98 protein-coding genes (1 of these 98 running past the window's edge) are annotated in these 115343 nt (G+C 62.0%); 61 read left to right on the top strand and 37 right to left on the bottom strand.

The features are described 5' to 3' along the window. On the bottom strand, window positions 1-536 hold the 5' portion of the coding sequence (gene htpX, locus QU481_RS05265; protein WP_289828855.1) for a protease HtpX. Its footprint begins 346 nt before the window's first position; only the first 536 of its 882 coding nucleotides appear in the window; the start codon lies at window positions 534-536; its stop codon lies off the left edge, out of view. A 54-nt stretch (window positions 537-590) separates the two neighbouring features. Further along, window positions 591-920 (bottom strand): hypothetical protein, encoded by a 330-nt coding sequence (locus tag QU481_RS05260; protein ID WP_289828854.1) that lies wholly within the window; start codon window positions 918-920, stop codon window positions 591-593. Window positions 921-1075: 155 nt separating this feature from the next. Here QU481_RS05260 and QU481_RS05255 point away from each other — a divergent pair, with 155 nt between their 5' ends. Together QU481_RS05255 and QU481_RS05250 are read left to right on the top strand one after the other, a co-directional pair. Next, window positions 1076-2371: a hemolysin family protein gene (locus QU481_RS05255; RefSeq protein WP_289828897.1), complete on the top strand. Its 1296-nt coding sequence runs from the start codon at window positions 1076-1078 to the stop codon at window positions 2369-2371. Window positions 2372-2769: 398 nt separating this feature from the next. After that, complete coding sequence (locus QU481_RS05250; protein ID WP_289828853.1) at window positions 2770-3210, top strand: acyl-CoA thioesterase; 441 nt, start codon at window positions 2770-2772, stop codon at window positions 3208-3210. Window positions 3211-3350: 140 nt separating this feature from the next. Here the strand turns inward: QU481_RS05250 and mnmC are convergent, their stop codons facing one another. Both mnmC and mnmH read right to left on the bottom strand, forming a co-directional pair. Next, window positions 3351-5324: a bifunctional tRNA (5-methylaminomethyl-2-thiouridine)(34)-methyltransferase MnmC2/FAD-dependent 5-carboxymethylaminomethyl-2-thiouridine(34) oxidoreductase MnmC1 gene (gene mnmC / locus QU481_RS05245; protein WP_289828852.1), complete on the bottom strand. Its 1974-nt coding sequence runs from the start codon at window positions 5322-5324 to the stop codon at window positions 3351-3353. 53 nt (window positions 5325-5377) lie between these two features. Next, on the bottom strand, window positions 5378-6418 hold the full coding sequence (gene mnmH / locus QU481_RS05240) for a tRNA 2-selenouridine(34) synthase MnmH (protein ID WP_289828851.1): 1041 nt from the start codon (window positions 6416-6418) through the stop codon (window positions 5378-5380). Window positions 6419-6438: 20 nt separating this feature from the next. Between mnmH and selD the strand changes: the two genes are divergently transcribed. From selD to accD, 18 genes are all read left to right on the top strand, one after another. Further along, window positions 6439-7479 (top strand): selenide, water dikinase SelD, encoded by a 1041-nt coding sequence (gene selD, locus QU481_RS05235; protein ID WP_289828850.1) that lies wholly within the window; start codon window positions 6439-6441, stop codon window positions 7477-7479. A gap of 148 nt (window positions 7480-7627) precedes the next feature. Beyond that, on the top strand, window positions 7628-8281 hold the full coding sequence (locus QU481_RS05230; protein WP_289828849.1) for a fumarylacetoacetate hydrolase family protein: 654 nt from the start codon (window positions 7628-7630) through the stop codon (window positions 8279-8281). Further along, window positions 8278-8694: an RNA-binding S4 domain-containing protein gene (locus QU481_RS05225; protein WP_289828848.1), complete on the top strand. Its 417-nt coding sequence runs from the start codon at window positions 8278-8280 to the stop codon at window positions 8692-8694. The genes QU481_RS05230 and QU481_RS05225 overlap by 4 nt, the downstream gene beginning before the upstream one ends. 419 nt (window positions 8695-9113) lie before the next feature. Further along, window positions 9114-10520 (top strand): 3-isopropylmalate dehydratase large subunit, encoded by a 1407-nt coding sequence (gene leuC / locus QU481_RS05220; RefSeq protein ID WP_289828847.1) that lies wholly within the window; start codon window positions 9114-9116, stop codon window positions 10518-10520. Then, the gene (locus QU481_RS05215) at window positions 10504-10791 is read left to right on the top strand and encodes an entericidin (RefSeq protein WP_289828846.1); all 288 of its coding nucleotides are present in this window, start codon (window positions 10504-10506) and stop codon (window positions 10789-10791) included. Before leuC ends, QU481_RS05215 begins: the two co-directional genes overlap by 17 nt. A 34-nt stretch (window positions 10792-10825) precedes the next feature. Further along, window positions 10826-11464, top strand: coding sequence for a 3-isopropylmalate dehydratase small subunit (leuD, locus tag QU481_RS05210; RefSeq protein WP_289828845.1), 639 nt, complete (start codon window positions 10826-10828; stop codon window positions 11462-11464). A 55-nt stretch (window positions 11465-11519) separates the two neighbouring features. Beyond that, window positions 11520-11822 (top strand): hypothetical protein, encoded by a 303-nt coding sequence (locus tag QU481_RS05205; protein WP_289828844.1) that lies wholly within the window; start codon window positions 11520-11522, stop codon window positions 11820-11822. Beyond that, the gene (gene leuB, locus QU481_RS05200; RefSeq protein WP_435381894.1) at window positions 11819-12883 is read left to right on the top strand and encodes a 3-isopropylmalate dehydrogenase; all 1065 of its coding nucleotides are present in this window, start codon (window positions 11819-11821) and stop codon (window positions 12881-12883) included. Before QU481_RS05205 ends, leuB begins: the two co-directional genes overlap by 4 nt. Window positions 12884-12893: 10 nt before the next feature. Then, window positions 12894-13988 carry a GNAT family N-acetyltransferase gene (locus QU481_RS05195; RefSeq protein ID WP_289828843.1) on the top strand — a complete coding sequence of 365 codons (1095 nt, stop codon included), beginning with the start codon at window positions 12894-12896 and terminating at the stop codon, window positions 13986-13988. A gap of 146 nt (window positions 13989-14134) precedes the next feature. Further along, window positions 14135-15247, top strand: a complete 1113-nt coding sequence (gene asd, locus QU481_RS05190; protein ID WP_289828842.1) for an aspartate-semialdehyde dehydrogenase — start codon at window positions 14135-14137, stop codon at window positions 15245-15247. Between the two features lie 71 nt (window positions 15248-15318). Continuing rightward, complete coding sequence (locus QU481_RS05185; RefSeq protein WP_289828841.1) at window positions 15319-16245, top strand: 2-hydroxyacid dehydrogenase; 927 nt, start codon at window positions 15319-15321, stop codon at window positions 16243-16245. Window positions 16246-16317: 72 nt separating this feature from the next. Then, window positions 16318-17334 (top strand): aspartate-semialdehyde dehydrogenase, encoded by a 1017-nt coding sequence (locus QU481_RS05180; RefSeq protein ID WP_289828840.1) that lies wholly within the window; start codon window positions 16318-16320, stop codon window positions 17332-17334. A gap of 166 nt (window positions 17335-17500) precedes the next feature. Continuing rightward, on the top strand, window positions 17501-19582 hold the full coding sequence (locus tag QU481_RS05175) for a type IV pilus assembly protein FimV (protein ID WP_289828839.1): 2082 nt from the start codon (window positions 17501-17503) through the stop codon (window positions 19580-19582). 468 nt (window positions 19583-20050) lie between these two features. Beyond that, window positions 20051-20839 (top strand): tRNA pseudouridine(38-40) synthase TruA, encoded by a 789-nt coding sequence (gene truA / locus QU481_RS05170; protein WP_289828895.1) that lies wholly within the window; start codon window positions 20051-20053, stop codon window positions 20837-20839. A gap of 28 nt (window positions 20840-20867) precedes the next feature. Next, complete coding sequence (locus QU481_RS05165; RefSeq protein WP_289828838.1) at window positions 20868-21491, top strand: phosphoribosylanthranilate isomerase; 624 nt, start codon at window positions 20868-20870, stop codon at window positions 21489-21491. Continuing rightward, window positions 21478-22677 carry a tryptophan synthase subunit beta gene (trpB, locus tag QU481_RS05160; protein ID WP_289828837.1) on the top strand — a complete coding sequence of 400 codons (1200 nt, stop codon included), beginning with the start codon at window positions 21478-21480 and terminating at the stop codon, window positions 22675-22677. Before QU481_RS05165 ends, trpB begins: the two co-directional genes overlap by 14 nt. Before the next feature lie 9 nt (window positions 22678-22686). Next, complete coding sequence (gene trpA / locus QU481_RS05155) at window positions 22687-23475, top strand: tryptophan synthase subunit alpha (protein ID WP_289828836.1); 789 nt, start codon at window positions 22687-22689, stop codon at window positions 23473-23475. Window positions 23476-23558: 83 nt separating this feature from the next. Then, complete coding sequence (gene accD, locus QU481_RS05150) at window positions 23559-24428, top strand: acetyl-CoA carboxylase, carboxyltransferase subunit beta (protein ID WP_289828835.1); 870 nt, start codon at window positions 23559-23561, stop codon at window positions 24426-24428. A 415-nt stretch (window positions 24429-24843) separates the two neighbouring features. Here accD and QU481_RS05145 read toward each other — a convergent pair whose 3' ends face one another. Continuing rightward, entirely contained in the window at window positions 24844-26748 is a 1905-nt protein-coding gene (locus QU481_RS05145; protein WP_289828834.1) for an ATP-binding cassette domain-containing protein, read from the bottom strand. A gap of 69 nt (window positions 26749-26817) precedes the next feature. Next, window positions 26818-27843 carry a tRNA (adenosine(37)-N6)-threonylcarbamoyltransferase complex transferase subunit TsaD gene (tsaD, locus tag QU481_RS05140; RefSeq protein ID WP_289828894.1) on the bottom strand — a complete coding sequence of 342 codons (1026 nt, stop codon included), beginning with the start codon at window positions 27841-27843 and terminating at the stop codon, window positions 26818-26820. 109 nt (window positions 27844-27952) lie between these two features. Between tsaD and QU481_RS05135 the strand changes: the two genes are divergently transcribed. The 12 genes from QU481_RS05135 (at window position 27953) to flgL (ending at window position 39010) form a co-directional block, all read left to right on the top strand. Further along, window positions 27953-28372, top strand: coding sequence for an OsmC family protein (locus tag QU481_RS05135; protein ID WP_289828833.1), 420 nt, complete (start codon window positions 27953-27955; stop codon window positions 28370-28372). A gap of 337 nt (window positions 28373-28709) precedes the next feature. Further along, window positions 28710-29123, top strand: a complete 414-nt coding sequence (flgB, locus tag QU481_RS05130; protein ID WP_289828832.1) for a flagellar basal body rod protein FlgB — start codon at window positions 28710-28712, stop codon at window positions 29121-29123. Between the two features lie 3 nt (window positions 29124-29126). Next, complete coding sequence (gene flgC / locus QU481_RS05125; RefSeq protein WP_289828830.1) at window positions 29127-29540, top strand: flagellar basal body rod protein FlgC; 414 nt, start codon at window positions 29127-29129, stop codon at window positions 29538-29540. 15 nt (window positions 29541-29555) lie between these two features. Then, window positions 29556-30245 (top strand): flagellar hook assembly protein FlgD, encoded by a 690-nt coding sequence (locus QU481_RS05120; RefSeq protein WP_289828829.1) that lies wholly within the window; start codon window positions 29556-29558, stop codon window positions 30243-30245. A gap of 65 nt (window positions 30246-30310) precedes the next feature. Next, complete coding sequence (flgE, locus tag QU481_RS05115) at window positions 30311-31588, top strand: flagellar hook protein FlgE (RefSeq protein ID WP_289828828.1); 1278 nt, start codon at window positions 30311-30313, stop codon at window positions 31586-31588. Window positions 31589-31619: 31 nt separating this feature from the next. Further along, on the top strand, window positions 31620-32357 hold the full coding sequence (locus QU481_RS05110) for a flagellar basal body rod protein FlgF (protein WP_289828827.1): 738 nt from the start codon (window positions 31620-31622) through the stop codon (window positions 32355-32357). 39 nt (window positions 32358-32396) lie between these two features. Further along, complete coding sequence (flgG, locus tag QU481_RS05105) at window positions 32397-33179, top strand: flagellar basal-body rod protein FlgG (protein WP_289828826.1); 783 nt, start codon at window positions 32397-32399, stop codon at window positions 33177-33179. A gap of 87 nt (window positions 33180-33266) precedes the next feature. Then, window positions 33267-33980, top strand: a complete 714-nt coding sequence (locus QU481_RS05100) for a flagellar basal body L-ring protein FlgH (protein ID WP_289828825.1) — start codon at window positions 33267-33269, stop codon at window positions 33978-33980. A gap of 22 nt (window positions 33981-34002) precedes the next feature. Next, a complete protein-coding gene (locus QU481_RS05095) occupies window positions 34003-35100 on the top strand; it encodes a flagellar basal body P-ring protein FlgI (protein ID WP_289828824.1) in 1098 nt (365 codons plus the stop codon). 87 nt (window positions 35101-35187) lie between these two features. Continuing rightward, a complete protein-coding gene (flgJ, locus tag QU481_RS05090; RefSeq protein WP_289828823.1) occupies window positions 35188-36186 on the top strand; it encodes a flagellar assembly peptidoglycan hydrolase FlgJ in 999 nt (332 codons plus the stop codon). 75 nt (window positions 36187-36261) lie between these two features. Then, window positions 36262-38070, top strand: a complete 1809-nt coding sequence (flgK, locus tag QU481_RS05085) for a flagellar hook-associated protein FlgK (RefSeq protein WP_289828822.1) — start codon at window positions 36262-36264, stop codon at window positions 38068-38070. Between the two features lie 25 nt (window positions 38071-38095). Continuing rightward, window positions 38096-39010, top strand: a complete 915-nt coding sequence (flgL, locus tag QU481_RS05080; protein WP_289828821.1) for a flagellar hook-associated protein FlgL — start codon at window positions 38096-38098, stop codon at window positions 39008-39010. 77 nt (window positions 39011-39087) lie between these two features. Here flgL and astE read toward each other — a convergent pair whose 3' ends face one another. From astE to QU481_RS05065, 3 genes are all read right to left on the bottom strand, one after another. Continuing rightward, window positions 39088-40092, bottom strand: a complete 1005-nt coding sequence (gene astE / locus QU481_RS05075; protein ID WP_289828820.1) for a succinylglutamate desuccinylase — start codon at window positions 40090-40092, stop codon at window positions 39088-39090. Between the two features lie 134 nt (window positions 40093-40226). Further along, window positions 40227-41015, bottom strand: coding sequence for an enoyl-CoA hydratase-related protein (locus QU481_RS05070; protein WP_289828819.1), 789 nt, complete (start codon window positions 41013-41015; stop codon window positions 40227-40229). A gap of 24 nt (window positions 41016-41039) precedes the next feature. Further along, entirely contained in the window at window positions 41040-41828 is a 789-nt protein-coding gene (locus QU481_RS05065; RefSeq protein WP_289828818.1) for an alpha/beta fold hydrolase, read from the bottom strand. Between the two features lie 125 nt (window positions 41829-41953). On the opposite strand from QU481_RS05065, the gene QU481_RS05060 reads away from it, so the two are divergent. From QU481_RS05060 to QU481_RS05040, 5 genes are all read left to right on the top strand, one after another. Further along, entirely contained in the window at window positions 41954-43744 is a 1791-nt protein-coding gene (locus QU481_RS05060; protein ID WP_435382720.1) for an EAL domain-containing protein, read from the top strand. Between the two features lie 687 nt (window positions 43745-44431). Beyond that, entirely contained in the window at window positions 44432-45571 is a 1140-nt protein-coding gene (locus tag QU481_RS05055; protein ID WP_289828817.1) for an ABC transporter ATP-binding protein, read from the top strand. Window positions 45572-45587: 16 nt separating this feature from the next. Continuing rightward, a complete protein-coding gene (locus QU481_RS05050; protein WP_289828816.1) occupies window positions 45588-46505 on the top strand; it encodes an ABC transporter permease subunit in 918 nt (305 codons plus the stop codon). Then, window positions 46498-47397, top strand: coding sequence for an ABC transporter permease subunit (locus QU481_RS05045; protein ID WP_289828815.1), 900 nt, complete (start codon window positions 46498-46500; stop codon window positions 47395-47397). Before QU481_RS05050 ends, QU481_RS05045 begins: the two co-directional genes overlap by 8 nt. Window positions 47398-47572: 175 nt before the next feature. Then, entirely contained in the window at window positions 47573-48862 is a 1290-nt protein-coding gene (locus tag QU481_RS05040; protein ID WP_289828814.1) for an NAD(P)/FAD-dependent oxidoreductase, read from the top strand. Between the two features lie 140 nt (window positions 48863-49002). Here the strand turns inward: QU481_RS05040 and QU481_RS05035 are convergent, their stop codons facing one another. Next, window positions 49003-49197, bottom strand: coding sequence for a hypothetical protein (locus tag QU481_RS05035; protein ID WP_289828812.1), 195 nt, complete (start codon window positions 49195-49197; stop codon window positions 49003-49005). 486 nt (window positions 49198-49683) lie between these two features. Here QU481_RS05035 and speA point away from each other — a divergent pair, with 486 nt between their 5' ends. Together speA and QU481_RS05025 are read left to right on the top strand one after the other, a co-directional pair. After that, window positions 49684-51564 (top strand): arginine decarboxylase, encoded by a 1881-nt coding sequence (gene speA / locus QU481_RS05030; RefSeq protein WP_289828811.1) that lies wholly within the window; start codon window positions 49684-49686, stop codon window positions 51562-51564. A gap of 142 nt (window positions 51565-51706) precedes the next feature. Continuing rightward, window positions 51707-52177 (top strand): OsmC family protein, encoded by a 471-nt coding sequence (locus tag QU481_RS05025; RefSeq protein WP_289828810.1) that lies wholly within the window; start codon window positions 51707-51709, stop codon window positions 52175-52177. An 82-nt stretch (window positions 52178-52259) separates the two neighbouring features. Here QU481_RS05025 and QU481_RS05020 read toward each other — a convergent pair whose 3' ends face one another. After that, window positions 52260-53441, bottom strand: coding sequence for an acetyl-CoA C-acetyltransferase (locus QU481_RS05020; protein ID WP_289828808.1), 1182 nt, complete (start codon window positions 53439-53441; stop codon window positions 52260-52262). A gap of 79 nt (window positions 53442-53520) precedes the next feature. Further along, entirely contained in the window at window positions 53521-55218 is a 1698-nt protein-coding gene (locus tag QU481_RS05015; RefSeq protein WP_435381906.1) for a PHA/PHB synthase family protein, read from the bottom strand. Between the two features lie 412 nt (window positions 55219-55630). On the opposite strand from QU481_RS05015, the gene clpB reads away from it, so the two are divergent. Together clpB and QU481_RS05005 are read left to right on the top strand one after the other, a co-directional pair. After that, window positions 55631-58207, top strand: a complete 2577-nt coding sequence (gene clpB, locus QU481_RS05010) for an ATP-dependent chaperone ClpB (RefSeq protein ID WP_289828805.1) — start codon at window positions 55631-55633, stop codon at window positions 58205-58207. 174 nt (window positions 58208-58381) lie between these two features. Next, window positions 58382-59272 (top strand): DNA-3-methyladenine glycosylase family protein, encoded by an 891-nt coding sequence (locus QU481_RS05005; RefSeq protein ID WP_289828803.1) that lies wholly within the window; start codon window positions 58382-58384, stop codon window positions 59270-59272. A 9-nt stretch (window positions 59273-59281) separates the two neighbouring features. Here the strand turns inward: QU481_RS05005 and QU481_RS05000 are convergent, their stop codons facing one another. Next, window positions 59282-59893 carry a TetR/AcrR family transcriptional regulator gene (locus QU481_RS05000; protein ID WP_289828801.1) on the bottom strand — a complete coding sequence of 204 codons (612 nt, stop codon included), beginning with the start codon at window positions 59891-59893 and terminating at the stop codon, window positions 59282-59284. A 276-nt stretch (window positions 59894-60169) separates the two neighbouring features. Between QU481_RS05000 and QU481_RS04995 the strand changes: the two genes are divergently transcribed. The 4 genes from QU481_RS04995 to QU481_RS04980 all read left to right on the top strand — a co-directional run bounded on the left by QU481_RS04995 (window position 60170) and on the right by QU481_RS04980 (window position 66846). Beyond that, entirely contained in the window at window positions 60170-61375 is a 1206-nt protein-coding gene (locus QU481_RS04995; protein ID WP_289828800.1) for an efflux RND transporter periplasmic adaptor subunit, read from the top strand. A 14-nt stretch (window positions 61376-61389) separates the two neighbouring features. Then, the gene (locus QU481_RS04990; protein ID WP_289828799.1) at window positions 61390-64542 is read left to right on the top strand and encodes an efflux RND transporter permease subunit; all 3153 of its coding nucleotides are present in this window, start codon (window positions 61390-61392) and stop codon (window positions 64540-64542) included. A 4-nt stretch (window positions 64543-64546) separates the two neighbouring features. Further along, window positions 64547-65989, top strand: coding sequence for an AdeC/AdeK/OprM family multidrug efflux complex outer membrane factor (adeC, locus tag QU481_RS04985; RefSeq protein ID WP_289828798.1), 1443 nt, complete (start codon window positions 64547-64549; stop codon window positions 65987-65989). Window positions 65990-66666: 677 nt separating this feature from the next. Next, window positions 66667-66846: a hypothetical protein gene (locus QU481_RS04980; RefSeq protein ID WP_289828796.1), complete on the top strand. Its 180-nt coding sequence runs from the start codon at window positions 66667-66669 to the stop codon at window positions 66844-66846. A 66-nt stretch (window positions 66847-66912) separates the two neighbouring features. On the opposite strand, the gene QU481_RS04975 is transcribed toward QU481_RS04980, so the two are convergent. From QU481_RS04975 to QU481_RS04930, 9 genes are all read right to left on the bottom strand, one after another. Continuing rightward, entirely contained in the window at window positions 66913-67695 is a 783-nt protein-coding gene (locus QU481_RS04975) for an amino acid ABC transporter ATP-binding protein (protein WP_289828795.1), read from the bottom strand. Next, window positions 67692-68372: an amino acid ABC transporter permease gene (locus tag QU481_RS04970; protein ID WP_289828794.1), complete on the bottom strand. Its 681-nt coding sequence runs from the start codon at window positions 68370-68372 to the stop codon at window positions 67692-67694. The genes QU481_RS04975 and QU481_RS04970 overlap by 4 nt, the downstream gene beginning before the upstream one ends. Before the next feature lie 80 nt (window positions 68373-68452). Further along, on the bottom strand, window positions 68453-69229 hold the full coding sequence (locus QU481_RS04965) for an amino acid ABC transporter substrate-binding protein (protein ID WP_289828793.1): 777 nt from the start codon (window positions 69227-69229) through the stop codon (window positions 68453-68455). A gap of 280 nt (window positions 69230-69509) precedes the next feature. After that, entirely contained in the window at window positions 69510-70046 is a 537-nt protein-coding gene (locus QU481_RS04960; protein ID WP_289828792.1) for a DUF4337 domain-containing protein, read from the bottom strand. 114 nt (window positions 70047-70160) lie between these two features. Next, entirely contained in the window at window positions 70161-70592 is a 432-nt protein-coding gene (gene queF, locus QU481_RS04955) for a preQ(1) synthase (RefSeq protein WP_289828791.1), read from the bottom strand. A 127-nt stretch (window positions 70593-70719) separates the two neighbouring features. Beyond that, on the bottom strand, window positions 70720-71349 hold the full coding sequence (queE, locus tag QU481_RS04950) for a 7-carboxy-7-deazaguanine synthase (protein ID WP_289828790.1): 630 nt from the start codon (window positions 71347-71349) through the stop codon (window positions 70720-70722). Then, the gene (locus QU481_RS23975) at window positions 71346-72344 is read right to left on the bottom strand and encodes a 6-carboxytetrahydropterin synthase (RefSeq protein WP_435382719.1); all 999 of its coding nucleotides are present in this window, start codon (window positions 72342-72344) and stop codon (window positions 71346-71348) included. Before QU481_RS23975 ends, queE begins: the two co-directional genes overlap by 4 nt. A 1-nt stretch (window position 72345) precedes the next feature. Then, entirely contained in the window at window positions 72346-73044 is a 699-nt protein-coding gene (queC, locus tag QU481_RS04935) for a 7-cyano-7-deazaguanine synthase QueC (RefSeq protein ID WP_289828789.1), read from the bottom strand. Between the two features lie 248 nt (window positions 73045-73292). Continuing rightward, complete coding sequence (locus QU481_RS04930; RefSeq protein WP_289828788.1) at window positions 73293-73895, bottom strand: DNA-3-methyladenine glycosylase I; 603 nt, start codon at window positions 73893-73895, stop codon at window positions 73293-73295. 186 nt (window positions 73896-74081) lie between these two features. Between QU481_RS04930 and QU481_RS04925 the strand changes: the two genes are divergently transcribed. From QU481_RS04925 to guaD, 12 genes are all read left to right on the top strand, one after another. Next, entirely contained in the window at window positions 74082-74906 is an 825-nt protein-coding gene (locus QU481_RS04925) for a ferritin-like domain-containing protein (RefSeq protein ID WP_289828787.1), read from the top strand. A gap of 11 nt (window positions 74907-74917) precedes the next feature. Then, window positions 74918-75130 (top strand): hypothetical protein, encoded by a 213-nt coding sequence (locus QU481_RS04920; RefSeq protein WP_289828786.1) that lies wholly within the window; start codon window positions 74918-74920, stop codon window positions 75128-75130. A gap of 186 nt (window positions 75131-75316) precedes the next feature. Continuing rightward, window positions 75317-75736 (top strand): hypothetical protein, encoded by a 420-nt coding sequence (locus QU481_RS04915; protein WP_289828785.1) that lies wholly within the window; start codon window positions 75317-75319, stop codon window positions 75734-75736. 25 nt (window positions 75737-75761) lie between these two features. Beyond that, window positions 75762-77105, top strand: coding sequence for a prephenate-dependent tRNA uridine(34) hydroxylase TrhP (trhP, locus tag QU481_RS04910; protein ID WP_289828889.1), 1344 nt, complete (start codon window positions 75762-75764; stop codon window positions 77103-77105). Between the two features lie 279 nt (window positions 77106-77384). Continuing rightward, window positions 77385-78485, top strand: a complete 1101-nt coding sequence (locus tag QU481_RS04905; protein WP_289828784.1) for a polyamine ABC transporter substrate-binding protein — start codon at window positions 77385-77387, stop codon at window positions 78483-78485. Window positions 78486-79393: 908 nt separating this feature from the next. Continuing rightward, window positions 79394-80494 (top strand): polyamine ABC transporter substrate-binding protein, encoded by a 1101-nt coding sequence (locus tag QU481_RS04900; protein ID WP_289828783.1) that lies wholly within the window; start codon window positions 79394-79396, stop codon window positions 80492-80494. 75 nt (window positions 80495-80569) lie between these two features. Further along, entirely contained in the window at window positions 80570-81709 is a 1140-nt protein-coding gene (locus tag QU481_RS04895; RefSeq protein ID WP_289828782.1) for an ABC transporter ATP-binding protein, read from the top strand. Continuing rightward, entirely contained in the window at window positions 81706-82614 is a 909-nt protein-coding gene (locus tag QU481_RS04890) for an ABC transporter permease subunit (protein ID WP_289828781.1), read from the top strand. Before QU481_RS04895 ends, QU481_RS04890 begins: the two co-directional genes overlap by 4 nt. Further along, window positions 82611-83546, top strand: coding sequence for an ABC transporter permease subunit (locus QU481_RS04885; protein ID WP_289828780.1), 936 nt, complete (start codon window positions 82611-82613; stop codon window positions 83544-83546). Before QU481_RS04890 ends, QU481_RS04885 begins: the two co-directional genes overlap by 4 nt. Window positions 83547-83584: 38 nt before the next feature. After that, on the top strand, window positions 83585-85183 hold the full coding sequence (locus tag QU481_RS04880; RefSeq protein ID WP_289828779.1) for a DUF3138 family protein: 1599 nt from the start codon (window positions 83585-83587) through the stop codon (window positions 85181-85183). Between the two features lie 202 nt (window positions 85184-85385). Continuing rightward, window positions 85386-87104, top strand: coding sequence for an arginine--tRNA ligase (gene argS, locus QU481_RS04875; protein ID WP_289828778.1), 1719 nt, complete (start codon window positions 85386-85388; stop codon window positions 87102-87104). 294 nt (window positions 87105-87398) lie between these two features. Next, the gene (gene guaD, locus QU481_RS04870; RefSeq protein ID WP_289828777.1) at window positions 87399-88700 is read left to right on the top strand and encodes a guanine deaminase; all 1302 of its coding nucleotides are present in this window, start codon (window positions 87399-87401) and stop codon (window positions 88698-88700) included. Window positions 88701-88766: 66 nt separating this feature from the next. Here the strand turns inward: guaD and QU481_RS04865 are convergent, their stop codons facing one another. Together QU481_RS04865 and QU481_RS04860 are read right to left on the bottom strand one after the other, a co-directional pair. Beyond that, window positions 88767-90797, bottom strand: coding sequence for a site-specific recombinase (locus QU481_RS04865; RefSeq protein WP_289828776.1), 2031 nt, complete (start codon window positions 90795-90797; stop codon window positions 88767-88769). Window positions 90798-90839: 42 nt separating this feature from the next. Then, window positions 90840-91733: a LysR substrate-binding domain-containing protein gene (locus QU481_RS04860; RefSeq protein ID WP_289828775.1), complete on the bottom strand. Its 894-nt coding sequence runs from the start codon at window positions 91731-91733 to the stop codon at window positions 90840-90842. A 262-nt stretch (window positions 91734-91995) separates the two neighbouring features. Between QU481_RS04860 and QU481_RS04855 the strand changes: the two genes are divergently transcribed. Further along, window positions 91996-92763, top strand: coding sequence for a DMT family transporter (locus QU481_RS04855; protein ID WP_289828774.1), 768 nt, complete (start codon window positions 91996-91998; stop codon window positions 92761-92763). A 146-nt stretch (window positions 92764-92909) separates the two neighbouring features. On the opposite strand, the gene QU481_RS04850 is transcribed toward QU481_RS04855, so the two are convergent. The 6 genes from QU481_RS04850 to acnA all read right to left on the bottom strand — a co-directional run bounded on the left by QU481_RS04850 (window position 92910) and on the right by acnA (window position 99817). Beyond that, entirely contained in the window at window positions 92910-93905 is a 996-nt protein-coding gene (locus QU481_RS04850) for a class 1 fructose-bisphosphatase (protein WP_289828773.1), read from the bottom strand. Between the two features lie 237 nt (window positions 93906-94142). Continuing rightward, a complete protein-coding gene (locus QU481_RS04845) occupies window positions 94143-94988 on the bottom strand; it encodes a 23S rRNA (adenine(2030)-N(6))-methyltransferase RlmJ (RefSeq protein WP_289828772.1) in 846 nt (281 codons plus the stop codon). A gap of 3 nt (window positions 94989-94991) precedes the next feature. Next, window positions 94992-95585 carry an NADPH-dependent FMN reductase gene (locus tag QU481_RS04840; protein WP_289828771.1) on the bottom strand — a complete coding sequence of 198 codons (594 nt, stop codon included), beginning with the start codon at window positions 95583-95585 and terminating at the stop codon, window positions 94992-94994. Window positions 95586-95654: 69 nt separating this feature from the next. Next, on the bottom strand, window positions 95655-96452 hold the full coding sequence (locus tag QU481_RS04835; protein WP_435381905.1) for a tRNA pseudouridine(65) synthase TruC: 798 nt from the start codon (window positions 96450-96452) through the stop codon (window positions 95655-95657). 25 nt (window positions 96453-96477) lie between these two features. Continuing rightward, on the bottom strand, window positions 96478-96825 hold the full coding sequence (locus QU481_RS04830; protein WP_289828769.1) for a hypothetical protein: 348 nt from the start codon (window positions 96823-96825) through the stop codon (window positions 96478-96480). A gap of 175 nt (window positions 96826-97000) precedes the next feature. Beyond that, window positions 97001-99817 carry an aconitate hydratase AcnA gene (acnA, locus tag QU481_RS04825; protein WP_289828768.1) on the bottom strand — a complete coding sequence of 939 codons (2817 nt, stop codon included), beginning with the start codon at window positions 99815-99817 and terminating at the stop codon, window positions 97001-97003. Window positions 99818-100267: 450 nt separating this feature from the next. Here acnA and acnB point away from each other — a divergent pair, with 450 nt between their 5' ends. After that, window positions 100268-102859, top strand: coding sequence for a bifunctional aconitate hydratase 2/2-methylisocitrate dehydratase (acnB, locus tag QU481_RS04820; RefSeq protein ID WP_289828767.1), 2592 nt, complete (start codon window positions 100268-100270; stop codon window positions 102857-102859). Between the two features lie 598 nt (window positions 102860-103457). Beyond that, on the top strand, window positions 103458-107444 hold the full coding sequence (locus QU481_RS04815) for a DNA translocase FtsK (RefSeq protein ID WP_289828766.1): 3987 nt from the start codon (window positions 103458-103460) through the stop codon (window positions 107442-107444). A gap of 89 nt (window positions 107445-107533) precedes the next feature. Here QU481_RS04815 and QU481_RS04810 read toward each other — a convergent pair whose 3' ends face one another. The 6 genes from QU481_RS04810 to ssuE all read right to left on the bottom strand — a co-directional run bounded on the left by QU481_RS04810 (window position 107534) and on the right by ssuE (window position 112966). Beyond that, a complete protein-coding gene (locus QU481_RS04810; RefSeq protein WP_289828765.1) occupies window positions 107534-108265 on the bottom strand; it encodes a carbonic anhydrase in 732 nt (243 codons plus the stop codon). 147 nt (window positions 108266-108412) lie between these two features. Further along, window positions 108413-108628 (bottom strand): TOBE domain-containing protein, encoded by a 216-nt coding sequence (locus QU481_RS04805; RefSeq protein ID WP_289828764.1) that lies wholly within the window; start codon window positions 108626-108628, stop codon window positions 108413-108415. A 41-nt stretch (window positions 108629-108669) separates the two neighbouring features. Continuing rightward, window positions 108670-109461 (bottom strand): ATP-binding cassette domain-containing protein, encoded by a 792-nt coding sequence (locus QU481_RS04800; RefSeq protein ID WP_289828763.1) that lies wholly within the window; start codon window positions 109459-109461, stop codon window positions 108670-108672. 8 nt (window positions 109462-109469) lie between these two features. Then, entirely contained in the window at window positions 109470-110240 is a 771-nt protein-coding gene (locus tag QU481_RS04795; protein ID WP_289828762.1) for an ABC transporter permease subunit, read from the bottom strand. A 10-nt stretch (window positions 110241-110250) separates the two neighbouring features. Beyond that, window positions 110251-111378 (bottom strand): FMNH2-dependent alkanesulfonate monooxygenase, encoded by a 1128-nt coding sequence (gene ssuD, locus QU481_RS04790; protein ID WP_289828761.1) that lies wholly within the window; start codon window positions 111376-111378, stop codon window positions 110251-110253. Between the two features lie 25 nt (window positions 111379-111403). After that, complete coding sequence (ssuE, locus tag QU481_RS04785; protein WP_289828760.1) at window positions 111404-112966, bottom strand: NADPH-dependent FMN reductase; 1563 nt, start codon at window positions 112964-112966, stop codon at window positions 111404-111406. Between the two features lie 921 nt (window positions 112967-113887). Between ssuE and QU481_RS04780 the strand changes: the two genes are divergently transcribed. Beyond that, window positions 113888-114712: an alpha/beta fold hydrolase gene (locus tag QU481_RS04780; RefSeq protein WP_289828759.1), complete on the top strand. Its 825-nt coding sequence runs from the start codon at window positions 113888-113890 to the stop codon at window positions 114710-114712. A 342-nt stretch (window positions 114713-115054) separates the two neighbouring features. Here QU481_RS04780 and QU481_RS04775 read toward each other — a convergent pair. Next, window positions 115055-115343: transposase (locus tag QU481_RS04775; RefSeq protein ID WP_289828758.1), on the bottom strand; the 289-nt coding region annotated here is incomplete at its 5' end.

The following is a 115343-nucleotide window of genomic DNA, read 5'->3' as shown; positions in this document are numbered from 1 at the left end:
GCGAACGCGACCACTTTCGAGATCGCGATCACGAAGGTGTTCACCACGCCCTGGATCAGCGTCAACGTCACCATATCGCCGTTGGCGACGTGGCTGATCTCGTGCGCCAGCACCGCCTCGACCTCGTCTTCGGTCATGTTGTAGAGCAGACCGGTGCTGACCGCGACCAGCGAATTGCTCTTGCTCGGACCGGTGGCGAAGGCGTTGACCTCCGGCGAGTCGTAGACCGCCACTTCCGGCATTGGGATGCCGGCGGCCATTGCCTGACGCTGCACGGTGTTCATTAGCCAGGTCTCGGTCGGGTTGCGCGGGGTGTCGATCACCTGCGCGCCGGTCGACATCTTGGCCATCCATTTGGACATGAACAGTGAAATGAATGCGCCACCAAAGCCGAACACAGAGGCAAAGCCCAACAGGGCGGTGAAGTTCATGCCATTGGCGGTGATGAAGCGATTCACGCCGAGCAGCGACGCGGTCAGGCTCAGCACCACCATCACGGCGATGTTGGTCAGAAGAAAGAGAACGATGCGTTTCATCGGTAAGTAATCCTGTCTGGGTAGGGAATAGGCGAAGAGGCAGACAGGTTCGGCTTATAAGCGCAGTGGCAGCCGCGGCCGCAGGCCGAGCGGCAAGGCGAACAGTGTTTCCACGTGGCGGGCCAGAATGTGGCTGGCCGGGCTTGGCGGCCTGAAGCACAGCCGGTACAGCACCGCCACGAGCGAGCGGCGGCCGATCACTAATCGCGCCAGCAGGCGCAGCGGCGCGAAGGCATTGTTCAGCACCAGCCAAGGGCAACGCAACAGGCACCAGCCGGCCATGACCAATAGCCACAGCTCCTGATCCGGCAAGAGGCCGGATAGCGAGGTGAGGCTGTCGTCAAACGCCAGCGATTGCCGGGCGACGGCGGTGGGCTGGATCATGCTCTTGAAGATGGCGGTTTTGCAGGGTTTTTCAAGCGACCGGTATGGTAGCACGCCGCCATATCGCCGCACCCGCCTTCCAAACAGGCCGATTCGGCCTTAAGCTTGCGCATTGCTCATACCGTGGAAAGCTCGTGGACGTTCTGATAGTACTGATGTTGATTGCCATCAATGGCGTTTTTGCCATGTCCGAAATCGCTCTGGTTTCGTCGCGCAAGGTCCGGCTGCAGCAGTGGGCCGAGGAAGGCAATCGTGGCGCCGCGATCGCATTGAAGCTGTCGGGCGAGCCCACCCGTTTTCTGTCCACCATTCAGATCGGTATGACGTCCACCGCCATCCTGTCCGGGGTGTTCGGCGAGGCCACGGTTGCCGCCGAGCTGGCCGATTGGATGCGCCAGTTTTCCTCTGTTGCCCGCTATGCCAGCCCGGTGTCCACCGCGGTGATGGTGGTCATCATCACTTTCCTGACGTTGATCTTCGGCGAACTGGTGCCCAAGCGCATCGCCATGCACAACCCCGAGATGATCGCCACGGTGGTGGCGCGGCCGATGCGCTACCTGTCCAAGATCGGCGCGCCACTGGTCAAGCTGCTGAGTCTGACCACCGACACCGTGTTGCGCCTGATCGGCTCGGGTAAGAGCAAGGAGCCGTCGATCACCGAGGAAGAAATCCGCGTGCTGATGGAGCAGGGCGCCGAGGAGGGGGTGTTCGAGCGCGCCGAGCAGGAACTGGTCGAAAATATCTTCCGTCTCGATGACCGCCGCCTTGCCTCGATCATGACGCCGCGCAAGGAAATCGTCTGCTTCGACCTCGAAGACAGCGCCGAAGAGAATTATCGGCAGATGCGGGAAAGCGGCTACTCGCGTTTCCCTGTGTGCAAGGGCAACCTCGACCAGATCGTGGGCATGGTCAGTGCCAAGGACATGCTCAATTGCCTGCTGGCTGGCGAGACTATCGATTTGGCTCAAGCCGTCAAGCCACCGCTCTATGTTCCAGCGACCCAGTCGCCGATGCAGTTGTTGGAACAGTTCAAGAAGACCCGCACCCACATCGCACTGGTCATCGACGAGTACGGTGAGCTGGAGGGGCTGGTGACGATGAACGACGTGCTCGAAGCGATCGTGGGTGATCTGCCGGAGGCCGACCTGTCCGACGAGGACGAGATCGTGCAGCGCGAGGATGGCAGCTGGCTGATCGATGGCATGCTGGCAATCGACCGCTTGAAGGAACACTTCGATATCGACCACGAGCTGCCGGGTGAGGACACCGGCAACGTCAACACGCTGGGCGGCTTCGTGATGTATCAGCTGGGCCGCGTGCCGGCGGTAACCGATCATTTCGAGTGGCAGGACCTGATGTTCGAGGTGGTGGACATGGACAAGACCCGAGTCGACAAGGTGCTGGTGCGGCGGCGTCCCGCTGAAGCGCCGACCGAAGACGAAAAGCGCTGAATCCCATGATGGCGAACGGGCCGGGCTTAGCCCCGGCCTTTTTTTGCGCCTGTTCGACTCGGAACGCCATGCTTGCACCAAAAAAATACCCCGCCGGGGAGGACGGGGTGGAAAACAAGGATGTCAGGATGTCCAGAATCCAGAACTGGTCAGACCACGCTGCAGGCGACGGATGTGCCTTACGGGGGGAGGGCGCATCCGCTGGGGGGGGGCTGCAACGTGAATTTAGTATGCGAGGGGGGGCGGCGGTTTCGTACAGGACTTTTATGGGCCTTGTGTGACGGTGTGTGACAAGCGGATAACGGCAATTTTATGGTAACGTGCGTTAACAACAATCAGGCGGCGTGCTCGAGCGATCCTTGAGCCGTCCCCTCAACGTAGCCAAGCACGAGGAACTCATGGAAAAGTCGTTGCCGGTTATCGCACGCGAAACCATCACGATGCGCTGGGGCGATATGGACGCCATCGGCCACCTGAACAACACCTACTATTTCCGCTATCTGGAGCAGACCCGCCTGAACTGGCTGGAAAAACTCGGCCATGGCATCGACCCCAACAGTATCGGTCCGGTGATCGCCAGTACCGGCTGCAGCTTTCGCCGCGAGCTGACCTATCCGGCGACCGTGGTGGTGACGCTGGAGCTGGAAAAGCTCGGCAAGAGCAGCCTGAAGTTGCATCATCACTTCTATCGTGACGATGACCCGGAGACGGTCTATGCCGCCGCCGAGGCGACGCTGGTGTGGGTCGACTACCAGGCCGGCAAGTCGGTACCGATTCCGAACGACATCCGCGCTGCGATCGAAGCGGCCGTTGCCGTATACGAGGCAAGCTGCGTCTGAGGAAATAGGGCTTTCTTTTACCACGCAATCCACGGAAAACACAGAAATAAACCTTCCAACTCCACAGTTGAGCGAAGGGTTTGTCAGTGTTTCTCGTGGATTCCGTGGCTAATTGAGTTTTTATCGTCGCAGCACCCTGTTCACCCCTGCCTGCGCATCATCCGCCGGATCGCAAAGCGGTTTGGGTGCACCGCGTCCATCAGTGCGGCACCGATCGGCGCAACTTCACCGTTGAGCTGCGCGGCGAGGATCTCGCCCGACAGCGGTGCGGTGATCAGCCCGCGCGAGCCGTGCGCGGCGTTGGCGTACAGGCCCGGCTCGTACGGGCAGGCCGTATCCGGCTGGGCCTTGGCGTCGTTGCCGAGCTCACGGTAAGTCGTGGCGAGCGCCTCGCTGCGAGCCACCGGTCCGATGATCGGCAAGTAGTCGGGGCTGGTGCAGCGGAACGCCGCGCGGCCGGTGAGTACAGCCGGGTCGAGCGCGGCACCGCCGAGCGCGTCGTAGAGCGAAGGGGCGAGTTCGGCCAGCATCGCCAAGTTCTCCCTGTGCTCCTCGACGTTGGTCGAAAGGTCATCGCTGTCGAACTTGAAACTGGCACCGAAGCAGTGCGCTTCTTCGCGCGCCGGTGACACATAGCCCTCGCCGCACAGCACCGTCTTCAGAGACAGGCTTTCCGCTGTCGCCGGCGTCACCGACACCTGGCCGCGGATGCGCTTGAGTGGCAGGTCGGCAGTGGCATCGAAGGCGCGCGTGTCGGCTGCGCTAGCCAGTACAGCGACTGGGGCGCGGGCCAGTTCGCCTTGCACGCCGAGCGCGCACCATTCGTCGTTGCTGCGTTTCAGCTTCAGTACCCCGGCGTGGGTCAGCACGCGGATGTTCGGGTGGCTGGCCAGCGCGTTGACCAGGGCCGGCGGGTTGACCCAGCCGCCCTGGCCGAACCACAGCCCCCCGTCGCTGAGTGCGATGCCGGCGAGTGCCGATGCCTCGGCCGCGTCGATCGTACGCAGCACCTCGGTCGGTAGGCCGGCTTCGGCCAACTTGGTTTGTTTGGCGGCGGTGTCGGCATCCTGTGCCAGTTGCAGCACGCCGCATCGCTGCCAGGCCTCGCCTTGTGGCAACAGCTTGGCGAGCGTGCGCAATGAATAGCCGTAGCCGGACAACACCAGTTGGGTCAGCGGGGTGAAATGGGCGGACAGCTTCGTATAGAGCACGCCCTGCGGGTTGCCGGACGCCTCCTGAGCCAGTGCCCCGTGCCGCTCCAGCAGTGTCACCTGCCAGCCGCGGATCGCCAGGCTGTGTGCGGTTGACGCGCCGGCGAGTCCGCCGCCGATCACCAGCGCAGTCTTGACTGCCGGTGGCACGGGGGGGGCATACCACGGCGCCTGCCATCCCGACTCCGGTTTCTCGGTCAGCTCGCCGACGCTCATCTCGCGTTTGTGGCCGTAGCCAGCCACCTTGCGCACTGCGAAGCCGGCGACGGTGAGGCCGCGCCGTACCGCCCCGGCGCTGGTGAAGGTGGCGAAGGTGGCCCTGGGGGCTGCGAGGCGGGCCATCTGGTCGAACAGCGGTTGCTGCCACATCTCCGGGTTCTTCGACGGCGCGAAGCCGTCGAGGAACCAAGCGTCGACACCGTGGCTGCTGCGCATATCGAGTTGCGGGTACATGCTTAGCGCGTCGCCGACCGCCAAGGTCAGCGTCACCCGGCCGTTATCGAACACAAAGCGGTGCCAGCCCGGGCTTAGCCAGTCGTATTGTTCCAATAGCGGCGCGGCGAATTCGGCCAGCTCCGGCCACAGCGCCAGCGCCCGCTCGAGATCGGCCGGTGTCAGTGGATACTTTTCGACGCTGACGAAGGCGAGCCGCGCTCCGGACGGAGCATGCTCGGCGAAGCACTGCCAAGCGGCGAGGAAGTTCAGCCCGGTGCCGAAGCCGGTCTCGGCGACGGTAAAGGTGTCGCCCGCAGTCAGCGCGGCAAAGCGTTCCGGCAGGCGGTTGTTGTCGAGGAACACGTGGCGGGTCTCGGCCAGCCCGCTGGCGCATGAGAAGTACACGTCGCCGAAGCGGGTAGAGGCGGGCAGCCCTTCGGACCAGTCGAGTTCTGCGTGGTGGCTCATTGAATTTGGAAACAAAGGTTGGCCCAATCCGGCCGGAGCCGGATCGGGCAGGGTTACAGCGGCAGGTCCGCAGCGGCGGCATCCAGTGCGTCGGGCGCAAGACTCGCCAGCGTCAGGCGCGGCGCATCGGCCAGTTGCGGGTAGTGCTGGTTCATTGAGCGGAAGTACAGCGGGTCGTAATGGCGCACCAGCAGTTCCTCGACGAGCTGGGCGAAGTGGCCCTCGCGCGCCATCGCGTACCAGGCCTCGAGGTCGCGATTGGCGTACACGCCTTTCAGAAAGCCGAGCTGGCGCACCAGGCTTTCGGGGTCCTGCAGGTAGAAATCGTAGTCCTCGCACAGAAAGCGCACCCGCTCGGCCATCGGCACATCGACCATCAGGCAGGGGCTGGCGTGCATGCGCGCGAACAGCGCGTCCGGCAACGACACGAAGCCGATGCGCTTGCTCTCGGACTCGACGAACACCGGTCGTGCAGGGTCGAGCGCCTCGATCGCTGTGAGCAGTTGCGAGTCGAAGCCCTTCTGCGCCGGCTGCGGTTCGTCCGGCAGTTTGCCGAGCACCGAGCCGCGGTGGCGAGCCAGGGCTTCGAGGTCGAGCACCTGGTGGCCGGTACGCGAGAGCGCGGCGAGCAGCCGGCTCTTGCCCGACCCGGTCGGTCCGCACACCATGCGCAAGTCGAGTGCCGTCGGTAGTTTCGCCAGCTTCTCGATCACTTCGTGGCGGTAGGCCTTGTAACCGCCTTCAAGCTGGGATGCCTTCCAGCCGATCTGCGTGAGGATGATCGTGGCAGCGCCGCTGCGCTGGCCGCCGCGCCAGCAATAGATCAGCGGCCGCCAGTCTTTCGGTCGATCATGAAAGCGCTCCTCGATATGGCGGGCGATGTTTCTCGCCACCAATGCAGCACCGACCTTGCGCGCCTCGAACGGGGACACTTGTTTGTACAGTGTGCCGACGCGCGCGCGCTCTTCGTCGTCGAGTACCGGGCAGTTGATCGCGCCGGGCAGATGGTCCTCGGCGAATTCCGACGGCGTGCGCACGTCGATGATCTCGTCAAACTGGGTACGCTGTGCTACGTTCGCGACCTTGAATAGCATGTTGGAAAATGGGGTAAGCCATGGCTGAAATCAAATTGACGCAATTGTCTCACGGTGGTGGTTGTGGCTGCAAAATCGCGCCGTCGGTGCTGGAGTCGATCCTGTCCGGCGCCAAGGAGAAGGTGGCTTTCCCTAATCTGTTGGTCGGCGCGGAGACCTGCGACGACGCAGCGGTGTACCAGCTCAACGAGAGCCAGGCTATCGTCGCCACCACCGACTTCTTCATGCCCATCGTCGACGATGCGTACGACTTCGGCCGCATCGCCGCGACCAACGCGCTGTCCGATATCTACGCGATGGGGGCGAAGCCGATCATGGCGCTGGCCATCGTCGGCATGCCGGTCAACGTGCTGCCGGTCGAGACAATCAAGGCTATTCTCGACGGCGGCGAATCGGTCTGCCACGCGGCCGGCATCCCGCTTGCTGGCGGCCACTCTATCGACTCGCCGGAGCCGATCTACGGCTTGGTCGCACTCGGTGTAGTGCATCCTAAAGAGTTGAAGCGCAACAGCGAGGCGAAGGCCGGCGACGTGCTGATCCTCGGCAAGGGCCTCGGCGTCGGCGTGCTGGCGCAGGCGATGAAGAAGGACATGCTGTCCGAGGCTGGCTACGCCGAGCTGATCGCCACGACGACCAAGCTCAACACCGTTGGGGCGGAACTTGCGTCGCTAGCTGGGGTGCATGCGCTGACCGACGTGACCGGCTTCGGCTTGATCGGCCACCTGCTGGAGCTGTGCCGCGGCGCTGGCCTGACCGGCATCGTCGAGATGAAGGACGTGCCTATCCTCGCCGAGGCGCTGCCGTTGGCCGAGCAGGGCATCGGCCCGGGCGCGATCGAGCGCAATATGGCGAGCTTCGGCGACGGGGTGAAGTTCGGTGCCGATGTCGCGGAGTGGCAGCGCCGCATCCTGGTTGACCCACAGACCAGTGGCGGCCTCTTGGTGGCGGTGGACCCTGCCGGGGCCGACGAAGTGCTGGCGCACTTCCGTAACGCCGGTTTTGCCTACGCTGCCAAGATCGGCCGACTGGAACAGGGCGGCCCGCACGTCGAAGTGCGCTGAGCGGGTCAACGCCGGCCAAAAGCGCCGGCACCTCTGCTATTTGGTCAAACTGTCGACAGTTGGTTGATTCCGGCCAAGAAAAACGCCGCCATGGCCGAGCCTGGCGGCGTTTTTGCGTACAATGGGCTTCTACACAGGAGACAACACGATGAAAACAATTACGCTGGATGGCCAGGCGCTGCCGGTTTCAAACCTGTTCTGCATCGGCCGCAACTACGCCGCGCACGCTGCCGAGCTAGGCAATACGATCGAGCCCGAGCCGATGGTGTTCCTGAAGCCGACCTCGGCGTTGATTGACGAAAGCCAGTCCATCGTGCTGCCCGACTACTCGCACGACGTGCACCATGAGTGTGAGCTGGTGCTGCTGGTCGGCGAGGGGGGAGACAACATCCCGGCCGACTGCGCTCTGGCGCATATCGCCGGGTACGGCATCGGCCTTGACCTTACCGCGCGCGACGTGCAAAGCATCGCCAAGCAGAAGGGCCACCCGTGGGCCAAGGCGAAGGGTTTTCGCGGTGCGGCCTGCGTGTCCGATTTTGTGTCGTCGAGCTTGGTGCGCGATCCGCAGTCGCTCGGCTTCACCCTCAACGTCAACGGCGAAACCCGCCAGACCGGTAATACCTCGCTGATGCTGTTCCCTGTGGCGCAGCTGGTCAGCTACCTGTCGCACATCTACGGCCTGACAGCCGGCGACCTGATCTTCACCGGCACGCCGGAAGGCGTCGCGGCGATCCATCCTGGCGACAGGCTCGAACTCGACCTGCACGGCCTGGTGCGCGCCAGCTTCTCGGTGGCAGCATGAAAAAGCAAGCAGTAATGGAGCAGGACGACGACAAGGTCCGCCTCGACAAATGGCTGTGGGCGGCACGCTTCTTCAAGACGCGCGCGCTGGCCAACGAAGCAATCGAACTGGGCCGCGTGCTCGTCAACGGCGATAGGGTCAAGGCCTCGCGCAACGTCCGTGAGGGCGACGTGCTCGAGCTGCGCCTGAATCAGCTCGAGTACCAGGTGACGGTGCTGGCGCTCGCGATCCAGCGCCGCCCGGCCAAGGAGGCGGTGCTGCTCTATAGCGAGGACGAGGCGGTGCGCTTGGCCCGCGAGGAAAAACAGGCCTTGCTCAAGGCCGAGCATGCCAGCTTCCCGCACGGCGACGGCAAGCCGACGAAGAAGGCGCGCCGCGACATCGAGCGCTTCAAGTCGGGCTTCGGCCACTGAGCCGTCCCGCCCCCCAGGCTTGGCTGAACGCTATGGCGGCCAAGCCCACGGCGCCCCTTGCAGTGCGTGCTTTGCGAGTCCTGCAATTTCTCCCTCCTCATCCTGTCCAATTCTTGCATCGACCGTTTTGAGTCGTTGACTGGTAGTGTTTGATACTAGGATAGCTATTGTACTTGTTCCAGTATTGGGGCCGCCCTAAGCTGGCTTCATTGTCGAGCGTTGCCGTAAGGATGCGGGGCAGTGTAAGCCTCTATGAATCGCCCCTATCCAGAACGTCTAAGAGGCAGGAGCAGGCGCCAGATCAGGCGGTCGGAAACGCTTGGCGCGGCGCAGCAAACCGCCCTTGCCGACTGTTAAAACGCTATGACAGAATGAGTTTCGAAAGATGTTTGCAATCCATCGATAAGACGAAGAGACCTATGACAGCGCAAACCCTTTACGACAAGCTCTGGTCGAGCCACGTCGTCCGCGAAGAGGAAGACGGCACAGCCCTCCTCTATATCGACCGGCATCTGGTACACGAAGTGACCAGCCCGCAGGCCTTCGAGGGGCTGAAGCTGGCCAATCGCGCGCTGTGGCGCAAGGACTCCATCGTGTCCACCGCCGACCACAACACCCCGACCGACCACTGGGACGAGGGCATCAAGGACCCGATCTCGCGCCAGCAGGTGGAAACCCTCGACGCGAACATCAAGGCCTTCGGTGCGCTGGCCTACTTCCCGTTCAAGGACCACGGCCAGGGCATCGTGCATGTGATGGGACCGGAGCAGGGCGCCACGCTGCCGGGCATGACCGTCGTGTGCGGTGACTCGCACACCTCGACCCACGGTGCGTTCGGCGCGCTGGCGCACGGTATCGGCACCTCCGAGGTCGAGCATGTGATGGCGACCCAGTGCCTGGTGGCCAAGAAGTCCAAGAACATGCTGGTACGCGTCGACGGCAAGCTCGCCGACGGCATCACCGCCAAGGACGTCGCGCTCGCGATCATCGGTGAGATCGGCACCGCCGGCGGCACCGGCTACGCGATCGAGTTCGGTGGCGAAGTGATCCGCGGCCTGTCGATGGAAGGCCGGATGACGCTGTGCAATATGGCGATCGAGGCCGGTGCCCGCTCCGGCATGGTCGCGGTCGACGACAAGACCATCGACTACGTGAAGGGTCGCCCGTTCGCGCCGAAGGCCGAGCAGTGGGACGCTGCAGTGGCCTACTGGAATACCCTGCATTCCGACGACGGTGCAGCGTTCGACAAGGTGGTCGAACTCGACGGCGCGGCGATCACCCCGCAAGTGACCTGGGGCACCTCGCCGGAAATGGTCGTCAGCGTCTCCGATCGCGTGCCGGACCCGGAAGCGCAGGCCGACCCGGTCAAGCGCGAGGGTATGAAGCGCGCGCTCGCCTATATGGGCCTGGAAGCCAACACCCCGATCGAGCAGATTCCGGTCGATATCGTCTTCATCGGTTCCTGTACCAACTCCCGTATCGAAGACCTGCGCGAAGCCGCCGCCGTGGTGCGTGGCCGTCAGAAGGCCGCCAGCGTCAAGCAAGTGCTGGTAGTGCCGGGCTCGGGCCTCGTCAAGGCAGAAGCCGAGCGCGAAGGCCTCGACAAGATCTTCGTCGCCGCCGGTTTCGAATGGCGCGAGCCGGGCTGCTCGATGTGCCTGGCGATGAACGCCGACCGCTTGCTGCCGGGCGAGCGTTGCGCGTCCACCTCCAACCGTAACTTCGAGGGCCGTCAGGGCCAGGGTGGTCGCACCCACCTGGTTAGCCCAGCGATGGCCGCAGCGGCGGCGATTGCCGGTCATTTCGTCGATGTTCGCCATTTCTAAGCGCGTATTGCGTCGCCTGCTGCCGCTGGCCGGTGTCCTGCTCTTGAGCGCCTGCAACACCATGCAGGGCCTGAGCCAGGACATCAACCAGGGTGGTGAGGCCGTCGGCCAGGCGCTGCATCGCAGTGGTGAGGCGGTCGGCCGCGCCGTGCAGCGCGGCGGCGAAGCGGTATCGGATACCGCCAAGCGCGTGGGCAACAAAATAGACGATGCGATGCGCCCGAGCCCGCCGGCCCCGGTGGTCAACGGCACGGTAGCGCAAGGCAACTAACGTATTGGGGAGAGGGCTTCGCCCTATAGGAACCATGAAAGCATTTACTACATTGAACGGGCTTGTGTGCCCGCTCGATCGCGCCAATGTCGACACCGATGCGATCATTCCGAAGCAGTTTCTCAAGTCGATCAAGCGTTCCGGCTTCGGCCCGAACCTGTTCGACGAGTGGCGTTATCTCGACCACGGCGAACCGGGTATGGACAACAGCAAGCGTCCGATCAATCCGGACTTCGTGCTGAATTTCCCGCGCTTCCAGGGTGCGGAGGTACTGCTGGCGCGCGAGAACTTCGGTTGTGGCTCCAGCCGTGAACACGCGCCGTGGGCGCTGGAAGACCAGGGTTTCCGCGCGGTGATCGCACCGAGCTTCGCCGATATCTTCTTCAACAACTGCTACAAGAACGGCCTGCTGCCGATTGTGCTGCCGGCCGAGGTGGTCGACCAGCTGTTCCGCGAGACCGAGGCGACCGAAGGCTACCAGCTCAGCATCGATCTGGCCGCGCAGACGGTGACCACGCCGTCGGGTCAGTCGTTCGGCTTCGACATCACCGCGCACCGCAAGCACTGCCTGCTCAACGGCCTGGACGAGATCGGCCTGACGCTGGCGCACGCCGATGAGATCAAGGCGTTTGAGGAGAAGCGTCGCGCGACGCAGCCGTGGCTGTTTGCCTGACTAGCCGTGGCTAGTCACTAGCTCGGGACTGGGAGGGGCGATGAGGCAGGGATGGATGACCTGGCTGTACCGTCGCCCCTTCTGGACCTTCTGGCTGATGGGTGCAAGCTTTCTGCTGTTTGGCAGCGCCACTGTCAACCTGGCGCTGCTCTTGAAGCTCAATTTCGACCTTTGGGTCGAAGTTGGCTGGCAGGCCGCAATGGATGGGGCGCTGCGCCAGTTGTTTGAATTGCTGCTGTCGGGTTACGGGGCGATGGCTGCCTACGTCGTGTTCAAGTGTTGCGAGAAGGTGTTGGTGGAAACGCTGACCCGGCGCGACACGTCCCACAATACAAAGACAAAGAGAGAATCATCATGAAAATCGCAGTCCTGCCGGGTGACGGCATCGGTCCGGAAATCATCGCCCAGGCACGTCGCGTGCTCGACGTGCTTAAGTCCGACGGCTTGAAGATCGAGCTGGAAGAAGCGCCGATCGGCGGCGCTGGCTACGACGCCTACGGCCAACCGTACCCGGAAGTGACGCAGAAGCTGGCGCGCGAAGCGGATGCCGTCCTGCTCGGCGCGGTCGGCGGCCCGCAGTACGACAACCTTGACCGCCCGCTGCGTCCGGAACGCGGCCTCTTGGCGATTCGCAAGGACCTGAACCTGTTCGCCAACCTGCGCCCGGCCATTCTCTACCCTGAGCTGGCCAATGCCTCGACGCTGAAGCCGGAAGTGGTGTCGGGTCTCGACATCATGATCGTGCGCGAGCTGACCGGCGACATCTACTTTGGCCAACCGCGTGGCATCCGTGTAAACGACAAGGGCGAGCGCGAAGGCTTCAACACCATGCTGTACAGCGAGAGCGAGATCCGCCGCATCGCCCATGTGGCTTTTGGTATTGCCCAGAAGCGCCAGAAGAAGCTGTGTTCGGTCGACAAGGCCAACGTGCTGGAGACCACTGAGTTCTGGAAGGAAATCTTCATTGACGTGGCGAAGGAATACCCGGACGTCGAGCTCTCCCACATGTACGTCGACAACGCTGCGATGCAGTTGGTGCGCAACCCGAAGCAGTTCGACGTGATGGTGACCGGCAACATCTTCGGCGACATCCTGTCCGACGAGGCTTCGATGCTGACTGGCTCGATCGGCATGCTGCCGTCGGCCTCGCTCGACGCCAACAACAAGGGCCTGTACGAGCCGTCGCACGGCTCGGCGCCGGACATCGCTGGCAAGAACCTGGCCAACCCGCTGGCGACCATCCTGTCCACTGCGATGATGCTGCGCTACACCTTTGGTCAGGAAGAGGCGGCTGTTCGCATTGAGAACGCGGTGAAAACCGTGCTCAAGCAAGGCTACCGCACTGGCGACATCTTCGAGGAAGGTTGCGAGAAAGTCAGCTGCTCGGGCATGGGTGACGCCGTGGTCGCCGCACTGTAAGGTTGGCCGAATGCCATTGCCCTCCACCCTGAAAATCCGGCGCGCCCGGCCCGACGATGTCCATCACCTGATGGCGATGGCGGCGCAGCCGTCGGTGCGCGCCGGCATGCTGCTGATGCCGTATCCCGAACCGTCGTGCTGGGCCGATTGGCCGGGGCGCAGCGGGGCGACCGACCTGGTGTTGGTTGCCGAGGTCGACGGTCGTGCAGTCGGCCATGCGTCGTTGTCGCCCGAGGAGGCATCGCCCGCTCGTCGGCATGTTCGCAGCTTGGCGCTGGGTTTATTGGATGATTACCAGGGGCAGGGCATCGGTGCCGCCTTGCTGGCGGCGTTGGTCGACTACTGTGACCGCTGGCTGAACGTCGGTCGGCTGGAGTTGACCGCGTTTTCGGCCAACGAGGCGGCGCTGGCGCTGTACCGCCGTTTCGGTTTCGAGGTGGAGCGGCGCATGCACGGCGATGCGTTCCGCGCCGGCGGCTGGCCCGATTCGCTGACAATGGCGCGGTTTAACCCGGCCTGGCAATGGCCGAAGGCGCCGGCCAGTTCGTTCGAGCCGGCCTCGCCGTTGCCGCTGCAGGGCGAGCTGACGCTGCGCCGTGCTACGCTAGCCGACGCGGCGGCATTGGCCGCGATGTTCGACGACCTGGGCACCGTCAGCGGCACCACGCAGATGCCGTACGCCAACCTGCCGCTGTGGCAGCAGCGTTTGAGCCAGCCGGCCGAGGGGCGCTTGATGCTGGTGGCCGAGCTGGGCGGGGTGGTGGTCGGCTGCGCCGGGCTGCATCCGGACTCGCATGGCGAGGCCCGTCAGCATGTGCGCAATATCGGCATCACCGTGACGCCGGGGGCGCAGGGGCGCGGCATTGGCCGACGTCTGTTGGCCGAACTGGTCGACTACGCTGATAATTGGGCCAATATCGGTCGGCTGATGCTGACCGTATATACCGACAACGCGGCGGCGATCCATCTGTATCGCTCGCTGGGGTTCGAGATGGAAGGCACGCATCGGCGCTATGCCTTCCGCAATGGACAATGGAAAGACGTGCACGCGATGGCTCGACTATCGCCACGGTTTTCCCGAGAATTAGATCAAGACCACAAATAAGAGCCGCTAACAAAATCCGGCGTAGCGGTCCTGGCTAGGCGCGCTGCCGTAGACAGTACAAGTAGTACGGCAAGGCAGTGCAACAACGCCGGGAGGGTTTTGTTAGCGGCTCTAAATCAATAGCTGTATTCATCAGGAGAAGTATCGTGAGAGTAGGTTTCGTAGGCTGGCGCGGCATGGTGGGTTCGGTGCTGATGCAGCGCATGCTGGAAGAGAACGATTTCGCCCATCTGTCCGAGCCGGTGTTCTTCACCACCTCGAACGTCGGCGGCAAGGGCCCGGTGATCGGCCGTGACGTGCCGCCGCTGAAGGACGCCAAGAACATCGACGAGCTGAAGTCGATGGACGTGATCGTCACCTGCCAGGGGGGCGACTACACGAGCGAAGTGTTCCCGAAACTGCGCGCTGCCGGCTGGCAGGGCTACTGGATCGACGCCGCGTCCACGCTGCGCATGGACGACGACGCGATCATCATCCTCGATCCGGTCAACCTGAACGTGATCAAGGATGGCCTCTCCAAGGGTGTGAAGAACTACGTCGGCGGCAACTGTACCGTCAGCCTGATGCTGATGGCGCTGGGTGGCCTGTTCCAGAACGACCTGGTCGAGTGGGCTACCTCGATGACCTACCAGGCCGCCTCGGGCGCCGGTGCGCAGAACATGCGCGAGCTGATCAGCGGCATGGGCGCGATCCACGCCCAAGTGGCCGACAAGCTGGCCGACCCGGCGTCGGCCATCCTCGACATCGACCGTAAGGTGGCCGATTTCCTGCGCTCGGACGAGTTCCCGAGCCAGAACTTCGGCGTGCCGCTGGCCGGCAGCCTGATTCCGTGGATCGACAAGGATCTGGGTAACGGCCAGTCCAAGGAAGAATGGAAGGGCGGCGTCGAAACCAACAAGATCCTGGGCCGCTCGAACAGCCCGGTGCCGATCGATGGCCTGTGCGTGCGCGTCGGCGCGATGCGTTGCCACAGCCAGGCGCTGACCATCAAGCTGAAGAAGGATGTGCCGCTCGACGAGATCGAGGCCATGCTCGCCGCCGCAAATCCGTGGGCCAAAGTGGTGCCGAACACTCGCGAGGCGTCGATGCGCGACCTGAGCCCGGCCGCCGTCACTGGCACCCTGGTGACCCCGGTCGGCCGTCTGCGCAAGCTGGCGATGGGTGGCGACTACCTGTCGGCGTTCACCGTGGGCGACCAACTCTTGTGGGGCGCAGCCGAACCGCTGCGTCGGATGCTGCGTATCCTGATCGAGCGTTAAGTCGGGTAAACTAGCGTCTATCCCGTGAAACGGGCGGCCAAACGGCCGCCCGTTGTCGTTTAGGAGTTTCCATGCAGATTCTGCAGATCGGTCCGCTGAGTGCGGCATTCAACCAGCGGCTGGCCGACGCTTATCCTGTAACCGCGCTGTGGTCACAGACCGACCCGGCGGCGTTTCTTGCAGCCGAGGGCGGGCACTTCGATGCGGTGGTGACCTCGTCGCGCTTTGGCTTGAGCGCCGCGCAGCTTGAACTGTTGCCGGCGCTGCGAGCGGTCTGCAGCTTCGGCGTCGGGTACGACGCAATCGATGTCGCGGCGGCACGTGAGCGCGGCGTGATGGTCAGCAACACGCCCGACGTGCTGACCGACTGCGTTGCCGACCTGGCCTTTGGCCTCATCATCGACGTGGCGCGGCGCGTCAGCGAGGCCGACCGTTTCGTGCGGGCCGGGCAGTGGGCGCAGGGCGGCTTCCCGCTTGGTCACCGGGTCAGCGGTAAGCGGCTCGGCATCGTCGGGCTGGGGCGGATCGGCCAGGCGATCGCGCGGCGTGCCGCCGGCTTCGACATGCAGATCGCTTACCACAACCGCAAGGCGGCCGAGGTAGATTACCGTTTCGAGCCGTCGCTGACGGCGCTGGCCGACTGGGCCGATTTCCTGGTGCTGAGCTGCCCGGGCGGCGCGGCGACGCATCATCTGGTGTCGACCGAAGTGCTGGCCGCCCTCGGCCCGCAGGGCGTGCTCGTCAATGTGGCGCGCGGCGCAGTGGTCGACGAAGCGGCGCTGGTGTCCGCGCTGCTGGAAGGCCGCCTCGGTGGCGCCGGCCTCGACGTGTTCGCCGCCGAACCGCAAGTGCCCGAGGCGCTGCTGGCCCTGCCTAACGTGGTGCTGCTGCCGCATATCGCCAGCGGCACGGTCGAGACCCGCCTGCAAATGGAAGAGCTGGTATTTGCTAATCTTGCAGCGTACGCAAGCGATCAACCTTTGGTGACGCCGGTCTGAACGCGCTGTGATTGCCATTTTCCGTGGAGGGCGCCGTGGCGCCCTTTGCGCATTTCGTCTACAGGAACATACATGTCCCAAACTCTGCAAATCGCCGTAGTTGGCGCCCAAGGCCTGGTCGGCCAAGCCTTGCTCGAGCTGTTGGCCGAACGTAATTTCCCGTCGGCTCGCGTGTTCGCGGTCGATGCCGGCGATCAGGCCGGCAATATGGTTGGTTTTGGCAACATCGATATTGAGGTGCACAGTCTCGACGATTTCGACTTTGCCAACGTTGGCCTGGCTTTCTTCGTGGCAGGCGGCGAGATAGCACGCGAGTGGGCACCGCAAGCGCGTGGCGCCGGGGCGACTGTCGTCGACTTCTCCAGCGCGTTCCGTCATGCAGATGACGTGCCGCTGGTGTTTCCGCCGGCCAACGCCGCTGCGCTCGACGGCCTGGAACAGGGCGGGTTGGTTTCGGTGCCCAATTGCACGGTCAGTCCCTTGGCCTGGGCGCTGGCGCCGTTCGCCGAGCTGGGCCTCGAGCGCGTTACGGTAGCGACCTACCAGTCGGTGTCCGGCACCGGCCAGGCGGCGCTGGAGGAACTGGCCACACAGACCACCGCGCTGTTCGGCCAGCGCGAGTACGAGACGAATGTCTACGCCAAACGTATCGCCTTCAACCTGCTGCCGCAAATCGGCGCGGTGGGCGAAGACGGCCTGTCGGAAGAAGAGCGTTCGGTTGTCGACGAGCTGCGCAAGCTGTTCGGCCAGCCGGAACTGGCGGTCGAGGCCAGCTGCGTGCGCGTGCCGATGTTCTTTGGTCACGCCTGGGCAGTGACGATCTCAACCCAAGGTGAGCTGAGCGTCGAGTCGGCGCGCCAGCGCTTCCTCAAGGCCGGCCTGATGCTGGTCGACGAGCCGGCCGAGGCCGGCGGCTATGCCACCCCGATGGAAGTGGCCGGCAGCAGCACGGTCTGCGTCAGCCGGGTACGCCGCAACGCTAATGACAGCCTGAGCTTCTGGGTGACTGCCGACAATGTGCGCGCGGGGGCGGCGTTGCCGTGCCTGATGGTGGCCGAGTGGTTGATCCAGCGCGGCCATTTCCAGTAAGTCATCGATCGTTGTTACGAGACCGCCTGCAGTGTGCGGGCTTCGTGCCGATAAGGAATTAAGGGCAGGGCCAACAGGCCTTGCCGCAATTCCTGTCAGGGCTGGTACTATCCACCTGAAATACTGAGGGACGCCATTGAGCACCGCCAGGGGGAGTACCTGTTAGATGTCTGTCCGCTGTTTTACCTTGAATCGTATCGCCGCACTGTTGTTGGGGCTGGGCCTGCCATTCACCGCCTCGGCCGGCATTGGTGGGCTACACCTGATTTCCAGCGGAGATGAATCGTTTTCTGCCGAGATTCCGCTCGTCGACGAACCCTTGCACGATTCGGTTAACGTCGGCCTTGCCGATCGCAATCACTATCCGTTGTTGTCACCGTACACTCCTGCAGCCGAAAGGCTGAGCTTCGCACTGCAACGCCTGCCGAGCGGCGCCGGCTACCGTATTCTGGTACGCGGCCCGGCCGGTATTGATCCTGAGCGGTTGCGCTTTGCGGTCGAGGTGAGCTGGCCGGCAGGCCGGCTGGTGCGTGAATTCACTATCGACCACTGGCAGCAGCAGGGGCCGGCCAAGTCGCCGCTACCCGGCCACGATGAGCCGACAAAGAAGACTGCTCCGCCGCATGATCCATTGGCGCGGTTGCACGATCTGGGTCTCGGTTCGCCGCGTCTGTTGTCACGTCCAGGGGAGCCGCTCGATGTCGAGATTGCTCTGTATGGGCGAGGCGCCCGCAACCCGGAGACGCTGGAAGTCCGGCTGGGCACGGCGCACCATGCCGACAAGCAGGTGCGCCAGGCTATTGCCGGTCTGCGTGGTGAGTTGGCCCGTGACGAGAGCGGAAAACCTGCGCTAAGAATTCGGTCGGCAGAGGCATTGCCGCTGGCGACGTTGCCGCTGATGGTTGAGGTGCGCAGTGGAGCGATCAGCGCTCGTCGCGATTATTTACTGACCCTCGACCCTGCCAAGGCCGAGGACGAGGCTGCGCGCCAGGCGTCACGTTTCAAGCGCTATCGGGTCCACGAAGGCGAGACGCTGTCCGCCATCGCGGCCGCCATTCCGGGGGGCAGCACGCTGGCCGCGCGCGTGCGGTGGCTGCACCGACATAACCCTCAGGCTTTCATCGGCGGCGACATAGACCGGTTGCGTGCGGGGACGATGCTGCGCTATCCGTCCGACTGGCAGCTGCGCTCAAGTGAGCCTGCGAGTGCTGACAAGACAGGATCGGATTCGGCCGTTACGCTGAATGCGCCAACGCCAACGCCAACGCCAACGCCAACGCCAACGCCAACGCCAACGCCAACGCCAACGCCAACCGTCGCTATGCCTGTGGCGAAGCCGGTCGTGGCGCCGGCGATGGCCAGTACGCCGCACGAAGTTGTGGCAAAGTCGGCCGCCGCGGTGGCGCCGGCAGAGACAGCTGGTCATCGCTACTGGCCGCTGGTCGGTGGAGCAGGGGTGCTGCTCGGCGGCGGCCTGCTCTGGTGGCTGTGGCGGCGTCGCCGGCCCGCGATGGCCGATGCCGAGCCAGTCCACCAGTTTGAGCCCGAACCGGTGCCGTTTGAGCCGCCCGTTCCGCAACCGTTGGCTGTACCTGTTGCCCCGCCGCTCGATCCGCTCGATGAGGCCCGTCAGTGCTTGATCGATGGCGACGTGCCGCGGGCGCTGCTCGCGCTGCGGACCGGCCTGGTCGCCGAGCCGATGCGTCAGGACCTGCGTCTGATGCTATTGGAGATATTGGTCAATCGTGGCGCCGAGCACGAGTTCGTTGAGGAAGCGTTAGTGGCCAAGACGCTGTTCGGTAGCGACAGCGTGCTGTGGCGATTGGCCGGCGAGTTGTCGCATTCCTTGCAGTCGGTGCCCCCGTTGTTCCACGAGGCAGAGACAGTGCTCGCCAAGCCGGCCGTCACCAAACAGGTGGAGTCCGCAAGGTCGGTAAGCCCGGCTGCAAATACGACCACGCCAACAGGGCGCACACAGGGGAAAGCCCAGTCAGCGAAGCCAAGCAAGGAAAAGCCAGTTGCTTCGGCCGGCCTTACTGAGCCTGTAGCCGGCACCGAGCCAAGCGAGTCCGCCAAGCCCAGTTGGGCCGCGCTCCGCCAAAGCCTGGAGGAGCGCCGTAAGCACCCGCCGGAGCCGGTGCCGTCGCTGGAGCCCTATAAGGATGGGCTGAAAGCGTTGGAGTCGCTCTACGCAAAATGGGAAGCTGAAAACAAGACCCCGGGCAAGAGGCCACCGCGGAAGTCATAACAGGGCGCTGGCTAGCTTTGGCCTGACTACGAAGTGACTGCCGGGCAATTGATGACTATGGTACTGCGAGAAAGCGCGTGACGGTGCAGTGAGGCTGCTGCTTTTCAAATGGATCTGTACAGCCTGCGCTTGCTGTTGATCTCGCAGTGGGATGCTGTCCAGTGAGGCGCTGTGGGGTGCCAGTTGGGGGTACGGCAGCCGCTGCGCCAGGAGGTTATGGGCTGTCGCTTTGGTCTGGACGACCCGCACGATGTGGCTGATGCATCGCTTATATACCCGTATGCCGAAGGTTCGCAGGCCCATCCGTCGCGGTTTTCACCGACGGCTTGGAGGCGGCCTGTTGTCCGACAACGTGGCCAAGCTAGGGCCGGATACGGTAGAGTTACCGTTTTATCCGTGGCGGCGACGCGATAGCGCGTTGATGTTGATGGTGGCCGCGACGGTGGCAGGAGTGTTTGGGGTATGGGGATGAGGATCGCGCTCGGGCTGGAGTACGACGGCCGGGCGCTGGCGGGCTGGCAGACGCAGCCGCACGGCAACACTGTGCAGGACGTGCTGGAGAAGGCGCTGGCGGCCATTGCCGGAGAGCCGGTCGGCACGATCGCGGCCGGCCGTACCGATGCCGGTGTGCACGCCGCGATGCAGGTGGTGCATTTCGATACCGAGGCGAGCCGTCCGCTGACCGCCTGGGTTCGAGGCGTCAATGCGCATTTGCCATCAGAGGTATCGGTGTTGTGGGCCCGCGAGGTGTCGGATGAGTTTCACGCGCGCTTCTCGGCGTTTTCCCGCTCTTACAGCTATTTCCTGCTCAATCACCCGGTGCGTCCGGCGCTGACCGCCGGCAAGGTCGGCTGGTATCATTCTCCGCTCGACGTGGTAGCGATGCGTGAAGCGGCGACAGCGCTGATCGGTCGCCATGACTTCTCCAGTTTCCGTGCCGCAGAGTGCCAGGCCAAGTCGCCGGTGAAGCAGCTCGACACCTTGTCCATCAGCGAGGCCGACGGTCTGATCCGTTTCGACCTCAGGGCCGACGCCTTTCTGCACCATATGGTACGCAACATCGTCGGCGCGCTGGTCTATGTCGGCAAGGGCTCGCTTGACGCTCAGGGCATGGCGGCACTGCGCGATGCGCGAGACCGCACCCAGGCGCCGCCGACCTTCATGCCGGACGGTCTGTACCTGACCGGTGTCGGCTACCCGGACGCCTTTGCCGTGCCGAGCCGCACCGAATCCGCGCGCCTGGCGCTGTGGCGCTGATCCGATTTCCTTCTTTTTCGGTCTAGCTATGACAACCCGAATCAAGATCTGCGGGCTGACCCGCCCCGAGGACGCGCGCGAAGCGGCACGGCTCGGTGCCGATGCAATCGGCCTGGTGTTCTATCCGAAAAGCCCGCGTAACGTGAGCATCGAGCAGGCGCGAGCCATTGTTGCTGCGCTGCCGCCGTTCGTGACCGTCGTGGCACTGTTCGTCAACCCGACCCGCGAGTGGGTCGACGAGGTATTGGCCGGCTGCGCTATCGACCTCTTGCAGTTCCACGGCGAAGAGGAGCCCGTGTTCTGCCGCTCCTTCCACCGTCCCTATATGAAGGCGGTGCGCGTGCGGACCGCTGGCGACGTGCTGGATGCGGCTCGACAGTACCCGGACGCGCGTGGCATCCTCACCGATGCTTTCGTTGAAGGCATGCACGGTGGCACTGGCACCCGCTTCGACTGGGGCCTGCTGCCGCAACAATTATCCCTGCCGCTGGTGTTGTCCGGCGGCCTGTCGGTCGACAATGTGGCGGAGGCGGTGCACGAGGTGCGACCGGCCGCCGTCGATGTATCGAGCGGCGTCGAATCTTCCAAAGGCATCAAAGATGCCGCCCTGATGGCGGCATTCATCGCAGGAGTTAAGCATGGATCGGTATGACCTTCCGGACGCGCACGGCCATTTCGGCCCATATGGCGGCGTCTATGTGGCCGAAACGCTGATGGCAGCATTGGCCGAACTGAACGAAGAGTACGCACGTGCGAAAGCCGATCCGGCCTTCTGGCAGGAATACCACTACGAGCTCAAGCACTATGTCGGCCGCCCGAGCCCGATCTACCATGCCAAGCGCTTGTCGGAGAAGCTGGGCGGAGCGCAGATCTACCTGAAGCGCGAGGATCTCAACCACACCGGCGCGCACAAGGTGAACAACACCATTGGTCAGGCACTGCTCGCTCGTCGCATGGGCAAGAAGCGTGTGATCGCCGAGACCGGTGCCGGCCAGCACGGCGTGGCTTCGGCGACCGTGGCGGCTCGCTACGGTATGGAGTGCGTGGTGTACATGGGGGCGGAAGATGTGAAGCGTCAGGCACCCAACGTCTACCGGATGAAGTTGCTAGGCGCCACCGTGGTACCGGTCGAGTCCGGCACCAAGACGCTGAAGGACGCATTGAACGAGGCGATGCGCGACTGGGTCAGCAACGTCGACAATACCTTCTACATTTTAGGTACCGCTGCCGGCCCGCACCCATACCCGATGCTTGTGCGCGACTTCCAGACCGTAATTGGCGAGGAGTCCAAGGTGCAGATGCCGGAAATGATCGGTCGCCAGCCGGATGTGGTGGTGGCGTGTGTCGGTGGTGGTTCCAACGCCATCGGCATGTTCTATCCGTACATCGACGTTCCGGGTGTGCGCATCGTCGGCGTCGAGGCCGGCGGCGACGGCATCGAGACCGGTCGCCACGCCGCGCCGCTGTCTGTCGGGACGCCGGGCGTACTTCACGGTTTCAAGAGCTACCTGATGCAGGACGAGAACGGCCAGGTATCGGGCACCCATTCGGTGTCGGCCGGCCTCGACTACCCGGGTGTCGGTCCGGAACACAGCTATCTGAAGGACATCGGCCGCGCCGAATACGACGCGATCAACGATGACGAAGCGATGAATGCTTTCCATGATTTGTGCCACCTCGAAGGCATCATTCCGGCGCTCGAGTCGAGCCACGCGCTTGCCTGGGCGATCAAGCACGCGCCGACCATGGACAAGGACAAGGTGATCCTGGTGAACCTGTCTGGCCGTGGCGACAAAGACATCAACACCGTCGCCGCGCTGTCCGGCATCACCCTGTAAGGAGTCGCCATGTCCCGCATTGCAGCCACTTTCGCGCGCCTGTCCGGCCAGAAGGCGCTGATCCCGTACATCACCGCCGGTGACCCGCATCCGGACCTGACCGTTGAGCTGATGCACGGTCTGGTCGACGCCGGCGCCGATATCATCGAGCTGGGCGTGCCGTTCTCCGACCCGATGGCAGATGGCCCGGTGATCCAGCGCGCGGCAGAGCGCGCGCTGGCCCACAATGTCAGCCTGCGCGATGTATTGAAGATGGTCGCGGAGTTTCGCAAGACCAATACCGACACCCCGGTCGTGCTGATGGGTTACCTCAACCCGGTGGTGGCGATGGGCTATACCGAATTTGCCAGGGCAGCGCACGCGGCTGGCGTAGATGGCGTGTTGTCGGTCGACTGCCCGCCGGAAGAATCGGAAGAACTGGCCACCGAGCTCGAAGCGCAGGGCATTGATCCGATCTTCCTGCTGGCACCGACCACCCCCGAGGCGCGTATCGTCGAGATCGCTCGCCACGCTCGCGGTTACGTCTACTATGTGTCGCTCAAGGGCGTCACCGGTGCGGCGAATTTGGATATTGCCGACGTTGGGCGTAAAATTGCGCGCTTGCGCGAACACATCGCGTTGCCGATCGGTGTCGGCTTTGGTATTCGCGACGCCGAGACGGCGCGCGCCATTGCCGGTGTCGCCGATGCTGTCGTTGTCGGGAGCCGCTTGGTGCAGGAAATCGAGGCGGCGACACCCGAAACCGCCAGAGAGCGGTTAACCCGTCTGGTCGCGGAGCTGAAGTCCGCGATCCGTTAACAGACACATGGGGCTCGAGTTTCGGGCCCCTGTCGCAACATGCGTTCGATCAATTCGGATCGAACCGCTTTCAAGGAGTCCGCATGAGCTGGTTGAACAAGCTCCTGCCGCCGAAAATTAAGCGCGACAGCCGCGCCACCATGCCCTCGGCGGTGCCCGAAGGGTTGTGGAGTAAATGCTCGGCGTGCGAGGCCGTGCTGTATTACACCGACCTGGAGGCTAATCTGCAGGTCTGCCCGAAGTGCAACCACCATCACCCGGTGCGCGCACGAGCACGGCTTGACATGCTGCTCGACGCCGAAGGTCGGCGTGAGATCGGTGCTGAGGTCAAGCCGGTCGATATCCTGAAGTTTAAGGACAGCAAGAAATACCCGGACCGCCTGTCCGCCGCCCACAACGAAACCGGCGAGGATGACGCGCTGGTGGTGATGCAGGGCAGCATGAACGGCGTGCCGGTTGTGGTGGCCGCCTTCGAATTCAAGTTTATCGGTGGTTCGATGGGTTCGGTGGTGGGCGAGCGCTTTGTGCGCGGTGTCCAAGCCGCGATCGAGGCGAAGGCGCCGTTCATCTGCGTGGCCGCTTCGGGTGGTGCGCGGATGCAGGAAGGCCTGAATTCGCTGATGCAGATGGCCAAGACCAGTGCCGCGCTGCAGCTGCTGACCGACGCCAAGCTGCCGTTCATTTCGCTGCTGACCGACCCGACCATGGGGGGGGTGTCCGCTTCGTTTGCCTTCCTCGGTGACGTCGTGATCGGCGAGCCGGGTGCGCTGATCGGCTTCGCCGGTCCGCGCGTGATCGAGCAGACCGTGCGCGAGACGCTGCCGGAAGGTTTCCAGCGCGCCGAGTTTCTGCTTGAGAAGGGGGCGATCGATATGATCGTCGACCGCCGTCAGTTGAAGGACAAGATCACCACACTGTTGACGCTGTTGCTGAAGGAGCCGGCAATTGCCTAGTACCGGTAGCAAGTAATGAAAAACGCCGCTCGCGATAACGCTGGCGGCGTTTTTTTATGTCTGTTGGACGGGTTGCCTATTTTTCAAGAAGTCAGTGCAAGCAATTGATTGCTATGGGGAAAATTGCATTCACCTCAGCGGTCTGACAGGGCTGTCCTGCTTGGCTGTGAGTGGTGTTAGCCATGGGTTGCTGCAAATCTGAACAATCTAGCCAAGCTGCTGTTTTTTAATGGAAAAATGGTTTATTAACAGGGATATTCACAGCTTTTTCCAAGTTAATTGTGGACAAGTGATAATTTTGAAGTGGTCTGAGTGGCCCGAAAACAATTTGATGTTATAAGCATGGCCGGGTGAGGGGGCTCTTATTCGCTATCCTGACTGGGCGGCACCGCCGGCTAGGGCGGTGCCCGTTGGCTCAGATGCTGGCCTCAAGGGCCTCCAGCTCTTCCTGAATCGCCAGCCAGTCCTCCTCGATGCTGGCGAGCTGGGAGCTGATCTCGCCCTGTTGGCGGCTCGACTCGGTTAGTTTGACCTTGTTCTCCGGCAGGTAGGCCTCTTCTGAGGCGAGGAAGGCTTCCAGTTCGTTCTTGATCTTGCCGAGCTTCTCTAGTTCCTTCTCCAGCTTGCCGAGTTTCTGCTGCAGCGGCTTCTTCAGGGTGGATAGTCGCTGGCGTGCCTCGGCCTCCTGGCGTTTTTGCTCCTTGCGGTTGACGCCGAGTGCGTCGCCATCGGACGGCTTGCCCGATTCGACCAGCTGTTCCAGGCGCCAGCGCCGGTAGTCCTCCAGGTCGCCGTCGAACGGCGTGACCGCCCCCCCGGACACCAACCAGAAGCGGTCGGTGGTGGCCTCAAGCAGTGCACGGTCGTGCGATACCACGATCAGCGCGCCGGGGAAGTCCTGCAGCGCCATCGTCAGCGCATGGCGCATCTCCAAGTCGAGGTGGTTAGTCGGTTCGTCGAGCAGCAGCAGGTTGGGCTTTTCCCAAACGATCAGCGCGAGCGCCAGGCGCGCCTTTTCGCCACCGGACATCGGGCCGACCGGTGCCAGTGCCGCGTCGCCGTGGAAGTTGAAGCCGCCGAGGAAGGTGCGCAGGTCCTGCTCGCGCGCCTCGGGTGCCAGCTTCTGCACGTGCCACAGCGGCGACTCGTCCTCGCGCAGCGTTTCGAGCTGGTGCTGGGCGAAGTAGCCGATCTTCAGCGTTTGCGCCTTGGTCAGTTTGCCGGTCATCGGTGCCAACTCGTCGGCGAGCAGTTTCACCAGTGTCGACTTGCCCGCGCCGTTGACGCCCAGGAGGCCGATACGGCTACCGCCTTCGACCGACAGCGAGATGCGCGACAGAATGGGCTTATCGCCGTAGCCGATCGCGATGCCGTCGAGGTTCAGCAACGGGTTGGGCAAGTTGGCTGGGGTGTCGAAGTGGAAGTCGAACGGGGTATCGACGTGCGCTGCGCTGATACGCTCCAGACGTTCCAGTGCCTTGACCCGGCTTTGTGCCTGGCGGGCCTTGGTGGCCTTGGCCTTGAAGCGGGTGATGAACGACTCGAGGTGGGCAATCTGGCGCTGTTGTTTCTCATAGGCTGCCTGCTGCAAAGCCAAGCGGGCGGCGCGTGCTTCCTCGTAGGCGCTGTAATTGCCGGTGTAGAGGGTGATGCTCTGGTTGGCGACCTCGGCGATGTGCGTACACACCGCATCGAGGAAGTCGCGGTCGTGCGAGATCACCAGCAACGTGCCCGGGTAGCCCTTCAGCCATTCTTCCAGCCACAGTACCGTTTCCAGGTCCAGGTGGTTGGTCGGCTCGTCGAGCAGCAGCAGGTCGGAGCGGCACATCAGCGCTTGCGCCAGGTTCAGTCGCATCCGCCAGCCGCCGGAGAAGCTCGACACCGGTCGGCTCATCGCCTCCGGGGCGAAGCCGAGGCCAGCGAGCAGCTTCGAGGCCCGTGCCTCGGCAGTGTAGGCATCGACATGGGCGAGTTCGGCATGCAGGTGGCCGATCGCCTCGCCGTCGTTGCGCGTCTCGGCCTCGGCGAGCGCTGCCTGCAGGCTGCGCAGTTCGGCATCGCCGTCGAGGACATAGTCGAGTGCGCTTACCTCGAGTGCCGGGGTTTCCTGTGCCACATGTGCCATCGTCCAGTTCGGCGGCAGCAGTGCGTCGCCGCCGTCCGGCACCAGTTCGCCGCGCAGCAGCGCGAACAGGCTGGACTTGCCGGCCCCATTGCCGCCGACCACGCCAACACGGTTGCCCGGGTTGATGGTAAGGGTGACGTTGTTGAACAGTTCCTTGACGCCGCGGCGCAGGCTCAGGTTCTTAAGCTGGATCATTGGTTTATCGCAGGTCGGCCGCGCGTCGCCAAGGTAGGTCGAACGGCGCGCGACGGGTAATCGGAAAGGTCAGGCCTTCGGCAAGCTGGCGAGGTCCCAGCGCGGCTTCACGCCGAAGCCGCCAGCCTCGCGGGCAAACTTCAGCCGCTGGGCACCCGCATAGGCGATCATCGCGCCATTGTCGGTGCACAGTGCCAGCGGCGGATAGAACACCGCAAAGCCGCGCTTGGCTGCAGCTGCATCGAGTGCGGCACGCAACTGCTTGTTGGCGCCGACGCCGCCGGCCACCACCAGTTGCTTCATGCCGGTGAGCTTCAGCGCCTTTAGCGATTTCTGGACCAGTACGTCAACGATCGCCTCCTGGAAGGCGCGGCAGATGTCGTTGCGGGTGGCGTCGTCAAGTTCGCCGGACTCGGCCTGCACCTGCTTGACCAAGGTCAGTACTGCGGTTTTCAGGCCCGAGAAGCTCATCTCAAGATTATCGGACTTCAGCATTGGGCGCGGCAGGGTGAAGCGGTTCGGGTCGCCCTGTTCTGCCAGCTTGGACAGTAGCGGGCCGCCCGGGTAGGGCAGTCCGAGCAGTTTGGCGGTCTTGTCGAAGGCTTCGCCAGCGGCATCGTCCAGTGTTTCGCCGAGCACCTCGTAGTCGCCGACGCCGCGTACAGCCATCAGCTGGGTGTGGCCGCCTGAAACCAGCAGCGCGACGAAGGGGAAGGCAGGATGCGGTTCGGCTAGTAGGGGCGACAGCAGGTGTCCCTCCAGGTGGTGCACGCTGATCACTGGGATGCCCAGGCCGAACGCCAGCGCGTTGGCGTAGCTGGCCCCGACCAGCAGCGCGCCGCCCAACCCCGGGCCCTCGGTATAGGCGATCGCGTCGAGGTCGGTCAAGCTCTTGCCGGCCTCGGCAAGGCAGGCCTCGGTCAGCGGTACGACGCGGCGAATGTGGTCGCGGCTCGCCAGCTCTGGCACCACGCCGCCGTACTCGGCATGCATCGCCATTTGCGTGTGCAGGTGGTGGGCGACGAGGCCGGCGTCGGTGTCGTACAGAGCAACGCCGGTTTCATCGCAAGAAGATTCAATACCCAATACCAACATGGCGGTCATCAAAGCAAGTCAAGATAGCCATTTTACCGGTGAATGTTGGTTCTCCCAAACTGGAGTGCTACCCTATGCCGTTAGCTTTAAAACTTTGGGCAGAGAGACAATGAAAGGCAGATTGAAGTGGGTGGACGGCGTGTGCTTCATGGGCGAGACCGGCAGCGGCCACGCGGTGGTGATGGATGGTGCCCCGGAGGGGGGCGGTCGTAACCTCGGGCCGCGTCCAATGGAACTCTTGCTGATGGGTACGGCTGGCTGCACCAGTTATGACGTCATCAGCATTTTGAAGAAGTCACGCCAGGATGTGCGCGATTGCTGGGTGGAAATGGACGCCGAGCGCGCAGACACCGAGCCCAAGGTGTTCACCAAGATCCATTTCCACTTCGTGGTGGTGGGGCGAAATCTGAAGCCGGAGACTGTCGAGCGCGCCATCAAACTGTCTGCCGAGAAGTATTGCTCGGCATCGATCATGCTAGGCAAGACCGCAGACATCACCCACGACTTCGAGGTTCGCGAAGACGCCTGAGTGCTGAGCAGGGTGTATCGCCATAGCAAGGCGGCACGCCCTTTTCTGATCGTTGCTATTTGCATAAATTGTGTTGTTTTCGAGTAATGGCGACAAATGTTGGGCTCGCATGATGGTTGTGGCATAAAGCCGTGGACAAAAAAACCGGATAACATTGCCGTCGGGATTGTCGCTGTTTGGCGACAAATTGCCGGCGAGAAGCGGCAATTCTTGCCGTTGCAAGGTCACTGCTTTTAAATTGCGGGCGTATTTGTATGGAATTGCTGAACGATCATGCAATTAATTATCCTGGCATGAATCGTGCTACAAGCTGCGAAGCTTTGGAGAACCCCTAACTATGCTCGACAAGATCGCCAAGCATTTCGATTTTCAGCAACGTGCGCTCGACACGCGTGCGCAGCGTGCCGAGGTGATCGCCAGTAACATCGCCAACGCCGATACGCCGTACTACAAGGCAGTTGACCTAGATTTCAAGGCGGCGATGCAAGCTGCCGCCGGCAACGGGCAGAAGACGCTCGCCTTGGCGACGACTAGCCCACAGCATATCAACGGGGGTGGTTTGCCCGGCTTCGACGACAAGACCGCCCTGTTGTATCGCTCACAGGTACAGCCCAGCCTCGACGGCAACACCGTCGATATGGATATCGAGCGTGCGCAGTTCACCGACAATGCCATGAAGTATCAAGCCAGTTTGACATTCCTCAACCGCCGCATCGCCAACCTGTCCGAGGCGATCAAGGGAGGCCAGTAATACATGTCGCTTTCTAATGTGTTTTCGATCGCCGGTTCTGCGCTGACTGCTCAGTCGATGCGCTTGAACCTCGTCGCCAGTAACCTTGCCAACGCCGACAGCTCGACCAGTGCAACTGGTGATCCTTACAAGGCTCGGCACGCCATCTTCACGGTGACCCCGGTCTCGGCCAGCGAGCCGCGCGTTGCCGGCGTGCGGGTGACGGCGGTGGCGGAAAACACCACCCCACCGAAGATGAAATACGACCCGGGCAATCCGCTGGCCGATGCCAAGGGCTACATTACCTTGCCGAACGTCAACCCGGTCGAGGAGATGGCTGACATGATCTCGGCCTCCCGTTCCTACCAGACCAACGTCGAAATGATGAACACCACCAAGACCCTGATGCAGAAGACTCTGCAGCTGGGTTCTGCCTGAGGCGAGGCTTAGAGCATGACTATCGGTAGCGTAAACAACAACCAGACGAGTGCCAGCGGAACGTCGAGTACCTCTTCCGCCAGCTCGGTGCTCGGCAACACAGGCAGTGCCTCGGATATCCAGAACCAGTTCCTCACCTTGCTGGTAACGCAGTTGAAGGCGCAGGATCCACTCAACCCGATGGACAATAGTCAGATGACTAGTCAGATGGCGCAGATCAGCACTGTCGGTGGTCTGGAGAAGCTTAATACGACGATGGGGCAGGTGCTGCAGTCGCAGGTGGCGAACCAGGCGATGATGGCCACGTCTCTGGTCGGCCATCAGGTGATGGTGGCGGGCAACGGCTTGACCTTGGGCAGCAGCGGCGATGTGCAGGGTGGGGTGGCATTGAACAGTGCTGCGGCCGCGATGCAGATCACCGTGACGGACGGCAACGGTAAAGTGGTCGATACGCTACAGGTTTCTTCGCCGAAGACCGGCCTCAACAACTTCTCCTGGGATGGTGCCGACAGCAATGGCAATCGCTTGCCTGCGGGTACTTACACCTTCTCGGCCAAGGCCGTCGACAATGCTGGGACGTCCGTGGCAGCAACGACCTACGGCTATCAGAACGTCAATGCGGTGACCTGGAACCAGGGCGTGCCGTTGCTAGTGACCGGTGACGGTCAGCAGCACTCGCTGGGTGACGTAGTGCAGCTGAGCTGATCGCATCACGACAAACCAAATCATAACGACACAACAGAACTTCCAGAATAATTCAGGAGCGTGTAATGGGCTTTCAGCAGGCTTTGAGTGGTGTTAACGCAGCGTCCCAGCAACTGAGCGTGATCGGCAACAACGTGGCCAATGCATCCACGGTTGGCTTCAAGGGTTCTCGTGCCGAGTTCGCCGACATGTACGCCAACGGGTTTTCCTCTGGCGCGGCGACGAACCAAGCCGGTATTGGTGTGCAGGTTGCCGGGGTGACTCAGGGCTTCAACACAGCCAACATCACTAGCACTGGCCGCAATCTCGACTTGGCGATCAACGGTAACGGCTTCTTCATCGTCAAGAATCCGACTGGCGGCACCACCGCCAATTCGACTGGCTCGATCTCATACACTCGCGCAGGTCAGTTTCAGCAGGACAAGAACGGCTACATCGTCAACGGCACCGACCGCCTGCAGGGCTGGATGGCGAATGCGAATGGCGTGATTACCCCGGGGCCGGTCTCTGATCTGATGCTCTCCACTGCCCAGCAGCCTCCCCAGGCCACTTCGAACGTTGCTCTGTCGGTCAATCTCAATTCGGCGTCGACAGCGCCGCTGTTGGCTCCGCCGCCTGCTGCTCCGGCATCGCCTCCATTGAATCCAGCCAACTCGAACACATACAACTATACGTCTTCGACCAATGTGTACGACAGCCTCGGCAACACGCACACGCTGAATTACTACTATGTCAAAGATCCAGTGGTGGCGAACCAATGGACTGTTTCGGTCTTTGCAGATGGTGGTGCCGCACCGATTGCTCCTGCTCAAACCATTACTTTCAACAACAACGGCACGCTGGCTACCCCGACTACTCCGTTTACCGTGGCGGTGCCATCGGCAACGGGTTCGGCCGCACCGTTCAATGTTGCTATCGACCTTACCGGCACTACGCAGTTTGCGTCTCAAAATGCCATCGTGACCAACCAGGGCGACGGCTACCCGCCGGGTCAGCTGACCAACTTCGCATTCGACAAGAACGGCGTGTTGACCGCCAACTACTCCAACGGTCAGACCAAGACTGTCGGCCAACTGGCATTGGCGACTTTCGCCAATCCACAAGGCCTGCAGCAACAGGGGGGCAACCGCTGGGTTGAAGCCTCGGATTCGGGCTCGCCGGCGGTCAACAAGCCGGGCGCCTCCAATGCAGGCCTGATTACCGCCAGCGCGCTGGAAGACTCCAACGTCGACCTGACCAGCCAATTGGTGGATATGATCACTGCTCAGCGCTACTACCAGGCCAATGCGCAGACCATCAAGACAGAAGACCAGGTCATGCAGACCCTGATCAACCTGCGTTAATCAGCGGGATTAGGAGTAGATCATGGATCGCATGCTGTTTCTGGCGATGAACGGCGCCAAGCACGTCGATATGCAACAGACAACGACGTCGAACAACCTCGCCAACGTACACACCATCGGCTTCAAGGCCGACATGGTGGCGTTCCGCGCTCTGCCCGTAGTTGGGCAGGGTGCCCCGACCCGTACCTATGTAGTCGACAGCACCGTCGGCCACAATATGACTGCCGGGAGCATGCAGCAGACCGGTAGCGACAATGACTTTGCCGTCGGTACGGCGGGTTTCTTTGCGGTGCAAGCTCCAGATGGGAGCGAGGCCTATACCCGCGATGGCGGCTTCGTCGTCGACGATGCCGGTATGATGCGTACTCGCAGCGGCCTGCCGATTATGTCGGATACGGGGCCGATCACGGTGCCGCAAGGCATGAAGATCAATGTCGCCAGCGATGGCACAGTGTCGGCGTTTCCGGTCGATCAGGGACAGACTCCGATCGTTCCGCAGACCGTGGCTCAGATCAAGCTGGTCAATCCTGGCGACCGTGCGGTCTACAAAGGGGGCGACGGCTTGTTCCATCTGCAGGGCGGAGGCGTGGCACAGGCCGATGCCAATGTCAGCCTCGTGCCGGGGTCGCTTGAGAACAGCAACGTGAATGCTGTCGACTCTTTGGTGCAGATGATCTCGCATGGGCGCCAGTTCGATCTGAACATAAAAATGATGCAAACCGCCGACGAAGACGATAAGCATGCCAACCAGATTCTGGCTATCAACTGATCGACGGATAAAGACGGATAATCAAAAGGAATAATCGCCATGATGCGCGCCCTTTACATTGCCAAGACGGGGATGGACTCGAGCCAGTTCCAGCTCGACGTGACGTCCAACAACTTGGCCAACGTGAATACCAAGGGCTTCAAGCGCGGCCAGGCCGTGTTCGAGGACTTGTACTACCAGACCATCCGCCAGCCGGGTGCTCAGTTGACCAATGGCAATACCGTGCCGACCGGCCTGCAGGTAGGTTCTGGCTCGACTCCGGTGGCCGCGGTGAAGGTGTTCACCGAGGGAAACCTTGAGCAAAGCTCGCAGCCACTCGACTTGGCAATTCAGGGAAATGGTTTCTTCCGCCTCTCCCGTCCGGATGGGACGATCGCCTATACGCGTGATGGCGAGTTTCACCGCAATGAGAACGGCGACATTGTTAACTCCAATGGCTATCAGCTGGACCCGAACATCAATATCCCGGCCAATGCTACCAATGTCACCATTTCCAGTGTCGGCGTAGTGCAGTACACCGTGCCGGGCAACACCGCCTTGCAAAACGCCGGCATCATCCAGCTGACAACCTTTATCAACCCGCAGGGGCTCGACAGTATTGGCCAGAACCTGTACCTGGAAACTGCCGCGTCGGGTGCCCCGCAGGATGGGGATCCGGGAGCCGACAGCCGCGGGACGGTAATGCAAGGCTGGCTGGAGGACTCGAACGTCAATGTGACGACCGAACTGGTGAATATGATTCAGGCGCAACGTTCGTTCGAAATGAACTCGCGCGCGATCAAGACCGCCGACGAAATGTTGCAGCGCGTCGCCCAGCTGTAATAATGACGGGCGACATTTGGGTCGCCCCTCGGGCGTGTTAGTTTTTGGCCGGCGATGGATTGCCGGCCTTCGGATACAGATGCAGCGATGATTCGGCCAACCTTTTTCCTGTCCTACGTGCGGCTTGGCCGCCTCGTGTTATTGCCGTCGGCTGCCGCAGTGCTTAGCGCCTGTGCTTTCCAGCAGCCGTCGATCATCCAGCAGCCAATGACGGCGCGGCCGCAGCCGGTACCGGTGCAGGCACAGGCCAATGGTTCGATCTTCCAGCAGGCCAACTTCCGGCCGCTGTTTCAAGACCGGGCCCCGGCCATGGTGGGCGATACGCTGACGGTGCTGATCCAGGAGCAGACCAGTGTCAGCAACTCGGAGCAGAGCACAGGCAGCCGAACTGGTTCGGCGAGCGCCAGTTTGCCTAGTGTCTCTTTGCCGTTCTTTCCCGGTTACATGGAGCAAAAGCTGGCCAATACCTCGCTCAATGGCACGGGAGCGCTGGCATCCACCGGCAAGGGTAGCAACAGCAACAGTAGTTCGTTCACCAGCTCGATCACTGTGACGGTGATCGAGCAGTTGGCCAACGGTAACTTGGTGGTCAGTGGAGAGAAGCAGATTCGCGTCAACGGTGAGAACGAGTTCGTCCGCCTCTCTGGCGTGGTGAACCCGCGCGATATCCTGCCGGGCAATCAGATCTCATCTACCAAGGTGGCCGATGCCCGTATCGAGCAGCAAACCGAAGGCAATAATCGCCGCTATGCCGATCCGGGTTGGCTGACCCGGATTTTCCAGTCGGTGCTGCCGTTCTGATGTCGATTTAGTCTGGAATATCATGAAACGTTTTGTCTTCCTCGCCTTGGTCGCCATGAGCCTGTCAGTGCCGACCTTTGCCGAACGGATCAAGGACATCGCCAGTTTCGGTGGCGTGCGCTCCAATCAGCTGATCGGCTATGGTCTTGTAGTAGGCCTCGATGGCAGCGGCGACAAGCAGAGTTCGTCGCCGTTTACCGTGCAGTCGATGAGCAACATGCTGTCTCAACTGGGTGTTCAGGTGCCGGCCGGGGTACGGATTGATCCGAAGAACGCCGCCGCGGTGATGATCACCAGCTCGCTGCCTGCGTTCGCTCGTCGTGGTCAGTCCATCGATGTGACCGTTTCCTCGATGGGGGATGCCAAGAGCCTGCGTGGCGGTACCTTGCTGCTGTCGCCGCTGCGCGGGGCGGATGGCCAGGTCTACGCAATGGCCCAGGGTAACGTTGTGATCGGTGGCGCCGGTGCCTCGGCTGCTGGCAGCAAGGTGCAGATCAACCAGCTCAATGCGGGGCGCATCCCGAATGGCGCCACGGTGGAGCGTGAGGTGAACAGCAGCCTCAACGAAGGGCCGGTGGTGCAGCTGGAATTGACCGAATCGGACTTCACCACTGCCAACCGCGCCGTACAGGCCATCAACAAGAATTTCGGCTACGACACTGCTCGCGCCATCGACGGTCGCATGATCGAAGTTCGAGCGCCGCAGGATCCGAGTCAACGCGTGTCGTTCCTCGCCCGACTCGAGAACATCCATGTCGAGCCAGGCGAAGTGTCGCCGCTGGTGATCATCAATGCCCGTACCGGCTCGGTGGTGATGAACAAAGCCGTCACTATCGACCCGGTTGCGGTCGCCCATGGCAATCTGTCGGTCACGATCAACAACACTCCGCAGGTCAGTCAGCCGGCCCCCTTCTCGAATGGTCGCACCGTTGTCACCAACCAGGCGGATATCAGCGTCAAGCAGGATCAGGGCAAGGTAGTCAGCCTGCCGCGTGGTGCCAACCTGAACCAAGTGGTGAATGCACTAAATGCGGTCGGTGCAACGCCGGCCGACCTGGTGTCGGTGCTCCAGGCCATGAAGGCGGCTGGTGCATTGCGAGCCGAGCTACAAATCATTTAATCCTGTTCCCGGGCCGGCACAGTGCGCCGGCCCGCCGATCCCAATCCTAAGGTTGGCCGAACCGCTGCGGCCTGCTCAGGAGACTTCATGAGTCTATCGACTTCTCCCTTTATCCGCCCCCTTGGCGCTGACAGTAATGCGCTGGCTGCCGACCCCACTGCGCTTAACGCGTTGAAAACGCATGCGGGCAAGGATCAGCGCGCTGCCATCAAGCAGGTTGCGAGCCAGTTCGAGGCGCTGTTTCTCGATACGCTGGTCAAACAGATGCGCACGACATCGCTCGACGGCGAGGAAAAGTCCAGCGATATGGATACCTACCAAGGGCTGTTCGATCAGCAGTTGGTGCAGAACCTTACCCAGGCGGGTGGGGTGGGGCTGGGTGAGGTACTGGCGAAGCAGATCGGCAAGCTGGCGGGTGTGACCGAGAAAGACATTGCGGGTCATACCGTGGATCTCGCACCGTTGCCCCCGGTGTCTTCCGGCACTTATCACAGTGCACAGGCCAATGTGGCCGATCGCTTGCAGGCCCTGGCACTACACGCCAGTGCAAACCTTGATGCCCTGAGCGGCAACGGAGGCGGTGGAGGTTTGGGGGGCGGCGGCACGGCGGTGTCGACCGATGCGCGCGAGTTCGTCAAGGCGGTGCTGCCAGATGCGCGCCAGGCGGCACAGACGCTTGGCGTGGCCCCTGCGCTGGTCGTCGCTCACGCGGCATTGGAAAGTGGTTGGGGCAAGCGGGCGATCCGCCATGCCGACGGCCGCGATAGTCATAACCTGTTTGGCATCAAGGCATCGTCGGATTGGAACGGGCCAACTGTCGACGTGCTGACCACCGAGTATGTAAACGGTGCCCCCCAGAAGAAAGTGGCCCGCTTCCGCTCTTACTCGTCCTATGCCGAGTCGCTGACAGACTACGCGAAGCTACTGTCGAACAACCCACGCTATAAGGCGGTACTCGGCCAGGGGCAGAACCTGCAGGGATTTGCACAAGGCTTGCAAAATGCTGGCTACGCTACGGACCCGCGTTATGCCAAGAAGCTGACTGATGTCGCAAGCGCCTTATTGAGCAGAGGCAGTGGTAGTTGATATGCGTTGAGTGAGGATTGCGGGTCAAGTTTGTCCTGCTACGACCGATAACAACGCAAAAGGGAGTGAGGAATTATGCCGGTAGATATCTACGGAATTGGTTTGAGCGGGCTGAATGCCGCACAAGGGGGCTTGAGCGTCATTGGCAACAACATTGCCAACGTCAATACCCCTGGCTATAACCGCCAGGTAGTCAACCTGTCGAATCGTAGTCCCTTGGGGTTTGGGTCGTCGTTTTTTGGTACCGGCGTCGATCTGAATTCGGTCAGCCGGGTCTATGACAAGTACCTGACGCAACAGGTACAGCATGCCAGCACTCAGAACAGTAGCTATCAATCGCAGCTGACCTTCCTCAATCAGCTCGATAGCGCCATGTCCGACAGCAGCAGTGGCTTGAGTTCAAGTCTCCAGAACTTCTATAGCGCCCTGCAGGGCCTGTCGTCCCAGCCTTCCTCATTGCCGAGTCGTCAAAGCGTGATCAGCATGGGGCAGGCGCTGGCGAGTCAGTTTCAGTCGATTGATTCGCGCTTGACCGAATTGCACAACGGGGCCAACGCGCAGATTACCTCGTCGGTTGGCAGCGTCAATGCACTGGTCGATACCATCAGCAAGCTTAACCAGCAGATCACGGCGTTGTCAGGACAGGGGGCTCCCAACGACCTGATGGACCAGCGTGACCAAGCGATGTCGCAGCTGAACCAGCAAGTTGGCGTTAGCGCCATCGTCCAGGCCGATGGTAGCTACAGCGTGTTTCTCAGCTCCGGACAGGCTCTGGTGCAGGGCAATTCTGTGAATCATTTAGCGACCCAGCCCGACCCGGCTGATCCGCAAGACGTGCAGCTGACGCTGACCAGCCCGAACGGCACCAATACCGTAATTGGTACCAATTCTCTCAATGGAGGGACGCTGGCGGGTTTGTTTACTGTCCGTGACGGAGCGTTGAAGAACGCCCAGACCCAGTTGGGAAACATGGCGATCGACTTTTCGACCGCAATGAACTATCAGAGCCAACTCGGTGTCGACCTGAACGGCAATACGGGTGGTCCGATGTTTACCGACCTGACCAGCTACGTGAACAATCCGGCCGCGGCCACACAGAACCTGCAGATGCTGATCACTGATCCGCAGAAGCTGCCGATGGCGTCCAATCTGATGTCAGCCACCCCTTCGACGGTGCCAGCGGGTAATCCTGTGTCGAATGGCGTGGCGCTGACAGGGGTATCCAGCACATTGCCGGGTAATTACGGCTGGACCGCAGGCCCACCTCTGACCGCACCGAACCCGGCCAGCCACCCGGCGAATGTCGGTCCGGCCGGTTTTATCTCCATCAATGGGAACACCATGCAAGCCACCATCACTGGTGGTCCTGCGAACGGCGCGGTCTATAACATTGTGCCGGACCCGACTGTGTCGAACGGCTACAAGCTCGTTACGGGGGTCGCGCCGGCGACGACCGATGTCGGTATCCAATTCAAATTGTCGGCCCAATTGGGGGCCGGGATGACGTTTACTGTGGTGCCGAATGCTGCGCCGATCGGCACCGGGGACAACGGTAATTTGCTGAGCATTGCCAACCTGCAGACGGCGCCCGTCGTGAATACCGGTGTGCGCGGTGCTGCTGGCAGTAGTATGACGAGCGTGCAAAGTTTTTATGCCACTTTGGTGAGCACGGTCGGCAGTACGACTAATCAGGTGCAGTCTGCCTCGACTGCGCAGAGCAATACCCTGCAGCAGGTGACCAAGGCTCAGCAGTCGGTATCGGGTGTGAACCTGGACGAGGAGGCAACCAACATGTTGCGCTATCAGCAGGCGTACCAAGCCTCCAGCAAGCTGATCACGATCGCTCAACAGATGTTCCAGAGCCTTATCGCTATTGGCGGCTGATCAACCGATTTAATGGAGTAGACTGATGCGAGTCAGTACCAATTCTTTCTATGATTTTGGCGCTGGTGCGATGGCCCAGGGCCAGTCGAATCTGGCGCAATTACAGCAACAGATCTCGACGATGAAGCGGGTGAACAATCCTTCAGATGACCCAATTGCATCAGCGCAGATCCTCCAGCTGAATCAGTCGGAAGGGCGTAACAGCCAGTTCGTCACCAATACCAAAGCGGTCGATTCGTCGTTGTCGACATCGAGCCAGACGTTGCAGAGTGTGTCTGATCTGATGGAGCAGTTGAAAACGCTGGCGGTTTCGGCTGGAAATGCAATTCTGACAACGACCGATCTGCAGCACATTCAGACTCAGGCGAACCAGATGTTCCAAACTCTGGTTGGCTACGGAAACACTCGGGATGGGCAAGGTAACTATCTATTTGCCGGTAATGCAATTAGTAAGACGCCGTTTGTGTTCAATGGCGCAACTGGGGTGACGACTTACCAGGGGGATACCGGGCAGCGCGATGTGCAGGTGAGCCCGTCTAGTCAGATTTCGGTGACCGAGGTTGGCTCGTTAGTATTCGGTAATGGCACCCAACCGACCAAGGCTTTTGACGACGTTCAGCAGTTCATTAGCTTGCTGGGGCAGAATCCTCAACCGGCCAACTTCTCCTCCCAGCTGAGCAATATCATCAGCAGTTTCGATGATGATCAACAGCGTGTGCTGACTGCCGATGCGTCGATCGGTGCGCGGCAGAACCAAAATGATGCCATGAGTGCCAATGGTAGTGACCTCGACTTGCAGTATCAGACGGCGTTGAGCAAGCTGCAGGACCTCGACATGGCCAAGGCGAGCAGCGATTTGCTGATGGCCCAGTCTTCGTTGCAATATTCGCAGCTGGTGTTCCAGAAGGTGCAGGGGTTGAGCCTGTTCAATAAGATGTAAGCCTTCAGTCGCAAGGGACTAAAAAAGCCGGCAGATGCCGGCTTTTTTCATGGCGACCAGATCGGCCGAACGGTTTCCTACAGTGTGACTGGCTCGACTACGATCCCCGCGCGCAAGCCATTCTGCACTTTGGGGTTGGGGAATAGGATGCGTTCCTCGCCGCCACTGGCCACGTAGCGTGTATCGCCATCTTCGGCGATCAGGAAGCCGTCGGGCAGCGTCGTGAAGTTTTCGACATCATCGGCCAGATGCAGGCGGAATGCGTCGCTGGCCTTGATCAGGTTGTACTTGGCACGAAATAGGTGCAGTGAATCGTCGGCAGAGCGGGGGGGCTGTTGACCGCTGACCAGGGCGCGCAGGGCTACATCGATGCCGGCGAAGCGAGTCAGATCGTTCTCGCCAAACGGGCGTGCCTTGCCCAGTTCCAGCGTGAACGAATCGGCTAGGTGGTGACGGCTGGTGTAATAGCTGAAGGTATTGGCCGGTGCGCTGTGCAGCAGTACGGTGTTTACGCCGCAGGCGGTGAGCCATTCCAGTTGCTCTTGATTGTGTTCGCGCTCGTGCAAGAAGGGGTAGATCGCGAATTTTTCGTAGACTGAGCCACGGATTGCGGTGTGCAGGTCATAGTGGAGACGCCGGGCACCGGTCGGGCTGCTGGAGAAGAAGGCGTCGGCCTGTGCTTCCAGTTGTGCTGCCCGGGCGGACTCACGCGCGAGCGGCTGCTGTTGGTGTGCACCGTTGAACAGCCGGTTCATGTCGTAGTCGAGATAGCGCTCGCCAACACGCATCGCATCCGGGTTGCCGAACAAGACCTGCAGGTCAACCGCCAGTGTTAGGCGACCGGCCAAGAGATCGGCGACGATGCCCGCCAAGACCTCGATAGGAGCGGTTTCGTTGCCGTGCACCCCGGCGCTGAGCAGCACCCGATCGGTTCCATCGGGCAGGGCCTTGGGGGTCAATCGCAACATGCCTGCTGCGGGCCAGCTGAGCGTTAGTTCGCCAAGCGACAACGTGTCGGCAAGGGGTGGCTGCTGTCGCAGCGTGGCAGCGAGAAAATCGTCGAAGGGCAGGGCGCTAATCATGGCAGTCCGAAGCGTTGAGCGATGCTTGACAGTCTAAGCAAGAATTCATGGCGGCAGACGGTATTGCCGCAGCTATGTAAATGGATGGCGTCAGCGTGTAAAAAACCCGCTCGGGAGCGGGTCGTTGTTCCAGGCTAGTCGAGCCAGTTGGGTTTGCGTTGTTCCAGGAAGGCATGTATGCCCTCGCGCCCCTCTTCGCTGGCGCGAACCTTGACGATGGCGTCGATGGCGTCTTCGAACAGGTCGTCGTCGAGTTCGCGCGAGTCGATCAATGCGATCAGTTGCTTGGCTGCACGCATTGCATTCGGGCCGTTGATCAGCAGGTGGCTGGCACAGTGCTCGACCGCGCTGTCGAGTTCATCGAGTTCGACGACCTGGTGCAGCAGGCCAAGGCGCTTGGCCTTGCCGGCGTTGAAGCGCTCGGCACTGACAAAATAGCGGCGGGCGGCGCGCGGCCCGATGGCGCGCACCACATACGGTGCCGACAAAGCCGGGATCACGCCGAGCTTCACGTCACTGAAGCTGAACAGCGCTTCGGAGGCGCCGATCGCAATGTCGCAGCAGGCGACCAGACCTGCACCCAGTCCGAATGCCGAGCCCGGGATGCGGGCGATCGTCGGCTTGGGCAAGGTATCCAGTGTGCGCAGCAGTCGTGACAGCTGTTGTGCGTGGTGGCGCAGTTGCGCTTCGCTGAAGCTCGCCATGTGGCGCATCCAGTCGCTGTCGTGGCCGGCAGAAAAACTGATGCCGCTGCCGGTCAATACGACGACGCGGACGCTATCGTCATCGGCCAAAGTTTCTAGTGTTGCTGTAAGCAGGCTGGCGGTTTCATCGTCGATGGCGTTGTGCAACTCGGCGCGGTTGAGGGTGACAGTGGCCACGCCGCGTGGATCGACGTGCAGCAAGACGGTGGTTTGGTGCATGTGACCTCCTCGGTAGGGGGGGGCTCAACCTGGGCAGAATTCCATCACCAGGCGGGCGAATTGCTCGGCGGACTCAAGGTGTAGTGCATGCCCGGCGCCGGGAATGGGGACAAGCTGCGCGTGCGGCATGTATGTTGACAGCATTTCTGATTGATGCAGCGGCGTCAAGCGATCCTCGCTGCCGACAATGACCCGGGTCGGCGCGCTGATGGTCGGCAGCCAGGTACGTGCGTCATGTTCGCGCATGCCGGCGAGCAACCGTAGCACGGCATCCCAATCGAACAATGTCGCAACGGTTTTTAGTTCGCTGATTTGCTCCGGGTGGCTGGAGAGGTAGCGGTTGGAAAACAGCCAGGGCAGGCTGACGGCGAAACGCAACTCGGTCCCTCCGCTTTTGGCTGCGGCGACCCAGCTGGCGGCAATGGCTTTGTCGACCGCGTCGGAGCAGGCGAGGGTGGCAGCCAGCACCAGATGGTCGATTCTTTCCGGGTGTAGGTGCGCCAAGTGCTGGGCGACCATGCCGCCGTACGATAGACCAACTACGTGGCAGCGCTCGACTTCCAGGGTGTCGAGCAGATGGGCGACCAGCTCGGCCTGTTCGGGCAGCGAGTAGGCGTCGCCGAGTGGCTTGTCGCTCTGCCCCTGACCGAGCAGATCGGTTCGTACTAGTCGGTAGCGTGCCTCAAGGCGAGGCAGCAGCAGCGTCCAGCCAGCGGTGGACATGGTCAGGCCGTTGAGCAGTAACAGGGGGTGTTCACCTCGACCACTTTCCTCGTAATACAGCCGATGTCCCCGATGGGTTGTGTATGGCATGTCAGCATCCCCTTGTGCGGGCCTTGCCCGGTTCATTAATGCCGGCGTGGTATTAAACGCTCCGTCATCGGGGCGTCATGCCGATTTGCTAGCATTTTGGCAATTTCCGGTCAGAACGATTTTCAGTGGAACTTATTTCGCCTACCCCATTTGCCATACCGTCGCTTCAGCCCATTTTGTCCCCGGAACAACGGGAGCTGGAGCGCTTGATCTTGCTGCGCAAGCTGTCTTCAGTATTTCAACCTATCGTCGATCTGAGCAATGGCGACATCGTCGGCTATGAAGGATTGATTCGGCCGCCGGCCGATAGTTCTTTATCGACGCCGTTGGCGCTTTTTGAAGCGGCCGCACGGCTCGGCATGTCCTACGAGCTGGACTGCGCCTGCCGCGATGTGACGGTGCAGCGGTTCGTCGAGCTCTCTCTTCCGGGGCAGTTGTTTCTCAATCTGTTGCCCGACACCGTGGTGGCTGGCCCCATACAGGCGGCAGAGCTGGAGAGTTCGAGCGGTCTTGCTGCCTCCCGGATGATCATCGAGTTGACCGAGCATCGTCCGAACTGCTGCTACGCCGTGCTGCGCGAGGCTGCTGCGCACTGGCGTGAGCAAGGCTTTGCGCTGGCGCTCGACGATCTGGGCGAGGGCTTTGCGAATCTCAGGATGTGGTCAGAGTTGCGCCCGGAATGGGTGAAGCTCGACAAGTATCTGATACAGAATCTGGCTAACGACCCGGTTAAGGAGCAATTTGTCCGCTCTTTGCTCGACATGGCGCGGGTCGCTGGGGCCAAACTGGTCGCAGAGGGGATAGAGACGACGGCTGAGCTGATGGTGCTGCGCAAGATCGGTGTGCGCTATGGTCAGGGCTATCTGATAGCACCGCCGCAGCCCGAGCCGCCTCGCAAGCTTGCCCCTAGCCCGCATTTTGGTCAGCTGGGGCGTCGGGTTGCCCCTCAACAGCCGGTTGTTCGTGATCTTGCCGTATCGGTGGAGCCGATGGGGCCGGAGGTCGCCAATGAGCAGGCCTATCAGCGATTCTCCGACACCCCCACCTGCATGGCGCTGCCGGTGGTCGACAATGGCCTGCCGGTTGGCTTGCTACGGCGGCAGGACTTTCTCGAACGTTTCGCCCGACCGTTCAACCGTGAGTTGTATGGCAAGAAGCCCTGCCGTTTGTTGATGGATCCGCAGCCGCTGGTGGTGTCGGCCGATCTGGGCTTGCTCGAGTTGTCGCATCTGATGGTGGCTGGTGAGCGCAATCATCTGGTCGATGGTTTCATCATCACCAGCGACGGGCGTTATCTCGGGATGGGTACCGGTCTGGAGCTGGTGCGCCGGGTCACCGATCTACAGATTTCGACGGCTCGCTACGCTAACCCGCTGACGGGGTTGCCTGGCAATGTGCCGATCCATGAAACGATCAACCGCTTGCTCGAGTCGGGAGAGTCGTTTGTGGTGGCGTATGCTGACCTCGACAATTTCAAACCGTTTAACGATTTATATGGGTATTCGGCAGGGGACGGTTTGATCCTGAGGTTGGCGCAGCTGCTACTTGAGGAAATGGATCCGCACAGCGATTTCGTTGGCCACATTGGTGGCGACGACTTCGTGGTGTTGATGCAAAGCTTGGACTGGCAGGCTCGGCTTCAGCGGCTGTTGTTGCGCTTCGATTCGATCGTCTGGACGCATTTCGATGCCTCGCATCGCGAGGCGGGTGGCTTCGAGATGGTTGATAGAAACGGCATGGTGAGTTTTTTTCCGCTCACTTCGGTATCGATCGGTGTGCTGCTGGTGCGTGCAGGGCAGTATCATTCCCCTTACGACGTGGCGTTGGCCGCGGCCGATGCGAAGAAGTCGGCCAAGACCGAGCCCGGTAGCCAGCTCTTTATCGTGCAGCCGTCCACCGTGGAAAGCATTGTTTGACTAATTAAACACGGGCGGCAGCTGCTTCCAGTCCCGTTCGTGGTCTGAATGCGTAGTTAAGACCCGTTCGCCTCTTGCGCAGGGCGATGTGTTGCCTTCTTTTCCGTTTCCATACGGGATATCCATTTGTATCTTGTCAATTTTATTAAACGTGGGGTAAGCTGTGCTCAAGCAGGTTTCATCAACGAAACTAGAACAGCCCACCACAACAAGACATGAACAGTGCACGCAGCGATGCCTCCTTAGGCCGCTGTTGGTGGAGAGCAGTCCCTTCCGGGATACTGCAAAGGAGAAGAGGAGTCTCTATGTTACGGGTCCCGCCCCGATCGAAGCGCCCATCTGCCTGGATGGACAAGGCGCATTCGGCTGACGTTTCGGCTGTTGCCGACACGTCTCCTTTGGCCCTGAGCCAATCGCAGCTTAAACGTGAGTTCGTCGCTCCGACGACCGCGACTTCTTCCTCCCCCCCGGCTCCCTATTTGCATCCTCTGCTGCCGGCTGAGCGTCTGAGCAGCCGTCAGGGACGCAACCTGCCGCGCCCGCATCTCGACGCGGATGATCCGGAGCGCTAGAGCGCGTTTTGCACCGACCATCGGACTATCGTCCGAACAGTTTTTAGCGACACCGTCGCAACTGCCTGTGTAGGGCTAGTTGTTGCTGGCCCTTGGGAATTTAGGGAGTGAAAGCATGATGGAAGCTGCTGTAAAACCGGCCCCGGCGGCCACGACCTCCGAACGTCCGTACCTGCAGATCGCAGGACTTGTGAAGAAGTTCGGCGACAACTTTGCGGTCGATCACGTCGACCTCACCATTCGCCAGCATGAGATTTTCGCGCTGTTGGGCAGCTCCGGCTGCGGTAAGTCGACACTATTGCGCATGCTGGCCGGCATGGAGCGCCCGACCTCGGGCAAGGTCATCCTGGACGGTCAGGACATCACGATGCTGGCGCCGTACGATCGCCCGATCAACATGATGTTCCAGAGCTATGCGCTGTTCCCGCACATGTCGGTGGAGGAGAACATTGCCTTCGGCCTGGTGGAAGACAAGCTGCCCAAGGGCGAGATCAATGCCCGCGTGATGGAAATGCTCGATCTGGTACAGCTGCGCAAGTACGCCAAGCGCAAGCCCTACCAGCTCTCTGGCGGCCAGCAGCAGCGCGTCGCCTTGGCGCGCAGCCTGGCTAAGCGGCCGAAACTGCTGCTGCTCGATGAGCCGCTTGGCGCGCTCGACAAGAAGCTGCGCCAGCAGACCCAGCTGGAGCTGGTCAACACGCTGGAGAAGGTCGGTGTGACTTGCATCATGGTGACCCACGACCAGGAAGAGGCGATGACGATGGCGACCCGCATCGGCATCATGAGTGACGGCCATCTGCTGCAGGTGGGCTCCCCGTCCGAAATCTACGAATACCCGAACTGTCGCTTCACCGCCGAGTTCATCGGCGAGACCAATCTGTTCCCGGGGCAGGTGGTGGTGGACGAACCGGATCGTGTCGAGATTGAGTCGGCTCAACTGGGCAGCCGCATCCTGATCGACCACGGCATCACCGGTCCGAAGGGCATGGAAGTGTGGACCAGTATCCGTCCGGAAGACGTGCGTCTGGATCGCCGTCCGCCGGCCAATAGCCACAATGCCGCACAGGGCAAGGTCGAGGACATCGCTTACCTCGGCAGCTTCTCGATCTATCACATCAAGCTCGCCAGCGGCAAGGTGGTGAAGTCGACCGTGCCGTCGTCGCGCTGGTACGAGGCCGGCGAAGAGCCGCCGACTTGGGGGGACCCGGTGTTCGTCAGCTGGCGTTCCGACCTGCCTGTCGTGCTGACCCGTTAAGGAGCGAGGAGCAATCATGGACCTCAAACGACTTCTGAAGCGGGTGAAGCCGGGCCGCGGCGCAGTGATCGGTCTGCCTTATCTGTGGTTGATGGTGTTCTTTCTGATCCCGTTCCTGATCGTGCTGAAAATCAGTTTCGCCGCTCAGGATGTGGCGATCCCGCCGTTCACCCATCTGGTGAGCTACGGCGACGACGGGACGCTGAACATCGCGCTCAACCTGGCGAACTTCCAGTTCATCCTGACCGACGCGCTGTACGCCGATACTTATCTGTCGTCGCTGCGGGTGGCGTTTGTTACCACGCTGTGCTGCCTGTTGATCGGCTACCCGATTGCGTATGCGATCGCCCGGGCACGCCCGGAGATCCGCAACGGCCTGTTGCTGGCGGTGATGCTGCCGTTCTGGACTTCGTTCCTGCTGCGGGTGTACGCGTGGATGGGCCTGTTGAACCAGAACGGGCTGATCAATCAGTTCCTGATGGCGACCGGCATCGTGCACGAGCCCCTGCAATTGTTCCACAACGACTTCTCGCTGTACCTGGTGATGGTGTATGCGTACCTGCCGTTCATGATCCTGCCGCTGTATTCGCACTTGGTGAAGATGGACCTGCGCCTTCTGGAAGCGGCCAATGATTTGGGTGCACGGCCGCTGCGGGCATTCTGGAAGATCACCCTGCCGCTGTCGAAGAACGGCATCATCGCGGGTGCGATGATGGTGTTCATCCCGGCGGTGGGTGAATTCGTGATCCCGGAGCTGGTCGGTGGTTCGGATACGCTGATGATCGGCAAGGTGCTGTGGAACGAGTTCTTCGACAACAACAACTGGCCGATGGCCTCGGCGGTGGCGACCTTCATGGTGTTGCTGCTGATCGTGCCGATCGCGCTGTTCCACCGCTTCGAGACCCGCCAACTGGAGGGAGAGAAACATGTATAACGACGGCCGTTTGTCCTGGTTCCTGAAGGGCGTGTTGGCGCTGGGCTACCTGTTCCTGTATGTGCCGATCCTGAGCCTGATCGTCTACTCGTTCAACGCGTCGAAGCTGGTGACGGTGTGGGGCGGTTTCTCCACCCGCTGGTACGGGTCGTTGTTCCAGAACGACCAGATCATCTCGGCGGTGCTCCTGTCGGTAAAGATCGCGCTGGCCAGCGCCTGTGCGGCGGTGGTGCTCGGCACGGTGGCTGGCTTCGTGCTGGCGCGCTTCAAGCGCTTCCGCGGTAGCACCTTGTTTGCCGGCATGATGACCGCGCCGATGGTGATGCCGGAAGTGATCACTGGCCTGTCGATGCTGCTGCTGTTCATCTCGATGCAGCAGTTCTTCGGAGCACCGTCAGAGCGCGGCTTCTTCACCATCTGGATCGGCCACACCACGCTGTGCATGGCCTATGTGGCGGTGGTGGTGCGCTCGCGGCTGATGGAGATCGACCAGTCGCTGGAGGACGCGGCGATGGACCTGGGTGCCCGGCCGGTGAAGATCTTCTTCAAGATCACGCTGCCGCTGGTGTCGCAGGCGATCGCATCGGGCTTCCTGCTGTCGGTGACGCTGTCGCTGGACGACCTGGTGACCACTGCCTTCCTGTCCGGCCCGGGCTCGACCACGCTGCCGCAGGTGATCTTCTCGAAGGTGCGCCTGGGGCTGAATCCGGAGATCAACGCGTTGGCTACGATCACCGTACTGGTGGTTGGCACCATCGTCATCGTCGCCAATTACCTGATGATGAACGCGCAGCGCAAGCGCGATAAGGCGATTGCCGCCGCGATGCGTGGCGACGATGCCGATCAGCAGAACGGCGTCGGCAACGCTAAGGCCGCCGTCAGCCTGGCGTAACAGTTGTACCGATCACGGCGCGGGCTTCGGCACGCGCCGTTTGTTTTCCTCGGAAGCGGCACTGGCCGCTTCCGGTCAACCTTGTTGCGGCACCCTCATCGCCGCACGCGAGGAAACCGTAGTGAACCTGACCATTCCCTGATCCATCCTGTCATCCACCGACCCAGAGGTAGCTATGCTCGACTTCGCCCGCCAGCCCCACGCCCCATCGTATTACGCTGCGACCGCCGTCCCGTGGCCGTTGCACCCGGAGCTGAAAGGGGGTGTGTCGTGCGATGTCTGTGTGGTGGGCGGCGGCCTGTCTGGTATCTCGGCCGCGCTCAACCTGGCCGAAAAGGGCTTCCAGGTCGTGTTGCTCGAGGGTTCGCGCATCGGTTTCGGTGCGTCGGGGCGCAACGGCGGCCAGGTGATTGCCGGCTATGCCTGCGATATCGACACCCTCCGCAGCCAGCTCGGCGACGAGCTGGCCCGTGCGATGTGGGACATGTCGGTGGAGGCGGTCGATATCATCGATCAGCGGGTGCGCCAGCATGGCATCGACTGCGACTGGACGCGCGGTTTCGCCAGTGTGGCGGTCAAGCCCGGCCAGATGGGCGAGTTGCAGGACTGGTGCGAGGAGGCGGCCAACCGCTACGGCTACCGTCACCTGACGCTGTGGGACAAGGCGACGCTGCGACAGCAGGTCGGCTCCGAGCGTTACCAGGGGGGGCTGTACGACGATTTTTCCGGCCACATCCATCCGCTCAACTACAACCTCGGGCTTGCCCGTGCGGCCGAAGCGGCCGGGGTGGTGATCTACGAGAACTCGCCGGTGGTGAAACTGGAGCAGGGTGGACGGCCACGCGTCGTTACCGAGCACGGCGTGGTGACCTGCACCGAGGTGGTGCTGGCCTGCAATTCCTATATCGGCAAGCTGATACCGTCGCTGGATCGGCGCATCATGCCAGCCGGCACCTACGTGATCGCCACCGAGCCCTTGGGCGAGGCGCGCGCGAAGCGGCTGATTGCCAACAATATGGCGGTGTGCGATACCAACTTCGTGCTCGACTATTACCGGCTGTCGGCCGACCATCGCCTGCTGTTCGGCGGCAAGGTCAGCTATTCGGGGCGCGAGCCGCATCACCTGGCCGAGGCGATGCGCAAGGACATGCTGCGGGTGTTTCCGCAACTGGCCGACGTGAAGATCGACTACGCCTGGGGCGGCTATTGCGACATCACGCTGAACCGCGCGCCGGACTTCGGCAGGTTATCGAGCAATGTCTACTACCTGCAGGGCTTCTCGGGTCACGGTGTCAACGTGACCGGTCTTGCCGGCAAGGTTGTGGCCGAGGCGATTGCCGGCAGCGCGGGGAGGCTCGACTTGTTCGAGAAGCTGCGCCATCGCGACTTTCCTGGCGGACCGTTACTGCGCACACCGGCCTTGGTGCTGGGCATGGCCTATTACCGATTGCGCGACTATTTCTGAACAGTCTTGCCTGACACCGCCGATGGTGTCGGTAGTCAAGAGCCGGTGAATCCGATGGCAAGCGTCGGGTTCACCGGCTTTGCTTATGGCTTGAACGTTAGGTTCGGGGAGTGGCTACGGGGGAAACGACGGATCAGAGGTCAGCAGCTGTGCCGTGGGCGACGTGTGCGGGGTTTGGTGCTGGAAATTTCACGGCTGGAGCCGAAGGCGCCGATCAGCATGGCGTAGAGGCTGACACGGGCGGCAAGCTGGAGAGGGGCGGTGAATAGGTAGTTGTCGGACGATTGCTGACGGTTGTGGGTGGTACGGGTGGAGGAACGGCGCAACGTAAACATGCAGGTCTTGTGGTGATGAAGATAGCGGCATCTTACGCCTGATTTGTGAAAAAAACATTAATATTCAGTTGGTTGAGAGTTTTTGTCGATATATCAATATTTGATGCATAAAAAATTTCGCCTAGAAATCAAATGTTTATTACGGAATGACGGCCGTCGAAAATTTTCCACACTGACTGGCAAGGTGCGACGCCCTGTGCATCGGACGGTTTGGAGATTGTCGACTGATTTTTTGACAGTTTTGCCAATGTCAAACCGGATTGTCAGACCCCTTCTAAAGCCTTGATTTGCTAGGCTGTTCATTAAATTGGACAGCTTAAAATTTCACTTGTCCTCACCCCCCTTGCTGCCTACAATCCGCCCTCATTCTGATTTTCTATAGTGCAGTGCAAACAGCATTGCACCGCCCCGACATCCTTGGCAAACGTTGGCCCGCAGCCGTGCACTAAGGGGCGTGATTTCTATGGCTTTACTTGAGGAATACTCATGGCATGGACTGTGGCTGACAGCCGGAGCCTGTATGGCATCCGGCATTGGGGTTCGGGTTACTTTGACGTCGGGGACGATGGCCGGGTGACGGTGAAGCCGAACACGCGCGAGGCGCACACGATCGATCTGTTCGAGCTGGCGCATACGCTCGGCGACAAGGGGCTCGATCTGCCGCTCTTGGTGCGCTTCCCGGACATCCTGCAGGACCGTGTTACCCGACTGTGCCGCGCCTTCGATAATGCTATCGCCCAGATCGGCTACAACAACCGCTACACCGCAATCTACCCGATCAAGGTGAACCAGCAGGAGGCGGTGGTGAAGAGCATCATCGCTACTCGCGACGTGTCGATCGGTCTTGAGGCTGGCTCCAAGCCTGAGCTGATGGCGGTGCTGGCGCTGGCGCCCAAGGGCGGCACCATCGTCTGCAACGGTTACAAGGACCGCGATTTCATCCGCCTTGCGCTGATCGGCCAGAAGCTCGGCCACCAGGTGTTCATCGTCATCGAGAAAGAGTCCGAGGTCGACCTGGTGATCGAAGAGTCGAAGCGTCTCGGCGTTCGGCCAACCGTGGGCGTTCGCGTGCGCCTGTCGTCGCTGGCGTCGAGCAAGTGGGCCGATACTGGCGGTGACAAGGGCAAGTTCGGCCTGTCGGCCGCGCAGCTGATCTCGGTTACTGACAAGCTCGCCGACGCTGGCATGAGCGACTGCGTGCGCCTGATGCACTTCCACATGGGCTCGCAGATTGCCAACATCGGCGACTACCGCGCCGGCTTCCGCGAAGCGATCCGCTACTTCGCCGAGCTGCGTGCGCTGGGCATGCCGATCGATCATGTCGACGTCGGCGGCGGCCTGGGGGTCGACTACGACGGCACCCACTCGCGCAACGACAGCTCGATCAACTACGACATGGACGAGTACGCCAGCGTGATCGTGTCGATGCTGGCCGAGTTCTGCGAAGAGAACGGCATTCCGCATCCGCGCATCCTGTCCGAGTCGGGGCGCGCGATGACTGCCCACCACGCAGTGCTGATCATGAACGTGACCGACGTCGAGCGCCTGCCGGAAACGGTGCCAGAAGTCGACGACCCGAGCGAGCTCGCCAAGCCGGTGAAGAAACTGTTCGAGCTGATGAACCTGGCCGACGCCGACATGGTCACCGAGACCTACTACCGCGCCAGCCACTACATCGCCGACGTGTCCGACCTGTACGCCGAAGGCCGTATCACGCTGAAGGAAAAGGCCGTGGCCGAGCAGGTGCATGCCGCACTGTGCCGCCGCCTGCACAGCCAGTTGCAGGCCAGCCAGCGCTCGCAGCGCCAGGTGTTCGACGAGCTGACTGACAAGCTCGCCGATAAGTACTTCTGCAACTTCTCGGTATTCCAGAGCCTGCCGGATACCTGGGCGATCGACCAGATCCTGCCGATCATGCCGATCCACCGCCTGGCCGAGCAGCCGACCCGCCGTGCAGTGCTTCAAGACCTGACCTGCGACTCGGACGGCAAGGTGAAGCAGTACGTCGACCAGCAGAGCATCGAATCGAGCCTGTCGGTGCACGAAGTGGCGCCGGGCGAGGAGTATCTGGTGGCGGTATTCCTGGTAGGGGCCTACCAGGAGATTCTCGGCGACATGCACAACCTGTTCGGCGATACCGATTCGGCCAACGTCTACGTGCGTGAGGGCGGCAAGCTGGAGTTCGCCGGCATCGAGGAACACGATACCATCGAGGACATGCTGCGCTATGTGCACCTGTCGCCGGAAGAAATCCTCAACCGCTACGAGGAAAAGGCACGCGCCGCGCAGCTGTCCGCCGACGAGCGCAACGCCTACTTCGCCGAGTTCTGCCGCGGGCTGAAGCAGTCGTCGTACCTGTCGGTGTAATGCACGGGCAGGGCGATATGCCGGCCCTGCCTGCCAAGGTTGGCCGAACCCGGTAGAGGGTTCGGCCAACCTTTTTGTTTATGCAATGGCCATGCTATGGTGGGGGCGGCATTGTCGCCGGCTTTTCACGAACGGAATCCCGATGGCCTCGTATACCGCCACCGTCGCCTGGCAGCGCGATGGGCAGATCTTTACCGACAACCGCTACAGCCGGGCCCATGTCTGGCGTTTTGATGGCGGCGTCGAGGTGCCGGCTTCGTCGTCACCCCATGTGGTGCCACTGCCGTATTCGAGCGAAGCGGCGATCGACCCGGAGGAGGCCTTCGTCGCCTCGCTGTCGAGCTGCCACATGCTGTGGTTCCTGTCGCTGGCGGTGGAGCAGGGCTGGACGGTGGACAGCTATCACGACGAGGCTGTCGGCAAGATGGCGCGCAATGCCGAGAAGAAATTGGCGATGACCGAGGTGGTGCTGCGCCCGCTGGTGGTGTTTGGCGGAGAGCATCAGCCAAGCCGGGAGCAGGTGGACTCGCTGCATCATGCGGCACACGAGGCTTGCTTCATTGCCAACTCAGTGAAGACCGAGGTGCGTTGCGAGCCGCGGTTTGCCGACTGAGCCGGATCGCTGCCTGAACGCGCACGATGGGTAAACAAAAACCGGGACCGCAGTCCCGGTTTTTTCATGACATGAAGTTGACTTACGGACGCTCGACCGCCAGTGCCACGCCCATGCCGCCGCCGATGCACAGCGTGGCCAGGCCTTTCTTGGCATCGCTGCGCTGCATTTCATGCAGCAGCGTTACCAGCACGCGGGCGCCGGATGCGCCGATCGGGTGACCCAGTGCGATTGCACCGCCGTTCACGTTGACCTTGGAAAGGTCCCACTTCAGCTCGCGGGTGACACCCAGAGCCTGGGCGGCGAACGCTTCGTTGGCCTCGATCAGGTCGAGGTCTTCGACGCTCCAGCCGGCCTTCGCCAGTGCCTTGCGGGTGGCGCTGACCGGGCCCATGCCCATGATTTCCGGCGCGCAGCCGGACAGCGCATAGCCACGCACCACGGCCAGCGGCTTCAGGCCCAGCTCCTTGGCCTTGTCGGCCGACATCATCAGCACAGCCGCGGCGCCGTCATTCAGGCCCGAGGCGTTGCCGGCGGTGACGGAACCATCCTTCTTGAAGGCCGGACGCAGCTTGCCCAGCCCTTCGGCGGTGGCACCGGCCTTGATGAACTCGTCGCGGGTAAAGGCAACCGGGTCGCCCTTACGCTGCGGCACCAGCACCGGCACGATCTCGGCGTCGAACTTGCCGGCAGCTTGGGCAGCTTCGGCGCGGTTCTGCGAAGCAGTAGCCAGCTGGTCCTGTTCTTCGCGGCTGATGCCGTATTTCTCGGCGATGTTCTCGGCAGTGATGCCCATGTGGTACTGGTTGTACACATCGGTCAGGCCGTCGTAGACCATGGTGTCGACCAGTTGGGTGTTACCCATGCGGAAGCCGTCGCGCGAACCCGGCAGGATGTGCGGGGACAGCGACATGCTTTCCTGGCCGCCGGCGATCACGATCTCGGCGTCACCGTTGGCGATGGCCTGGGCGGCGAGGTGGGTGGCGCGAAGGCCAGAGCCGCACACCACGTTCAGGGTGGTGGCCGGGGTGGTGACCGGCAGGCCAGCCTTGATCAGCGCCTGACGCGCCGGGTTCTGGCCGACGCCTGCGGTGAGCACTTGGCCGAGGATGACTTCAGAGACTTGTTCCGGGGCGAGGCCGGTGTCTTCCAGCAGAGCTTTGATTACGGTAGCGCCCAGCTCCGGGGCAGGAATCTTGGCAAGAGAGCCACCGAAGTTACCGATGGCAGTGCGGCGGGCGGCAACAATCACTACGTCTTGCATTGTGTTTCATCTCCGTATAGAGGGCGCCGGGTTGCCCCGGCGGGTCAGCTTGCTGGCGTCTTCGGCCAGCTTTGTTTGTTCAGTGCAGGTGAACCACCTGCGGTGCATAAGCCTTGGCGCGCACATAGGAACCCGGGGCCGGTAGCAGCGGCGGGAATTCCTTGTTGCCCTGGGCCTTCGGTGCGGCGACATGCTTGCCCGACTGCGGGGCGAGCCAGCTGTCCCAGTCCTTCCACCAGCTGCCCGGGCGGCTTTCCGCCCCTTCGAACCAGGCGTCCGGCGATTCCGGCAGGTTCTCATTCACCCAGTAGTTGCGCTTGTCCTTGGTCACCGGGTTAATCGAACCGGCGATGTGGCCCGAGGCACCCAGCACGAAGCGGCGGCTCGGTGCGCTGCTCAGGTATTTCAGACCGTTGAAGGCACCTTGCCACAGCACGATGTGGTCTTCACGGGCGGCGAACACATAGATCGGAATGTCGATCTTGCTAACGTCCACCGGCACACCGCACAGTGAGATGCTGCCAGGCTTCACCAGCGCATTGTTCATGTAGAACTGGCGCAGGAAGAAGGTGTGCATCGGCAGCGGCAGGTCGACCGCATCGTTGTTCCAGTACAAGAGGTCAAACGGCGGCGGGGTCTTACCGAGCAGGTAGTTGTTGACGACGTAGTTCCACACCAAGTCGTTGGCTCGCAGGCTGGCGAAGCTGCGGCCCAGCTCCTTGCCGCTGATGATGCCACCTTGGGCGAGCTTCGCTTCGCGGCTGGCGATAATATTGGGATCGACGTAGACCTTGATGTCGCCCGGCTCGGAGTGGTCGAGCAGCGAGGTCATGAAGGTAGCCGAGTCGAAGCAGTTGATGTTCTTGGCTTTCATCACAGCCAGGGAGGTGGCGAGGATGACGCCACCGATGCAGAAGCCCAACGCATTCATCGTAGGCTGCTTGGTGATCTTTTTCACCGCGTCGCTGGCGGCGATCACACCCTGCTCGATGTAGTTATCCCACGTGAAATGCTTCATCGCCGGCGTTGCCGAGCGCCACGAGATCAAGAACACCCGGTAACCCTGGGCGACGAAGTGGCGCACCATCGAGTTTTCCGGCTGCAGGTCCATCAGGTAGTACTTGTTGATGCACGGCGGCACGATCAAGAGCGGCTTCTCGTACACCTGCTCGGTGGTTGGGGTGTACTGGATCAGCTCGATCAGCTCGTTGCGGAACACCACCTCGCCCGGGGTGGTTGCAATGTTCACGCCGATCTCGAAGTGCGTCTCGTCCGACATCGAGATGTGGCCCTTCTGGATGTCGTCGACCATGTTCTTCATGCCTTCGACCAGGCTTTCGCCCTTGCTCTCGATGGCGCGCTTGATCACCTCGGGATTGGTCAGCATGAAGTTGGACGGGGCCATCGCATCGACGTACTGGCGGGTGATGAAGCTGATGCGTTCCTTGGTGTCGCCCTCGAGCTGTGCCTGGTCAACCAGCTCCAGCATCCATTTGGAGGTGAGCAGATAGCTCTGCTTCAGGAAGCTGTAGAACGGATGCTCGTCCCACTCCGGAGCCGCGAAGCGGCGGTCACCGCTCTTGGCCGCGGTGCCGTCTTGAGGCTTCTGGCCCAGGAAATTGAGCCACAGGCCGAGCTGTTGCTGGTAGAGCTCGGTCTGCAGGTTGACGAACTGGCTGGCGTTGCTGACCAGCTGTGCCCAGGCATCGGTCACCGAGGCGGGCGGCTGATCAGGCGTCTGCTGGCCCAGCGTCAGTGTGTTGACAAATTGCTGCATCCATTTCTGGTTGGCGGCGGTCAGGTTGTTGAAAAACGCCTCCAGCGAGGCGTGGGTATCCTGGCTCACAAACAGTCTCCTAGGCAAAACGCGGCAGCCTGCGCATGATGAAGCAGGCGCTGATATTCGAGCGGGTGGTTGGTTCCCGAACTGATACGAAAATCTAACAGCAATTTATGACAAATGCACGATTTGCCTGAGGGCACGCGACACAAGGCGGTAATCCGCTGTGCTGCACCTGCGTAGAGTTTTCCCCCTAATCGTTGCGTTTGGCAAGCGAAAATTAGGTTACGGGTCGTTGGTGCTGTTGATTGTCTGACAATTTTTGTGTGCAATGCAGCAAGACTTGAAAAATTTATTGGTGTCACCCAACTAAGGTTCGTGATGACGATCGTAGAAAGGAATTTGCTCCATGCGATTTGACAAACTGACCACCAAGTTCCAGCAGGCCATCCAGGATGCGCAGAGTCTGGCCGTTGCGAACGACAACCCCTATATCGAGCCGCAGCATCTGTTGGTCGCTATGCTCGACGACACCGACAGCGGCGTCGGCAGCCTGTTGGCTCGCGCCGGCGTCAACGTGGCCGGCCTGCGCCATGCGCTGAAGAGCGCGATCGATCGCCTGCCGCGCGTGCAGGGCACCGGTGGCGAGATTACCGTGTCGCGCGAGCTGGGCAATCTGCTCAATCTGACCGACAAGGCGGCGATGAAGCGCGGCGATGCTTATATCGCCAGTGAGTTGTTCCTGCTGGCGCTGCTCGAAGACAAGGGCGAGGCCGGCCGGCTGTTCAAGGAGCACGGCGCATCGGCCCAGGCGCTGAACGCCGCGATCGACGCGGTGCGCGGTGGCGCTACGGTGGAAAACGCCGATGCGGAGAGCCAGCGCGAGGCGCTGAAGAAGTACACGCTCGACCTGACCGAGCGGGCGCGCGAAGGCAAGCTCGACCCGGTGATCGGTCGCGATGACGAGATTCGTCGTGCGATCCAGGTGCTGCAGCGTCGCACCAAGAACAACCCGGTGCTGATCGGCGAGCCGGGTGTCGGCAAGACCGCTATCGTCGAGGGCCTGGCGCAGCGCATCGTCAACGGCGAGGTGCCGGAGTCGCTGAAGCACAAGCGCCTCTTGGTGCTGGACCTGGCCGCGCTGATCGCCGGCGCGAAGTTTCGCGGCGAGTTCGAGGAGCGCCTGAAGGCGGTGCTGAACGACCTGGCCAAGGACGACGGCAACACGCTGATTTTTATCGACGAAATCCACACCCTGGTTGGCGCCGGCAAGGCCGAGGGCGCGATGGATGCGGGCAATATGCTGAAACCGGCGCTGGCGCGCGGCGAGCTGCACTGCCTGGGCGCGACCACGCTTGACGAGTACCGCAAGTACATCGAGAAGGACGCCGCGCTGGAGCGCCGCTTCCAGAAGGTGCTGGTCGACGAGCCGTCGGTGGAGAGCACCATCGCCATCCTGCGCGGTCTGCAGGAGCGTTATGAGATCCACCACGGTGTGGACATCACCGACCCGGCGATCGTGGCTGCTGCCGAGCTCTCCCACCGCTACATCACCGACCGCTTTCTGCCGGACAAGGCGATCGACCTGATCGACGAGGCGGCGAGCAAGATCAAGATGGAACTCGACTCCAAACCGGAGGAGATGGACAAGCTCGACCGTCGTCTGATCCAGCTGAAGATCGAACGCGAGGCGGTGAAAAAGGAAACCGACGAGGCGTCGAAGAAGCGGCTGTTGCTGATCGAGGAAGAGATCGAGGCACTGTCGCGCGACTATGCTGACCTCGAGGAGATCTGGAAGGCCGAGAAGGCCAGTGCCCAGGGCAGCCAGAGCATCAAGGAGGAGATCGACAAGCTCAAGGTGCAGATGGAGGATCTGAAGCGCAAGGGCGACTGGCAAGGCTTGGCCGAACTGCAGTACGGCAAGCTGCCGCAGCTGGAGGCGCGCCTGAAGGAAGCCGAGGCAGCCGGTGACGGCGAGAAGAAGCCGAACCGTCTCCTGCGCACTCAGGTGGGGGCCGAGGAAATCGCCGAGGTGGTGTCGCGGATGACCGGTATCCCGGTAGCCAAGATGCTGGAGGGCGAGCGCGACAAGCTCTTGAAGATGGAGGAGGTGCTGCATTCACGCCTGGTCGGCCAGGATGAGGCGGTGCATGCGGTGTCCGACGCGATCCGCCGCAGCCGTTCGGGGCTGGCCGATCCGAACAAGCCTTATGGCTCCTTCCTGTTCCTCGGCCCGACCGGGGTGGGCAAGACCGAGCTGTGCAAGACGCTGGCGAGCTTCCTGTTCGACAGCGAGGACCACCTGATCCGCATCGATATGTCCGAGTACATGGAGAAGCACTCGGTGGCACGTCTGATCGGTGCGCCGCCGGGCTATGTCGGTTACGAGGAGGGCGGCTATCTGACCGAGCAGGTGCGTCGCAAGCCGTACAGCGTGATCCTGCTCGACGAGGTGGAGAAGGCGCACCCGGACGTGTTCAACATCCTCTTGCAGGTGTTGGACGACGGCCGCTTGACCGATGGCCAGGGGCGCACGGTGGACTTCAAGAACACCGTGGTGGTGATGACCTCGAACATCGGCAGCCAAGTGATCCAGACGATGGATACCGATGACTACCAAGTGATCAAGTTGGCGGTGATGGCCGAGGTGAAGAATCACTTCCGGCCGGAGTTCATCAACCGGATTGACGAGGTGGTGGTGTTCCACGCGCTCGACGAGAAGCATATCAAGTCGATCGCTCGCATCCAGCTCAAGGGCCTGGAGGCGCGTCTGGCCAAGCTGGAGCTATCGCTGCAGGTCACCGACGCCGCGCTCGACGAGCTGTCCCAGGCCGGTTTCGACCCGGTATACGGCGCGCGGCCGCTGAAGCGGGCGATTCAGAGCGAGATCGAGAACCCACTTGCCAAGGCGATCCTGACCGGCAGGTACCCGCCGAAGGCGACGGTGCTGATCGACGCGAAGAACGGCGAGCTGGTCTTCGAGTGAGCTGTCCGCTTTGGCCGCAGAGGCGGCCAAGCCAGAGAGCCCCCAGACGGGGGCTCTTTTTTATGGAAGTGTCGGCCTGCATCGTGAAGAGGGGGAGAGCAAGAATCGGATTGCCCTGCTGCAATGGATCGGCAACACTCATCGCCTTGTCCAGCCGTCCGGAAGAAACCCATCGTGCCCGATTTTGTCGTTCCACTGCCGCCGGCGTTCCGCCGCAGCGAAGTGCTGGCCTTTCACGGTCGCGACCCCTTGCAACTGGCCGAGCGGGTAGACGGCGGGAGGCTTAGGAAAGGGCTGTTGTTGGACGGTCAGGCTGGCGTGCTGACCATCGAGCTGGGCGAGGAGGTGGCGTTGTGTCGTTTCGACGGTGACGGACGCGGAGAGGGGGCGGATGTGGCGAGGCTCACCGGCATCGTTGAGCGAATGCTCGGGCTGCACCTGGAGCCGCGGCAATTCGAAACCCGGTTTTGCGACGACTCACTACTCGGGTCGCTGATCGCGCGCCAGCCGGGGTTGCGCATCCCGCAGGCCGCGACCGCCTTCGAGGCACTGACCTGGGCAATCACCGGCCAGCAAATCAACCTCGCTTTCGCTATTACCTTGCGGCGGCGACTGATCGAGCGCGCGGGGCGCAGACATTCGAGCGGGCTGTGGTGCTACCCGCAGGCGGAGCAACTGGCCGATCTGACGCCGGAAGAATTGGGTGAACTCAAGTTCACTCGGGCCAAGAGCGAGACACTGGTGCGTGTGGCGCGGCAGGTGGCAGCGGGAGAGCTGGATCTGGAGGCGTTGGCCGGCTGTGACCCGATGACCGCCGAGCGGCAGTTGACGGCGGTTAAGGGTATTGGCCCGTGGACCGCTCACTATACCTTGCTGCGCGGCTTGGGCATGGCCGACTGCTCGCTGCACGGTGATGTGGCGGTGCGCAATGCGCTAACGACATTGACTGGCAGTGAAGGGAAGCTGACGGTGACCGACGCGGAACGGGTGCTCGGTCGCTATGCGCCATTTCGCTCGCTGGCTGCGGCCCACCTGTGGGCGAGCCTCAGCAAGAGCGAGGCTTGAGCGCTCGGCTCAGTCTTCCAGCAGTTGGCGCAACACCTTGTCGAGGACGGCGGAGATGCCGTCGCGGTTCAGCTGCGGGTGCGACACTCCACGGCAGTTGAGGCCTTCGAACAGCGCGATCATCACGTCGATGCGAGCATCGAGATCGGTTGCCGGTAGCGGTGGCAAGCCGCGTTGGCGGCGACCGTTCTCGATCGTCTCGCCCAGCAGCTTCCGGCCAATCGCGTCCTTTGTGCGGGTGATCTTGGCGACTTCCGGGTTGCGCGATGATTCGGCCAGGATCTCCAGCTGCAGCGCTGAATCGCGCGCGTCGGTATGCGTGTCGATGTCGACGGCAACCCGGTTGAGTATGGCCTTGATGATGTCTTCTGCGTTTCTGAAGCCTTCCAGTATTTCGATAATGCGCACAAGGTCGCGATCGACGATCGCGGCAATGATTGCTTCCTTGTTTTCGAAGTAGTGGTAGATGTGACCGACGCTCATGCCGGCTTCGCGGGCGATCTGTGCCATGCCGGCGCTATGAAAACCGTGTCGGCGAAAACAGTCGGCGGCGGCGTCGAGCACCTGCTGGCGGCGCAATGTCGCACTTTCACGCTCGCATCGCCCTGGATTCGGAACCATTTGACCCTCCTGACGGTCTTTTTTGTGTTTATGTAGTACCGTGCGTAATTAATCGCTTGTCAATCTAGTTGCCGCAATCTTAGAATGCTCATTCTAGAATGATCGTTCATTCTAATTTGAATTCGCCGTTCTTCCAAATAACCCGTCGTCGCGAAAGCACCGGAGCCCGACTGGCTCGGTGTTGACAAAGCATGTGATAACGCAGGCGACTTTGTGGGTGGTGACCGTTCCGGGGGTGACCGGGCGGTCTTGTCGTTTTTTCAGTTGAGGTAGCTTATGCAGAGTGGAACAAGACGCGCATTGTTTGCCGTCGGCCTGATCGCCGGCAGCATCGCGCTGGCGGGCTGCGGCAAATCCGTCGCCGCCAACGCGCCGGCGGCGACCGGGCCGGTCGAGGTCGGCGTGGTGACGATCCAGCCGCAGCGTGTCGCACTGACCAGCGAGCTGGCGGGGCGCACCGCGCCGTATATGGTGTCGGAGGTGCGTCCGCAGGTCGGTGGTCTCATCCAGAAGCGCCTGTTCAAGGAAGGTGGCGACATCAAGGCTGGCCAGGTGCTCTACCAGATCGATCCGGCGAGCTACCAGGCTGCCTATGACAGCGCGAAGGCCGCCCTCGACAAGGCGCGCGCCAATCTGGGCTCGATCAAGCTCAAGGCCGACCGCTACAAGGAGCTGGTGTCGATCAACGCCGTGTCCAAGCAGGACTTCGACGATGTGAGCGCCTCGCTGAAGCAGGCAGAGGCCGACGTCGCCTCGGCCAAGGCGGCGGTCGATAACGCGCGCATCAACCTCGATTACACCCGTATCACGGCGCCAATCTCCGGGCGTATCGGCCGCTCGTCGGTGACCCCGGGCGCCTTGGTTACCGCCAATCAGACGGTAGCGCTGTCCACCGTGCAGCAGCTCGACCCGATCTATGTCGACGTGACGCAGGCCAGCGCCCAGGTGCTCAAGCTCAAGCGCGAGTTGGCCGAAGGTCAGCTGCAGAATGACGGCGAAAACGGCGCCAAGGTGAAGCTGACGCTGGAAGACGGCAGCAGCTATCCCCTGGAGGGCCGTCTCGAGTTGTCCGAGGTGACCGTCGATCAAGGCACCGGCAGTATCACGCTGCGCGCGGTGTTCCCGAATCCGAAGCATGAGCTACTGCCGGGCATGTACGTGCGTGCGCAACTGGTCGAGGGCGTGAAGAACGAGGCGATCCTGGCGCCGCAACAGGGCGTAACCCGAGACAACAAGGGTGGGGCAACCGCGATGGTGGTGAGCAAGAACGGCAAGGCCGAGCTGCGCCAGTTGACCACCAGCCGCGCGATCGGTGCCAGCTGGCTGGTGACTTCGGGTCTCAATGCCGGTGATCAGCTGATCGTGGAAGGCCTGCAGAAGATCAAACCAGGGGCGCCGGTGAAGCCGGTGGCCGCGACCAACCTGACCGCGGTGCAAGCCACGCCTGTCAAGCCGGCCGCCTCGGCGCCGGTGGCGGGTTAAGGCGGGAGAGACGCATGTCTAGATTCTTTATCGACCGGCCGATCTTCGCCTGGGTGATCGCGATCGTGATCATGCTGGCGGGCGCCTTGTCGATCTTCAGCCTGCCGGTGTCGCAGTACCCGGCGATTGCCCCGCCGTCAGTGTCGATCACCGCCACCTATCCGGGCGCGTCGGCCAAGACGCTGGAAGACACCGTGACCCAGGTGATCGAACAGCAGATGAACGGCATCGACAACCTGATGTACATGGCGTCGACCAGTGATTCGTCCGGGGCCGCGACCATCACGCTGACCTTCAAGGCCGGCACCAGCCCGGACATCGCGCAGGTTCAGGTGCAGAACAAGCTGCAGCTGGCGACGCCGCTGTTGCCGCAGGAAGTGCAGCAACAGGGTATCCGGGTGGCCAAGGCGACCAAGAACTACCTCTTGATCATCGGCCTGGTATCGACCGATGGCAGCATGAACAAGAACGACCTGGGCGACTACATTTCGGCCAATATCAAGGACCCGATCAGTCGTCTGCCGGGCGTTGGCGACATCCAGGTGTTCGGCTCGCAGTACGCGATGCGGATCTGGCTGGACCCGAACAAGCTCAATAGCTACCAGCTGACCGCGCTGGATGTCAGCAGCGCGATCAGCGCGCAGAACGTGCAGGTGTCGGCCGGCCAATTGGGCGGCGCCCCGGCGGTACCGGGCCAGCAGCTCAATGCGACCATCACTGCACAGACCCGTCTGCAGACGCCTGAGCAGTTCGGCAACATCCTCTTGAAGGTGACCCCGGACGGCTCCAAGGTGCTGCTGAAGGACGTGGCGCGGATGGAACTGGGTGGTGAGGACTACTCGGTCCTGAGCCGCTACAACGGCAAGCCGGCATCGGGTCTCGCGATCAAGCTCGCAAGCAATGCTAACGCGCTCGACACCGCCAACGCGGTGCGCGCCAAGATGGACAATCTGCAGAAGTTCTTCCCTCCGTCGCTGAAGGTGGTCTACCCGTACGACACCACCCCGTTCGTGAAGCTGTCGATCCACGAAGTGGTGAAGACCTTGGTCGAAGCGATCGTGCTGGTGTTCTTGGTGATGTACCTGTTCCTGCAGAACTTCCGCGCGACGCTGATCCCCACCATCGCGGTACCGGTGGTGCTCTTGGGCACCTTCGGGGTGCTGGCGGCGTCCGGCTTCTCGATCAACACGCTGACGATGTTCGGCATGGTGCTCGCCATCGGCCTGTTGGTGGACGATGCGATCGTGGTGGTGGAGAACGTCGAGCGGGTGATGAGCGAGGAGGGCTTATCGCCTAAGGAAGCGACCCGCAAGTCGATGGGCCAGATCACCGGCGCGCTGGTCGGCATCGCGCTGGTGCTGTCGGCGGTATTCGTGCCGATGGCGTTCTTCGGCGGCTCCACCGGTGCGATCTATCGCCAGTTCTCGATCACCATCGTGTCGTCGATGGCGCTGTCGGTGCTGGTGGCGCTGGTGCTGACCCCGGCCTTGTGCGCGACCATGCTCAAGCCGATCGCCAAGGGCCATCACGCGGTCGATACCGGCTTCTTCGGCTGGTTTAACCGTACCTTCGATGCCAGCAACGCGCGCTACCAGTCGGTGGTGGGGCGGATGCTCGCCAAGAGCGGCCGCTACCTGATCATCTACGGCGCAATCATCGGCATCATGGTGTTCCTGTTTATGCGCATGCCGACCGCGTTTCTGCCGGACGAAGACCAGGGCATCTTGTTCAGTAACGTGGAGCTGCCGGTCGGCGCCACCCAAGAGCGCACGCTGCGGGTGATCGAGCAGGCCGAGAACCACTTCCTGAAGGACGAGAGCAAGTCGGTCGAGTCGGTGTTCTCGGTGGTGGGCTTCAGCTTCGCCGGCCGCGGCCAGAACATGGGCCTGACCTTCGTGAAGCTGAAGGACTGGGACGAGCGTAACTCACCCGACCAGAAGGTCGGTGCGATCGCCGGCCGCGCGATGGCTGCATTCGGCAAGATCAAGGACGCGATGGCGTTTGCGTTTGCTCCGCCGGCGGTGATGGAGCTGGGTAACGCTACCGGTTTCGACCTGCAGCTGCAGGACCGCGGTGGCGTCGGCCACGAAAAGCTGATGGAAGCACGCAACATGCTGCTTGGCATGGCCAAGCAGAGCAAGGACGTCGTCGCGGTGCGCCCCAACGGCATGAACGACAACCCGCAGTACAAGATCGACATCGACCAGGAAAAGGCGTCGGCGCTGGGCCTGTCGCTGACAGACATCAACAAGACCCTGGCGACCGCCTGGGGTGGCTCTTACGTCAACGACTTTATCGACAAGGGTCGGGTAAAGAAGGTCTATCTACAGGCCGATGCGCCGTTCCGGATGCTGCCGGAGGACGTCGACAAGTGGTACGTGCGTAACAACAAGGGCGAGATGGTGCCGTTCTCGGCGTTCTCGACCGCGCGTTGGACCTACGGCTCGCCGAAGTTGGAACGCTACAACGGTATCTCTTCGGTCGAAATCCTTGGCTCGCCGGCGCCGGGCAAGAGTACCGGCCAGGCGATGCGGGCGATGGAAGACATGATCGCCAAGTTGCCGGCGGGCATCGGCTACGAGTGGACTGGCCTCTCGTATGAGGAGAAAGCGTCCGGCTCGCAGGCGCCGGCACTGTACGCGATTTCGCTGTTGGTGGTGTTCCTGTGCCTGGCCGCGCTGTACGAAAGCTGGTCGATTCCGTTCTCGGTGATGCTGGTGGTGCCGCTCGGCGTGGTCGGCGCACTGCTGGCCGCGAGCCTGCGCGGTCTGCCGAATGACGTGTACTTCCAGGTTGGCCTGCTGACCACGATCGGTCTGTCGGCGAAGAACGCGATCCTGATCGTCGAGTTCGCCAAGGAGTTGCACGAGCAGGGCAAGGGCTTGGTCGAAGCCACGCTGGAGGCGGTGCGGATGCGTCTGCGCCCGATCCTGATGACCTCGATCGCGTTCCTGCTTGGCGTGCTGCCGCTGGTGATCGCGCATGGCGCCGGCTCCGGCAGCCAGAACGCGATCGGTACCGGCGTGGCCGGCGGCATGATCAGCGCTACCGCACTGGCGATCTTCTTCGTGCCGGTGTTCTTCGTGGTGGTGCACAAGCTGTTCAAGATCGATGACAAGGCACCCAAGGGGAAAGCCCCGGCGGAGCCGGCAACGGCCGAGGAGTAACAAGATGATTCGAACCACACTGAGCCTGGCCGTGCTCGCCGCCCTGCTGACCGGCTGCGGCACGCTGGCCCCGGACTACTATCGCCCGGCCTCGCCGGTGCCGACTAGCGTGTCCGGTCCTGCGTATAAAGCGGGTAATGGTGATGCCAAGCTGTTCGCTGCCACGACCTGGCGCGACTACTTCAACGACGCCAAGCTGCAGCAGCTGATCCAGCTCTCGCTCGACAACAACCGCGACCTGCGAGTGGCGGCACTGAACATCGAGAAGGCTCGCGCGGAGTACCAGATCCAGCGTGCCGATCTGTTCCCGAGCATCGACGCCAGTGGCAGCGGTATTGGCAAACGCACGCCGGCCAGCCTGTCGAGCACCGGCCAGACGATGGTCTCGCACAGCTACAGCGCGAACCTCGGCTTCTCTTCATACGAACTCGACTTCTTCGGCCGGGTGCGCAGCCTAACGAACGCGGCGCTCGAGCAGTACCTCGCCACTGAAGAAGCGCGCAACAGCACCCAGATCAGCCTGATCGCCGAGGTGGCCAATGCCTACCTGACGCTCGGTGCCGACCACGAGCAGTTGAAGCTCGCGCAGGATACGCTGACCAGCCAGCAGTCTTCGTTCCAGCTGACCCAGCGCAGTTTCGAGCTGGGGGTGGCATCGGAGCTGGATCTGCGCCAGGCGCAGACCAGCGTCGAGACCGCCCGGGTCGACGTGGCGCGCTACACCGGCCTGGTCGCGCAGGACGAGAACGCGCTGACGCTGCTGGTGGGCGCGGCCGTGCCGCCGGATCTGCAGCCGGTCGCCGAGGTCGACACCGTCACTGCGGTGCAGGACGTGCCGGCGGACATCCCATCCGAGGTGCTGCAGCGCCGTCCCGATATCCAACAGGCCGAACACCTGCTGAAGTCGGCCAATGCCAATATCGGCGCGGCGCGGGCGGCGTTCTTCCCCAGCATCACCCTGACCGGTTTGGCCGGCAGCGCCAGTGCGCGGCTGTCCGATCTGTTCAAGGCCGGTGCGGGGGCCTGGAGCTATATCCCGCAGGTCAACCTGCCGATCTTCGACGGCGGTCGCAACCTCGCCAACCTGGATGTGGCCAAGATCGAGGAGAAGATCGCGGTGGCACAGTACGAGAAGTCGATCCAGAGTGCGTTCCGCGAAGTGGCCGATGCCTTGGCTACCCGTGGCACCATCGACGACGAGCTAACCGCCCAGCAGGCGTTGGTGGATGCGACCAACCGCAGCTACACGCTGTCGGACGCGCGCTACCGCAAGGGGGTGGACAGCTACCTGAACGTGCTCGACGCACAGCGTTCGCTGTACAGCGCCCAGCAGAACCTGATCTCCATCCGCCTGGCACGCCAGACCAACCTGGTGACGCTGTACAAGGTGTTTGGCGGCGGCTGGCAGCAGGCGCCTGCCGCCAATGTTCCGGCCAAGGCCGGCTGAGCGATGGCTCGGCCAATGTCAAAGCCCGCCATATGGCGGGCTTTTTTTCTATGTAGGGGGCTTTGATGGGTCGCCGTGGCTTTTGCCAGTAAGTCCCTGGTTTTTCAGCTTATTGGTGCAATGGCGGATAAGTGTAAATTATTTGTAAGCAGGGTCATGAGGCTCTGCCGGCGGCCGATAAGGGCTGAAGCGACGAATTTGCCTCAGGAGGCGCCGCCATGAACCTATCCAGTATCTCCACGTTGCCGTCCTATGTTTCGCCATATACTTCTTTCACTTCGAGTTCCGTCTCCACTGCGAGCAGTACCGCGGACAGCAGTACGAGTGCGCCGGGCCTCGATAATAGCCTCAGTACCGATACGGCAGCGGCGCAGAGTTTGGCGGTGATGGCGACCAATTTGCGGCGTCTGCCAGCGTCATTGATGGACTCTCCAATTCCTCCAGTTCGAACGACAGCGTGACCAGTGTGCTCAGTAGTCTGATCAGTGCTGTGCAGCAGAACCGGACGTGGTCTCAGCTGGCCGCGAACGGAGCATCCACCAATGGCGCGGGGAGTCTGGTGAGTGAGGTCTCTGGCAGCAGCGATTCGAGCAGTGCCGGCTCCGCTGTCACGGACACGAGTTCCACCGGCGTCAGCAGTGCAGTCGATGGGAGCGGTACCGACGCAACGACAGGCAGTGCGACGGCCTCAGGGGGTCTACGATGCAAGTGGCAATCTGCAGTCAGCGTCCAGTTTCAATTACGTGCCGGGCGATACCAACGCCAACTGGGCTCAGATCATCCAGGCCGATCCGAGCCTGGCGAGCGATGCGGCGGGGTTTGAACTGCAACAAGGTATCGTCAGTACTTTGGCATGAATGAGGACGTTGGTCGGTTTGGTCAACGTGGTTTGGTTATAGCGGCCCTGCGGGGCCGCTATTTTTTTATGCCGGCAAGATGGTCTGCCGCCAGGCGTCCGGCAGGCTGGCGGTGAGGGTGGCCACGTATTCGGCGGTGCGCGGTTGGCGCGGCCGGGTGAACAGCTCGCGGGCGTTGCCGCTTTCCACCACCTGGCCCGCCTCGAGGAACACCACTTGGTCGGCGATGCTGGCGGCCAGGCGCAGGTCGTGGGTGGCCATCAGCATGGTCATGCCGTCGGTGGCTAGCTGCTTGAGCACCTCCACGACCTCTGCGGCCAGCTCCGGGTCGAGCGCCGAGGTCGGCTCGTCGCACAGCAGCACCCGCGGCGCCGGCGCCAGCGCGCGGGCGATCGCCACGCGCTGTTGCTGGCCACCGGACAGCGTGGACGGCCAGGCATCGGCCTTGTGCGCCAGCCCGACCTTGTCGAGCAGCACGCCAGCGCGCTGGCGCGCCCGCGCCTTGTCCCATTTCTGCACGGTGAGCAGTCCCTCCATCACGTTGGCGATCACTGTCTGGTGTGGAAACAGCTGGAAGTTCTGGAACACCATGCCGGTCTGGCGGCGCACCTGCTGCACCGCCTCGCGGCGTGGCGCGGCATGGGCGGAGAAGCGGATCTGCGCCTCGCCCAGCTGCAGTTCGCCGCCATGCGGCAGCTCCAGCAGGTTCACGCAGCGCAACAGCGTGCTCTTGCCACTGCCGGACGGGCCGATCAGCGCGGTGACCTGGCCCTCGGCGATGGCGAGGTCGACGCCCCTCAGCACCTGTTGCGGGCCGAAATGCTTGTCGATGGCGGTAAGGCGGATCATGCGCGGGCTCCTAGGGCGAGGGCATGTTGACCGAAGCGCTGTTCCAGCCGGCCCTGCAGCGCGGACAGCACCGAGCTGAACAGCAGGTAGATCAGCGCCGTTTCGGTGTATAGGATCAGTGGCTCGTAGGTGACCGCAGCGATGCGCTGGGCGGCCTGGAAGATTTCCGGCACGGTCAGCACCGCGGCGAGCGAAGTGTCCTTGATCAGCGAGATGAAACTGTTGGACAGCGGTGGCACTGCCACCCGCGCCGCCTGCGGCAGCACGGTGCGGCGCATCGCCTGGGACCCGCTCATCCCGATTGAATAGGCGGTCTCCCACTGGCCCTTGGGCACCGATTCGATCACCGCGCGGATCACCTCAGAGGTGTAGGCGCCGACATTAAGCACGAAGCCGAGCAGTGCGGCCGGGAACGGGTCGAACACGATACCGACCGAGGGTAGGCCGTAGAAGATCACGAACAGCTGCACCAACAGCGGTGTGCCGCGGATCAGCCAGACATAGAAATGCACCACCGCGACCAGCGGGGCGGGGCCGAACAGCCGAACCAGCGCCAGCACGAAGCCGAGCGACAGGCCGCCGGCAAAGGACAGCAAGGTTAGCGGCACGGTAAAGACCAGCCCGGCATAGAGCAGGGGCCAGAACGATTCGGCCATCAGTTGCAACCAGTGGGGCATGCGACAGACTCAATTGACAGCCCGACCGCAGGAGCCGGGCGGGAACAGACGGGAAGGGCGCCCGTGGGCGCCGGAGGTTCTTACTGCGACACGTCCTCGCCGAAGTATTTACGCGAGATCTTCAGATAGGTGCCGTCGGCCTTGATGCCGGCCAGCGCCTGGTTGATCGCCGCCTGCAGCTCCGGGTTGCCCTTGCGGATGATCACGCCGGAGTAGTCGGCGTTGCTCTCGGTGGCAACGATCTTCACCTTGGCATCCGGCTTGTGCTTCTTGAAGTCGAGGAAGGACAGGCTGTCGTTGACGGTGGCGTCGACGCGGCCCGAGGTCAACAGGTCGATCGACTCGTTGAAGCCCTGCACGCCGACCAGCTCGGCGCCGTTGGCCTGGGCGAGCTTGCCGAAGTTGCTGGTCAGAGTGTTGGCGGATTTCTTGCCCTTCAGGTCGGCGAAAGTCTTGATCGCGCTGGTGTCGGTTCTGACGATCAGCACTGCCTTCGAGGCGATGTAGGGGGTGGAGAAGTCGTACTTGGCCTTGCGCGCCTCAGTGATCGCCACTTGGTTAATCACCGCGTCGTAGCGGTTGGCGTCGAGGCCGGCGATCAGCCCGTCCCACTTGCCCTCGACGAACTGGGCCTTCACGCCCAGGCGCTTGGCGATGGCTTGGCCGATTTCCACGTCGAAGCCGACCAGCGCGCCGCTGGCATCGTGGTAGGTGTAGGGGGCATAAGTGCCCTCGGTGCCGATCTTGAACACGCCAGCGACCTTGATCTGCTCCAGGCCGGTCTGGGCGTGGGCGGCGCCGGCGAAGGCGAGTGCTAGGGCGGCGACGGTCAGCGTGGTGCGGACGGGTTTCTGCATGTTCGGTGCTCCGGTTAGGGAAGAGAGAGGCCGGCCTGGCGGGTGGCACGGCGGTTGAGGAGCACTGTAACAATCCGTCTAATATCTCAACAAGTTATATAAATTGATGTATTAATGGCATAAAAATATAACAATATGAAGCGATGTTGGCGGTGGCTCGGAGGGAAGTCGTCCGTCCACCGTCACCGCGCGCGGCGGGCCGAGATCGGTGCGCCGATGCTGGCCGTCTGGGAAACGACCGTCAAGCGCACCGTCGCGGTGAGGTTGGTGTGGATGGCGTCTACAGGAACAGGAAGAAACCGTCAGCGAAGTAGGTGAGGCCCAGTGCGCCAAGCGGCAGGGCGGCCAGCCACAGCGCGCGGCGCTTGAACAGGCCGGCGATCGACGAGATCAGGATGGCAATCTGCAGGAAGATCACCGCGATGCCGAACGGCTGGCTGTGACGCTGCGCTTCGTCGCGCTGCTGCTCCAGCGTCCGCGCCTTGTTCTGCAGGTCATTGCGCTCCTGGGTGTAGCGCTGCAGCTTTTTGCTGTAGTCGGCGACTAGGGCCTGGTAGCGCTGGCGGGTGCTGTCTGGCGTATTGTCGGGCAGCGTTTCCAGTTCCAGTGCCAGCTTGTCGCGCTGCATTTCATACAGATTGGCCTTGACGCTCTTGGACTGGTAATAGGCCCATTGGTCGGAGGCCTGCGCCTGGCTGATCACGCCACGGGTGGAGTAGCCGCCGCCTTTGAACGTCGAGAGGGTGGCACACACCGCCAGGATTACGGTGGTCAGCGCCAGGTGGTTCAGCCAGGGTTCTTTCTTCTCTTCTGCCATGGTTGGGTGCGGGTAGTGGAGAAACGGGCGGCGGGCAGGGTATTGTCCGCCGCATGAAAAAAGGGCGCGATTGCGCGCCCCCAGAATAAGGTCCAAGCGACCGTTCGGCCAGGCTTACGGCTTGCGGTATTCCGCCACCGGCCACAGCGGGATGCCGCCGCGCGGGGTGAAACGACCTTCGACCTTGATCCACTTGGGCTGCAAAAGGTTCACCAGATCGTTGCAGATGCGGCAGATGCACGCTTCGTGGAACTCGCCGTGCATGCGGAACGAGCCGAGGTAGAGCTTCAGCGATTTCGACTCGACGCACCATTCGTCCGGCTGCATGTCGATGACGATAGTGGCGAAGTCAGGCTGGCCGGTCACCGGGCACAGGCTGGTGAATTCCGGGCAGGTCATGTTCAGCGTGCCGGTCACGCCGTTCGGGTTGATCTCGCTCTTGCTGAACGGGTTGGGGAAGCGCTCAAGCAGTGAGGCATCCGGTTCGTCGTAGCGGTACTCGGTCTTCTTGTTGCCGAGGGCTTGCAGATTGTCGTGCAGGTTCATTGTCAATTCCTTGTCTATTCAGTGGCTGAAGTCACCAACAAAACTCATCGTTGCGAGCCTGGAGCCAGGCACTCTGTCGTAGACGGTAGAGAGTGCAGCAGGGCGGCGCCGGTTTTGTCAGTGACGCTCAGCGGATGCCGGTCATCTTGTGCGTTTGCAGCGACAGCCGCCATTGCGGGTGCTGCAGGCAGTAGTCAATCGCAGCTACGGTGTTGTCGCGCTGCGTCGGACTGTCCATCGGCTGCAGGTAGAAGTTTGCGAAGTCGAGGTCGGCGAAAGTCTCGGGCAGCGCATCGAGCTGTGGGTAGACCAGTTTAAGCTCGTGTCCCGACGTCTGCTTGAGCGGGTTGGCGCCCTTTGGGCTGACGCACAGCCAGTCGATGCCCGCAGGGGCGGCGATGGTGCCGTTGGTCTCGACCGCGATGTCGAAACCGACCGCGTGCATTGCGTCGATCAGTGCGCTGTCGAGCTGCAGCAGTGGCTCGCCACCGGTGAACACCACACAGGGCTTGCCGCCGTGGCCGCGCCACTCGCTGGCGATGCGTTCAGCCAACGCTGCCGCGTCGGTGAACTTGCCGCCGTCCGGGCCGGTGCCGATAAAGTCGGTATCACAGAAGCGGCACAAGGCGCTGGCGCGGTCCTCTTCGCGGCCGCTCCACAGATTGCAGCCGGCAAAGCGGCAGAACACCGCTGGGCGGCCGGCTTGGCCGCCTTCGCCCTGCAGCGTGTAGAAGATTTCTTTTACCGTGTAAGTCATCGCATTGCTCCCAGGCGCAGTCGGGCGCCTTCGTGCTCGTTCTCGAACAGGTCGATCTGTGCGAGTTCCGGCAGTTCGGCATGCAGCCCGGCGGCGATCCAACGGGCGATGCCGGCACAGTCGTGCGCGTCGATGCCGGGCAGTGTATCGAGCGCATGGTGGTCGAGCTGACGATACAGCGGCGCGAACAGCGCTTTCACCTCGGCGAAGTCGCGCAGCCAGCCGCTGTCGGCATCGGGCGTGCCAGCCAGATACAGCCGTACCAGATAGCTGTGACCGGTGTAGCGGCCGGCTTCATCGAACGGCTTGGCCGCCTCGAAGCGCTGCTCCTTCCAGATGGTGTAGCCGGCTGCATCGCGGCGGCTGCCGGCGGTGGCGGTCTCGAACACCTCGACGGCGCTGATGGCCGGCAGTGTGTCGCCCAGCCGTTGCCACAGCCAGTCGGAGAGCACTTCGCTGGTCGGGTTGGCGAGGCCGGGCAGCTCGTTCAGATAACGGTGCTGCAGTTGGTTGAACAACGGCTGCCAGGCAGCGGCCAGCTCCGCATCGGAACAGGCAAGGGCATCGGCGACAAGCCGGACGCCGAAGCCGTGGCCATGCAACCGGCCGCACTGGTGGCCGTGAGGCACGTGCGGCAACTGGTGCGCTGCCTCGAAGCCGGTCGACAGCCAGCGCTGCGCGCTGCCGTCGGTGTCGAGCTCAATGCCCCGGCTCGGCGCCGAGCGCAGTGTCAGTCGCGCCGGCGCGCGCAGGCGGTCGGCGATCCCGGTGACCAGTGCCAGGTCATCCGGCTCGGGCAGCAAGCTGTTGAGATCGCGGTAGTCGAGTGGCGCGCAGACGTCGTTCAGGCGCTGGCGTAGCGTAGCCAACCCCAGTTCGGTACTTTCCGCAGTCACGAAAAAGCTATGGCCATGCGGCCGGCTGGCTGGCCCATCGGCCTGGCTCAGGCGGCGTGCGGCCTCGAAGCCGCACGTAGCAAGATGGGTGATGCGCATCTCAGGCTCCGGTGGTCCGGACGACAAGCGGGTCGGCAATGCCGGCCTCGGCGAAGCCCTTGGCGCGCAGTTCGCACGAGGCGCAGTGACCGCACGGCGGTACTTCACCGTTGTAGCAGGTGTGGCTGTACGCCAGCGCTTTCATCGCGCCGACTTCCTGAGCGAGGAACACCGTTTCCGCCTTGCTCATGAACATCAGTGGTGCGTGCAGCACCACCGGGCTGTCCATGCCGAGGCGGATCGCCAGTTCCAGCGCCTTCAGGGTGTTCTCGCGGCAGTCCGGATAGCCGGAGTAGTCGGTCTGCGCCACGCCAGTGACGACATGCTCGATGCCTTTCTGATACGCGAGGGCAGCGGCAAAAGTCAGGAAGATCAGGTTGCGGCCAGGAACGAAGGTGTTGGGCAGCGTGGTGTCGGCGTCGTCGCGAGCACCGCTTTCCGGGGTGATGTCACCGGTGAGTGCGTTACCGCCCATTACGCCGAAGGTATTGATCGGCAGTACGGTCTGGCGCACGCCGGCCATCTCGGCGATCAGTTTCGCGGCGTCGAGTTCAACGCGGTGGCGCTGGCCATAGTCAAAGGTGACGGCTTCGACCGCGTCGCGGCCAAAGCGCTGGATGGCCCAATAGAGGCAGGTGGTCGAGTCTTGACCGCCGGACAGGACGACCAGCGCCCTTCCGGCTCGATGCGGAGTGCTCATTTTGTATTCCTTCGAGTAACAGTCGAAGTAGGTTTGTTAGGGCGCTATTCCGCTCAAGTGATCGCGGCGCGCGGGGGCGAGTGTAGCGGGTTTGGCGGCTGATGAAAACCGTTGGTGGACGGGCGTTAGCGCGGGCAGGGGCAGCAATGCCAGAAAAGACATTCGGCATTAACGGCATGTCTTTAATATGTCTTTATCGTTGATAGTATAGTAATGAAGCGCGGTCTTCACTATCGAAGTCGGGATGATCAGACATGGGGCAGGCTCACCCGCCCGGGCGGACAGAGAGTGTAGCGGTAGCAGTCGGTCAGGTGGTCGTTGACCACGCCGGTCGCCTGCAGAAAAGCGTAGATGATCGTGCTGCCGACGAAGTTCATGCCGGCTTTTTTCAGCGATTTGCTGATCTGGTCGGACAGCGGGCTGGTGGCCGGCGTATCGGCAAGCCGGTGCAGGCGGTTGCACTGCGGAGTGTAGTCGACCTGTCGCCACAGCCAGTCGGCGAAGCTGCCGTGCTCTTCCTGCATCTTCAGAAATACCCGCGCGTTACGGATCGCGCTGTCGATCTTCAGGCGATTACGCACGATGCCTTCGTCGGCCATCAGCCGCACCACGTCCGACTCGTCGAAGCGGGCGATCTGCGCAGGGTCGAAGTCGGCAAAGGCGCGCCGATAGCCCTCGCGCTTGCGCAGGATGGTGATCCAGGCCAGGCCCGCCTGCGCCCCCTCTAAAATCAGCATTTCGAACAGCTTGCGATCGTCGGTGACCGGCACGCCCCACTCGTCGTCGTGGTAAGCGATATAGAGCGGATCGTCACTGCACCAGGCGCAGCGGGTAAGGGTGGCGGTAGACATCGGTGTGGCCGGAAGAGGGGATGGGGGCAAAGTGTGCAGCGGGTCATATCTAGAAATCAATCATTATGACGACCAGGACCGACGGAGAGGGTGGTCCTAATCATGACGAGTATGCGCTTTTAGCCTGTTGCCGTCGGGATGCTGACAACAACGGCGCAGTCCTCGCCTGCGGTACAATCCCGGCCCATGCCGAATCCGACCGATATTTATCCCCTGATCCATCGTGCCCTGATGGCCGAGGACATCGACACCAAGCTGGCTGAAGTCGCTGCTCAGCGTGCCGGCTGGCTGGACGGTTCGCTGCGCCGAGTCGGCGACGACACCGTGGTCGCCGTGCCGGTGCCGGGCCGACCGGTTCGGCCAACGCTGGTGCCGTCGTCGCAGCTGTTGCAACGCAAGCTCTCCACGCAGGAAGGCCACGCCGCGCTGGTGCATGCGATCGCGCACATCGAGTTCAACGCGATCAACCTGGCGCTCGATGCGGCCTGGCGCTTTCGCGACTTGCCCGATGCCTTCTTGGCCGACTGGCTGCAGGTGGCGGCCGAGGAGGCGCAACACTTCGCGATGCTGCGCGAACGCCTGCAATCGCTCGGTTTCGACTACGGCGATTTTCCGGCACATAACGGCTTGTGGCAGATGACGTGCAAGACCGATCACGACCCGCTAGTGCGGATGGCGCTGGTGCCGCGCATTCTAGAGGCGCGGGGCCTCGACGTGACGCCGGGCATCCAGCGCAAGCTTACCGGTATCGGGGACACCGCCACGGTGGCGGTGCTCGACGTGATCTACCACGACGAGGTCGGCCATGTGCAGGTCGGCAACTACTGGTTCACCCGACTGTGCGACGAGCGTGGCATGGAGCCCTTGGCGACGTTCCGCCAGCTGGTGGCCGACTACGACGTGTACGTGTTCAAGGGCGGTTTCAACCGCGAGGCGAGGCTGCGCGCTGGTTTCAGCGAGTTTGAACTGAAGATGCTGGAAGATTTCTCTGTGGTGCGCGATCCGAGCTAAGAAAGAAATACATGATCCGTCTATTCAACCTATTGCGCCGTAAGCGGCGCATCGCGGTGATACTGTTGGTGCTTGCCACGCTGGTATTCGCCGTATCGTCCGGGCTCGCACAGTACGTGCGCGGGCTGGGCTTTCCCTTGCTTGCCGGCCTACTGTCGCTTTTGCAGGTGCTGGCAGTGGCGGTGCAGCTTTTTGCACTGGCGGCTCTGGTCAAGGGGCCGTGAGTCGGAATGGTTTTTGCTGGATCGTTACTTATAAATCATTGGCTTATCGATGGTTTGATAGCCTGGTTGAACGCTTGACGCGGGTCTTTGCCGGGGAGCATAATCGCGCCGCAACAAGAGTATGATAGGGCTCCACTGAGTGGGGCCTTTTCCATTGGAGCTGTCTTGACGGCGGGAGTGAGCGATATGGACGAACAGGATTTTCTGCAGCGTCTGGAAACCCGGGCAATGGCCGCCAGCGAGCTGGACCATACCGCGCATCTGTATGCAGCCTGGGTGTATCGGCGCAACTACCCGGCTCGCGAGGCGGCGGCCCGCTGCGCCTATTCGCTGTCGCGCTTCGCGATGACCCACGGCGTGGCCGAAAAGTATCACCACACACTGACGATGGCGCTCCTGGCCATCCTGTACCGCCGCCTCGACGACGAGCCGTATCTCCTGTCCTCTTGGGACCGCTTCCTGTCGGCCAACCCTGACTTGGTGCGCAACGCACGTAGCGTGGTGTGCGAGTACTACTCGGAAGCCCGTCTGGCCGACGACGACGCACGCCGCGCCTTCGTCCAACCCGATCTCAAGCCGCTGCCGACCGGCGGCGTGCTGCACTGAACGAAAACCACCACCGAACCCAATGATGAAAGCCCCCGAACTTCTGCTGCCTGCCGGCAACCTGGAAAAGATGCGCGCCGCCTATGATTTCGGCGCCGATGCCGTGTACGCCGGCCAGCCGCGTTACTCGCTGCGTGCCCGCAACAACGAATTCAAGCTCGAAGAGCTGAAGATCGGCATCGAGGAGGCACACGCGCGCGGCAAGCAGTTCTTCGTTGCCAGCAACATCCTGCCGCACAACGCCAAGCTCAAGACCTACCTCGCCGACATGGAGCCGGTGATTGCGATGAAGCCGGACGCGCTGATCATGGCCGACCCGGGCCTGATCATGATGGTGCGTGAGAAGTGGCCGGAAGTGCCGATCCACCTGTCGGTGCAGGCCAACACCACCAACCTGATGGGCGTGAAGTTCTGGCAGAAGATCGGCCTTACCCGCGTCATTCTGTCGCGCGAGCTTTCGCTGGACGAGATCGCTGAAATTCGTCAGGAATGCCCGGACATGGAGCTGGAAGTGTTCGTGCACGGCGCGCTGTGCATCGCCTACTCGGGTCGCTGCCTGCTGTCCGGCTACTTCAACCACCGTGACCCGAACCAGGGCACCTGTACCAACGCCTGCCGTTGGGACTACAAGATGCACGACACCAAGGGCGACGACGCCGGTGACGTGCAGGTGATCCAGTTCGACTTCAACAAGGCGCTGGAAGAAGCGAACCAGAGCTTCGCCGCCTGCGGCGGTGCTGAACGCCACCCGCTCGCCGACAAGACCTATCTGATCGAAGAGGGCAGCCGCCCTGGCGAGATGATGCCGATCATCGAGGACGAGCACGGCACCTACATCATGAACTCCAAGGACCTGCGCGCCATCGAGCAGGTGGAGAAGCTGGTGAAGATCGGCGTCGACTCGCTGAAGATCGAAGGCCGCACCAAGAGCCTGTACTACGTGTCGCGTACCGCCCAGGCTTACCGCAAGGCGATCGACGACGCGGTGGCCGGGCGTCCGTTCGACTACTCGCTGCTGGCCGACCTCGAAGGCCTTGCCAACCGCGGCTACACCCCGGGCTTCCTGGAGCGTCACCAGACCCAGGAATACCAGAACTACCTGACCGGCCATTCGCAGGCCAAGCGCAGCCAGTATGTCGGCGAAGTGCTGGAAGTGGATGGCGAGGGCTGGGCGCTGGTCGACGTGAAGAACCGCTTCGCGGTCGGCGATAGCCTGGAGATCATCCACCCGAGCGGCAACCGCATCATCAAGCTCGATACCATGACCCGCGATGGCGAGGCCGCCCAGGTGGCGCCGGGCAACGGCGTGAAGGTGAAAATCCCCGGTATGGCCGGCATGAACAAAGCGTTGATAGCCCGTCTGCTGTAAGCGATTCCGCCAAGCTTGAGTAGAAATGGCGTCCCATAGGGGGCGCCATTTTTGTTTTGGCGTTTGGCGGCAGCGTAACGGCGGATAAAAAACCGTTGCCGGTGGGGGCTTTGTAGTTAATAAAGAATCGATAACGTGATGTGCTTTTGACGTTTATTACGCCAATTTGCCATTCTGTTTCAATAAATACGGGAGTGTTCATCATTGTACCAACGCCGGTCCAGACCGAGCGGGAGTCGTCCTCTGTGCCCTAGTGTTGCGTCAACTCAGGAAGCGATCATGAAGAACAAGTTTGCCTGCAAGCTGCTGTATTCCTCATTGCTGCTGTTATCGACCTCGCTGGCATTTGCCGAGGACAAGGCCCTGAACGTGTACAACTGGTCCGACTACATCGCCAAGTCGACGATACCGGACTTCCAGAAACAAACCGGCATCAAGGTCAAATACGACGTCTACGACAGCGACGACACGCTGATGGCGAAGATGCTGACCGGCAAGGCCGGCTACGACATCGTGGTGCCGACGTCCAACTTCCTGGCCAAGCAGATTGAGGCGGGCATTTACCAGAAGCTCGACAAGAGCAAGATCCCCAATCTGGCCAACCTCGATAAAGGCTTGATGGCGCAGGTGGCCGGTGCCGATCCGGGCAACGCGCACGGCGTGCCGTGGGCCTGGGGGACCGATGGCCTCGGCTACAACCTGACCAAGGTGCACGCCATTCTCGGCAAGGACGCGCCGCTCGACAGCTGGGCCATCCTGTTCGACCCGAAATACATCTCCAAGCTGAAGGGCTGTGGCGTGTCGGTGCTGGACCAATCCGCCGACGTGTTCCCTGCCGCATTGCACTACCTGGGCAAGGACCCGAACAGCCAGAAGCCGGCCGACTACCAGGCAGCGTTCGAGTTGCTGAAGAAGATTCGCCCCTACATCACCCAGTTCAACTCCTCGGGCTATATCAACGACTTGAGCAACGGTGACGTCTGCTTTGCCTACGGCTGGTCGGGTGACGTCAACATCGCCAAGCGCCGTGCCCTCGAGGCGAAGAAGCCGTATCAGATCGCTTACATGATCCCGAAGGGCGGGGCGCCGGTATGGTTCGACGTGATGGTGATCCCGAAGGACGCCGCACATCCGGAGGCGGCACATAAGTGGATCAACTATATCGAGGACCCGAAGGTGAACGCGCAGATCACCAACGAGGTGTTCTACCCGACCGCCAACGCTGCCGCGCGCAAGTACGTGAGGCCGGACATCGCCAACGATCCGACCATCTATCCACCGGCAGCGGTGCTGAAGACGCTGTACCTGATCAAGCCTGTGTCGGCCGACATTATCCGGCTGCGTAACCGCCTGTGGACCGAGCTGAAGACGGGGCACTGACCCACCGGTTCGGCAAGCCCTGTACCAAGATGGCGCCCTTTGGGGCGCCATTGTTGTATCTGCGCCGTCTTTTGTCGGATAGGCGTCAATTTTTTTGTCGTGTTGACTTCTGGTCTTTGCCAGGTGCGTTTTCGCACTGTAGACGATGTTCGGAGAGGCCTGCTCATAAAGTGATATGCATTTGTCAATAAAGCTGTATAGCCCGCTGTTTGTGGGGTTATAGAAAGAGCAAGTCAGACAGCCTACAAAAACCATATCTCAATGACATGATTGGAATCGCTAATCGGTATCGGACGGCGAGGCCAGAGATCAGCTCAGGTTTTCTCCGTAGGTGATGAGGATATTGATCATTTTTTGTATGCAAATTTGTTGCCTAACAAAAAATCGTTGCAATGCTGGGGCTTTGTGGTTAAAAAGAAGTGACAAATCGGTGTGTATGTGAAGTTTATTAAACAAATACTTAGGCACACTTTTACAAAGGCGGGGGGAGAAAACCATCATGACTCGTGGTGTTCCCAAACGATGGCAAAGTTTCGGCGCGTTCCAACTACACTGCGACAGCCTGGCGGAAGACGCTCCGCTACCGCCGTCCTTCCGGCGGCTGCCAGCTGCCGAGATTGCTTCGATTTTGTTTAATGCCCTACATCGCATCCAGAATACCTGTTCCTCCCCGCCGCCCGTCTCGGGCCTTTGAGCTGCTCTGACGCGAGTCGGGCCGATCGCCCTGCAAAACGTCCGCATCTCCTATTCGCGCTTAGGCCATCCTTCGCCTCTATTTCTGATCTTGATGTCGACGCCGCTCCCTTTAAGGGATAGCTGCGGGGGTGGCCACGGCTGGTCTTTCCCGCCCGCAGCCTGCTGCTGCGGATGGATCGTTGTAGTGCTGCGTCAACTTTTAGGAAGTGATTATGAAGAAAAAGTTTGTTTGCAAGCTGCTCTGTTCCTCCTTGTTGCTGTTGTCGAGCACGGTCGCGCTCGCCGAAGACAAGGCCTTGAATGTCTACAACTGGTCCGACTACATCGCCAAGTCGACGATTCCAGGTTTCGAGAAAGAATCGGGCATCAAGGTCAAATACGACGTCTACGACAGCGACGACACGCTGATGGCGAAGATGCTGACCGGCAAGGCCGGCTACGACATCGTGGTGCCGACGTCCAACTTCATGGCCAAGCAGATCGAGGCAGGCATCTACCAGAAGCTCGACAAGAGCAAGATGCCGAACCTGGCCAACCTCGATAAAGGCTTGATGGCGCAGGTGGCCGGTGCCGACGCAGGCAACGCGCACGGCGTGCCGTGGGCCTGGGGGACCGATGGTCTCGGTTACAACCTGACCAAGGTGCACGCCATCCTTGGCAAGGACGCACCGCTCGACAGCTGGGACATGCTGTTCGATCCGAAGAACGTGTCCAAGCTGAAGGGCTGTGGCGTGTCGGTGCTCGATCAGGCCAACGACGTGTTCGCGGCGACTCTGCATTACTTGGGCAAGGATCCGAACAGCAGGAACCCGGCCGACTATCAGGCGGCGTTCGAGCAATTGAAGAAGATCCGCCCCTATATCACTCAGTTCAACTCCTCGGGTTACATCAATGACCTGGCCAACGGCGACATCTGTCTCGCCTATGGTTGGTCGGGCGACGTCAACATCGCCAAGCACCGAGCCGCCGAAGCGAAGAAGTCTTACCAGATCGCTTACGTAATCCCGAAGGGCGGGGCACCGTTGTGGTTCGACATGATGGTGATCCCGAAGGACGCCGCGCATCCGGAGGCCGCGCACAAGTGGATCAACTATATCGAGGACCCGAAGGTGAACGCCGAGATCACCAACGAGGTGTTCTACCCGACCGCCAACGTGGCGGCACGCAAGTACGTGAAACCGGAAATCGCCAGCGACCCGACCATCTATCCGCCGGAGTCGGTGATGAAGACGCTGTTCCTGCTAAAGCCGATTCCGGCCGACATCATCCGTCTGGAAAACCGGCTGTGGACCCAACTGAAGACCGGGCGCTAAGCGTCCCGCTCTAGGCAGTAGCGGGCGCGACCGGGGGGCCGTGCCCGAAGACCAACCCACTCGTGGCAAATCATCATGAATGTCCAGACTCTAGAAAGAAACGCCTCGGCAGCATCCCGCCAGCAGGGCAAGGGCTTCGTCGAAGTCATCGACGTGGTGAAGAAGTTCGGCGATGCGGTCGCGCTCAACCACGTCAACCTGACGATCGAAAAGAACGAGCTGTTCGCGCTGCTCGGCAGCTCCGGCTGCGGCAAGTCTACGCTGCTGCGCATCCTGGCCGGCTTCGAGACCGCTACCGAAGGCAAGATTCTGATCGACGGCGAGGACTTGGCGCGCGTGCCGCCTTACCACCGCCCGGTGAACATGATGTTCCAGAGCTACGCGCTGTTTCCGCACATGACGGTGGAACGTAACGTTGCCTTCGGCCTGCGCCAGGAAGGCGTGCCACGCAACGAGATCACCGAGCGGGTCAACGAGGCGCTGGATCTCGTGCAGATGCGCAAGTTTGCCCAGCGCAAGCCGCACCAGCTCTCCGGCGGTCAGCAGCAGCGCGTGGCACTGGCGCGCAGCCTGGTGAAACGCCCGAAGCTTTTGCTGCTCGACGAGCCGATGTCGGCGCTCGACAAGAAGATTCGCCAGCAGACCCAGTTCGAGCTGATGAACATCCTCGGCAAGGTCGGTGTTACTTGCGTGATGGTGACGCACGACCAGGAAGAGGCGATGACGATGGCCGACCGGCTGGCGGTGATGAGCGAGGGCGAGGTCGTGCAGATCGGCGAGCCGACCGCCGTCTATGAATTCCCGAACTCGCGCTTCTCGGCCGAATTCATCGGCTCGACCAATCTGTTCGACGGCGTGGTGGTCGAGGACGAGCCGGACCATGTCTACATCGAGTCGGCATCGCTGCCGGTGCGGCTCTATATAAGTCACGGCATCACCGGCCCGCTCGGCATGGACGTGTCGGTATCGGTGCGCCCGGAGCGGGTGGTGCTGTCGCGGGCCAAGCCCCAGCAGCCGTACAACTGGGTGCAAGGGGTGGTAAAGGACGTCGCCTACATGGGCAGTTACGCGCTCTACCGCGTAGAGCTCGGCAACGGTCGGATGGTGACGGCCAACGTCGCCGGGATGGTGCTCAGCCAAGGTGAAGCGCCGTCCTACGGCGAAGAGGTGTTTGTCAGCTGGAATGAATCCAGCGGAGTGGTGCTGACCAAATGAAGAAGCTCATCCAACGCTGGCTGCCCAACGGTCGCCGAACGGTGATCGGCATACCGTTCACCTTCCTGCTGGTGTTCTTCCTGGTGCCGTTCATCCTGGTTGTAACGATCAGCTTTTCGCAACAACAGCTCGGCGTACCGCCGTATACGCCGCTGACCACGCTGAAGGACGACGTCTACTCGATCGCCCTTAACATCGGCCACTACAAGTTCCTGTTGCAGGACGACCTGTACTTCGCGACCTATATCAGTTCACTGAGGATCGCGCTGGTGTCGACGTTGCTGTGCCTGTTGATCGGCTTCCCTATCGCCTATTACATCGCCCGCTCCTCGGAGTCGGTGCGCAGCACGCTGATGATGATGGTCATGCTGCCGTTCTGGACGTCATTCCTGATCCGGGTGTACGCCTGGATCGGCATCCTCAAGAACGACGGTTTTCTCAACCAGTTCCTGATGTGGCTTGGGCTGATCAGCACGCCGCTGCGCATCTATCACACCAACTGGGGCGTCTACATCGGCATGGTGTATTCGTACCTGCCGTTCATGATCATGCCGCTCTACGCCCACCTGGTGAAGATGGACCTGACGCTGCTCGAGGCCGCCTACGACCTGGGTGCCAAGCCGTGGCGCGCGTTCATCGAGGTGACGCTGCCGCTCGCCAAGAACGGCATCATCGCCGGCAGCTTGCTGGTGTTCATCCCTGCGGTCGGCGAATACGTGATCCCTGAACTGCTCGGCGGCTCGGACACGCTGATGATCGGCCGCGTGATGTGGGACGAGTTCTTCAACAACGTCGACTGGCCGATGGCGGCGGCGGTGACCTGCGCGATGGTGCTGCTCTTGCTGGTGCCGATGGCGCTGTTCCAGCACTACCAGGCCAAAGTCATGGAGGAAAACAAGCGATGATCAAGCCAAGCAAACCCTTGTCGGTGTCCGTGCTCGGTCTCGGCTACCTGTTCCTCTACCTGCCGATCATCCTGCTGGTGATCTATTCGTTCAACGAGTCGAAGCTGGTCACAGTCTGGTCGGGCTTCTCCACCAAGTGGTATGCCGCGCTGCTCGACGACGACGAGCTGATCACCGCGGCCTGGCTGAGCCTGAAGATAGCGCTGATGACCGCCTTCGCCGCTGTGGCGATCGGTACCTGGGCCGGCTTCGTGCTGGCGCGTTTCGGCCGCTTCCGGATGCTGACGCTGTTCACCGCGATGATCAACGCGCCGCTGGTGATTCCGGAAGTGATTCAGGGCATCTCGCTGCTGCTCTTGTTTGTGGCGATGGAACAGATGCTTGGCTGGCCGCAGGGCAGAGGGATCTTCACCATCTGGATCGGCCACGTGATGCTGTGCGTGTCCTATGTGGCGATCGTCGTCCAGTCTCGGGTCAAGGAGCTGAACATGGCCTACGAGGAGGCCGCGATGGACCTGGGCGCGACGCCGCTCAAGGTGTTCTTCGTCATCACGCTACCGCTGATCGCGCAGGCGCTGATCTCCGGCTGGCTCTTGTCGTTCACGCTGTCGCTCGACGACTTGGTGTTGACCGCCTTCCTGTCCGGCCCAGGCTCGTCCACCCTGCCGCTGGTGGTGTTCTCGCGGGTACGACTGGGGCTGAATCCGGAGATGAACGCGCTGGCGACGATCTTCATCCTGCTCGTTTCCATCGGTGTGGTCGCTGCCAACCAATATATGCGTGCCTCCGAGCGCAGGCGGGCGCGTGAAATGCGCATGGCGTTCCAGAACGAGCCTACGGTGGTCGAAACCGGCGACAGTCCGGCAATGGCTCGGAGCGCCAGGGGCGCAGGCGAGCCGTCGTTGCTGACCCGCAAGGGTGCCCAGTCGTAAGTCCTCGTCACGATACCAATAACACGTACGGAGAATTTATGAAGAGAGCACTGATCAGTCTTTTGTTGGCCAGCCTACCGGGGATGGTGCTGGCCGATAGCCAAGGGGATGAGATCGCGCGACTGAAGGCGCAGTTGAACGCCTTGCAAAGTCGGATGGATGCGATGCAGAAGGCGGCCGGCAACAAGTCCGCCAAGAAGAAGGGGGACGCCGCCGCGACGGCCACGACCGATCCGGCCGCGCCGGCGGCCAGCGCGCAGGCGGTTGCTGCCGACGACCCTGCGCCGACGATGTCGGCCGAGGACCTCGCCGAGATGAAGCAGCAGCTCGCCAGCATGCAGCTGAAGGTCGACGCCTTGCAGACCGCGTCGACCGAAGGCCCGCTGGCCGGTCTGAGCGTGACGGGTTACCTCGACCCGACGTATATGTACAACCATAACGCCAATAGCGGGTCGTTCCAGTTCGTTAACCACAACTCAGCCTACACCTACGACACCAGTACCATTGGCGATGTCTACCTCGACATCAAGAAGACCTTCGGTGTCGGCCCAACCGCGCCGAGCGTCGAGTTCTCGATCATGCCTAACCGCGGCAACGGCAACACGCTGCTCGCCAATGATAACGGTACGGTCGGCAACAATATCATCAACACGGCGCAGATCAACTACCCGCTCTCCGACACCACCACCATCGTGGCGGGGCTGATCTCCAGCTTCGGCGGCTATGACGTTCAGCAGTCCAACCAGACGCTGTCGATCACCCACAATCTGCTGTACGACTTCAGCGACCCGGGCAGCTATGTCGGTGCCGGAGTCAACTGGAGTCATGGTCAGTGGACGGTGAAGACCTTCCTCGGCAACGAACAATACCGCACCCGCGGCTCGGCGGTGCAGACCGGCTCCGATCCGAACAACAATAATCCTCTCTTCAAAACCAACAACACCCCGACCATTACTGCGCGTGTCGACTATCAGTACAGTAGCCCACTGGACATCGGCTGGTCGTTCAACGCAGGCCGCCAGACGCTGGCGACCAGCAGTGCTACCGCCAATGCTAACGGCAGCATCAGCAATGGTTGTCAAGGCGGCAATACCGGCTTCGGCTACCAGTGCACGTCCAGCAATCCGTTCAGTGACTACTACTTCACTGAAGTGGACATGACCTACCTGTTGCCCGATGCCCAGTTCAATGCCGAGGTCGATTACGGTACCCAGAAGAATGCGGCCTGGAATGGCGGGGATGCGGTCTGGTACGGTGCCTCCTTGCAGGCGCACCAGAAGTGGACCACCGACCTGCTCGGTCGCATGGGGGTGACCTTCCGCTACGACTACCTCGACGACAGCAAGAATGGCGGCGGCGGTGGCGGCGTCTTGCTTGGCTCGCAGGGCTACGATGGCAACAACGGCTTTGGCATCGACTTCGCTTGTTTGGCCAACTCCACCACCAACGGTAGCGAGTGCAAGGGGGCCAACCGTCAGTCGCTGGCTGCTGCGCTGCTGTTCTATCCGATCGACCAGCTCATCATCAAGATGGAGTACCGGCACGACTGGGCCAATCACGATGTGTTCGTGAAGCATAATGGCAGTTTCACCAAGACCAATGATGTGGTCGGTGCCGCGATGGTTTACACGTTCTAAACCCGTCACTCCCTCTCGGGTCTGTCATGGACAGCGATGCGTCGCTGTCTTTTTTTCTTTTCGGGGTTGTGCACCGATAAAGCGTAACGGATCGGCGATCTTGCGTTGCCCGGCCAGAGGGGGTCAGCTTACAATCGACAGGGTAAGATTGTTCGAAATCGAATATTCGAATTTCGCTTAAGGCATAAGACTGGAACCCTTCATGACGATTTTGCAATTGATCAACGAGCGGGTGCAGGCGGCACTCGCTGCGGCCGGGGCGCCGGACGCGCCGGCCGTCGTGCAGCCGGCCTCCAAGCCGGAATTCGGCGACTATCAGGCCAATGGCGTGATGGGCGCCGCGAAGGCGCTGAAGACCAACCCGCGCGCCTTGGCCGAGCAAGTGATCGCCAAGCTCGATCTCGCCGGCATCGCCAGCAAAGTGGAAATCGCCGGGCCGGGCTTCATCAATATCCACCTCGATCCGGCGTTCCTGGCCGGGCGCGCCGAAGCGGCGCTCAAGGACGCCAAGCTTGGCATCACTCCGCCGAAGCCGCAGCACGTGATGGTGGAGTACTCGTCGCCAAACCTGGCGAAAGAGATGCACGTCGGCCACCTGCGTTCGACCATCATCGGCGACGCCCTGGCCCGCGTGATGGCCTTCCTCGGCCACGACGTCGTGCGTGCCAACCACGTCGGCGACTGGGGCACCCAGTTCGGCATGCTGACCGCCTACCTGGTGGAGACCCAGCAGGCCGGCAATGCCTCGCTCGAGCTGAACGACCTGGAAACCTTCTACCGCAACGCCAAGATCCGTTTCGACGAGAGCGAAGAGTTCGCCGATCGCGCCCGCGAGTATGTGGTGAAGCTGCAGGGCGGCGACCAGCAGGTGCTGAAGCTGTGGGAGCAGTTCGTCGACGTGTCGCTGGAGCATTGCGAAGCGGTGTACCGGAAGCTGAACGTCGGCCTCACGCGTGAGCATGTGCGCGGTGAGTCGTCGTACAACGACGACCTGCCGGTGGTGGTGTCCGATCTGGACAAGGCCGGCCTCTTGAACGTCGACGAGGGCGCCAAGGTGGTGTTCCTGGAAGAGTTCCGCACCCAGGAAGACAAGCCGATGGGTGTGATCGTGCAGAAGAAGGACGGTGGCTACCTGTACACCACCACCGACCTCGGCGCGGTGCGCTACCGTCACAAGACGCTCGGCCTCGACCGGGTGATCTACGTGGTCGACGCGCGTCAGAGCCAGCACTTCCAGCAGCTGTTCACCATCTGCCGCAAGGCCGGGTTCGCGCCGGAGAGCATGGCGCTCGAGCACGTTGGCTTTGGCGTGATGATGGGTGACGACGGCAAGCCGTTCAAGACCCGTACCGGCGGTACGGTGAAACTGGTCGAGCTGCTCGACGAAGCGATTGAGCGCGCGTTCCAGCTGGTGACGGAGAAGAATCCGGACCTGTCCGAGGAAGAGCGCCGCCATATCGGCCACGTGGTCGGCATCGGCGCGGTGAAGTACGCCGACCTCTCCAAGAACCGGATGAGCGACTACATCTTCAATTGGGACACGATGCTGTCGTTCGAGGGCAATACCGCTCCGTACCTGCAGTATGCCTATACCCGCGTGCAGAGCGTGTTCCGCAAGGCGACCGACTACGACGCCAACGCCAAGATCGTTATCACCGAGCCGGCCGAGAAGCAGCTGGCGGTGGCGCTGGCACAGTTCGAAGACACGCTGAACGCGGTCGCCGAAGGTTGCTACCCGCACTACCTGAGCCAGTACCTCTACCACATCGCCACGCTGTTCTCGCGCTTTTATGAGGCCTGCCCGATCCTGAAGGCAGAGGGCGAGGTGCGTCAGAGTCGCCTGCAATTGGCCGCCCTGACCGCGAAGACGCTGAAGACGGGCTTGGACCTGCTTGGCATCGAAGTGCTCGACGCGATGTAATAACCGATCCGCTCGGCAGAACAGCCCGGTGCTACGCGCCGGGCTTTTTTATGGCTTCCCGGTTGGCGATCCCATGCTAGTCTTTCCATGTGGAGATACCGTGTTCGATCGCCTTGCCTGCCAACAATGGTGATGTAGGGCGATAACGAGTCGAAGCCGTGTCTCCTGCGCCGCTAACGAGCCCTGGCTCTCCCTGTATTGTCGGCGGCGTTGCACGGGCTCTTCGATTTTTCCACTTCCAGCTCTGGCTGGCTTTGGCACGTTGGCACGCACGTTGGCACAAAGGAGTGGCATATGGCATCGGCTATTCGAGGCGCTTTCCTGAGTTACACCGGCAATCCGTTCAAGGAGGCGGTGGCCGGCAGCTTTTACTACGAATCCGACGGGCTGATTGTGATCGACGAAGGCAAGATCAGCTATGCCGGTGTCTATGACGCCGGCCGCGTGCCAGCTGGCGTCATCCCCGAGCATTACCGTGATGCGTTGATCGTGCCGGGGTTCATCGACGCGCATGTGCATTATCCGCAAACGCCGATGATCGGTGCCTACGGCAAGCAATTGCTCGACTGGCTCAACAAGTACACCTTCGTCACCGAGCAGCGCTACCACGACAAGGATTTCGCTCGGGGTATCGCCAAGGTCTTCCTGCGCGAGCAGTTGAAGGCAGGGGTGACCACGCCGATTACCTACTGCACCGTTCATCCCGAATCGGTCGATGCGTATTTCGAGGAGGCCGAGTCGCTAGGCCTGCGCACCGGTGCAGGCAAGGTGCTGATGGATCGCCATGCCCCAGAGGCGTTGCTCGACACCGCGCAGACCGGTTACGACGAGTCGAAGGCATTGGCCGAGAAATGGCACGGTCGTGGCCGTTTCTTCTACGTGGTGACGCCACGGTTCGCGCCGACCAGCACGCCGGAACAGCTCGAGGCGGCCGGTGCGCTATATCAGGAGATTTCCGGCGTCTACATGCAGACGCACCTTTCCGAGAACACCAAGGAGATCGCCTGGGTAGCCGAGCTGTTCCCTGGCACCCATGGCTACCTCGACGTCTACGATCGCTACGGCTTGGTTGGGCCGCGAACGCTGTTCGGCCACGCGGTACATCTGACCGATCCGGAGTGGAAGCGCATGGCCGAGGCCGGTGCGACCATCGTGCATTGCCCGACGTCGAACCTGTTCCTCGGCTCGGGCCTCTTCAATCTGGAGCGGGCGCTGGTGTCGAGCAATCCGGTGCGGACCGCGCTCGGTTCGGACCTGGGGGCCGGCACCAGCTTCTCGCCATTGGTGACGCTGAACGAGGCGTACAAGATCGCGCAGCTGCGTGGCTATTCGCTGTCGGCGCATCATGCCTTCTACCTCGCCACGCTAGGCTCTGCACGGGCTATCTATCAGGATCAGCACATCGGCAGCATCGAGGCCGGCAAGGATGCCGACCTTGCCGTGCTCGACTTCAAGGCGACCCCGATTCTCGCCGACCGCCAGGCATTTTCGGCATCACTGGAAGAGCAGCTGTTCGTGCTGATGACGCTCGGTGACGAGCGGGTAATCAAGGCGACATACGCCGCCGGCCGCAAGGTGTACGAGCGCACTGGCTGAGAGGCCAAACGACGTCGGCCCCAACAAAAACCGGGCCTGTTGGCCCGGTGATGTTTGGCAGGGTGCTCAATGCGCTTCCTGCTCCTTGTCCGCTTCGTCCTCGAGCGGGACTGCCTTTGGGGGCAGGATGAACTGCAGCGGATGACGGATGAAGCGGCGCAGCAACAGGGGAACCAGCGGCAAGGCATCCCTACCTCTGAGCTTGCGAGAGCGCAGTGCCACCCACAAGGCCAGGCCGAAGCTGACCGCCAGGTTGGTCAGGCCGATTAGCGCGATGCCGGCCAATGATGTCAGCACCACGTCGAGCGGCAGCTGGAAGTTGTTGGTCACCGAGGAGAACGCGAGGTAGGCCGACGAAAAGGTGATGTGACGGATGTCGATCGGTAGCCCGAGAATCACTCCCACCGTACCGGTCAGCCCCAGGAACATGCCGAAGTAGAAGTTGCCGGCCAAGGCCCCAAGGTTGTTCTCGATATAGCCGGCCAAGCGGTTGGCGCGGTGCGAGCCGATCAGGCGATTCAGCCACGGCAGCGCGGCGATCCGCTCAGGGATGCGCCGATAGATTGCCAGATTGTCGTAGTAGCCGGCGATCAGGCCGGAGAGGAACAGGTAGACACCGGCGATCGCCGCATGGGGAATCGCCAGGCTGCGGACCGGGTCGAGGTCGTGCAGCAGGTGCTGCGCCTTTGCGGCGTCGACCAAGGGTTGGCCGGACATGGCCTGCCAGCCCAAGGCGAGCAGGCCAGCGGTGGGGATCACCAGCAGCACGTTGCCGAGGATCGCGACAAACTGAGTACGCAACACCTTCACGACCAAGTCGGCCAGCTCTTCGGTCTGGGCCTTCGCGCCAACGGTGTGGATCGCCGAGGCGATTCTCGCCGCAGTCATCGCCGGCTGCTTGGTGGCGATGGTGAAGCCGAGGATCTGCACGATGATAAAGCCGATCGCGTAGTTCAGGCCGAATGCCATGCCTTCCCACAGCAGCGGCAGATGGCCGCGCGCGGCCAGCATCTTGATCAGTGCCATGACGCCGACGATCAGCCCGGCCCCCATCGCCGCGCGCGCCATGCCGTTCCATTCGCTGCGCGTCTCGGCGATGTAGTGTTCGCCTCGGCGGCCTGCGTGTTCGGTGACCTGTAGGGCCAGCAGCTCGGTGTTCGACTTGAACAGGTCGCGCAGGCTGTACTTGCGGTTCTCGGCCTCGATCAGGTTCACGATCAGCCGGAACAGTGTAGGGTCGACGGCCGGGTCGTAGTCGGGGTCGAGCAGGATCAAGAGCGCGCGTAGCCGGTCGATGTGCTGGGCCAGGCGTAGTGCGTGGTAGGTCAGGTTGACCGAGATGCCGTAGCGCGCCGCGTTCTTGCGCAGCTTGGCGAGGATATCCTCGCACTGGTCGAGCAGCACGAGGATGTGCTTCTCGTCTTCTTCGGTACGGGTATGCTCGGACAGGCTCAGCCGATAGCTTTCTACGTAGCGCATCACCTCGGCGTTCAGATGCAGGAACGGCGACTCGAAGCGCTCGATGTCGGGGTAGACACGCACCAGTTCCGGTTCGAGGCCGATTGCGGTGATACGCGACGATAGTACCTGTACTGCCTCCAGCATCTGCATGCGTGTCGTGGTGTCGCTGCCGTTGCTTTCCTGTTCATGCCAAGCCAGTGTTCGCCACAGTTCGCTCCACGCATCATCGGGAATGCTTGCTAGCCATTGGTGGTCGTTCTTGTGGGAGAACAGTTGGCCGAATACGTCGCGCAACGATTCGGCCCGCACCGGTGGAGGCAGCAGCCGCTCACCAATGCGTCGCGACAAGGCGGTGAAAAAGCCTTCGTTGGCGAGGATGCCGGTTTCGGTGTAGAGCGCGATCTGGCGGGTTTCGGTCAGCAAAGCCAGGAGGCCTTGGCGCAGTGCCTGCCGATAGTCGGGTTGATGTTCGAGCAGATAGGTGAGGGCGCGCAGGTTCTGGATCGCCTGTTCGGTGTGGCGCGCCGAAGGCGGGCGTAGGGTGACGATCAGGTCGGCCAGCGCCTCGGCCGGCGGATGCTCGGCGGTGGCGAGGCGACGTAGCGCGTCGTCCATCGAAAGTGGGGTCTTGTTCATCGTACGGTACAAATGAAAAGTCTCTCTCGTTTAGTGTCTTGGTCAGGCGTGGTGGGCGTGGGCCAGCAACTCGAGTAGCGCATGAGCCGGTGCCGACAGCGTGTCGGTCGACTTGAAACACAGCTTCATCTCGCGTACCGCCCACGGGTCGCTCAGCGCGATCACCGCCAAGTGTTCCAACGGTGCCAGGCGCCGGGCGGCGCGTTCGGGCAGGACTGCGAGTCCGGCCCCGGCGCCGGCAAGCGTCGCCAGCGCGGTGAAGCCTGCCGCCCGCACCCGTGGATGGAGCACCCGGCCACGTAACCGGGCCATGTCCTCGATATGGCGTTGCATCGCGCTGTTGGCGGGCAGGCCGACAAAATCGTGTTCGAGCGCGTCGGCAAACGCCAACGTTGGGTGGCCAGCGAGCGGGTGTGTGGCGGCGGCGATCAGTACCAGCCGGTCGCGGGCGAACGGCAGCACGTTCAGCGTGCCGATGCTGGCGCTGCCGTCGATCACTCCCAGGTCGGCCTCGTCATGCTCGATCGACGGCACGATATCGCGGCTGGGGCGCTCTAGCAGCGTAACGTCCACGCGCGGCGTAGCGGCGAGGAAGCGACCAAGCAGTTTGGGCAGGTATTCGTTGCACGCCACGGTGTTGGCCATCAGACGCACCTCGCCGCGCAGGCCGTGGGCGAAGTCACCCAGCTCTCCATTCAGTCGTTCGGCGGCCAACAGCAGCTGGCGAGCATGGTGCAGGAACAGCTGCCCGGCTGCCGTCAGTTCGATCCCGCGGGCGCGGCGTTCGACCAGCTCGACGCCATAAAGCGTCTCCATTTTTTTCAGTCGTTGACTGGCAGCTGACAGGGCCAGTGCTTGGCGATCGGCAGCCAGCGTCAGGCTGCCGTAATCGGCCAGGCAGGCGAACAGTTTCAGGTCGATAAAGTCGAGTCGCATTGCTTAGGCTTCGTGTTTGGCGAAGGCAGGCTACGCAAAACGTTAATGTCAAGAAGCAAAAACCTATCATAATCTCGGCATACGAGGTGAATAATATGGATGTTTCTGCTAGTACGGCCAGTGGTGAGCGCCATTTTGCTTTCGCAAAACACAAAGGCATGCTGTTCGCTTTGCTCGCTGCGATCGGCTTTTCGTCAAGGCAATCCTGATCAAGTCCGGCTACCGCTACGGCGTGGGGGCCGAGACATTGCTGGCGTTGCGCATGCTGTTCGCGGCGCCGTTTTTCCTGCTGTTGGCTCGCCAAAGCGGTGGCGCTGCCAACCTGGAACGCCGTGACTGGACCTGGATCCTGGCGCTGGGGCTGCTCGGCTACTACTTGTCGAGCCTGTTCGACTTCTTCAGCTTGTTGACGATCTCGGCGGCGCTGGAGCGAATGACGTTGTTTCTCTATCCCACCTTGGTGCTGTTGCTCTCGACGTTGTTCTTGAAGAAGCGCTATCCCCTTCATGTATGGGGAGCCGTGTTGCTGTCCTACCTTGGCGTTGCATTGGCATTCGCACACGATCTGGCGGAGAGCACTCTGGCTGCTGACGCGTGGAAGGGGCTCGGCTGGGTGCTGGCTAGCACCTTCACCTATGCGCTGTATCTGATCGGTACCGGCGAGGTGGTGGGGCGGATCGGCGCGACCCGTATGGCGGCGCTCGGCACCCTGGTTGCCTGCATCGCGGTGCTGGTGCACTTCTCTGTGACCGAGCCGGTGGCGAGCATCCTGCACCTGCCGTGGCAGGTGTACGCGATTGGTCTGGCAATGGGAGTATTCTCCACCGCTTTGCCGGTATGGTGCCTGAGTCAGGCGATCCGCCTGCTTGGTGCCGGACGAACGGCTTCGGTCGGTACGCTCGGCCTGGCGCTGACGTTGCTGATGAGTTGGGGCTTTCTCGGCGAGGCTTTGTCGCTCGAGCAGGTGGCCGGTGCTGCACTTGTTGTGCTGGGGGTGACACTGGCGAACCGTCAGAAGGGGAGTCGCTAGCCGGTCTGGGTTACACCTTGTTCTGATATGCCGCGCCCGAGGGGCTGTCGGTCGGGTTCGCTCGGAGTGTTGGGCAGAGGGCTCCAAGGAGGTAAATAAAAAATGCCAGGCGTTGACCTGGCATTTTGTCATGGGGATGAGCTGTTTCAGCCGTGGTAGCCGGTGACGGTTTCCACTTCGTCCTTCGAGCCGAGGAACACCGCGACGCGTTGGTGCAATTGTTCCGGCTGGATATCGAGGATGCGCTGGCGGCCGTTGGTAGCGGCGCCGCCGGCCTGCTCGATCAGGAACGACATCGGGTTGGCTTCGTACATCAGGCGAAGCTTGCCGGCCTTGCCCGGCTCGCGTGCGTCGCGTGGGTAGCTGAACACGCCACCGCGCATCAGGATGCGGTGCACTTCGCCGACCATCGATGCAACCCAGCGCATATTGAAGTCCTTGCCGCGTGGGCCGGTGCTGCCGGCAAGCATTTCGCTGACCCAGCGTTGCACCGGGGTTTCCCAGTGGCGCTGGTTGGACATGTTGATGGCGAATTCCTTCGTCGCCGTCGGCACCTTGATCTCGGGGTGGGTCAGCACGAAGCGGCCGCTGCCAGCGTCGAGTGTAAAGCCGACCACGCCGTGGCCGAAGCTCAGCACCAGCATGGTCTGTGGACCATACAGCACGTAGCCGGCCGCAACCTGGCTGGTGCCTGGCTGCAGGAAGTCGGCTTCGCGCAGCGGTGCATCGCCCTGTTTTTTCAGGATCGAGAAGATCGTGCCGACCGAGATGTTGACGTCGATGTTCGACGAGCCGTCGAGCGGGTCGAACATCAGCAGGTACTTGCCTTGTGGGTACTCTGCCTTGATCGGGTAAGGCTCGTCCATTTCCTCCGAGCCCATGCCGGCCAAGAGGCCGGTCCACTCACAGCCTTCCAGCAAGCGGTCGTTGGCGATCACGTCGAGCTTTTTCTGTTGCTCGCCTTGCACGTTGCCTGTGCCGGCTTCGCCGAGCACGCCGGAGAGGGCGCCCTGTGCCACATCGTGCGAGATGCTGACACAGATGTCGGCGACGGTTTCGATCAGCCGGGCCAGCTCGGCGTCGGCGAGGCGACCCTGCTGCAGGGCTTCGGTCAAATAGCGGGCGAGTGCGATGCGGCTCATGCGGTCCTCGGAATCGGGTAGTGGGCGGGTGGCCCGGTTCATTACGGCGGGATTATACCGCCAAAGGTTGGCCGAAAGGATGGCTTTGGCCAACCGGTCTGTGCTGTTGTGCGGCATTGTCTGCAGCAGGAGCGCGGCGTTGCGATATCGTTTCGATGTCACAACAAACGTAGCTAAGGTGCAAACAGTACTGTCTACGCCAGGGAAGGCAGCTTCGCAGAAACTTATTGGCGGTGCTTAGCTGGCCTGTTGCTCCAGGATGAATTTGGCGCCCTTGTCCTGCGCCAGCACCTGGGTCAGCCACGGCATGATCACCTTCAATTCGTCATGCAGCGTGTACGGCGGGTTCAGGATGAACATGCCGCTGCCGTGCATGCCGAAGCCGTCCTGCGCCGGGCTCTGCACTTGCAGGGCGACGTGCAGCCAGCCCTTGGCCGGCAGCTTTTTCAGTTTCTCCGGCAGCTCTTTCGAGTCCTTCCGTGCCAGCATCGGGTACCAGACGGCGTAGGTGCCGGTGGCAAAACGCTCCAGGCTGTCCTTCAGCATGTCGACCACGCGCTGATAGTCGCGCTTGTCTTCATACGGTGGGTCGATCAGCGTCAGCGCACGGCGCGGTGCCGGCGGCAGGAAGGCCTTGATGCCGGCGAAGCCGTCCTCGGCCTTGATCAGCGCACGCTTGCTGCGGCCGCGGAAGTTGTCGATCAGGTGCACACTGTCAGTCGGGTGCAGCTCAAAGAGGCGCAGCTTGTCGTCCTCGCGCAGCACCTGGTCGGCACAGTAGGGCGAGCCAGGGTAGAGCTTCAGCGTGCCGTCCGGGTTCAGGCGGCGGACCACGTCGACGTAGTCTGCCACGAGCGCCGGCAGGTCGTCGCGTTCCCACAGCCGGGCGATGCCCGACTCGTATTCGGCGTTCTTGCTGGCGTATTCGGAGTCGAGCGAGTACACGCCCGCGCCAGCGTGCGTGTCGATATACCAATATGGTTTGTTTTTCTGGTTCAGATAGCGCAGCAGCGCGATTTCGACCAGGTGTTTGAGCACGTCGGCGTGGTTGCCAGCGTGAAAGGCGTGACGGTAACTGAGCATGGGCTAATCCGGTTTGATTGGCGGTGATTTTACCGGATTGCGGTGTTCGCTGCCGAAGTCAGGCTTCGGTGGGGCGCTAATCGCGTCGGCGAAGCATTGCAGCACGCTACGCAGCGTAGTCCGGGTGTCGGGCTTCGCAAGCAGGGTCGTTATCTCGTCCGTCGTCCTGCCTAGCAGTGGCACGGTCAGCGTCGCGTCGTCGATTAAGCGGGCCGACATGGTGAGCAGGATTTCGGTGAGCGCGGCGCGCACGAACTGGCCGCGCGGCGAGGAGTGCAGCAGCGCTACCGGCTTGTCGACTAGCTCGCCGCTTGCGACGACCCAGTCGAGCGCGTTCTTCAACGCACCGGGCACACCATGGGCGTATTCGGGGCTGGCGATCAGTACGCCGTCGGCTGACTGCAGGGCCGCGCGGAAGCGCGCCACCGCAGCGTGGGCCGGCTGAGTGTCGTAGTCCGGATTGAAGGCGGGCAGGGCGGCTATGTCCGTATACAGCATGAAAGAGGCATCGGCCGGAGCCAGCTCGCCGGCGGCACGTAGCAGCGCGGTGTTGGTCGAGTCGGCGCGCAGGCTGCCGGACAGGGCAAGCAGGTGCATGGGGAGAAGCTCCATAGGGATGGATGAGTGGGAATGATAAAAGAATAATCATCCACCCCGTCCGGTGGCTCAAATTGTTTGCGGCGGCAGCCAGCGCGCTTCGACCGCATCGCGCCAGCCAAGGGTGTCGATCAGTGCAGCGAAGTCCTCGGCGAGCGGTGCGGTCAGCGTCAGTGCCTCGCCGGTGAATGGATGAGTCAGGCGCATCTCGACACAGGCGAGCAGCAAACGCTGGCAGCCGAACTGCTCGGCGAAGAAACGATTGTGGATGCCCTTGCCGTAGGTGGCGTCGCCGATGATCGGGTGGGCGATGTGCTTGAGGTGGCGGCGCAATTGATGACGACGGCCGGTCAGCGGATCAAGCTCGACCAGCGCGTAGCGGCTGGTCGGATAGCGGTCGACCGCGAACGGCAGTTCGGTGCGCGCCAGCGTGCGGTAACGGGTGACGGCGGCTTGTGGCTCGGTGCTGACCTTCTCGCCTATCCATTCCAGGTCGTCGACACGGCGCGCCAGTGGATGGTCAATCTCACCTTCATCGGCCGGGTGGCCGCGCACCACCGCGAGATAGCGCTTGTCGACCTCTTGGCGCTCGAACGCCCAAGATAACTCGCGTCCTGCATCCTTGGAGAGGCCGAACAGCAGTACGCCCGACGTGCCCTTATCGAGTCGGTGGGCAGGGTAGACGCGCTGGCCGATCTGGTTGCGCAGCAGTTGGATGGCGAACCAGCGCTCATGGCGGTCGAGCACGGTGCGGTGCACCAGCAGGCCGGCCGGCTTGTGGATGGCGATCAGGTGCTCGTCACGAAAGACAATGGGGAAAGGGGCGAATGGGCTGGTCACGGCGAGTCCTTTGGAACGGACCGCCATTGTACGTAGCTAGCGTGTCAGTGTGTCAGTGGGGACGATGGCTGCCGCGCGGGGCGGTTCCCGAGTTCGGATTGGGCTGTTCCTTCTGGAGTTGCTGATCGGTGGGGTTGGCTTCCTCCAGCATGCGGGCGGTTGCCTTGTCCTCCGGCGTGTCTGTGTTGATCGTTTGTTGCTGTTGCTGTTGCTGTTGCTGTTGCTGTTGCTGTTCCTGCTTTTGCTGGTTCCTCTGCTGCATGCTGTCCAACATCCGGTTGGCGCGCCCCGCCGCTTGGGATCCCAGCGAGGTTCCTGCGCCCGGGCCGATCGCCTGAGCGGAGTTTGCCAGTAGTCCGATGATCAGGGTGGTGCCCATCATGGTGAGCTTTGCGTTCATCTGGTCTCTCCTTGAAATGCGTGGGATGCGTGCAACCCTTGTAAGCCGGGTTGACGCATCGTGCGAGTCGTTTTCAGCATGGCATTTATGCGTCATGTGCGCCAATTGGCGATGCTGAGCGGCTGCGGGTAAAGAAAACGGGCGCCTTGAGGCGCCCGGGAGAGAGGGGTGAGGTTTAACGGTTGGCCAGCAGCTCACGCAATACGAACGGCAGGATGCCGCCGTGGCGGTAGTAGTCGACCTCGATTGGTGTGTCGATACGACTGGTCACCGGCACGCGGTCAGTCTTGCCGCCTGTGCGATGGATCACCAGCGTCAGTTCCTCCTGAGGCTGCATGCTGTCGCCGACTCCTTCGATGTCGAAGGTTTCGGAGCCGTCTATGCCTAGGCTCTGCCAGCTGTCACTACCCTGGAACTGCAGCGGCAGCACGCCCATGCCGACCAGGTTACTGCGGTGGATACGCTCGAAGCTCTTGGCCACCACGGCGCGCACGCCCAACAGCTGAGTGCCCTTGGCTGCCCAGTCGCGGCTGGAGCCGGTGCCGTACTCCTCGCCGGCGAACACCATGGTGCCGATGTCGCGCTTGATGTACTCCATCGCCGCTTCATAGACGGTGGTCTGCTTGCCGTCGAGCAGGGTGTATCCGCCCTCGATACGGCTGCCGTCGTCCTTCGCCGGCAGCATCAGGTTCTTCACCCGTACGTTGGCGAAGGTGCCGCGGATCATCACATCGTGGTTGCCGCGGCGGCTACCGTAGCTGTTGAAGTCCTGCTTCTGGACCCCTTCGGCCAGCAGGTACTGGCCGGCCGGGCTGGTGTCCTTGAACGATCCGGCCGGCGAGATGTGGTCGGTAGTCACCGAATCGCCCAGCAGCAGCAGCGCTCGCGTGCCAGCAATCGGCTCTACCGGCTTGGGCTGCGCGGCGAAGTCGGTAAAGAACGGTGGCTCGGCGATATAGGTCGACTTAGGCCAGTCGTACACCTGGCCCTGTGGCGCGGCGATCGCGTTCCACAAGTCGTGATCCTTCGTGAAGTCGGCATAGAGGCGCCGGAATGCCTCAGGATCGAACGCTGCCGGCATCAGTTTGGCGATCTCGTCCGAGGTCGGCCAGATCTCTTTCAGGAATACCGGTAGGCCGTTGGTATCGGTGCCAAGAGGCTCGCAGGTCAGGTCGATGTTGGCGCGTCCGGCTAGTGCGAATGCCACCACCAGCGGCGGCGAGGCGAGGAAGTTGGCCTTGATGTTGGGATGGATGCGCGCTTCGAAGTTACGGTTGCCGGACAGCACCGCAGCGCACACGAGGTCGTTCTGAGTGATGGCGTCGTTGAATTCGGGAGCCAGGTCTCCGGCGTTGCCGATGCAGGTGGTGCAGCCGTAGGCGGCGACGTTGAAGCCCAACTGGTCGAGATAGGGCTGCAGACCGGTCTTCTTCAGGTACTCGGACACGACCCGCGAGCCTGGAGCCAGGCTGGTCTTGATGCGGGGGTGCACCTTCAGGCCTTTTTCGACCGCTTTCTTCGCCAACAGGCCGGCGGCGAGCAGTACGCCCGGGTTGGAAGTGTTGGTGCAACTGGTGATCGCGGCGATTAACACGTCGCCGTTGCCAAGGTCGATGCCGTCGGCGCTGGTGGCCAGGTGGTCCGAGGTTGGCCTGTTGTCGACCATTTCGACCATGTTGCGCGATTGGCCGCTGCCGGTGAGTTGTTGACTGTTGTCGTCGCTTGGCGCGCCGCCACTGCGGGTGGTCTTGATGCGACGGTTCAATTCGGCGGCAGGTCGGCCGAAGCCGTTCTCGCCCACTGGTTTGGCGAATAGGGTGTCGAATGTGGCCTTCATGTCCGGCAGGGCGATGCGGTCCTGCGGGCGCTTCGGCCCGGCCAGGCTTGGGGCGATGCTTGTGAGGTCGAGCTCCAGCGTCTTGCTGTAGTCGATATCGCCGGCATTGGGCACGCCGAACAGATCCTGTGCCTTGAAATAGGCCTCGAACAATGTGATGTCGACCTCGCTGCGGCCGGTGTTGCGCATGTAGGCGACGGTTTTCTCGTCGACCGGGAAGAAGCCCATCGTCGCGCCGTACTCCGGCGCCATGTTGGCGATGGTGGCACGGTCGGTGACGGTCAGGCTGGCGGTGCCCGGGCCGAAGAATTCGACAAACTTGCCGACCACCTTCTCCTTGCGCAGCATCTCGGTGATGGTCAGCACCAAGTCGGTGGCGGTGACGCCTTCATTGAGCTGGCCCGTCAACTCGACACCGACCACGTCCGGGGTGAGGAAGTACACCGGCTGGCCGAGCATGCCGGCCTCGGCTTCGATGCCACCGACGCCCCAGCCGACCACGCCGACACCGTTGATCATCGTCGTGTGGCTGTCAGTGCCAACCAGGGTGTCGGGGTACACCAGACCGTCACGCTGCTGTACGCCGCGGAACAGGTATTCGAGGTTGACCTGGTGGACGATGCCGATGCCCGGCGGTACCACCTTGAAGGTGTCGAACGCCTGCATGCCCCATTTCATGAACTGGTAGCGCTCGCGGTTGCGCTGGAATTCGATCTCCATGTTCTCGCGCAGCGCGGTCGGCGTACCGAACTTGTCAATCATGACCGAGTGGTCGACTACCAGGTCGACCGGTACGAGGGGCTCGATGGTCTTGGGGTCCTTGCCCTGACGGTGGGCAACGTTGCGCATCGCGGCCAGATCGGCCAAGAGTGGCACACCAGTGAAGTCCTGCAGTACAACGCGGGCGACGATGAACGGGATCTCCTCGCTGCGCGGGCCGGTAGCCGCCCAGTTGGCCAACTGGCGCACATGCTCTTCGGTGACCTTCTTGCCGTCACAATTGCGCAGTACAGATTCCAGTACGATGCGAATCGACACCGGCAGCCGCGACACCGGGCCGATACCGTGCTCTTCGAGTTTGCCAAGGCTGTGGTAGGAGAAATCGCGGCCACCCACGGATAGGGCGGACAGGGTGTTGAACGGGTTCTGACTCATGGTTCCTCCGATAGGGTGGATGCCAGGTCGGGCCGGCGTTGCGCCGGTTCGGCCAACTTTAGTGACATTATGGGGGAGAATTCCGCCGTGTGTCGCCACCTCCGACGGCTAGGAAAAACAATGCTTTTGGCGTGGTTTTACCGCGTTACTTCTGACTGAGTGTCGACACTTTGGCCGGGTGTGATTCCCCAAACGATGTTCCCGTTTGGTCAAAAAGGCACGATGACCCTTGCCGGTAGCGCATATTGGCTGCGGCTGGTTCTTCCCAAGCGGGAGGGATTGGCGATAAAATGGCGACAGCGCCAAGACCAATATTGCCGTTTTGACGCCACCCCGATCCCGCAGGGGGGCGGCCGGTGGACCAGTCGACAGTTTGTCGCCGACTTGATGCCCCGCCCGTACCGTTACCCAATGTTTCCGCGCTTGATATAAAGCAGAGAGGATGAAGCCGTGCTTGAAGCCTACCGCCAGCATGTAGCAGAACGTGCCGCCCTCGGCATCCCGCCGCTCCCGTTGTCCGCCAAGCAGACCGAAGAACTGGTCGAGCTGCTGAAGAACCCGCCGGCAGGCGAGGGCGAGACCCTGGTTGAGCTGATCACCCACCGCGTCCCGCCGGGCGTGGACGATGCCGCCAAGGTGAAGGCGTCGTTCCTGGCCGCCGTGGCCGAAGGCACCGTGGCTTCGCCGCTGATCTCGCGTGAAAAAGCCACCGAGCTGCTGGGCACCATGGTGGGTGGCTACAACATCAAGCCGCTGATCGACCTGCTCGACGATGCTGCCTTGGCGCAAATCGCCGCCGATGGCCTGAAGAAAACTCTGCTGATGTTCGATTCCTTCCACGACGTGAAGGAAAAGATGGATGCCGGCAACAAGTACGCCCGCGAAGTCGTCGAATCCTGGGCCAACGCCGAGTGGTTCACCAGCCGTCCGGCCGTGGCCGAGAAGATCACCGTCACCGTGTTCAAGGTGCCGGGCGAAACCAACACCGACGACCTGTCGCCGGCACCGGACGCCTGGAGCCGTCCGGACATCCCGCTGCACTACCTGGCGATGCTGAAGAACACCCGCCCGGACGCGGCCTTCGTGCCGGAAGAAGACGGCAAGCGCGGCCCGATCCAGTTCCTGGAAGACCTGAAGAAGAAGGGCCACCTGGTCGCCTACGTGGGCGACGTGGTGGGTACCGGCTCCTCGCGTAAGTCCGCCACCAACAGCGTGATCTGGGCCACCGGCGAAGACATCCCGTTCGTGCCGAACAAGCGCTTCGGCGGCGTGTGCCTCGGCGGCAAGATCGCCCCGATCTTCTTCAACACCCAGGAAGACTCCGGCGCGCTGCCGATCGAAGTCGACGTGTCGAAGATGGACATGGGCGATGTGATCGACATCTACCCGTACGCTGGCAAGGTCGAAAAGAATGGCGAGAAGATTGCCGAGTTCGCCCTGAAGTCTGACGTGATCCTGGACGAGGTGCGCGCCGGCGGCCGTATCAACCTGATCATCGGTCGTGGCCTGACCGGCAAGGCGCGCGAAGCGCTGGGCCTGGCGGCTTCCACCGAATTCCGCCTGCCGCAAGCGCCGGCCGAATCGAACAAGGGCTTCACCCTGGCCCAGAAGATGGTCGGCCGCGCCTGTGGTCTGCCGGAAGGCCACGGCGTGCGTCCGGGCACCTACTGCGAACCGAAGATGACGACCGTTGGTTCGCAGGACACCACCGGCCCGATGACCCGCGACGAGCTGAAGGACCTGGCTTGCCTGGGCTTCTCCGCCGACCTGGTGATGCAGTCCTTCTGTCACACCGCCGCTTATCCGAAGCCGGTGGACGTGAAGACCCACAAGGAACTGCCGGCCTTTATCTCGACCCGTGGTGGCGTGTCGCTGCGCCCGGGCGACGGCGTGATCCACTCGTGGCTCAACCGCCTGCTGCTGCCGGACACCGTCGGCACCGGTGGCGACTCGCACACCCGCTTCCCGATCGGTATCTCGTTCCCGGCGGGCTCGGGCCTGGTGGCCTTCGCCGCCGCGACCGGCGTGATGCCGCTCGACATGCCGGAATCGGTACTGGTGCGCTTCAAGGGCGAAATGCAGCCGGGCGTCACCCTGCGTGACCTGGTGCATTCGATCCCGCTGTACGCGATCAAGCAGGGCTTGCTGACCGTGGCCAAGGCTGGCAAGAAGAACATCTTCTCCGGCCGCATCCTCGAGATCGAAGGTCTGCCGAACCTGAAAGTCGAGCAGGCGTTCGAACTGTCCGATGCCTCGGCCGAACGTTCCGCCGCCGGTTGCACCATCAAGCTGAACCAGGAGCCGATCGTCGAGTACATGAACTCGAACATTGTTCTGATGAAGAACATGATCGCCGACGGTTACAAGGATGCCCGTACGCTGGAGCGCCGCATCAAGGCCATGGAAGCATGGCTGGCTAGCCCGCAACTGCTGGAAGCCGACCAGGACGCCGAGTACGCTGCCGTGATCGAAATCGATCTGGCCGACATCAAGGAGCCGATCGTTTGCTGCCCGAACGACCCGGACGATGCCAAGTTCCTGTCCGAAGTGGCCGGCACTCAGATCGACGAAGCGTTCATCGGTTCGTGCATGACCAACATCGGCCACTTCCGTGCCGCCGGCAAACTGCTGGAAGGCAAGAAGGACATCCCGGTTCGCCTGTGGGTGGCTCCGCCGACCAAGATGGATGCTGCCGAGCTGACCAAGGAAGGCTTCTACAACACCTTCGGTACCGCTGGCGCGCGTACCGAAATGCCGGGCTGCTCGTTGTGCATGGGTAACCAGGCTCAGGTGAAGGAAGGCGCGACCGTGATCTCCACGTCGACCCGTAACTTCCCGAACCGTCTGGGCAAGAACACCAATGTGTACCTGGGTTCGGCCGAGCTGGCGGCGATTGCATCCAAGATGGGCAAGCTGCCGACCCCGGCTGAGTACCTGGCCGAGATCGGTGTCGTGACCCAGAATGCCGACAAGATCTACAAGTACATGAACTTCGACCAGATTGAAGAATTCAAGGAAGTGGCCGAATCGGTGAATGTTTAATAAATACAGGAGTTTGGGGGTGTTTTAATTGTTTGGGGGAGTCGAAATTTAGGTTTTGATACCCCAACGATCTCCCCAATTGTGTTTACTGCCCCGCCTTGAGCGGGGCTTTTTTTATTTCTGGGCACTAAGTTTGACTGAAGTTGGTCGATGTCATTCAGAGTGGCAGGTGAAATCCCCTGCATTGTGGCTTTGTCCCGTTTTCTAAGAGCCGGTTCACGATCTCGCGAACGAAGGGTCAGCCAAGGCGAAATGAGGCGAAAAGCGGAGTGTACTCATCGAGTAGGCAAGGATGTTGAGCCTTTGAACAGGCTCTTATCTCAACGCAGGGTCGCCCGAGTGCAGCAGGTTGTGAACAGGCTCTAAGCCGATGGTTTTGGCAGAGTGCCTGGCAGTAACAGCGCCATTGGCCTGGTAGCAAAGAGGGGTTGTTGAGAGGGATCGGCGTGTATTTTGCAGCAGGGTAGGGCAGTAGAGGCTTGCATGACGCAGTGACGCTGCTACCCTAGTCGGTTTCCGGCATGAATGGCGCTATGCGCTCTTGCCGAAGGCCGGTGGTTACGGCTGTGTGACGGATTTTTCTGGATTGGGAACCGAGTTGGCTGTTTTTTTCCTGGTTGTGGTGCTGCTGGCTGGTGCGGTCGGTGGTGTGGTGTGGTTTCAGCGTAGTGGCCGGCCTTGGCCGGTCTGGCTGCACAAGGTGTGGACGTATTTTTTTGAGGATACCCGGCCGCCTTTGCCAGTGAATGAACATCCGGTGTTGGAATCGGAGTCGGAGGACTTGGCCCCCCCTGCGCGATGGGAAATCTGGCTGGATTCGCTGGAGGCCATGTTGCGCGACGAAGGTGAGCGCTGGCGTCTATGGCTTGCCGAGCGCTGGGCACGTCGGGCTGCGGCGCGTGCGAAGCCGGACGTGCCGGCCATCGCCGAACGGCAGGATCCCGACCACGATTGGAGTCCACGCCAGCCACAGACGACGGTGCCCGTTTCGAATCCTGTAGCGCCGCCTGTTCGAAGCATGGCGCAGCAGGTTGTTTCGCTGGAGACCCCTCAAGCACGGCAGCCAGTGTCCGCGCCTAGGACCGAGGCCAGCGAGGTACGGGCCGCGTCGGTCGCCGGTGTGGCGACGGGACGAGTTGCGCCCATGGTGAACCTGAAGGCGGCGAGACCCTCCGAGGACGGAGCTCGTATCGAGTTGCCGCGCCGCCGTGAGCCGCCGCGTGACCGCTCTGCGCCTCAGCACAACCCGGTGGCCGATCTGCCAGTGATCGGTTTGGCCGATGTGCAGAGCAATTTGCGCGCGGGCTATCGTCGCCGTCAGGTGGCGAGGCATCATGAGGACGTGGTGCGAGACGGCAAGGCGGCACCGTTGCCAATGATCGAGCCAGATCTCGTGCGCGCTCGAGTGCGAGAGCTCCATCAGGAGCGGCTCAACCGCGAGGCAACCACCGGCAAGAAGAAGCAGTTGCCGGAGGTGGTACTGGCGCCGATTCCGTCCCATCCCGGCATCGCCGGCAAGACAGCCAAGGCAACCAAGGTAGCCAAGCCAATCAAGGCCGAGCCTCCTATTCCACCGCTGTACCAGCCCAGCTCGTCGACGCTCAAATCGCCGTTGCCCGCTTCGGCCAGCCCCTTGCCGTCGAGCACGGCCACCGCTTTGCCGGTGGCCAGCATGGCCAAGCCGCGCCCCGAACCGGCGCGGGTAGTGCTGCCTTCCGGCTGGCCCGGTTCATCGCCCGGCACTCGTGCACCGCAGGCTGCCGTTGTGCCGCCGCAGCCGTTGACAAGTGCACTCGCAGTAGATGCGGCTGCTCCGGCGGTGGTGCCGCTGGCCGAGGTGGTTCCAGCACCGGTGGTGCTGGATGCCAAGCTGGCTGACGATCAGGTTCTGTCGAAATTCATACCGCTGCCGGAGTTGGGAGGCGAGACTGTTGCCGCAGCCACCGCAGCCACCGCAGCCACCGCAGCCACCGCAGCCACCGCAGCCACCGCAGCCACCGTGGGTTTGGCTGCAAGCGTTGCCAAGGCTGGCGGCGACAGTGTCGTGGCCAAGCAGGAACCGACTGGGGCAGCGATCGCCATCGTGGCTGACCGTGGCATGCTTGCGTCGGCCGAGCCTGCGGTGATCGAATCGTTGCCGCAACCGCAACCGCAACCGCAACCGCAACCGCAACCGCAACCGCAACCGCAACCGCAACCGCAACCGCAACCGCAACCGCAACCGCGCGCGTTGGAGGGTTTTGCTGCACGCTTGCTGACGACTCCGACTCCGACTACGACTCCGACTCCGACTCCGACTCCGACTCCGACTCCGACTCCGACTCCGACTCCGGCTCCGGCTCCGGCTCCGGAAAAGGCGTCCGGGTCGACACCGGTGCCGGCCGCGTTCGGGCCGAAGCCGACGCCAGCTCCTGACACTGAGCCGGGTGTTAACCCCGCCGCGGCAGTGGACACTGCTCCAGTTAGGTCGCTGATGCCGCTGGAGCATCCTGCGGTGGCTACCTCACCGAGTCCCGCCGTGACTCCGGCGCAGCGCAACGGCTTGGTGTGGGCAATGATTGACGAGGTGGCGGACGAACCGGCGCCGGTTGCCGAGCCCGCGCCGTCGGCTCCGGTTTGGCCGAATCCGGCCGCTGTACGCTGGTCCGAGCCGGAGGTGGGCGAGGTGGCCCCAGAGGCGCCAACTGCTGCTGTGCTGGTGCAAGATGTCGAGCCTGCGATGCAGCCGTCTACCGAACCGCAACAGGCTCCCGCTCCTTCGGCGGTAGAGGCGCCCGTGTCCGCGACCCCATCGGTGGCTTCTGTCCCATTCGCCCCATTTTCTGCCGTCGAGCCGACAATGGCAGCGCCGCAGCGGATCGAACCTGCTCCGACGGTAGAGCTAGCCGCCGCCCCGAGCGTTCCGGTAGTACCGACTCCCAGCGTTGCAGCGCAACCCTGGCATCTTCCTGCTGCAGTGGCCTCGTTGACCGAAACGTCGCTTGATATTGATGAGATGCTGCTCGAGGAGACCGACAGCGACGTCATGCCGTGGGGTGATGAGGTCGGTGAGCCGGAGATGGCTCCCGTGCGCCAGCACCACACTCTGCCGGTGATCTATGGCGAGGAATGCCTGCCGTCGCTCGATCTGCTATACCCGGCCGACGATGCGCGTGTGGCGATGAGCGAGGACGCGCTGATCGAGCGCGGCATCGTCATCGAGGAGAAGTGCGCCGAGTTCAAGGTTAAGGTCAGTGTGGTCGATGCGTATGCTGGCCCGGTGATCACCCGCTATGAGGTGGAGCCAGCGGTGGGGGTGCGTGGTAGCCAGGTGGTCAACCTGATGAAGGACCTAGCGCGGGCGCTTGGCCTTGCCTCGATCCGTGTGGTCGAGACCATCCCGGGCAAGACCTGCATGGGGCTGGAGCTGCCCAACCCGGTGCGTGAGATGATCCGCCTGTCCGAGATCTTATCCGACGAGGTGTTTCAGGGCCCGGATTCTAAGCTGACGCTGGCGCTTGGCAAGGACATCACCGGTCAGCCGGTGGCGATGAACCTCGCCAAGGCACCGCACATGCTGGTGGCCGGTACCACCGGCTCGGGTAAGTCGGTCGGCGTCAATGCGATGATCCTGTCGCTGCTCTATAAGGCCACGCCGGATGAAGTGCGCTTCATCATGATCGACCCGAAGATGCTGGAGCTGTCTGTGTACGACGGCATTCCGCACTTGTTGGCGCCGGTCGTGACCGACATGAAGCTTGCCGCCAACGCGCTTAATTGGTGCGTCAACGAGATGGAGAAGCGCTACCGGCTGATGAGCGCGCTGGGCGTGCGCAATCTCGACGGTTTCAACCAGAAGCTGCGCGAGGCCGAGGCGGCCGGGGCAAAGATCCCGAACCCGTTCAGCCTGACCCCGGGCGATCCGGAGCCGCTGTCGCCGCTGCCATTCATCGTGGTGGTGGTCGATGAATTTGCCGACCTGATGATGGTAGCCGGCAAGAAGATCGAGGAGCTGATCGCCCGCCTGGCACAAAAGGCCCGCGCCGCCGGCATCCACTTGATCCTCGCGACGCAGCGCCCGTCGGTCGACGTGATTACCGGCCTGATCAAGGCGAACATCCCGACCCGTATCGCCTTCCAGGTGTCGAGCAAGGTCGACAGCCGCACCATCCTCGACCAGATGGGCGCGGAAAGCCTGCTCGGCCAGGGCGACATGCTCTACCTGCCGCCGGGCACCGGCTACCCGCTGCGCGTGCACGGCGCCTTTGTCGCCGACGACGAGGTGCATGCGGTGGTCGAGTTCCTCAAGCAGTTCGGTGAACCGGACTATGTCGAGGACCTGCTGACCGGTTCGGCTGACAGCGATGAGGCGGCGCCGGCCGGCAACGGTGGCGGGCGCGGCAGCGAGGACGATCCGCTCTACGATGAAGCGGTCGGCATCGTGATGAAGACGCGCAAGGCGTCGATTTCGTCGGTGCAGCGACACCTGCGCATCGGCTACAACCGCGCGGCGCGTCTGATTGAGCAGATGGAGGAGGCCGGCCTCGTCAGCGCGATGGAGAGCAACGGCAACCGTACCGTGTTGGTGCCGGAGCGGGACTACTGAGCGCTAGCCAGCTGAGCTAAGGAGGCGTGCCTGGGGCACGCCTTTTTTCATGGGCTAGCTGTAGCGCGATGACGTGCGCTGAGCGACGCTCAGCCGCCTGACTCGAGTATCGTCCGACCGTTTAACGGCTGCACCGGCCGGGCGTTCATCGGATAGAGCCGTTGGAGGGCGGCCAGTTGTCGTTCCGACAGCTCAACTGGCTGCTTCAGCACCCTCCAACGCACACCCTCGCTGCACGGAGGCGTGGTCAGCGAACCGGTGTAGGCGTAATAGTCACGCTTGGCCGGCAGCAGGGCGGCCGGGTCGAACGGTGCGGACAGGGGGCGGCTGGTGCCGGGCTGATCCGGCAACGTGGCGAGCAGCGGGGCGAGGGCCGGGTTGTCACGGCCCAGTTCGAACAGCACGGCGACGACGGCGAGTTCGTTCTTGGCATTCTTGTGTACCAGATGCGCGACCAGCGGGTAGCGCTTGCCTTCGACCATCTCCTCGCTCGGGGCGTGGAAGTGCAGCTGTAGCAGCTCGAAGTCCCCTTCGGCCAAACTCAGCCGGTTACCGGCGGCGGGCTTGAGCTCGATGGCGTGGCCGTTGTTGACCAATGTGGCGCTACCTGTCCGGTAGTCGAAGCGCAGCGGTGCAAGAACGGTGGGTTTGGCGCCGCGGATGTCGATCGGTGACTGGGTCTGCCCCAGCTTGCAGAGCTGGAATTCTGGCGCGAGGCTAGCCCAGTCTGCTTGCTTGTAGTTCCAATGCGGCGAAGCGCCGGCTGCCCAAGTCGGGGCGGCGAAGAGACTCAACAGCAGTACCGCGATGTTTTTGTTCACTGCTTGATTCCTTGTCGAGGATGACGGTTCGGCCGCGCCGACGTGGCGCGGCCGAAGAATGACAAGGGGATTTCAGTGAAGTTCGGAGGGAGCGTATGAAAAAAGCCGGCGCCCGAGCGGACGCCGGCTTCGTCATGCGGGAAACGTTTATAGCTTGGCGATCGACACCTCGGTCGATTTGACGAAGGCGATCACCTCGGAGCCGACAGTCAGCTCCAGCTCGCGCACCGAGCGCGAGGTGATGACCGAGGTGACGATGCCGGCCGGGGTGTCCACGTCCACCTCGGACAGCACCGGGCCTTCGATGATTTCCTTGATGACGCCGCGGAACTGGTTGCGTACGTTGATCGATTTGATGCTCATGACGGTTTCCTTTCGGGTGGTGAGTCGGTGCTTGGCGATGCTTACAGGGACCAGCGCAGCTGGCTGGGCAAAGGAGTCGGGCGGGCAGGGGGGGTGACCGGCTCGGGCTGAGGCTGCTGCCGCACCCGGGCCAGCACCTGCGCCTCCAGTGCCAGGCGTGCAGGATCGGCGGCGTCGCGCGGGCGGGGCAGGTCGATGGCGAGATCAAGGCCGATCCGGCCGTCCTCGATCAGCAGCACCCGGTCGGCTAGCGCGATCGCCTCGCCGACGTCGTGGGTGACTAGCAGGGTGGTGAAGCGGTGGTGCTGCCACAGCCGCTCCAGTAGCTGCTGCATGTCGATGCGGGTGAGCGCGTCGAGTGCGCCGAGCGGCTCGTCGAGCAGCAGCAGACGTGGCTGGTGCACCAGCGCGCGGGCCAGCGCGACGCGCTGACGCTGGCCGCCGGACAACCGTGTCGGCCATTCGTCGGCGCGGTCAGCCAGGCCCACTTCGGCCAAGGCCGCACGCGCGGCATCGCGCCACTGGCCGGACAGTCCCAGGCCGACATTGTCGAGCACGGTCTTCCACGGCAGCAGCCGTGCGTCCTGGAACATCACCCGGGTGTCGCTGGGCGGGGCGTCGTTGTCGATGTGGCCGGCGCTGGGCTGGTCGAGCCCGGCCAGGAGGCGCAGCAGGGTGCTCTTGCCGCAGCCGGAGCGCCCGACCAAGGCGACGAACTGGCCGGCCGGGATGGTCAAATCGAGCGCGTCGAGCACGCGACGCTGGCCGAAGCGCTGCGACAGGCCGGTGAGCTGCAGCGCGCTGCCGGCGGCGGGGGGAATGAAGCGGTCCATGGGGTCTCCTAGGCGGCCTGGTAGGACGGGTGCCAGCGCAGGCTGGCGCGTTCCAGCGCGCGCGCCGCCATGTCGGTGGCCTTGCCGAGCAGGGCATAGAGCAGGATCGACAGCACCACCACGTCGGTCTGCAGGAATTCGCGGGCGTTCATCGCCATGTAGCCGATGCCGCTGGTCGACGAGATGGTTTCGGCGACGATCAGGATGATCCAGGCGATGCCGAGCGCGAAACGCGCGCCCATCAGGATGGACGGCAGTGCACCGGGCAGCAGCACGTGGCGGAACAGGCCAAAGCCCGACAGTCCGTAGCTCTTCGCCATCTCGATCAGCGCCGGGTCGATCGAACGGATACCGAGATAGGTGTTGAGGTAGACCGGGAACACCGTTCCGAAGGCGACCAGGAACACCTTGGCGCCCTCGTCGATGCCGAACCACAGGATCACCAGCGGGATCAGCGCCAAGGGCGGAATGTTGCGCAACATCTGCACCGTGGTGTCGAGCGCGCCTTCGGCCAACCTCGACACCCCGGTGGCGAGCCCGAGCGCGAGGCCGATGACGAAGCCGACGGCGACTCGCCAGAAGCTGATCTTCAGGTTGCTCCAGATGTCGCCGGACTCGGTCAGCGCCGCGCCGGCCTTGAGCACTTCCAGCGGGGCGGGCAGCACCCGGTGGCTGATCAGGCCTGCTTGCGCGGCGGCCTGCCAGGCCAGCACCAGGCTGAGCGGCACCAGCCAGGGCAGCAGGGCGCGGCCAGTGCGGACGGGAAGGGATTGGCTCATTACAGGCTCCTTACGAGGCCGAGGCTTTCGGTAGGTGGTGGTTGGCCACCACCTCGCCGAGCGGACCGTTGGCCGGGGCGCTGCCGTGCTTGCCCGGCAGGTGTGGGAACAGCAGCTCGGCGACGCGGTAGGCTTCCTCCAGGTGCGGGTAGCCGGAGAACACGAAGGTGTCGATGCCGAGCTCGGCGTATTCGCGCATCCGCGCCGCCACGGTCGGGCCGTCGCCGACCAGTGCGGTGCCGGCGCCGCCGCGCACCAGGCCGACGCCGGCCCACAGGTTCGGACTGACCTCCAGCTTGTCGCGCTTGCCGCCGTGCAGCGCGGCCATGCGGCGCTGGCCTTCCGAGTCCATCTTGGCGAAGGTGGCCTGGGCAGCGGCGATGGTGCTGTCGTCGACGTACTGGATCAGCTCTTCGGCGGCTCGCCAGGCGGCCTCGTTGGTCTCGCGCACGATCACGTGCAGGCGGATGCCGAAGCGCACGGTGCGGCCACGTGCGGCGGCGCGGGCGCGGATGTCGGCGATCTTTTCGGCTACTGCGGCGGGCGGTTCACCCCAGGTCAGGTACACGTCGATGTGCTCGGCGGCCAGCTCGTGCGCGGCCTCGGACGAGCCACCGAAGTAGAGCGGCGGATGCGGGGTTTGCACCGGCGGGAACAGCACCTTGGCGCCCTTCACCTTGATGTGCTCGCCATCGAGGTCGACGGTGTCGCCGGCCAGCACGCCGCGCCACACCTTGAGGAATTCGTCGCTGGCGCGGTAGCGCTCGTCATGGCTCAGCCACAGCCCGTCGCTCTCCAGCTCCACCGGGTCGCCGCCGGTGACCACGTTGACCAACAGCCTCCCGGCCGAGTGGCGGTCGAACGAGGCGGCCATGCGGGCCGCTACCGTCGGCGACATGATGCCGGGGCGCACCGCCACCAGGAATTTCAGCCGCTGGGTGGCCGGGATCAGGCTGGCGGCGGTGATCCACGGGTCTTCGCAGCTGCGGCCGGTGGGGATCAGCGCGCCGTCGAAGCCGAGCCGGTCGGCAGCTTGGGCTATCTGGGTGAGGTAGGCGTGGTTGACCTGGCGGGCGCCCTGCTGGGTGCCGAGGTAGCGGCTGTCGCCGTGGGTGGGGAAAAACCAGAATACTTGCATGTTCAGACTCCTGTTGGGGCGTCGTTCAACGACGCCATACGATGTCCTGTACCTTCACCGCGTGCGGGATCAGGCCCTGTTCGTGGAAGCTGTTGGCGACGCGTTGCTGGTCGGCGATCACCACTGGCGTCAGCGGTGCCACCTGGAAGCGCGGGTGGCGGCCTAGCATGGTGTCGAAGATGCCCACTTCCTGGCCTGTGGTGCGAGCCAGGATCTCGGCGACTTCCTTCGGCTTGGCAGTCAGGAAGGCGTCGTTCTTGGTTAGCTCGTCGATCACTGCGGCGATCACCTTGGGGTTCTGGTCTGCGAACTGGCGCGAGGCCAGGTAGAAGCTGAAGTTGTTGGACAGGCCCTTGCCGTCGCTGAGCACCCGCGCGGTGTTGGCGCGTTCGGCTACCGCGTAGTACGGGTCCCACACCGCCCAGGCGTCGACGTTGCCCCGCTCGAAGGCGGCGCGGGCGTCGGCCGGCTGCAGGTAGGCGGGCTGGATGTCGCGGATAGTCAGCCCGGCCTTCTTCAGCGCGCGCAGCACCAAGTAGTGGGCGCTGGAGCCCTTGGTGAAAGCGACGCGCTTGCCCTTCAGGTCGGCCAGCGTCTTCAGCGTGGAGTCCTTCGGCACCAGGATGGCCGAACCCTGCGGCTTGGCAGCTTCGAAGCCGACGTAGACCAGGTTGGTGCCGGCGGCCTGGGCGAACACCGGCGGGGTGTCGCCGGTCATGCCGAAGTTGACGCTGCCGATGTTGAGCGCTTCCAGGATCGGCGGGCCGGCGGCGAACTCGGTCCATTTCACTGTGACGCCGAGCGGTTTGAGGCGCTGCTCGAGCAGGCCGCGGTTTTTCAGTACCACCAGGTTCACCGAGCTTTTCTGGTAGCCGATGCTCAGCTCTTCGGCCGAGGCGGCGACGCTGGTGAAGGCCAGCACGGAGATCAACAGGGTCTTGAGCAGTTTCATGCAGGGTCCTTGGCTGGGGCGGGGCGGCCCGCCCGGAATGGAAAGAGGGCTTACAGGCTGATCGCGCCGGCGACCAGGCGGTTGCGCAGCTTGTGGGCGAGCTGGGTACAGCGCCTTCAGGCTGGTGGCGAAGCGCGACACCGCGGCGCGCAGCCGCTCGTCCAGCTCAGGTTCCAGTCGGACGGCGCCGTCGTCGTCGCTGCTGATGTGCTTGTCGATGGCGAACACGCCCTGCTGGATGTCGCGCGCCTTCAGCGTGGTCAGTACCGGCTTGAGCGCATAGTCGAGTGCCAAGAGGTGGGCCGCGGTGCCACCGCTGGCCAGCGGCAGTGTCGGCTTGTTGGCCAGCGCTTCCTCGGGCAGCAGATCGAGCAGGGTCTTCAGCGCACCGGAGTAGGCGGCCTTGTAGATCGGGGTGGCGATCACCACGCCAGCGGCGTTGGCCACCAGCGAGCGCAGATTCTTGATCGCCGGGCTATCGAAGCGGGCGTACAGCAGGTCTTCGGCGGGAAAGTCGTAGACGCTCACCAGCAGGGTGTCGATCTGCTGCTCGGCAAGCAGTGCCTTGGCCTGTTCGGCCAACTTCAGGGAGCGGGAAGTGGGGCTGGGACTGCCAGCGAGCGCGACGACGTACATGGGTAACCTTTGCTTGATGAACAGGGGGAGAAGGCGGCTGCCTTATCGCCATGTGGATGAGGTTACCCGGCTGTGTTAATAATTAAAAATCATGAAAAATCATTTTTTCATGCGAATTTAGTCTTAATGGGCGAGCGGCAAGAGTGACCAGCCGAGCCTAAGCAGCGCAGCATCATGGAAGCAGGCAGTTCATCAGGTTGGCCTTGTTCCAGCTATGCTTTGGCCAATGTTCAGGAGGAAAGCCGATGGTAGGAAAACGCCAGTGGCGCTTACGCGTGCAGAAGTGTGCCGATGGGCATGCGCAGGCAATCACCATCAGCGACGGGGATATCGCAACTTGGTATCAGGTTGGGCAAATGTCGAAGCCATTGCAGCAACTACTGGTTGTGAGACTGTGCCTCCTGACAAGGAATTGATGGGTTATCGATTCGAGCCGAATAAGTTTGCGTGCGCACAATTGACTCCGTTGACCAGTGAGCAAGTCGCACCATTAAGGGTGGTTGAATGCCCGGTCCAGATAGAGGCCAAACTTATATCTATGCATAAAATTGGTGGTGAGGACGGCGCTTGTTCTGCTGCAGAATTCAGAGCACTTCGGGTGCATGTCCATACTCAGCTGCTAAATAAGGTGGGTCGCATCAGTCTAGAACATTGGAAGCCTCTGTACTATGTATTCCGACATTACTATACCCTGGGGGTGTGTCTCGGTAAGAGCTTCAGAGCTTAAGTTTATCGGGGCAGCTCTCAGTTGAAACGTTTGCTGAAAAATTATTTCGCTTGGAGGGAGATGCTCGATTGGCAAAAATGAGAATAAAGAGGCTGTGTCAAAGTATTGGCGACGAATAGTAAAAGCTAGTTAGATACGGATTGCTCGCTAGGAACGCAGTAACGTAGCAGTCGATTGACTTAATGGGGTTGATAATGGAGCAGGGTGTTTTTCTAGGCAAATATCCTTACGTTGCGGTCGAAGGAGATTTGCCTCAGGTTGTTGTGCTAAATGGAGGGCAGGCTTTTGTTAGGCCAGTAACAAAACAACAATTGATCAAAGATGCAAAGCGTTTGCACCGATTATTGTCTGGCCGAGCGTTCTTAATGATTGGCTATGACCAAAATCCAGAGGAGGGCCATTCGTTGGGTAAGGTGATCAGCGACCTTGCTCAGATTCTGAGAGATAGGCAGCGACCCCTTGCCCTGATAGGATTATCCTATGGAGGCATTGTTGCCACGCATGTTCTTGCTAAACACCCTGAGTTGGTTGATAACCTCATCTTGCTTGCGAGTGCCCACCGTTTTTCAACCGAGGGCGATAGACGTATCCGTCGTCAAATAGAGCTGCTCGAACATGGTAATCGCCATGAGTTCTTGTTGTCATTTGCCGGGTTGTTTCGGCGAGGTTGGATGAATGCCATGCTGCGCATGCGCCTTATGCTTGAAAATCTAAAGGGTCATGACAAGCTTAACTCGCCACATCGGATTATCCGTCATCTTGAGGCGGCTAGAGAGGCCAAAATCGATTTATGCCAGAATCGCCGTATTGCAGCACGATGTCTTGTCATTGGTGGAGAGTTAGATCCATTCTTCGACAGTACATGTATCGAGGAGTTGCGTGGTTTTCTTCCGCAGATTCAAACCTCGATTTTCAAAAATGAAGGTCATATGCTTCCGGTCGAACGGGCGCATGATATATCGCGAGCACTAGAGAGTTTTTTGGCAGTGAATCTATTTCCTCGGAAGGAAAACGTTTAGGGGTTGATAGCCCTTTTCGGAGAGGGGCGTTTTACTTGCCTAGGGGAATGGAAGGTAAGAATATGCAGATTTATCGAGTTTAAGGGCTGATGGCCGTTTCGGCCGAGCTGCCATTAGACAATGGCCGAGCCGGGTGGCCGGTTGCGGCACCCCGAGAAAAGCTTTGCCTCACCCCTTCTTTGTATCTGCCATATTGGAATATGTGCAAACGCACGCTAATCGTATCCAGTGCAAAGAACAAGAGAGGGAGGTGCTGCATGAGCCCGGTCAGCCCATTGACGACAACGCAACTCTACCGACGCTGCGACGCTGACAAATTTACTAAGCTTTGCAAAAGTATTGTCACTGGCAGGCATATTGGCACTCAGGCTGGCGGAAGAACGATTTCACCAGCCCGGGTAGCTTTTGGATTCGACGCAAGGCGCCGATTGCTAGCCGCTTCATTTCCTCATGGTTTTGCACCAGACGCTTTGATACCTGGCGCTTCACGTGCGCCCAGACCTGCTCGTCCGGATTCAGTTGCGGCGAGTAAGGCGGCAAGTAGAACAGGTTGAGCTTGCCTTCCAAGCTCTCCACATAGTCCCTGACCAGCTTCGCCTTGTGGATCGGATGGCCATCGACGATCACAAAC

It is taken from the genome of Crenobacter oryzisoli (assembly GCF_030385785.1).
GTDB classification, from domain to species: domain Bacteria; phylum Pseudomonadota; class Gammaproteobacteria; order Burkholderiales; family Chromobacteriaceae; genus Crenobacter_A; species Crenobacter_A oryzisoli.
This window is presented reverse-complemented; position numbering and strand designations above follow the sequence as displayed.

What these genes read in the sequence shown, in the direction of transcription:
- QU481_RS05260 (WP_289828854.1), bottom strand. Translation starts at nt 920, where the DNA reads ATGATCCAGCCCACCGCCGTCGCCCGGCAATCGCTGGCGTTTGACGAC.
- QU481_RS05255 (WP_289828897.1), top strand. Translation starts at nt 1,076, where the DNA reads ATGTTGATTGCCATCAATGGCGTTTTTGCCATGTCCGAAATCGCTCTG.
- QU481_RS05250 (WP_289828853.1), top strand. Translation starts at nt 2,770, where the DNA reads ATGGAAAAGTCGTTGCCGGTTATCGCACGCGAAACCATCACGATGCGC.
- mnmC (WP_289828852.1), bottom strand. Translation starts at nt 5,324, where the DNA reads ATGAGCCACCACGCAGAACTCGACTGGTCCGAAGGGCTGCCCGCCTCT.
- mnmH (WP_289828851.1), bottom strand. Translation starts at nt 6,418, where the DNA reads ATGCTATTCAAGGTCGCGAACGTAGCACAGCGTACCCAGTTTGACGAG.
- selD (WP_289828850.1), top strand. Translation starts at nt 6,439, where the DNA reads ATGGCTGAAATCAAATTGACGCAATTGTCTCACGGTGGTGGTTGTGGC.
- QU481_RS05230 (WP_289828849.1), top strand. Translation starts at nt 7,628, where the DNA reads ATGAAAACAATTACGCTGGATGGCCAGGCGCTGCCGGTTTCAAACCTG.
- QU481_RS05225 (WP_289828848.1), top strand. Translation starts at nt 8,278, where the DNA reads ATGAAAAAGCAAGCAGTAATGGAGCAGGACGACGACAAGGTCCGCCTC.
- leuC (WP_289828847.1), top strand. Translation starts at nt 9,114, where the DNA reads ATGACAGCGCAAACCCTTTACGACAAGCTCTGGTCGAGCCACGTCGTC.
- QU481_RS05215 (WP_289828846.1), top strand. Translation starts at nt 10,504, where the DNA reads ATGTTCGCCATTTCTAAGCGCGTATTGCGTCGCCTGCTGCCGCTGGCC.
- leuD (WP_289828845.1), top strand. Translation starts at nt 10,826, where the DNA reads ATGAAAGCATTTACTACATTGAACGGGCTTGTGTGCCCGCTCGATCGC.
- QU481_RS05205 (WP_289828844.1), top strand. Translation starts at nt 11,520, where the DNA reads ATGACCTGGCTGTACCGTCGCCCCTTCTGGACCTTCTGGCTGATGGGT.
- leuB (WP_435381894.1), top strand. Translation starts at nt 11,819, where the DNA reads ATGAAAATCGCAGTCCTGCCGGGTGACGGCATCGGTCCGGAAATCATC.
- QU481_RS05195 (WP_289828843.1), top strand. Translation starts at nt 12,894, where the DNA reads ATGCCATTGCCCTCCACCCTGAAAATCCGGCGCGCCCGGCCCGACGAT.
- QU481_RS05185 (WP_289828841.1), top strand. Translation starts at nt 15,319, where the DNA reads ATGCAGATTCTGCAGATCGGTCCGCTGAGTGCGGCATTCAACCAGCGG.
- QU481_RS05180 (WP_289828840.1), top strand. Translation starts at nt 16,318, where the DNA reads ATGTCCCAAACTCTGCAAATCGCCGTAGTTGGCGCCCAAGGCCTGGTC.
- QU481_RS05175 (WP_289828839.1), top strand. Translation starts at nt 17,501, where the DNA reads ATGTCTGTCCGCTGTTTTACCTTGAATCGTATCGCCGCACTGTTGTTG.
- truA (WP_289828895.1), top strand. Translation starts at nt 20,051, where the DNA reads ATGAGGATCGCGCTCGGGCTGGAGTACGACGGCCGGGCGCTGGCGGGC.
- QU481_RS05165 (WP_289828838.1), top strand. Translation starts at nt 20,868, where the DNA reads ATGACAACCCGAATCAAGATCTGCGGGCTGACCCGCCCCGAGGACGCG.
- trpB (WP_289828837.1), top strand. Translation starts at nt 21,478, where the DNA reads ATGGATCGGTATGACCTTCCGGACGCGCACGGCCATTTCGGCCCATAT.
- trpA (WP_289828836.1), top strand. Translation starts at nt 22,687, where the DNA reads ATGTCCCGCATTGCAGCCACTTTCGCGCGCCTGTCCGGCCAGAAGGCG.
- accD (WP_289828835.1), top strand. Translation starts at nt 23,559, where the DNA reads ATGAGCTGGTTGAACAAGCTCCTGCCGCCGAAAATTAAGCGCGACAGC.
- QU481_RS05145 (WP_289828834.1), bottom strand. Translation starts at nt 26,748, where the DNA reads ATGATCCAGCTTAAGAACCTGAGCCTGCGCCGCGGCGTCAAGGAACTG.
- tsaD (WP_289828894.1), bottom strand. Translation starts at nt 27,843, where the DNA reads ATGTTGGTATTGGGTATTGAATCTTCTTGCGATGAAACCGGCGTTGCT.
- QU481_RS05135 (WP_289828833.1), top strand. Translation starts at nt 27,953, where the DNA reads ATGAAAGGCAGATTGAAGTGGGTGGACGGCGTGTGCTTCATGGGCGAG.
- flgB (WP_289828832.1), top strand. Translation starts at nt 28,710, where the DNA reads ATGCTCGACAAGATCGCCAAGCATTTCGATTTTCAGCAACGTGCGCTC.
- flgC (WP_289828830.1), top strand. Translation starts at nt 29,127, where the DNA reads ATGTCGCTTTCTAATGTGTTTTCGATCGCCGGTTCTGCGCTGACTGCT.
- QU481_RS05120 (WP_289828829.1), top strand. Translation starts at nt 29,556, where the DNA reads ATGACTATCGGTAGCGTAAACAACAACCAGACGAGTGCCAGCGGAACG.
- flgE (WP_289828828.1), top strand. Translation starts at nt 30,311, where the DNA reads ATGGGCTTTCAGCAGGCTTTGAGTGGTGTTAACGCAGCGTCCCAGCAA.
- QU481_RS05110 (WP_289828827.1), top strand. Translation starts at nt 31,620, where the DNA reads ATGCTGTTTCTGGCGATGAACGGCGCCAAGCACGTCGATATGCAACAG.
- flgG (WP_289828826.1), top strand. Translation starts at nt 32,397, where the DNA reads ATGATGCGCGCCCTTTACATTGCCAAGACGGGGATGGACTCGAGCCAG.
- QU481_RS05100 (WP_289828825.1), top strand. Translation starts at nt 33,267, where the DNA reads ATGATTCGGCCAACCTTTTTCCTGTCCTACGTGCGGCTTGGCCGCCTC.
- QU481_RS05095 (WP_289828824.1), top strand. Translation starts at nt 34,003, where the DNA reads ATGAAACGTTTTGTCTTCCTCGCCTTGGTCGCCATGAGCCTGTCAGTG.
- flgJ (WP_289828823.1), top strand. Translation starts at nt 35,188, where the DNA reads ATGAGTCTATCGACTTCTCCCTTTATCCGCCCCCTTGGCGCTGACAGT.
- flgK (WP_289828822.1), top strand. Translation starts at nt 36,262, where the DNA reads ATGCCGGTAGATATCTACGGAATTGGTTTGAGCGGGCTGAATGCCGCA.
- flgL (WP_289828821.1), top strand. Translation starts at nt 38,096, where the DNA reads ATGCGAGTCAGTACCAATTCTTTCTATGATTTTGGCGCTGGTGCGATG.
- astE (WP_289828820.1), bottom strand. Translation starts at nt 40,092, where the DNA reads ATGATTAGCGCCCTGCCCTTCGACGATTTTCTCGCTGCCACGCTGCGA.
- QU481_RS05070 (WP_289828819.1), bottom strand. Translation starts at nt 41,015, where the DNA reads ATGCACCAAACCACCGTCTTGCTGCACGTCGATCCACGCGGCGTGGCC.
- QU481_RS05065 (WP_289828818.1), bottom strand. Translation starts at nt 41,828, where the DNA reads ATGCCATACACAACCCATCGGGGACATCGGCTGTATTACGAGGAAAGT.
- QU481_RS05055 (WP_289828817.1), top strand. Translation starts at nt 44,432, where the DNA reads ATGATGGAAGCTGCTGTAAAACCGGCCCCGGCGGCCACGACCTCCGAA.
- QU481_RS05050 (WP_289828816.1), top strand. Translation starts at nt 45,588, where the DNA reads ATGGACCTCAAACGACTTCTGAAGCGGGTGAAGCCGGGCCGCGGCGCA.
- QU481_RS05045 (WP_289828815.1), top strand. Translation starts at nt 46,498, where the DNA reads ATGTATAACGACGGCCGTTTGTCCTGGTTCCTGAAGGGCGTGTTGGCG.
- QU481_RS05040 (WP_289828814.1), top strand. Translation starts at nt 47,573, where the DNA reads ATGCTCGACTTCGCCCGCCAGCCCCACGCCCCATCGTATTACGCTGCG.
- QU481_RS05035 (WP_289828812.1), bottom strand. Translation starts at nt 49,197, where the DNA reads ATGTTTACGTTGCGCCGTTCCTCCACCCGTACCACCCACAACCGTCAG.
- speA (WP_289828811.1), top strand. Translation starts at nt 49,684, where the DNA reads ATGGCATGGACTGTGGCTGACAGCCGGAGCCTGTATGGCATCCGGCAT.
- QU481_RS05025 (WP_289828810.1), top strand. Translation starts at nt 51,707, where the DNA reads ATGGCCTCGTATACCGCCACCGTCGCCTGGCAGCGCGATGGGCAGATC.
- QU481_RS05020 (WP_289828808.1), bottom strand. Translation starts at nt 53,441, where the DNA reads ATGCAAGACGTAGTGATTGTTGCCGCCCGCCGCACTGCCATCGGTAAC.
- QU481_RS05015 (WP_435381906.1), bottom strand. Translation starts at nt 55,218, where the DNA reads ATGCAGCAATTTGTCAACACACTGACGCTGGGCCAGCAGACGCCTGAT.
- clpB (WP_289828805.1), top strand. Translation starts at nt 55,631, where the DNA reads ATGCGATTTGACAAACTGACCACCAAGTTCCAGCAGGCCATCCAGGAT.
- QU481_RS05000 (WP_289828801.1), bottom strand. Translation starts at nt 59,893, where the DNA reads ATGGTTCCGAATCCAGGGCGATGCGAGCGTGAAAGTGCGACATTGCGC.
- QU481_RS04995 (WP_289828800.1), top strand. Translation starts at nt 60,170, where the DNA reads ATGCAGAGTGGAACAAGACGCGCATTGTTTGCCGTCGGCCTGATCGCC.
- QU481_RS04990 (WP_289828799.1), top strand. Translation starts at nt 61,390, where the DNA reads ATGTCTAGATTCTTTATCGACCGGCCGATCTTCGCCTGGGTGATCGCG.
- adeC (WP_289828798.1), top strand. Translation starts at nt 64,547, where the DNA reads ATGATTCGAACCACACTGAGCCTGGCCGTGCTCGCCGCCCTGCTGACC.
- QU481_RS04975 (WP_289828795.1), bottom strand. Translation starts at nt 67,695, where the DNA reads ATGATCCGCCTTACCGCCATCGACAAGCATTTCGGCCCGCAACAGGTG.
- QU481_RS04970 (WP_289828794.1), bottom strand. Translation starts at nt 68,372, where the DNA reads ATGCCCCACTGGTTGCAACTGATGGCCGAATCGTTCTGGCCCCTGCTC.
- QU481_RS04965 (WP_289828793.1), bottom strand. Translation starts at nt 69,229, where the DNA reads ATGCAGAAACCCGTCCGCACCACGCTGACCGTCGCCGCCCTAGCACTC.
- QU481_RS04960 (WP_289828792.1), bottom strand. Translation starts at nt 70,046, where the DNA reads ATGGCAGAAGAGAAGAAAGAACCCTGGCTGAACCACCTGGCGCTGACC.
- queF (WP_289828791.1), bottom strand. Translation starts at nt 70,592, where the DNA reads ATGAACCTGCACGACAATCTGCAAGCCCTCGGCAACAAGAAGACCGAG.
- queE (WP_289828790.1), bottom strand. Translation starts at nt 71,349, where the DNA reads ATGACTTACACGGTAAAAGAAATCTTCTACACGCTGCAGGGCGAAGGC.
- QU481_RS23975 (WP_435382719.1), bottom strand. Translation starts at nt 72,344, where the DNA reads ATGCGCATCACCCATCTTGCTACGTGCGGCTTCGAGGCCGCACGCCGC.
- queC (WP_289828789.1), bottom strand. Translation starts at nt 73,044, where the DNA reads ATGAGCACTCCGCATCGAGCCGGAAGGGCGCTGGTCGTCCTGTCCGGC.
- QU481_RS04930 (WP_289828788.1), bottom strand. Translation starts at nt 73,895, where the DNA reads ATGTCTACCGCCACCCTTACCCGCTGCGCCTGGTGCAGTGACGATCCG.
- QU481_RS04925 (WP_289828787.1), top strand. Translation starts at nt 74,082, where the DNA reads ATGCCGAATCCGACCGATATTTATCCCCTGATCCATCGTGCCCTGATG.
- QU481_RS04920 (WP_289828786.1), top strand. Translation starts at nt 74,918, where the DNA reads ATGATCCGTCTATTCAACCTATTGCGCCGTAAGCGGCGCATCGCGGTG.
- QU481_RS04915 (WP_289828785.1), top strand. Translation starts at nt 75,317, where the DNA reads ATGGACGAACAGGATTTTCTGCAGCGTCTGGAAACCCGGGCAATGGCC.
- trhP (WP_289828889.1), top strand. Translation starts at nt 75,762, where the DNA reads ATGAAAGCCCCCGAACTTCTGCTGCCTGCCGGCAACCTGGAAAAGATG.
- QU481_RS04905 (WP_289828784.1), top strand. Translation starts at nt 77,385, where the DNA reads ATGAAGAACAAGTTTGCCTGCAAGCTGCTGTATTCCTCATTGCTGCTG.
- QU481_RS04900 (WP_289828783.1), top strand. Translation starts at nt 79,394, where the DNA reads ATGAAGAAAAAGTTTGTTTGCAAGCTGCTCTGTTCCTCCTTGTTGCTG.
- QU481_RS04895 (WP_289828782.1), top strand. Translation starts at nt 80,570, where the DNA reads ATGAATGTCCAGACTCTAGAAAGAAACGCCTCGGCAGCATCCCGCCAG.
- QU481_RS04890 (WP_289828781.1), top strand. Translation starts at nt 81,706, where the DNA reads ATGAAGAAGCTCATCCAACGCTGGCTGCCCAACGGTCGCCGAACGGTG.
- QU481_RS04885 (WP_289828780.1), top strand. Translation starts at nt 82,611, where the DNA reads ATGATCAAGCCAAGCAAACCCTTGTCGGTGTCCGTGCTCGGTCTCGGC.
- QU481_RS04880 (WP_289828779.1), top strand. Translation starts at nt 83,585, where the DNA reads ATGAAGAGAGCACTGATCAGTCTTTTGTTGGCCAGCCTACCGGGGATG.
- argS (WP_289828778.1), top strand. Translation starts at nt 85,386, where the DNA reads ATGACGATTTTGCAATTGATCAACGAGCGGGTGCAGGCGGCACTCGCT.
- guaD (WP_289828777.1), top strand. Translation starts at nt 87,399, where the DNA reads ATGGCATCGGCTATTCGAGGCGCTTTCCTGAGTTACACCGGCAATCCG.
- QU481_RS04865 (WP_289828776.1), bottom strand. Translation starts at nt 90,797, where the DNA reads ATGAACAAGACCCCACTTTCGATGGACGACGCGCTACGTCGCCTCGCC.
- QU481_RS04860 (WP_289828775.1), bottom strand. Translation starts at nt 91,733, where the DNA reads ATGCGACTCGACTTTATCGACCTGAAACTGTTCGCCTGCCTGGCCGAT.
- QU481_RS04855 (WP_289828774.1), top strand. Translation starts at nt 91,996, where the DNA reads ATGCTGTTCGCGGCGCCGTTTTTCCTGCTGTTGGCTCGCCAAAGCGGT.
- QU481_RS04850 (WP_289828773.1), bottom strand. Translation starts at nt 93,905, where the DNA reads ATGAGCCGCATCGCACTCGCCCGCTATTTGACCGAAGCCCTGCAGCAG.
- QU481_RS04845 (WP_289828772.1), bottom strand. Translation starts at nt 94,988, where the DNA reads ATGCTCAGTTACCGTCACGCCTTTCACGCTGGCAACCACGCCGACGTG.
- QU481_RS04840 (WP_289828771.1), bottom strand. Translation starts at nt 95,585, where the DNA reads ATGCACCTGCTTGCCCTGTCCGGCAGCCTGCGCGCCGACTCGACCAAC.
- QU481_RS04835 (WP_435381905.1), bottom strand. Translation starts at nt 96,452, where the DNA reads ATGGCGGTCCGTTCCAAAGGACTCGCCGTGACCAGCCCATTCGCCCCT.
- QU481_RS04830 (WP_289828769.1), bottom strand. Translation starts at nt 96,825, where the DNA reads ATGAACGCAAAGCTCACCATGATGGGCACCACCCTGATCATCGGACTA.
- acnA (WP_289828768.1), bottom strand. Translation starts at nt 99,817, where the DNA reads ATGAGTCAGAACCCGTTCAACACCCTGTCCGCCCTATCCGTGGGTGGC.
- QU481_RS04805 (WP_289828764.1), bottom strand. Translation starts at nt 108,628, where the DNA reads ATGAGCATCAAATCGATCAACGTACGCAACCAGTTCCGCGGCGTCATC.
- QU481_RS04800 (WP_289828763.1), bottom strand. Translation starts at nt 109,461, where the DNA reads ATGGACCGCTTCATTCCCCCCGCCGCCGGCAGCGCGCTGCAGCTCACC.
- QU481_RS04795 (WP_289828762.1), bottom strand. Translation starts at nt 110,240, where the DNA reads ATGAGCCAATCCCTTCCCGTCCGCACTGGCCGCGCCCTGCTGCCCTGG.
- ssuD (WP_289828761.1), bottom strand. Translation starts at nt 111,378, where the DNA reads ATGCAAGTATTCTGGTTTTTCCCCACCCACGGCGACAGCCGCTACCTC.
- ssuE (WP_289828760.1), bottom strand. Translation starts at nt 112,966, where the DNA reads ATGTACGTCGTCGCGCTCGCTGGCAGTCCCAGCCCCACTTCCCGCTCC.
- QU481_RS04780 (WP_289828759.1), top strand. Translation starts at nt 113,888, where the DNA reads ATGGAGCAGGGTGTTTTTCTAGGCAAATATCCTTACGTTGCGGTCGAA.